Source organism: Janthinobacterium sp. PSPC3-1 (assembly GCF_049896105.1).
GTDB lineage: Bacteria > Pseudomonadota > Gammaproteobacteria > Burkholderiales > Burkholderiaceae_D > Janthinobacterium.
This window is the reverse complement of the sequence record NZ_JAFCTQ010000006.1, coordinates 1-113,715: the sequence shown is the minus strand read 5'-3', so window position 1 is coordinate 113,715 and position 113,715 is coordinate 1. Positions and strand designations below refer to the sequence as shown.

The 113,715-nt window shown below is 62.6% G+C and carries 105 protein-coding genes and 1 other RNA gene (1 of these 106 only partly in view); 45 read left to right on the top strand and 61 right to left on the bottom strand.

Going from position 1 to position 113,715, the window contains the following annotated elements:
• The 9 genes from ACP7B7_RS09125 to ACP7B7_RS09085 all read right to left on the bottom strand — a co-directional run.
• Positions 1-195: the 5' portion of a response regulator gene (locus tag ACP7B7_RS09125; protein WP_426076468.1), read on the bottom strand. 525 nt of this gene lie to the left of the window's left edge; only the first 195 of its 720 coding nucleotides appear in the window; the start codon lies at positions 193-195; its stop codon lies beyond the left edge, outside the window.
• A gap of 95 nt (positions 196-290) precedes the next feature.
• Positions 291-4,517, bottom strand: a complete 4,227-nt coding sequence (locus ACP7B7_RS09120; protein ID WP_426076467.1) for a two-component regulator propeller domain-containing protein — start codon at positions 4,515-4,517, stop codon at positions 291-293.
• A gap of 74 nt (positions 4,518-4,591) precedes the next feature.
• Entirely contained in the window at positions 4,592-5,764 is a 1,173-nt protein-coding gene (locus ACP7B7_RS09115; RefSeq protein WP_426076466.1) for a patatin-like phospholipase family protein, read from the bottom strand.
• A 43-nt stretch (positions 5,765-5,807) separates the two neighbouring features.
• Positions 5,808-7,583, bottom strand: coding sequence for a gamma-glutamyltransferase (gene ggt, locus ACP7B7_RS09110; protein WP_426076465.1), 1,776 nt, complete (start codon positions 7,581-7,583; stop codon positions 5,808-5,810).
• 62 nt (positions 7,584-7,645) lie between these two features.
• A complete protein-coding gene (locus ACP7B7_RS09105; RefSeq protein ID WP_308922514.1) occupies positions 7,646-8,404 on the bottom strand; it encodes a 3-hydroxyacyl-CoA dehydrogenase in 759 nt (252 codons plus the stop codon).
• A gap of 123 nt (positions 8,405-8,527) precedes the next feature.
• Positions 8,528-8,869: an SMR family transporter gene (locus ACP7B7_RS09100; protein WP_426076464.1), complete on the bottom strand. Its 342-nt coding sequence runs from the start codon at positions 8,867-8,869 to the stop codon at positions 8,528-8,530.
• Between the two features lie 22 nt (positions 8,870-8,891).
• On the bottom strand, positions 8,892-10,325 hold the full coding sequence (locus ACP7B7_RS09095) for a UbiA family prenyltransferase (RefSeq protein ID WP_426076463.1): 1,434 nt from the start codon (positions 10,323-10,325) through the stop codon (positions 8,892-8,894).
• Positions 10,322-11,572 (bottom strand): hypothetical protein, encoded by a 1,251-nt coding sequence (locus ACP7B7_RS09090; protein WP_426076462.1) that lies wholly within the window; start codon positions 11,570-11,572, stop codon positions 10,322-10,324. Before ACP7B7_RS09090 ends, ACP7B7_RS09095 begins: the two co-directional genes overlap by 4 nt.
• Positions 11,573-11,683: 111 nt before the next feature.
• Positions 11,684-12,103, bottom strand: coding sequence for a hypothetical protein (locus ACP7B7_RS09085; RefSeq protein WP_426076461.1), 420 nt, complete (start codon positions 12,101-12,103; stop codon positions 11,684-11,686).
• Between the two features lie 299 nt (positions 12,104-12,402).
• On the opposite strand from ACP7B7_RS09085, the gene ACP7B7_RS09080 reads away from it, so the two are divergent.
• Together ACP7B7_RS09080 and ACP7B7_RS09075 are read left to right on the top strand one after the other, a co-directional pair.
• Positions 12,403-14,466 (top strand): TonB-dependent receptor domain-containing protein, encoded by a 2,064-nt coding sequence (locus tag ACP7B7_RS09080; protein WP_426076460.1) that lies wholly within the window; start codon positions 12,403-12,405, stop codon positions 14,464-14,466.
• 120 nt (positions 14,467-14,586) lie between these two features.
• Entirely contained in the window at positions 14,587-14,871 is a 285-nt protein-coding gene (locus ACP7B7_RS09075) for a hypothetical protein (RefSeq protein ID WP_426076459.1), read from the top strand.
• A gap of 10 nt (positions 14,872-14,881) precedes the next feature.
• Here the strand turns inward: ACP7B7_RS09075 and ACP7B7_RS09070 are convergent, their stop codons facing one another.
• The 8 genes from ACP7B7_RS09070 to ACP7B7_RS09035 all read right to left on the bottom strand — a co-directional run bounded on the left by ACP7B7_RS09070 (position 14,882) and on the right by ACP7B7_RS09035 (position 22,413).
• Positions 14,882-17,002, bottom strand: a complete 2,121-nt coding sequence (locus ACP7B7_RS09070; protein WP_426076458.1) for a sodium-translocating pyrophosphatase — start codon at positions 17,000-17,002, stop codon at positions 14,882-14,884.
• Positions 17,003-17,162: 160 nt separating this feature from the next.
• On the bottom strand, positions 17,163-17,819 hold the full coding sequence (gene adk / locus ACP7B7_RS09065) for an adenylate kinase (RefSeq protein ID WP_308922522.1): 657 nt from the start codon (positions 17,817-17,819) through the stop codon (positions 17,163-17,165).
• Between the two features lie 239 nt (positions 17,820-18,058).
• Positions 18,059-18,814 (bottom strand): 3-deoxy-manno-octulosonate cytidylyltransferase, encoded by a 756-nt coding sequence (gene kdsB, locus ACP7B7_RS09060; RefSeq protein WP_426076457.1) that lies wholly within the window; start codon positions 18,812-18,814, stop codon positions 18,059-18,061.
• A gap of 3 nt (positions 18,815-18,817) precedes the next feature.
• Positions 18,818-18,994 (bottom strand): Trm112 family protein, encoded by a 177-nt coding sequence (locus ACP7B7_RS09055; protein WP_082988760.1) that lies wholly within the window; start codon positions 18,992-18,994, stop codon positions 18,818-18,820.
• Entirely contained in the window at positions 18,975-20,027 is a 1,053-nt protein-coding gene (gene lpxK / locus ACP7B7_RS09050; RefSeq protein WP_426076456.1) for a tetraacyldisaccharide 4'-kinase, read from the bottom strand. Before lpxK ends, ACP7B7_RS09055 begins: the two co-directional genes overlap by 20 nt.
• A 118-nt stretch (positions 20,028-20,145) precedes the next feature.
• On the bottom strand, positions 20,146-20,589 hold the full coding sequence (locus tag ACP7B7_RS09045) for an ExbD/TolR family protein (protein ID WP_308922525.1): 444 nt from the start codon (positions 20,587-20,589) through the stop codon (positions 20,146-20,148).
• The gene (locus ACP7B7_RS09040) at positions 20,586-21,188 is read right to left on the bottom strand and encodes a MotA/TolQ/ExbB proton channel family protein (RefSeq protein WP_426076455.1); all 603 of its coding nucleotides are present in this window, start codon (positions 21,186-21,188) and stop codon (positions 20,586-20,588) included. Before ACP7B7_RS09040 ends, ACP7B7_RS09045 begins: the two co-directional genes overlap by 4 nt.
• A gap of 697 nt (positions 21,189-21,885) precedes the next feature.
• Positions 21,886-22,413 (bottom strand): hypothetical protein, encoded by a 528-nt coding sequence (locus ACP7B7_RS09035; RefSeq protein WP_426076454.1) that lies wholly within the window; start codon positions 22,411-22,413, stop codon positions 21,886-21,888.
• A gap of 69 nt (positions 22,414-22,482) precedes the next feature.
• Here ACP7B7_RS09035 and xseA point away from each other — a divergent pair, with 69 nt between their 5' ends.
• Positions 22,483-23,841 carry an exodeoxyribonuclease VII large subunit gene (gene xseA, locus ACP7B7_RS09030; protein ID WP_426076453.1) on the top strand — a complete coding sequence of 453 codons (1,359 nt, stop codon included), beginning with the start codon at positions 22,483-22,485 and terminating at the stop codon, positions 23,839-23,841.
• Between the two features lie 63 nt (positions 23,842-23,904).
• On the opposite strand, the gene ACP7B7_RS09025 is transcribed toward xseA, so the two are convergent.
• The 6 genes from ACP7B7_RS09025 to ACP7B7_RS09000 form a co-directional block, all read right to left on the bottom strand.
• Complete coding sequence (locus ACP7B7_RS09025; protein ID WP_426076452.1) at positions 23,905-26,370, bottom strand: TonB-dependent receptor; 2,466 nt, start codon at positions 26,368-26,370, stop codon at positions 23,905-23,907.
• A 111-nt stretch (positions 26,371-26,481) separates the two neighbouring features.
• Entirely contained in the window at positions 26,482-27,522 is a 1,041-nt protein-coding gene (locus ACP7B7_RS09020; RefSeq protein ID WP_308922530.1) for an ABC transporter ATP-binding protein, read from the bottom strand.
• A 1-nt stretch (position 27,523) separates the two neighbouring features.
• Entirely contained in the window at positions 27,524-28,900 is a 1,377-nt protein-coding gene (locus ACP7B7_RS09015; protein WP_426076451.1) for a GH1 family beta-glucosidase, read from the bottom strand.
• A gap of 34 nt (positions 28,901-28,934) precedes the next feature.
• Positions 28,935-29,774 carry a carbohydrate ABC transporter permease gene (locus ACP7B7_RS09010; RefSeq protein WP_426076450.1) on the bottom strand — a complete coding sequence of 280 codons (840 nt, stop codon included), beginning with the start codon at positions 29,772-29,774 and terminating at the stop codon, positions 28,935-28,937.
• Complete coding sequence (locus ACP7B7_RS09005; protein WP_426076449.1) at positions 29,771-30,763, bottom strand: carbohydrate ABC transporter permease; 993 nt, start codon at positions 30,761-30,763, stop codon at positions 29,771-29,773. Before ACP7B7_RS09005 ends, ACP7B7_RS09010 begins: the two co-directional genes overlap by 4 nt.
• Positions 30,764-30,772: 9 nt before the next feature.
• The gene (locus ACP7B7_RS09000) at positions 30,773-32,062 is read right to left on the bottom strand and encodes an extracellular solute-binding protein (RefSeq protein WP_426076448.1); all 1,290 of its coding nucleotides are present in this window, start codon (positions 32,060-32,062) and stop codon (positions 30,773-30,775) included.
• 310 nt (positions 32,063-32,372) lie between these two features.
• Here ACP7B7_RS09000 and ACP7B7_RS08995 point away from each other — a divergent pair, with 310 nt between their 5' ends.
• The 3 genes from ACP7B7_RS08995 (at position 32,373) to ACP7B7_RS08985 (ending at position 34,579) form a co-directional block, all read left to right on the top strand.
• Positions 32,373-33,392 carry a LacI family DNA-binding transcriptional regulator gene (locus ACP7B7_RS08995; RefSeq protein WP_426076447.1) on the top strand — a complete coding sequence of 340 codons (1,020 nt, stop codon included), beginning with the start codon at positions 32,373-32,375 and terminating at the stop codon, positions 33,390-33,392.
• A 133-nt stretch (positions 33,393-33,525) separates the two neighbouring features.
• Positions 33,526-34,104, top strand: a complete 579-nt coding sequence (gene sodB / locus ACP7B7_RS08990; protein WP_065306773.1) for a superoxide dismutase [Fe] — start codon at positions 33,526-33,528, stop codon at positions 34,102-34,104.
• Positions 34,105-34,327: 223 nt separating this feature from the next.
• Positions 34,328-34,579, top strand: a complete 252-nt coding sequence (locus tag ACP7B7_RS08985; protein ID WP_426076446.1) for a transposase — start codon at positions 34,328-34,330, stop codon at positions 34,577-34,579.
• Between the two features lie 247 nt (positions 34,580-34,826).
• Here ACP7B7_RS08985 and ACP7B7_RS08980 read toward each other — a convergent pair whose 3' ends face one another.
• Complete coding sequence (locus ACP7B7_RS08980) at positions 34,827-35,420, bottom strand: hypothetical protein (protein ID WP_426076445.1); 594 nt, start codon at positions 35,418-35,420, stop codon at positions 34,827-34,829.
• A 56-nt stretch (positions 35,421-35,476) separates the two neighbouring features.
• On the opposite strand from ACP7B7_RS08980, the gene ACP7B7_RS08975 reads away from it, so the two are divergent.
• Positions 35,477-35,887 (top strand): VOC family protein, encoded by a 411-nt coding sequence (locus ACP7B7_RS08975; protein ID WP_426076444.1) that lies wholly within the window; start codon positions 35,477-35,479, stop codon positions 35,885-35,887.
• Between the two features lie 48 nt (positions 35,888-35,935).
• Here the strand turns inward: ACP7B7_RS08975 and ACP7B7_RS08970 are convergent, their stop codons facing one another.
• The 4 genes from ACP7B7_RS08970 to ACP7B7_RS08955 all read right to left on the bottom strand — a co-directional run bounded on the left by ACP7B7_RS08970 (position 35,936) and on the right by ACP7B7_RS08955 (position 37,415).
• On the bottom strand, positions 35,936-36,094 hold the full coding sequence (locus ACP7B7_RS08970) for a hypothetical protein (RefSeq protein ID WP_426076443.1): 159 nt from the start codon (positions 36,092-36,094) through the stop codon (positions 35,936-35,938).
• 89 nt (positions 36,095-36,183) lie between these two features.
• On the bottom strand, positions 36,184-36,735 hold the full coding sequence (locus tag ACP7B7_RS08965) for a hypothetical protein (RefSeq protein ID WP_426076442.1): 552 nt from the start codon (positions 36,733-36,735) through the stop codon (positions 36,184-36,186).
• Positions 36,736-37,119 carry a hypothetical protein gene (locus ACP7B7_RS08960; protein ID WP_426076441.1) on the bottom strand — a complete coding sequence of 128 codons (384 nt, stop codon included), beginning with the start codon at positions 37,117-37,119 and terminating at the stop codon, positions 36,736-36,738.
• Positions 37,120-37,124: 5 nt separating this feature from the next.
• The gene (locus tag ACP7B7_RS08955) at positions 37,125-37,415 is read right to left on the bottom strand and encodes a hypothetical protein (RefSeq protein ID WP_426076440.1); all 291 of its coding nucleotides are present in this window, start codon (positions 37,413-37,415) and stop codon (positions 37,125-37,127) included.
• 207 nt (positions 37,416-37,622) lie between these two features.
• Between ACP7B7_RS08955 and ACP7B7_RS08950 the strand changes: the two genes are divergently transcribed.
• Both ACP7B7_RS08950 and ACP7B7_RS08945 read left to right on the top strand, forming a co-directional pair.
• A complete protein-coding gene (locus ACP7B7_RS08950; RefSeq protein ID WP_426076439.1) occupies positions 37,623-40,565 on the top strand; it encodes a triple tyrosine motif-containing protein in 2,943 nt (980 codons plus the stop codon).
• A 102-nt stretch (positions 40,566-40,667) separates the two neighbouring features.
• Entirely contained in the window at positions 40,668-41,042 is a 375-nt protein-coding gene (locus ACP7B7_RS08945) for a lysozyme inhibitor LprI family protein (protein WP_308922539.1), read from the top strand.
• A gap of 12 nt (positions 41,043-41,054) precedes the next feature.
• Here the strand turns inward: ACP7B7_RS08945 and ACP7B7_RS08940 are convergent, their stop codons facing one another.
• Positions 41,055-42,605 carry a CHAD domain-containing protein gene (locus ACP7B7_RS08940; RefSeq protein ID WP_426076438.1) on the bottom strand — a complete coding sequence of 517 codons (1,551 nt, stop codon included), beginning with the start codon at positions 42,603-42,605 and terminating at the stop codon, positions 41,055-41,057.
• A 105-nt stretch (positions 42,606-42,710) separates the two neighbouring features.
• Here ACP7B7_RS08940 and mgrA point away from each other — a divergent pair, with 105 nt between their 5' ends.
• Entirely contained in the window at positions 42,711-43,751 is a 1,041-nt protein-coding gene (gene mgrA, locus ACP7B7_RS08935) for an L-glyceraldehyde 3-phosphate reductase (protein ID WP_308922541.1), read from the top strand.
• A 56-nt stretch (positions 43,752-43,807) separates the two neighbouring features.
• Here mgrA and ACP7B7_RS08930 read toward each other — a convergent pair whose 3' ends face one another.
• Together ACP7B7_RS08930 and ACP7B7_RS08925 are read right to left on the bottom strand one after the other, a co-directional pair.
• A complete protein-coding gene (locus ACP7B7_RS08930) occupies positions 43,808-44,113 on the bottom strand; it encodes a hypothetical protein (RefSeq protein WP_426076437.1) in 306 nt (101 codons plus the stop codon).
• Positions 44,114-44,204: 91 nt separating this feature from the next.
• Positions 44,205-44,522, bottom strand: coding sequence for a hypothetical protein (locus ACP7B7_RS08925; protein WP_308922543.1), 318 nt, complete (start codon positions 44,520-44,522; stop codon positions 44,205-44,207).
• Positions 44,523-44,775: 253 nt separating this feature from the next.
• Here ACP7B7_RS08925 and ACP7B7_RS08920 point away from each other — a divergent pair, with 253 nt between their 5' ends.
• From ACP7B7_RS08920 to ACP7B7_RS08895, 6 genes are all read left to right on the top strand, one after another.
• The gene (locus tag ACP7B7_RS08920; protein ID WP_308922544.1) at positions 44,776-45,087 is read left to right on the top strand and encodes a DUF4148 domain-containing protein; all 312 of its coding nucleotides are present in this window, start codon (positions 44,776-44,778) and stop codon (positions 45,085-45,087) included.
• Between the two features lie 124 nt (positions 45,088-45,211).
• The gene (locus tag ACP7B7_RS08915) at positions 45,212-46,621 is read left to right on the top strand and encodes an efflux transporter outer membrane subunit (protein WP_308922545.1); all 1,410 of its coding nucleotides are present in this window, start codon (positions 45,212-45,214) and stop codon (positions 46,619-46,621) included.
• A gap of 86 nt (positions 46,622-46,707) precedes the next feature.
• Complete coding sequence (locus tag ACP7B7_RS08910) at positions 46,708-47,214, top strand: MarR family winged helix-turn-helix transcriptional regulator (protein ID WP_308922546.1); 507 nt, start codon at positions 46,708-46,710, stop codon at positions 47,212-47,214.
• A gap of 34 nt (positions 47,215-47,248) precedes the next feature.
• Complete coding sequence (locus ACP7B7_RS08905; RefSeq protein WP_426076436.1) at positions 47,249-49,375, top strand: FUSC family protein; 2,127 nt, start codon at positions 47,249-47,251, stop codon at positions 49,373-49,375.
• Complete coding sequence (locus tag ACP7B7_RS08900; RefSeq protein WP_308922548.1) at positions 49,365-49,565, top strand: DUF1656 domain-containing protein; 201 nt, start codon at positions 49,365-49,367, stop codon at positions 49,563-49,565. Before ACP7B7_RS08905 ends, ACP7B7_RS08900 begins: the two co-directional genes overlap by 11 nt.
• 38 nt (positions 49,566-49,603) lie before the next feature.
• Positions 49,604-50,497, top strand: a complete 894-nt coding sequence (locus ACP7B7_RS08895) for an efflux RND transporter periplasmic adaptor subunit (protein WP_426076435.1) — start codon at positions 49,604-49,606, stop codon at positions 50,495-50,497.
• Here the strand turns inward: ACP7B7_RS08895 and ACP7B7_RS08890 are convergent.
• The 5 genes from ACP7B7_RS08890 to ACP7B7_RS08870 form a co-directional block, all read right to left on the bottom strand.
• Complete coding sequence (locus tag ACP7B7_RS08890; protein ID WP_308922550.1) at positions 50,494-51,240, bottom strand: SDR family oxidoreductase; 747 nt, start codon at positions 51,238-51,240, stop codon at positions 50,494-50,496. The genes ACP7B7_RS08895 and ACP7B7_RS08890 overlap by 4 nt on opposite strands.
• 61 nt (positions 51,241-51,301) lie before the next feature.
• Entirely contained in the window at positions 51,302-51,508 is a 207-nt protein-coding gene (locus tag ACP7B7_RS08885) for a hypothetical protein (protein WP_308922551.1), read from the bottom strand.
• A gap of 3 nt (positions 51,509-51,511) precedes the next feature.
• Positions 51,512-52,201, bottom strand: a complete 690-nt coding sequence (locus ACP7B7_RS08880; RefSeq protein ID WP_308922552.1) for a thiol:disulfide interchange protein DsbA/DsbL — start codon at positions 52,199-52,201, stop codon at positions 51,512-51,514.
• Positions 52,202-52,348: 147 nt separating this feature from the next.
• The gene (locus ACP7B7_RS08875; protein ID WP_426076434.1) at positions 52,349-53,923 is read right to left on the bottom strand and encodes a hypothetical protein; all 1,575 of its coding nucleotides are present in this window, start codon (positions 53,921-53,923) and stop codon (positions 52,349-52,351) included.
• Positions 53,924-54,017: 94 nt separating this feature from the next.
• Positions 54,018-54,908, bottom strand: a complete 891-nt coding sequence (locus ACP7B7_RS08870) for a LysR family transcriptional regulator (protein WP_426076433.1) — start codon at positions 54,906-54,908, stop codon at positions 54,018-54,020.
• A gap of 113 nt (positions 54,909-55,021) precedes the next feature.
• Here ACP7B7_RS08870 and ACP7B7_RS08865 point away from each other — a divergent pair, with 113 nt between their 5' ends.
• The gene (locus tag ACP7B7_RS08865; RefSeq protein ID WP_426076432.1) at positions 55,022-55,837 is read left to right on the top strand and encodes a DODA-type extradiol aromatic ring-opening family dioxygenase; all 816 of its coding nucleotides are present in this window, start codon (positions 55,022-55,024) and stop codon (positions 55,835-55,837) included.
• Positions 55,838-55,845: 8 nt separating this feature from the next.
• Here ACP7B7_RS08865 and ACP7B7_RS08860 read toward each other — a convergent pair whose 3' ends face one another.
• Together ACP7B7_RS08860 and ylqF are read right to left on the bottom strand one after the other, a co-directional pair.
• Positions 55,846-56,814: an IS1595 family transposase gene (locus ACP7B7_RS08860; protein WP_426076431.1), complete on the bottom strand. Its 969-nt coding sequence runs from the start codon at positions 56,812-56,814 to the stop codon at positions 55,846-55,848.
• Between the two features lie 136 nt (positions 56,815-56,950).
• Complete coding sequence (gene ylqF / locus ACP7B7_RS08855; RefSeq protein WP_426076430.1) at positions 56,951-57,898, bottom strand: ribosome biogenesis GTPase YlqF; 948 nt, start codon at positions 57,896-57,898, stop codon at positions 56,951-56,953.
• A gap of 189 nt (positions 57,899-58,087) precedes the next feature.
• Between ylqF and ACP7B7_RS08850 the strand changes: the two genes are divergently transcribed.
• Both ACP7B7_RS08850 and ACP7B7_RS08845 read left to right on the top strand, forming a co-directional pair.
• Positions 58,088-58,852 carry a hypothetical protein gene (locus ACP7B7_RS08850; RefSeq protein WP_426076429.1) on the top strand — a complete coding sequence of 255 codons (765 nt, stop codon included), beginning with the start codon at positions 58,088-58,090 and terminating at the stop codon, positions 58,850-58,852.
• Positions 58,853-58,971: 119 nt separating this feature from the next.
• Positions 58,972-59,262 carry a hypothetical protein gene (locus tag ACP7B7_RS08845; protein ID WP_308922558.1) on the top strand — a complete coding sequence of 97 codons (291 nt, stop codon included), beginning with the start codon at positions 58,972-58,974 and terminating at the stop codon, positions 59,260-59,262.
• Here ACP7B7_RS08845 and ACP7B7_RS08840 read toward each other — a convergent pair.
• On the bottom strand, positions 59,259-60,185 hold the full coding sequence (locus ACP7B7_RS08840) for a histone deacetylase family protein (protein ID WP_426076428.1): 927 nt from the start codon (positions 60,183-60,185) through the stop codon (positions 59,259-59,261). The two genes, ACP7B7_RS08845 and ACP7B7_RS08840, sit on opposite strands and share 4 nt — an antisense overlap.
• A 185-nt stretch (positions 60,186-60,370) precedes the next feature.
• Between ACP7B7_RS08840 and ACP7B7_RS08835 the strand changes: the two genes are divergently transcribed.
• From ACP7B7_RS08835 to ACP7B7_RS08815, 5 genes are all read left to right on the top strand, one after another.
• Complete coding sequence (locus ACP7B7_RS08835; RefSeq protein ID WP_426076427.1) at positions 60,371-61,279, top strand: AAA family ATPase; 909 nt, start codon at positions 60,371-60,373, stop codon at positions 61,277-61,279.
• 3 nt (positions 61,280-61,282) lie between these two features.
• Entirely contained in the window at positions 61,283-62,218 is a 936-nt protein-coding gene (locus ACP7B7_RS08830) for a DUF58 domain-containing protein (RefSeq protein WP_426076426.1), read from the top strand.
• Positions 62,215-64,191, top strand: a complete 1,977-nt coding sequence (locus ACP7B7_RS08825) for a transglutaminase TgpA family protein (protein ID WP_426076425.1) — start codon at positions 62,215-62,217, stop codon at positions 64,189-64,191. The genes ACP7B7_RS08830 and ACP7B7_RS08825 overlap by 4 nt, the downstream gene beginning before the upstream one ends.
• A complete protein-coding gene (gene mltB / locus ACP7B7_RS08820) occupies positions 64,188-65,360 on the top strand; it encodes a lytic murein transglycosylase B (RefSeq protein WP_426076424.1) in 1,173 nt (390 codons plus the stop codon). The genes ACP7B7_RS08825 and mltB overlap by 4 nt, the downstream gene beginning before the upstream one ends.
• A gap of 438 nt (positions 65,361-65,798) precedes the next feature.
• Positions 65,799-66,131: a hypothetical protein gene (locus ACP7B7_RS08815; RefSeq protein ID WP_034751784.1), complete on the top strand. Its 333-nt coding sequence runs from the start codon at positions 65,799-65,801 to the stop codon at positions 66,129-66,131.
• A gap of 96 nt (positions 66,132-66,227) precedes the next feature.
• On the opposite strand, the gene cysM is transcribed toward ACP7B7_RS08815, so the two are convergent.
• Positions 66,228-67,130: a cysteine synthase CysM gene (gene cysM / locus ACP7B7_RS08810; protein WP_426076423.1), complete on the bottom strand. Its 903-nt coding sequence runs from the start codon at positions 67,128-67,130 to the stop codon at positions 66,228-66,230.
• A gap of 255 nt (positions 67,131-67,385) precedes the next feature.
• Here cysM and ACP7B7_RS08805 point away from each other — a divergent pair, with 255 nt between their 5' ends.
• The gene (locus ACP7B7_RS08805; protein ID WP_308922565.1) at positions 67,386-69,149 is read left to right on the top strand and encodes an FAD-dependent oxidoreductase; all 1,764 of its coding nucleotides are present in this window, start codon (positions 67,386-67,388) and stop codon (positions 69,147-69,149) included.
• On the opposite strand, the gene ACP7B7_RS08800 is transcribed toward ACP7B7_RS08805, so the two are convergent.
• Positions 69,150-70,532 (bottom strand): M20/M25/M40 family metallo-hydrolase, encoded by a 1,383-nt coding sequence (locus tag ACP7B7_RS08800; RefSeq protein WP_426076422.1) that lies wholly within the window; start codon positions 70,530-70,532, stop codon positions 69,150-69,152.
• A 291-nt stretch (positions 70,533-70,823) separates the two neighbouring features.
• On the opposite strand from ACP7B7_RS08800, the gene ACP7B7_RS08795 reads away from it, so the two are divergent.
• On the top strand, positions 70,824-71,585 hold the full coding sequence (locus ACP7B7_RS08795) for a PEP-CTERM sorting domain-containing protein (protein WP_308922566.1): 762 nt from the start codon (positions 70,824-70,826) through the stop codon (positions 71,583-71,585).
• 79 nt (positions 71,586-71,664) lie between these two features.
• The gene (locus ACP7B7_RS08790) at positions 71,665-72,522 is read left to right on the top strand and encodes a sterol desaturase family protein (protein WP_308922567.1); all 858 of its coding nucleotides are present in this window, start codon (positions 71,665-71,667) and stop codon (positions 72,520-72,522) included.
• On the opposite strand, the gene ACP7B7_RS08785 is transcribed toward ACP7B7_RS08790, so the two are convergent.
• Positions 72,440-73,834, bottom strand: a complete 1,395-nt coding sequence (locus ACP7B7_RS08785; protein ID WP_308922568.1) for an MFS transporter — start codon at positions 73,832-73,834, stop codon at positions 72,440-72,442. The two genes, ACP7B7_RS08790 and ACP7B7_RS08785, sit on opposite strands and share 83 nt — an antisense overlap.
• Positions 73,835-73,948: 114 nt before the next feature.
• On the opposite strand from ACP7B7_RS08785, the gene ACP7B7_RS08780 reads away from it, so the two are divergent.
• Positions 73,949-74,878: a LysR family transcriptional regulator gene (locus ACP7B7_RS08780; protein WP_308922569.1), complete on the top strand. Its 930-nt coding sequence runs from the start codon at positions 73,949-73,951 to the stop codon at positions 74,876-74,878.
• Positions 74,879-74,882: 4 nt separating this feature from the next.
• Here ACP7B7_RS08780 and ACP7B7_RS08775 read toward each other — a convergent pair whose 3' ends face one another.
• From ACP7B7_RS08775 to gyrA, 15 genes are all read right to left on the bottom strand, one after another.
• Positions 74,883-75,194, bottom strand: a complete 312-nt coding sequence (locus ACP7B7_RS08775) for a ComEA family DNA-binding protein (protein ID WP_308922570.1) — start codon at positions 75,192-75,194, stop codon at positions 74,883-74,885.
• Between the two features lie 159 nt (positions 75,195-75,353).
• Complete coding sequence (gene rfaE1, locus ACP7B7_RS08770) at positions 75,354-76,307, bottom strand: D-glycero-beta-D-manno-heptose-7-phosphate kinase (protein WP_426076421.1); 954 nt, start codon at positions 76,305-76,307, stop codon at positions 75,354-75,356.
• Positions 76,304-77,671 (bottom strand): UDP-glucose dehydrogenase family protein, encoded by a 1,368-nt coding sequence (locus ACP7B7_RS08765; RefSeq protein ID WP_426076420.1) that lies wholly within the window; start codon positions 77,669-77,671, stop codon positions 76,304-76,306. The genes rfaE1 and ACP7B7_RS08765 overlap by 4 nt, the downstream gene beginning before the upstream one ends.
• Before the next feature lie 79 nt (positions 77,672-77,750).
• Positions 77,751-78,926, bottom strand: a complete 1,176-nt coding sequence (gene lapB / locus ACP7B7_RS08760) for a lipopolysaccharide assembly protein LapB (RefSeq protein WP_426076419.1) — start codon at positions 78,924-78,926, stop codon at positions 77,751-77,753.
• Positions 78,927-78,971: 45 nt separating this feature from the next.
• Complete coding sequence (locus tag ACP7B7_RS08755; RefSeq protein WP_426076418.1) at positions 78,972-79,277, bottom strand: LapA family protein; 306 nt, start codon at positions 79,275-79,277, stop codon at positions 78,972-78,974.
• Positions 79,278-79,409: 132 nt separating this feature from the next.
• Positions 79,410-79,715, bottom strand: a complete 306-nt coding sequence (locus ACP7B7_RS08750; RefSeq protein WP_008446215.1) for an integration host factor subunit beta — start codon at positions 79,713-79,715, stop codon at positions 79,410-79,412.
• Positions 79,716-79,733: 18 nt separating this feature from the next.
• Entirely contained in the window at positions 79,734-81,446 is a 1,713-nt protein-coding gene (gene rpsA, locus ACP7B7_RS08745) for a 30S ribosomal protein S1 (protein WP_071650172.1), read from the bottom strand.
• Between the two features lie 112 nt (positions 81,447-81,558).
• A complete protein-coding gene (gene cmk / locus ACP7B7_RS08740; RefSeq protein ID WP_426076417.1) occupies positions 81,559-82,227 on the bottom strand; it encodes a (d)CMP kinase in 669 nt (222 codons plus the stop codon).
• Between the two features lie 15 nt (positions 82,228-82,242).
• On the bottom strand, positions 82,243-83,604 hold the full coding sequence (gene aroA, locus ACP7B7_RS08735; protein WP_426076416.1) for a 3-phosphoshikimate 1-carboxyvinyltransferase: 1,362 nt from the start codon (positions 83,602-83,604) through the stop codon (positions 82,243-82,245).
• A gap of 19 nt (positions 83,605-83,623) precedes the next feature.
• Positions 83,624-84,526, bottom strand: a complete 903-nt coding sequence (locus tag ACP7B7_RS08730; protein ID WP_308922577.1) for a prephenate dehydrogenase — start codon at positions 84,524-84,526, stop codon at positions 83,624-83,626.
• Positions 84,527-84,530: 4 nt separating this feature from the next.
• A complete protein-coding gene (gene hisC, locus ACP7B7_RS08725; RefSeq protein WP_308922578.1) occupies positions 84,531-85,637 on the bottom strand; it encodes a histidinol-phosphate transaminase in 1,107 nt (368 codons plus the stop codon).
• Between the two features lie 128 nt (positions 85,638-85,765).
• Positions 85,766-86,836 carry a prephenate dehydratase gene (gene pheA / locus ACP7B7_RS08720; RefSeq protein WP_308922579.1) on the bottom strand — a complete coding sequence of 357 codons (1,071 nt, stop codon included), beginning with the start codon at positions 86,834-86,836 and terminating at the stop codon, positions 85,766-85,768.
• 78 nt (positions 86,837-86,914) lie between these two features.
• On the bottom strand, positions 86,915-88,024 hold the full coding sequence (gene serC, locus ACP7B7_RS08715; RefSeq protein ID WP_308925819.1) for a 3-phosphoserine/phosphohydroxythreonine transaminase: 1,110 nt from the start codon (positions 88,022-88,024) through the stop codon (positions 86,915-86,917).
• Between the two features lie 15 nt (positions 88,025-88,039).
• The gene (locus tag ACP7B7_RS08710; protein WP_308922580.1) at positions 88,040-88,624 is read right to left on the bottom strand and encodes a DUF2059 domain-containing protein; all 585 of its coding nucleotides are present in this window, start codon (positions 88,622-88,624) and stop codon (positions 88,040-88,042) included.
• Between the two features lie 73 nt (positions 88,625-88,697).
• Complete coding sequence (gene gyrA, locus ACP7B7_RS08705) at positions 88,698-91,385, bottom strand: DNA gyrase subunit A (protein ID WP_426076415.1); 2,688 nt, start codon at positions 91,383-91,385, stop codon at positions 88,698-88,700.
• 588 nt (positions 91,386-91,973) lie between these two features.
• On the opposite strand from gyrA, the gene ompA reads away from it, so the two are divergent.
• The 13 genes from ompA (at position 91,974) to ACP7B7_RS08640 (ending at position 105,402) form a co-directional block, all read left to right on the top strand.
• A complete protein-coding gene (ompA, locus tag ACP7B7_RS08700; protein ID WP_308922582.1) occupies positions 91,974-92,684 on the top strand; it encodes an outer membrane protein OmpA in 711 nt (236 codons plus the stop codon).
• 124 nt (positions 92,685-92,808) lie between these two features.
• Positions 92,809-93,504 carry a bifunctional 2-polyprenyl-6-hydroxyphenol methylase/3-demethylubiquinol 3-O-methyltransferase UbiG gene (gene ubiG, locus ACP7B7_RS08695; protein WP_426076414.1) on the top strand — a complete coding sequence of 232 codons (696 nt, stop codon included), beginning with the start codon at positions 92,809-92,811 and terminating at the stop codon, positions 93,502-93,504.
• A 75-nt stretch (positions 93,505-93,579) separates the two neighbouring features.
• On the top strand, positions 93,580-94,284 hold the full coding sequence (locus ACP7B7_RS08690; RefSeq protein ID WP_426076413.1) for an HAD family hydrolase: 705 nt from the start codon (positions 93,580-93,582) through the stop codon (positions 94,282-94,284).
• A 585-nt stretch (positions 94,285-94,869) separates the two neighbouring features.
• Positions 94,870-95,230: a transfer-messenger RNA gene (ssrA, locus tag ACP7B7_RS08685) on the top strand.
• Positions 95,231-96,053: 823 nt separating this feature from the next.
• Positions 96,054-98,633, top strand: coding sequence for a TIR domain-containing protein (locus ACP7B7_RS08680; protein ID WP_426076412.1), 2,580 nt, complete (start codon positions 96,054-96,056; stop codon positions 98,631-98,633).
• Positions 98,634-98,879: 246 nt separating this feature from the next.
• Entirely contained in the window at positions 98,880-99,395 is a 516-nt protein-coding gene (locus ACP7B7_RS08675; RefSeq protein ID WP_426076411.1) for a TIR domain-containing protein, read from the top strand.
• On the top strand, positions 99,396-100,247 hold the full coding sequence (locus ACP7B7_RS08670) for a macro domain-containing protein (RefSeq protein WP_426076410.1): 852 nt from the start codon (positions 99,396-99,398) through the stop codon (positions 100,245-100,247).
• Positions 100,244-100,684: an HIT family protein gene (locus ACP7B7_RS08665; protein ID WP_426076409.1), complete on the top strand. Its 441-nt coding sequence runs from the start codon at positions 100,244-100,246 to the stop codon at positions 100,682-100,684. Before ACP7B7_RS08670 ends, ACP7B7_RS08665 begins: the two co-directional genes overlap by 4 nt.
• A 199-nt stretch (positions 100,685-100,883) precedes the next feature.
• Positions 100,884-101,753, top strand: a complete 870-nt coding sequence (locus ACP7B7_RS08660) for a transposase (protein ID WP_426076408.1) — start codon at positions 100,884-100,886, stop codon at positions 101,751-101,753.
• Between the two features lie 565 nt (positions 101,754-102,318).
• Positions 102,319-102,705, top strand: coding sequence for a BPSL0067 family protein (locus ACP7B7_RS08655; protein ID WP_426076407.1), 387 nt, complete (start codon positions 102,319-102,321; stop codon positions 102,703-102,705).
• Positions 102,702-103,199, top strand: coding sequence for an STY0301 family protein (locus ACP7B7_RS08650; protein WP_426076406.1), 498 nt, complete (start codon positions 102,702-102,704; stop codon positions 103,197-103,199). Before ACP7B7_RS08655 ends, ACP7B7_RS08650 begins: the two co-directional genes overlap by 4 nt.
• A gap of 78 nt (positions 103,200-103,277) precedes the next feature.
• On the top strand, positions 103,278-103,655 hold the full coding sequence (locus ACP7B7_RS08645) for a hypothetical protein (protein ID WP_426076405.1): 378 nt from the start codon (positions 103,278-103,280) through the stop codon (positions 103,653-103,655).
• A 346-nt stretch (positions 103,656-104,001) separates the two neighbouring features.
• Positions 104,002-105,402, top strand: a complete 1,401-nt coding sequence (locus ACP7B7_RS08640) for a serine hydrolase domain-containing protein (RefSeq protein WP_426076404.1) — start codon at positions 104,002-104,004, stop codon at positions 105,400-105,402.
• Between the two features lie 48 nt (positions 105,403-105,450).
• Here ACP7B7_RS08640 and ACP7B7_RS08635 read toward each other — a convergent pair whose 3' ends face one another.
• Positions 105,451-105,894 carry a GTP pyrophosphokinase gene (locus ACP7B7_RS08635; protein WP_426076403.1) on the bottom strand — a complete coding sequence of 148 codons (444 nt, stop codon included), beginning with the start codon at positions 105,892-105,894 and terminating at the stop codon, positions 105,451-105,453.
• Between the two features lie 2 nt (positions 105,895-105,896).
• Positions 105,897-106,730 (bottom strand): hypothetical protein, encoded by an 834-nt coding sequence (locus ACP7B7_RS08630; protein WP_426076402.1) that lies wholly within the window; start codon positions 106,728-106,730, stop codon positions 105,897-105,899.
• 186 nt (positions 106,731-106,916) lie between these two features.
• Between ACP7B7_RS08630 and ACP7B7_RS08625 the strand changes: the two genes are divergently transcribed.
• Positions 106,917-107,942 (top strand): chemotaxis protein CheB, encoded by a 1,026-nt coding sequence (locus ACP7B7_RS08625; RefSeq protein ID WP_426076401.1) that lies wholly within the window; start codon positions 106,917-106,919, stop codon positions 107,940-107,942.
• Between the two features lie 43 nt (positions 107,943-107,985).
• Here ACP7B7_RS08625 and ACP7B7_RS08620 read toward each other — a convergent pair whose 3' ends face one another.
• Positions 107,986-110,130: a TonB-dependent receptor domain-containing protein gene (locus ACP7B7_RS08620; RefSeq protein ID WP_426076400.1), complete on the bottom strand. Its 2,145-nt coding sequence runs from the start codon at positions 110,128-110,130 to the stop codon at positions 107,986-107,988.
• A 106-nt stretch (positions 110,131-110,236) separates the two neighbouring features.
• Between ACP7B7_RS08620 and ACP7B7_RS08615 the strand changes: the two genes are divergently transcribed.
• The gene (locus ACP7B7_RS08615) at positions 110,237-110,914 is read left to right on the top strand and encodes a response regulator (protein ID WP_426076399.1); all 678 of its coding nucleotides are present in this window, start codon (positions 110,237-110,239) and stop codon (positions 110,912-110,914) included.
• A complete protein-coding gene (locus ACP7B7_RS08610) occupies positions 110,878-112,272 on the top strand; it encodes an ATP-binding protein (protein WP_426076398.1) in 1,395 nt (464 codons plus the stop codon). Before ACP7B7_RS08615 ends, ACP7B7_RS08610 begins: the two co-directional genes overlap by 37 nt.
• 4 nt (positions 112,273-112,276) lie before the next feature.
• Here the strand turns inward: ACP7B7_RS08610 and ACP7B7_RS08605 are convergent, their stop codons facing one another.
• On the bottom strand, positions 112,277-112,531 hold the full coding sequence (locus ACP7B7_RS08605) for a hypothetical protein (RefSeq protein ID WP_426076397.1): 255 nt from the start codon (positions 112,529-112,531) through the stop codon (positions 112,277-112,279).
• A 129-nt stretch (positions 112,532-112,660) separates the two neighbouring features.
• Here ACP7B7_RS08605 and ACP7B7_RS08600 point away from each other — a divergent pair, with 129 nt between their 5' ends.
• Positions 112,661-113,626, top strand: coding sequence for an SMP-30/gluconolactonase/LRE family protein (locus ACP7B7_RS08600; RefSeq protein WP_426076396.1), 966 nt, complete (start codon positions 112,661-112,663; stop codon positions 113,624-113,626).
• Positions 113,627-113,715: the final 89 nt, after the last annotated feature.

Genomic DNA, 113,715 nt, shown 5'->3' with positions numbered 1-113,715 from the left:
CAGCAGCTCCATGCCGGACAGGCGCGGCATGCGCAGGTCGCAGAAACACAGGGCCGGGCGCAGCCCGCCTTCGAGCTGCTCCCAGGCGGCGGCGCCGTCCTCCGCTTCCACGATATCGTGCACGCCGCAACTGTCGATCAGGTGCATCAGCACCATGCGCGAGACCACATCATCATCGACCACCAGTACTTTCATTGCCGCCTCCCTCACTGGCGCCTGCAGCGCGCCTGGACCTTATTCTACCGAACTTCGCCGCCGGCGCCGCACCAATTGTCTTTTATATACCGGCCTCACCTTGCGCCGATGTCGGCCAGCAAGGCGTGCAGGCGCGGCAGCTCCAGCGCCACGCGCGCCCAGTGTCCGCCATCGGCCGCCTCCTCCAGTTCCGTGCACAGCAGGTGCAGGGCGGCTTCGTCGAGATAGGCGGCGCTGCCCTTGAAGCCATGCAGCAGGCGCCCGGCGCCATCGCTGTCGCGCGCGGCCATGGCCGCATCGAGTTCGGCCAGCCGGCCGGCCAGGTCCAGCGCAAAGGCGCTGCGCAGGCGGCGCTGCAAGTCCTCGCCACGCGCGCCCTGTCCCGCCGCCAGGCCGGCGGCGGCCGGCGCCACGCCGAACAGCGCATCGAGTTCGGCCTGGCCGCGCGCCAGCATGCGGGGCCGCTCGGACGGCAGGCACGGCAGCAGATGGCCGCGCGCCAGCTGGCGCTCGATCGCGCGCCCCAGCAGGCAATGCAGCGCCGTCTCGTCGATCGGCTTGCTGAGGAAGTCGTCCATGCCGGCGCCCAGGTAGCGGCTGCGGTCTTCCTCGCTGGCGTTGGCCGTCAGTGCGACGATCATCACCTGCTGGTCGCAGACCGGCTGGTCCGGCAGGCCGCCGGCGCGGATCAGGCGCGTGGCCGTGGCGCCGTCCATCTCGGGCATGCGCCCGTCCATCAGCACCAGGTCGTAGCGCGTCTGGGTGCAGGCGGCCACCGCCAGCGCGCCGTTGGCGACCACGTCGACCCGGTGCCCGAGGTCTTCCAGCATCACGCGGATGATGATCTGGTTGGTCGGGAAATCCTCGGCGCACAGCACGCGCAGCTGGTGGCTGTGCGGCGCCAGCGCCACCTGCGGCGCCAGCGGCGGCGCCACGCCGTCGGCCAGCGGCACGGTAAACATGAAGGTGCTGCCCTGCCCCGGTGCGCTGGCCACGGCGATCTCGCCGCCCATCAGCTCGACCAGCTGGCGGCAGATCGCCAGACCCAGCCCTGTGCCGCCATAGCGGCGCGTGGTGCTGGCGTCGGCCTGCTCGAATTTCTGGAACAGGCGCTCCATCGCATCGGCCTCGATGCCGATGCCGCTGTCGCTGACGGTAAAGCGGATCAGGTTGACCTGGCCCGTGCCATGGCCGGCCGGCGCCGGCGCCAGGCCGGCCCGCTCGACGCGCACGCGCACGCCGCCGCGCTGGGTGAACTTGAAGGCGTTGCCGACCAGGTTGACCAGCACCTGGCGCAGGCGCGTCGGGTCGCCCACCACGAAGTCGGGCAGATCTGGCGCCAGGTCGATGGCAAAGCCGATGCTGCGCGCGGCCGCCTGCTCCTCGAACAGGCTGACCACGTTTTCGATGGCCGCGCCGAGCGCGAAGTCGATGTTTTCCGTGGACAGCTTGCCCGCTTCGATCTTGGAGAAATCGAGCAGGTCGTTGATGATCGCCAGCAGCGACTGGGCATTGGCCTGGCCGCGCAGGATCTGTTCGCGCGTCGCCGCATGCAGCTGGCTGTCGCGCAGGGCAAAGCCCAGCATGCCGATCACGCCGGCCAGCGGGGTGCGCATCTCGTGGCTCATGTTGGCCAGGAATTCCGATTTCTGGCGCGTCGCGTCTTCCGCCTTGCGCTTGGCCAGGCGCAGGCTTTCCTCGTTCTGCGTCAGGCTGGCATTGGCCAGCGCCAGCTCGTCGGCCTGGGCCCGCACCTCGATTTCCTTGCCTTGCAGTTCGCGGTTTTTTTGCGATACTTCGGCCGTGCGCGCGCTGACCAGTTTTTCCAGCCTGGCCTGCTGGCGCCGCACCGTGCGCATGCGCTGGCGGTAGGCGCCGTAGATGGCGCCCAGCAGCAGCGCCAGGGCCAGGCTGCGGAACCACCAGGTCTTCCACATCGGCGGCAGGATGGTGATCGCCAGGGTGGTGCCGGCCTCGTTCCAGATGCCGTCCTTGTTGGCCGCCTTGACGCGGAACACGTATTCGCCCGGATCGAGATTGGTGTAGGTGGCAAAGCGCCGGCCGGCGTCCGTCATGACCCAGTCCTGGTCGAAGCCTTCGAGCCGGTAGGCGAACATATTGCGCTGCGGCGCGGCGAAATGCAGGGCCGCGAACTCCAGCGAAAACACGCTGTCGCGGCTGGTCAGGGTCAGGCTGCGCGCATGGTTGATGGCCGTGCGCAGCAGGTGGGCAAACTCGCCGCGCCCCACCGCCACCGGCTTGTTGAAGACCTGCAGCTCGGTGATGGCCACCAGCGGCGGCACGCGGTTGTCGTGGATCTCGGCCGGCACGAAGGCCGTCATGCCGTTGAAGCCGCCGAAGTACATGGTGCCGTCATCGGCGCGCAGCGCGGCGCCGTCGAAGTACGACCCCTCGGCGGTGCCGTCGGCGCTGTCGTAATTGCGGAACTGCCCGCTGCGCATGTCGAGCCGGGTGATGCCGCTGTTGGTGCTCAGCCACAGCTGGTCGCGGTCGTCGCCGAGGATGCTGGCGATCGCATCGTCGGCCATGCCGTCCTTGCGCAGGAAGCGGCGAAAGCGGATGTCGCCCTGCTGGTCGACATCCATGCGGTTCAGGCCATTGGCCGTGCCCACCCACAGCACGCCGCGCTTGTCTTCATGCAGGTAATGCACTTCGTCGTGGCTGAGGCTGGACGCGTCCTTCGCATCGTGGCGGTAATGGCGGAAGGTGCCGCTGGCGCGGTCGAACAGGTCCAGGCCGTGGAAGGTGCCTATCCACAGCCGGCCCTGGCGGTCTTCCAGCACCGGGCGCACGGTATTGTCGGACAGGCTGTCCGGGTTGGCCGGATCGTGGCGGTAGGTGGTGAACTTGCCGCTGGCGGGATCGAAACGGTGCACGCCGCCGCGCGTCGAAACCCACAGCATGCCGCTGCGCTCGCCCGCCACGTTGCGGATGGTGTCGCTGTTCGGATCGCCGACGCCGAAGCGGGTGGTACTGAAACGCCGGGTGGCCAGGTCGAAACGGTGCAGGCCCGAACTGCCCCCCACCCACAGCGCGCCATCGCCGCGCGCATACAGGGACGTGACCTGCTCGTCGCGCGACACGCCGGGCGTGGACTGGAAATCGAACAGCTCGGTGGCGCCATCGCGCGTGTCATACAGCTTCAGGCCACGGCTGGTGGCCAGCCACAGCTTGCCGCCGCCGGCATCGGCCACCGCGCGCACTTTTTTATCGGCCAGCGCGGCCATGTCGTCGGGCGCACGCACCATGCGCGAAAAGCCGCCGCTGCCCAGGTCGACCCGGCTCACGCCGTTGTACCAGGTGCCCACCCACAAGGTGCCGGCGCGGTCGCGGAACAGGGAGGCAAGCTGGTTGTCGGCCACGCTGACCTTGTCGCCCGTCTGGTGGCGGAACTGCAAGAAAGTGTCGCTCTTGCGCTGCCAGCGCAGCAGGCCGTCGGCATTGCTGCCCAGCCAGACGGTGCCCTCGACGTCCTGGTACAGGCTCGCCACGCGCAGGGCCGAAAATCCCTGCTGCGGTCCCAGGCGCTGGCGCAGGACGGGCGGCTGGCCCTTGGCGCCCAGGCGCCAGCGCTCGGCGCCGGCGCGCGTGCCGATCCACAGGTTCTGCTCGCGGTCGACCATCAGCGCATGGATCAAATTGTATTTCGAGGCCGGCGAAGGATCGATCATGAAGTGCTCGAAGCGCGCGCTGCCCGCCCGGTCCGCCTGGCCGGGCGCCAGCATGTCGAGTCCCGTCACCGTGCCGATCCACAGGCGGCCTTCGGCGTCGAGCGCCAGGCTCTTGATTTCGTTGTCGACCAGGCTCTCGGGATTGTCCGCTTGATGGTGCCAGCTGCGGAAGGCGCCGCTGGCGCGGTCGAAATGCTGCAGGCCGTCGGCGGTGGCGATCCAGAAGCCCTGCGCGCCATCGTCGAGGATGGCATTGATATGCCGGCTGCCGTTGCCGCGCTTGCCCTTGCCCTGGGCGCGGTAATGGATGAAAGTCTGGCTGGCCGAATCGAAACGGTCCAGGCCATTGTCGGTGCCGACCCATAGCTGGCCGTCGCGGTCGACATGCAGCACGCCAACCCAGTTGTCGGTCAGGCTGGTGGCGTCGCCTTCGATATTCTTGTAGACCACCACCCGGTAGCCGTCGAAGCGGCTCAGGCCCGACTGGCTGCCGAACCACATGAAACCTTGCGCATCCTGGGCGATCGCCAGCACCGATTCCTGCGCCAGGCCGTGTTCGACGCTGAGCTGGTCGAAGCGCAAGGTGCGCGCCGGCGCCGCCTGCGCCCAGGCGCCCACCAGCAGGCTCAAACACCACGCCACAGCCCATACCCGTCGAAATACCAGCACGATCGTCCAGTCAAAAAAAACGCGCCACTTGCGCGTCAGGCGGCGAAAAACGCCAGTACATCGTCTTTGCGGGCCTGCGTGTCGCGCTGTCCAAGACGAATCAGCTCGTTAGTATACGTCGATTCGAACAATAAATACGACGCCAGCGCCGCGCCCCTGGCTTCGGCCGCGCCGATGCCGGACAACATGGTGCGTATCGGCCGCGGCAAGCTGCCGATATGGCGGCTGGCGATGGCGTCGAGGCGCTCGGACGGCGCGATCACCAATAGCTCCACCGGCCGCAAGGCTGTCTTGCCCAGCAATTCCGGCGGCAGCATCGACAAGGTGAGGTTGATGCGGTTCAGGCGTTCGATGTCGACCGCCAGGCCGTCAAGGAAGATCGACGACAGCGCATGGCCGGCGATCTGCGCCAGGCTCGGGTAGCGCGCCGATTCGGCCTTGCTGGGCGCCGGCTCCGTCATGCGCCCGGCGCCCACCACCAGCACCTTGTTCGCGCCCAGGTGGATGGCCGGTGAAATCGGCGCCAGCTGGCGCATCGACCCGTCGCCGCAATACTCGCGCTGGCCGCCGATAAACAAGGGCACGGCGGGAAAGATGAAGGGAATCGCGGCCGAGGCCAGCAGGTGCTCGACGCCGATCTGCTCCTGCAGCGCCAGGCGCTGGGTGCGCACCCACGGCGCGATCTCGGCGCCGGTCTGGTAGAACGTCATGTGCCGGCTGCCCGAATACGACGAGGCGGTGACGGCCAGCGCATGCAGGCGGCCGTCGGCCAGCGCCGCGTCCAGGCGCGGCAGGTCGAGCATGCGGTGCAGCAGGCTGACCAGGGGAGTATTGTCGAGCAGCGAGGTCGGTGGCGAAGCGTGCCATTGGCGCAACAGCCAGCCGAACGACAGCAGGGACAGCCAGCGCGCGCCCGAGCGGATCACGCCCAGCGAATCGGCGCGGTAGACCTGCTCGACCTCGATATGCTGCCACACGTCGAGCAGCTTTTGCACGCCCTCGCCGAAATGGTCGGCGCGGCAGGCCAGCGCGGTGGCGTTGATGGCGCCGGCCGAGGTGCCGCAGATGATGTCGAAGGGATTGCGCTCGGGCGCCCAGCCCGCTTCCAGCAGGATCGCCGAAATCGATTGCAGCACCCCCACCTGGTAGGCGGCGCGCGCCCCGCCGCCGCTCAGTATCAAGCCTGTTTTATTGTTTTCCATTCCCATGCCGGCAGATTAGCAGGGTCAAGATGCTTTGTGGAATTTTATCTCAGTCGCCCCGGACCATGCCTTCGCGTCGCGGATCCGCACCGCCGAACCAGAAATCCTGGCCGTGCGCGTGCAGGCGCATGATGCCCTGCAGCCCGGAATTCTGTTCGCTCACGCGCACCTCGTGGCCCATCGCGCGCAGCGCATCGACCTGGGCGGCCGGAATCCGGCCCTGTTCCAGCTCGGTCGGGCCATTGCGGCTGCCGAAGTTCGGCAGGCTGATCGCCTGCTGCACGTTCAGGCCCCAGTCCATGGTGGCGACCAGTACCTTGGCCACGTAATTGATGATGGACGAGCCGCCCGGCGAGCCGGTGGCCAGCACCAGTTTCCGCGTGCCTTTTTCAAACACCAGGGTGGGCGACATGGCGCTGCGCGGACGCTTGCCCGCTTCGACCCGGTTGGCGATGGGGCCGTTCGCATCGCGCGAGTCGAACGAGAAGTCGGTCAATTGATTATTCAGCAGGAAACCGTCGACCATCTGGCGCGCGCCAAACGCGTCTTCCACGCTGGTGGTCATCGACAGGCCGCCGCCGAACGCATCGACCGCCACCAGGTGCGAGGTGGACGGGCGCTGCAAGGCGTTGTCCAGGCCCCACGCCACCTGCATGCCCGGCGGCGTGCCGGCCACGGCGCGGCCCATCGACCGCTCGCCGATCAGCGCGGCGCGCTGCGCCAGATAGCCTTTGTCGAGCATCGCGGCGATGCCGGCGCCCGGCAGCGGAACGAAGTCGGTATCGGCCACATAGCGGTTGCGGTCGGCATACGCCAGGCGCCCCGCCTCGGCAAACAGATGGATGGCGCGCGCGTCGGGCACGCCGTCGACGGGGGGATACGCGCCGATCTCTTTCGTTTCCAGCATGCCCAGCATCTGCGCGATCGCGATGCCTCCCGACGACGGCGGCGGCATGCCGCAGACGGTCCAGGCCTTGTAGTCGCTGCACACCGGCTCGCGCACCCTGGCGCGGTAGCCGGCGATATCTTGTGCCGTCAGCTTGCCCGGATTGCCAGGGTGCGAGGCCACCTTGGCGGCGATATCGCGCGCGATGCGGCCGTTATAAAAGGCGTCGGCGCCGCCACGGGCGATCTCGCGCAGGGTAAGCGCCAAGGCAGGGTTTTTGAGCACATGGCCGACCGGCCAGGGCTGGCCGTTTTTATCGTAGAAATAGGCGGCGGCGACCGGGTCGCGTTTCAGGGCCTGGTCCCATTTCAGCAGGCCGTTGAGGCGCTGGCTGACCGGGAAGCCGCCCTGCGACAGCTGGATGGCCGGGCCGAACAGGGTGGCCCAGGCCAGCTTGCCGTGTTCCTTGTGCGCCAGTTCCAGCATGCGCAGCACGCCGGGCGCGCCCACGGAACGCCCGCCGACCACGCCGGTGGCGCGCGACACGGGGCTGCCGTCGGGATTCTGGAACAGGGTGTCGTCGGCGGCGGCCGGCGCCGTTTCACGCCCGTCAAACGCCTGCACCTGCTTGCCGTCGGCGTACAGCAGAAAGGCGCCGCCGCCGATGCCCGACGATTGCGGCTCGACCAGGGTCAGCACCAGCTGGGTGGCGATGGCCGCGTCGATCGCGCTGCCGCCCTGCTTGAGCATGCGGTAGCCGGCGTCGGCCGCCAGCGGATTGGCGGCCGCCACCATGAACTTCTGCGCCGCCCAGCCCGGCTTTTCCGCATACGCGGTGGCGATCTCGGGCGCCTTTGGCGGCACTTCGGCAACAGCAGGGCCGGCGCACAAGGCCCCCAACAATACAAAAGGCAGGACCAGCGGCTTGAAACTGTTCATGGAGACTCCGATAACAAACACGGAGGTATCCTACAGCAATAGACCAGCCGGCAAGTTACCGCTTATTTTGGCTGCATGCGAATCGCGCCATCGAGGCGGATCGTTTCGCCATTGAGCATGACGTTTTCGACAATCGCTTTCACCAGCTGCGCGTACTCGCCCGGCTTGCCCAGGCGCGAAGGGAACGGCACCATCTTGCCCAGCGCATCCTGCACTTCGGCCGGCATGCCGAGCAGCATCGGTGTTTCGAAAATGCCGGGCGCCACCGTCATCACGCGGATGCCGCTGCGCGACAGGTCGCGCGCCATCGGCAGGGTCAGGCCCGCCACCGCCGCCTTGGACGAGGCGTACGCGGCCTGGCCGATCTGGCCGTCAAAGGCCGCCACCGAGGCCGTATTGATGATGATGCCGCGCTCGCCTTCCGCCGTGGCGTCCAGCTTGCCCATGGCGTCGGCCGCCAGCCGGCACATATTGAAGGTGCCCACCAGGTTGATATTGACCACCTTCTGGAACAGCGCCAGCGGATGCGGGCCGTCCTTGCCGACGGTTTTCACGGCCGGTGCCACGCCGGCGCAGTTGACCAGACCACGCAGGGTACCGAGCGCGGTCGCCGCCGCCACCACCGCCAGGCCGTCTTCTTCCGAGGTGACGTCGCAGCGCACGAACACACCGTTCAATTCGGCCGCCAGCGCTTGGCCCGCTTCGACCTGCACGTCGGCCAGCACGACCTTGCCGCCGGCAGCGGTCAGCATGCGCGCCGTGGCCGCGCCCAGTCCCGAGGCGCCGCCGGTGATGATGAATACATTGTCCTGAATTTGCATGAAGTCTCCTGATGGGTTTGATGATCGCATCGACCTTTACGTTTACGTAAACGTCATGTCAGCGCCAATTGTAGCCATTTTTTGCGCCGTGACCAGCATTACCGTCGGGCTGGCCAGGAAAAATCAGCGCGACAGCACGAAAGCGCCCGCCGTGATCAAGATGATGCCGGCCATTTTCGGCAGCGTCAGCGCCTCGTTCAGCACCACGCAGCCCAGCACGGTAACGAGGGCCATGGTGATGGCCGTCATGGCCGGATAGGCCAGGCTGATCTGCAGTTTTTCCAGCGCCACCGCATAGCAGATAAAGCCCAGGGCGTAGGCGCCGCCGGCGCCGCCCAGCCAGGCCAGGCGCTGCAGGTCGATGCCGCTGCCATGCTGGCTGGACAGCTTGATCAACAAGGTGGCGGCGGCGCTGGCGACGGCGGCCAGCGCGCACCATAGATATCCTGCGGAAACAGTATTCATGAGTGATCAGTCAGGTGAGTGCTTACAGGCTGGCGCCGACGGCCAGTGCCAGACAGGCGGCGATAATCGCCAGGCTGGTGCGATCCTTGCTGACATACAGCACCGGATCTTCATTGACCTCGCCACGAAACGACAAGGTCCACAGGCGTCCCAGCCAGAATACCAGCAGGGGCACGATGCCCAGCAATAAGTATGGGCGCGCATACAGCACCAGGATATTCTGCGAATTGAAGTACAACATGAAGACCAGCAGCGCGATAAAGCCGCTGTTGATACCCATGATGCCAATCGGAATTTTATCGCTGGTGCTGTAGCTGCGCCCGCGCGTCTTTTGCTTGCCCTGGCGTTCCAGGTTGAACAGTTCGCTGTAGCGCTTGAGCAAGGCCAGGCTGAGGAAAATGAAAAAGGAGAACGCCAGCAGCCAGAACGACGGCTCGATATGGGTCGCCGCGCCGCCGCCGAGGATGCGCAGTGTGTACAGCATGGCCAGGGTGACGATGTCGACCATCAGCAGGCGTTTCAGCAGCATCGAGTAAGCCAGGGTGCTGGCAAAGTAGATCGCCACTACCAGCAGCAACAAGGGATCAAACAGCGCGCACAGCAGCAGCGCGGCCAGCGCCAGCAGCGGGCTGGCCAGCATGGCGACGGATAGCGGCAAGCTGCCGGCGGCGATCGGCCGCAGGCATTTGACGGGATGGCGCCGGTCATCGGGCGCATCGAGGGCGTCATTGAGCAGGTAGGCGCTCGAGGCGCACAGGGAAAAGGCGGCAAACGCCACCAGCGATTGCACCAGGGTATCGAGGTTCAGCGCATGGCCGGCCAGCATCGGCACGAATACCAGCAGATTTTTCAGCCACTGGCGCGGCCGCATGGCCTTGAGCAGGGGCACGGCCCAGCCGCCGCGCGGCGTGCCGGCCGAACGCGTGCGCCAGCCGCTGGCCAGGCGAAATGGCTTGCGCGTGACGGAAAACGCATCGTTGCTGGCATTCCAGACCGCGATATCGACGCTGGCGTTGCCGATATAGTCGAAACCCCTGGCGCCGTAGACGGCCGTCAGTTGCCTGGCCTTGTGGTGCGAAGTGAGGTTGACGCCGCCTTCGGTGGCCAGCACATGGCCGAACAGGCCCAGATGGGCGGCAATCAGGTCGGCGAAACGGCGCTGCGCGCCCGTCGCCAGCACGATCAGCCGGCCTTGCGCCTGCTGCCGCGCCAGGTCGGCCAGCAAGACCCTGTCGTAGGGCAAGGCCTCAGGATCAAGCTCGACAGAGGAAGCCATTTTTTCCTTGAAACCGGCCTTGCCCAGCAACAGCCAGAAAGGCAAGCGCCACGCCTGGAAAAAATACGACTTGATGAAGAGCAGGATCGATTCCCACAGCAGGTCGGAATGAATCAGCGTGCCGTCGAGATCGACCACCAGCGGCACATTGGCGGTCTTGCGCACCCGGTGCTGGCTCATGCCTTGCCTTCCGGCGTGCCTGCCAGGAAGGTGGCCGCGCGCCAGCCGCCGCCACCGGCCGGCAAGCGGACGGCGGCGGCGCCCAGGCGGGCATTCAGCGCACACAGCATCAATGCCATGGCGACCGGAATAAAGGCGTCGAACTGGCGCGACTCGTTGAATTGCCCCACCACCGCCGTCATCACGAACAGACAAGGCAGGATGATGACGCAGCGGCGCAGCAATGCCGGCGCATGGCGCCAGCCGGTGGCGGCCAGCGCATACCACAGCAGCAAGGGGCCCAGGCTGTACAGCAGCACGCGCGGCTCGTCCCGCAGCAAGTGCAGATTGAACATCAGCTTGCCGCCTTCCCAGGCCTGCTGCGCCGGCAGCAGAGAAAACAGCAGCAGGCGCACCAGGCCATACAGGGCCAGTTGCACGGCAAGCAAGCCGGCCAGCGTGCGCCAGGGCATGGTGCCGAGCAACATGACGGCGCTGGCCACGATCAGGAACAGCGTGATCTCATGATTGAAGGTACCGGCCGCCAGCATCAGCAGATAAGGCAGCCATTCGCGCCGCAACAAATGGTAGAGGCAGAAGGCAAACACGAAGATGATGCCGATATCATAAAAGGTGTAGTAATTGAGGGTCGGCGCCCACATGCACAGCGCCAGCGCCTGGCCGACAAAGGCCAGGTCGCTGCGGATGAACAGGCCGGCCAGGCGGCGTACCGCCCACAGCATCAGCACCACGGCCAGCAGCTGCGACCAGAGATAGCTCTGGATGACGCCCAGTTGCGGCATGGCGTATTGCATCAGCTGCGCCGGGAAAATGAACAGCACGCGATGCTGGAACGGCGGCCGGCCCTCATACGCCATGATCTGGTCGATCCGGTACCAGCTTTCCTCGGTGCCGAAGTACGCCAGGAAGCCGAGGAAGGCCGCCGCATACAGGGCGAAGATCAGGTAATCGAGCCAGTCGCTGCCCGGCCCGGGCGGCCGCCTCAGGCGATGCAGGGCCAGCGCGGCAGTCGCGGTAAAGACCAGCCACAACATCAGACCAAAGGCCAGCAGCGTGTGCAGCTTGTCGAGGTAAAAATCGAGGGGATGCCTGCCGGCGTGCGACAGCAAGCGGTTCAGGGCCGGCAGCGAGTGGCCCTGGTAGGCCTGTGCCAGCAGCGCCGCGCCGCCCAGGAAAGACGCGGCCAGCAGCACCGCCACGCACAGGGAGAAAAGCAGGAATTGCCAGCGAAGGCGGTCGAGGTTCATGGAGTATGCCGGGCGGTTGTGTATCGCGAGATTATAAAATTTGCATTTTAATTGTCTCATGATATACACAAACAAACAATAAAATTGCCCGGCGTCGTACTTGAACCTCCTTTAAAAACACTGCAGGAAAGCGCCGTTGCGATGGCAGATGCGGCCATTCGCATCGAGGGTGGCGTTGCCGACGCCGCCGTCGTGGCGCATGCCCGAGGCATCGCGGCAGCCGCCGCTGTCGCAGGAATTGACTGGCAGCGGCATGCTGGGCACCGGCGCGTGCGTGGCTGGCGGCACGGTTTGAGCATGGATCACGGGCGGCGGCATCCGGGTGGCCGGCATGCGGCCGATCACCTGCGGCACGGCGCGCCGCGCCGCTACCGGCGGCGCGGTGGCGCAGGGCTCGACGGCGAGTTTCGTGTTGTCTTGCGGATCGAGACGGCAGACGGGCAGCGGTTCAGCTGGCGCCTGGGCCGCCTGCTGGCCGCCGGCCCAGGCGGCGCTATCGGCGAACAACAACAGTAATAGCGAGGATTTCATACGGTACTCCCGCAAGCGCGCATGCCTGCATTATTGGCCTGGATGGCGGCAGATACCAGCCAAGGTAACGCTTTTTTACGTTTGCCGGCGCGGGCCTGGCTGCTGCCGTACGAAATCGCAGCAGGATAAAATCTGCAACGTCGTTTTTTATTTTTTACATGCACTTTCTTTCTTGCCAGGACGGCATTACAATGTGAACGATTCTTATTCGCATTCATAGAATGCGGCAATATCTCGTCCCTCGATCTCCGAGCCACCCGCAGGCAGCCAGGAATAACCCCCTCCTGGAAAGTTTGCATATGCTCAAGCGCAGTACCGTTTTGCCTTCCGCACGTTCTTCCGCACCTGCTCTCACCCTGCTGCCCTGCCTGCTGTCGCTGGCCGTCGGCAGCGCCTGGGCCGAAGGCGCACCCGCCGCCCTGGAGCCCACCTTGGCCACAGTGGTGGTCACCGCCTCGGGCACGGCCATCGATATCAAGGATGCGCCGGCCAGCATCAGCGTCATCACGCGCGAGGAAATCGAACGCCAGCCGGTGATCGACCTGAACACCCTGCTGCGCCGCATCCCCGGCGTGACGGGCGGCACCAGTCCGGTCGGCGAAGAGTCGAAAATCAAGCTGCGCGGCCTGCCCGACAAATACACCCTGATCCTGGTCGACGGCAAGCGCATGGGCAGTTCGGCCGACACCGCCTACCGCCCCGACCTGGGCCGCCAGGACCTGAACTGGATTTCGCCCGAGATGATCGAGCGCATCGAGGTGGTGCGCGGCCCCATGTCCTCGCTGTACGGTTCGGACGCGATGGGCGGCGTGATCAATATCATCACGCGCAAGGTGCCGGGCAAATGGAACGGTTCGGCCACCGCCAACTACATCGAACCGCAGGACAGCGGCCGCGGCGCGGCGCACCAGCTGGGCCTGAACCTGGCCGGCCCGCTGTCGGACACCATCGGCATGCGCCTGGGCGTGGCGCAGTCGAAACAGAACGCGGACGAAAAAATCATCAGGAACGCGGGCGGCATCGGTGGCGAGCGCAACCAGAGCATCACGGGCCAGCTGAACTGGGCCCTGAACAAGCAACACAGCCTGTCGCTGGACGCCAGTTACGGCCGCCAGGAGGCGAGCGATTCGCCCGCGCTGGATGCCGACGGCGAGCCGCTGTTCTATGCCTGGGGCGCCAGCAAGCTGATACGCAAGAGCATCAGCCTCGGCTATGAAGGCAAGCTGGAGTTCGGCAAGGCGCGGGTCAATCTGTACCACAACGACTACGACAACCAGGTCACCGGCGTGGTTGCAAAATCGAAGGACAGCACGCTCGACGCCACCCTGGAGAAACGCTTGGGCTGGGGTGTCGAGCAGTTGCTGGTAATGGGCGGCCAGTGGAAGCACCAGCAACTGACCAATACCGACACCATCGGCACCATTCCGCTGGACTACCTGGGCAATCCGGTGACGGGCGCTTCCCTGTCGGGCACCACCTCGGCGCTGTTCGCCGAAGACCAGCTGTTCCTGCGTGACGACCTGACGGCCACGGCCGGCCTGCGGCTCGATCACCACAGCAAGTTCGGCAACCACTACAGCCCGCGCCTGTACCTGGTGTACCACCCGCTTCCTGCCTGGACCGTCAAGGGCGGCGTGTCGCAAGGCTTTCGCGCCCCCAGCCTGAAGGAAAACTCGCCGTCGGCCGCCACCAATTCGGGCGGCCGCGGCTGCACCAGCCTGCGTCCGCTGGGCTATGTCAGCGGCACCTGCTATATGGCCGGCAATGCCGACCTGAAACCGGAAACCAGCACCGCCGGCGAGATCGGCGTGGCGTACGACCACAATGGCTGGGATGCCGGGCTGACGTATTTCCACACCGACTTCAAGAACAAGATCGACTATGCGCCACTGGGCAAGTTCCAGGGCATCTGGTGGACCAAAATGACGAATATCCAGAAGGCACGCACCAGCGGTGTCGAAGCCACGCTGACGGCGCCATTGACGAAAAACCTCAGCTGGCGCAACAACCTCACCTACATGGCGGAAGCGAAGAACCTGACCACCGGCGTCAACCTGCTGGCAACGCCGAAAGTGTCGCTGTATTCCGCGCTGGGCTGGCAGGTGAACGACCAGCTGTACGCCGAAGTGTCGGCCCAATACACGGGCAAGGAACTCGATGCGCAAACGCGCGCGTCGACGTCGCGCAAGCCGAACCGGGCCTATACCATCGTCGACACGGTCGTGTCATACAAGCTGACGCCCAACTGGACCATGCGCGGCGGTGTGGAGAATCTGTTCAGGAAAGGTCCTGCCGCGGACGGCCTGGTCGAGTATTACGTGCCCAGCCGGCGCCTGTTCGCGGGTCTGACCTCGCGCTTCTGATCGCCATTGCGCCATGCAGCCTGCCCGACCCGGGCAGGCTGGCGCCAGTTGGGCTTGCAATATTCATGCAGGAACAATAATATTGCATCTGAGAATTACTTACCCTTCTGGAAATACAATATGAATACCATTCATGACTTACCAACCTATTACGGCTGGATACCGTTTCTTCTTTTTGCGGGCGTCTTTTTCCTGATCTACCGGCACAACGCCAGAAAGGCCAGCAAGAATTTTGACTGGTACAAGCGCCAGCACCCGCAATGCGTCAGGGATAGCCGCGTGAAATGCCACAAGTGCGGCAGCGGCCACATGGGTACCGAGCGCCTGATGAACCATTCCTACCTGCGCGGCCATATCTGCCGCCAGTGCGGCACCACGCTGTATTATTCGCGCGAGGGCCGCTGATCCGCCTGTTTTATTGCGCCGGCAGGGCGGGCGGCGTGGCCGGCGTCAGGATAGGCGGCTGGCTGGCCGTCACCGGCGCCGGCGCGCTGACCGCCAGCCAGCCGGTGGCCGGCAGCAGCGGCACCAGCAGCAGCGCCACGATATTGATGATCTTGATCAGGGGATTGACGGCAGGGCCGGCCGTGTCCTTGTAGGGGTCGCCCACCGTGTCGCCCGTCACGGCCGCCTTGTGCGCGTCCGACCCCTTGCCGCCGAAATGGCCGTCCTCGATATATTTCTTGGCATTGTCCCAGGCGCCGCCGCCGGTGGTCATGGAAATGGCCACGAACAGGCCGGTCACAATCGTCCCCATCAGCAGGCCACCGAGCGCCGCCGGTCCCAGCAGCATGCCGACCACCACCGGCACCACCACCGGCAGCAAAGAAGGCACGATCATCTCGCGGATCGCCGAGGCCGTCAGCATGTCGACCGCCTTGTCGTATTCGGGCTTGGCCGTGCCTTCCATGATGCCCTTGATGTCGCGGAACTGGCGCCGCACTTCCACCACCACGGCGCCGGCCGCGCGGCCCACCGCTTCCATCGCCATCGCGCCGAATAGGTAGGGAATCAGCCCGCCGATGAACAGCCCCACGATCACCATCGGATTCGACAAATCGAACGTGATGTGCCGGCCCACCGATTCGAGCGCATGCGTGTAGTCGGCAAACAGCACCAGCGCGGCCAGGCCGGCCGAGCCGATGGCATAGCCCTTGGTGACGGCCTTGGTGGTATTGCCCACCGCATCGAGCGGATCGGTAATCGCGCGCACCGAGTCGGGCAGGCCCGACATTTCCGCGATGCCGCCCGCGTTGTCGGTGATGGGGCCGTAGGCGTCGAGCGCGACGATAATGCCGGCCATCGACAGCATGGCCGTGGCCGCAATGGCGATGCCATACAGCCCGCCCAGCTGGTACGACACCAGAATGGCCACGCAGACGGCCAGCACCGGATACGCGGTCGACTTCATCGACACACCCAGGCCGGCGATGATATTGGTGCCGTGGCCGGTGGTCGACGCTTCGGCGATATGGCGCACCGGCTTGAAATCGGTGCCCGTGTAGTATTCGGTGATATACACCATCAGCCCGGTCAGCACGATGCCGACCACGGCGGAGCCCATCATCTTGTAGCGCATGGCGTCGCTTGGCCACAGCAGCCAGGTGACCACCGCAAAGCCCACCAGCGACAGGCCGGCCGCCCACCACAGGCCCGTGTACAGCGCCGACATGATTTTTTCCCCGGGCGCCGTTTTCACCATCGAGCAGCCGACGATCGACGCCAGGATCGACACCGCGCCCAGCAGCAGCGGATAGACGATGGCGGTGCTGGAGGCATCCCCAAGCAACAGGGCGCCGAGCAGCATGGTGGCGATCAGGGTCACCACATAGGTTTCGAACAGGTCGGCCGCCATGCCGGCGCAGTCGCCCACATTGTCGCCCACGTTATCGGCAATCACGGCCGGGTTGCGCGGGTCGTCTTCGGGGATGCCCGCCTCGACCTTGCCGACCAGGTCCGCGCCCACGTCGGCGCCCTTGGTAAAGATGCCGCCGCCCAGGCGCGCGAAGATGGAAATGAGCGAGGCGCCGAAGGCCAGGCCGATCAGCGGCTTGATCAGGTCATGCTGCGACAGGCCGGCCGCGCCGGTCGACGCCAGCAGCCAGTAGAACAGGGTCACGCCCAGGAGGCCCAGGCCGACCACCAGCATGCCGGTGATGGCGCCCCCCTTGAAGGCCACGTTCAGCGCCTGGTTGATGCCCAGGGTGGCCGCCTGCGCCGTGCGCACATTGGCGCGCACCGACACGTTCATGCCGATAAAGCCGCAGGCGCCCGACAGCACGGCGCCGATCAAAAAACCCAGCGCCGTGTGCACGCCCAGCAAGGCATAGATGGCGATCAGGAGCACCACGCCCACCAACGCGATGGTGCGGTACTGGCGCGCCAGGTAGGCGGCCGCGCCCTGCTGGATGGCCAGCGCGATTTCCTGCATGCGCGCGTTGCCCGGGTCCTGGCGCAGGATCCAGCTGCGCGAGAGCAAACCGTAAATGACTGCGACCACGCCGCAGGCCACCGCAAACCACAGACTGGCTGCCATATCGTCTCCTTCTGTTTTTATACGACGTTATTGCCTACAGCTGCGGGCGAGACCCGCAGCCAGGAAAACACGAGCTGCAAAAAAACACTGCTGAAACGGGATGGCAGCCATTGAAGCCAGATGAAAAAAGCGGACACTCGTGTCCGCTTTTTGTGCTGCCTTATTCCGCCAGGGCGGCAAATGCGCTGTCGCGGATCTGCTCGACCGGGCCGACGCCGGCGATGCGGCGGTATTTCGGTGCGCCCGGCAGGCCGGACTGCGCCCACTCGTTGTAATAGCCGAGCAGGACCTTGGTCTGGTTGTGGTACACGTCCAGGCGTTTTTTCACCGTTTCGGCCTTGTCGTCGTCGCGCTGTATCAGCGCTTCGCCGGTGACGTCATCGACGCCGTCGACCTTCGGCGGATTGAACTTGATGTGGTAGACGCGGCCCGAACCCGGGTGGCTGCGGCGGCCATCCATGCGCTCGATGATGGACTCGTCCGGCACGTCGATTTCCAGCACGTAGTCGACATTGATGCCGGCGTCTTTCATGGCGTCCGCTTGCGCGATGGTGCGCGGGAAGCCGTCGAACAGATAGCCATTGGCGCAATCGGCGTCCTGCAGGCGGTTCTTGACCAGGCCGATCATGATGTCGTCCGACACCAGGCCGCCCGCATCCATGACTTTTTTCGCAGCCAGGCCCAGTTCGGTGCCGGCCTTGATCGCCGCGCGCAGCATGTCGCCCGTGGAGATTTGCGGAATATTGTATTTTTCTTTGATGAAGTTAGCTTGGGTGCCCTTGCCGGCACCGGGTGCTCCTAACAGTATGAGACGCATTGAAGTTCCTAAAAAACAGATTTTGGATGGGTATGTGTAATTATTTTTAGATGGTGCAGTCTTGACTATCTTTCCCTACGAAACTTACCACAAAAAATCGCCGGAACGCCAGTTTGGTGTCGATTTGGCATGGGCCGATTGATCAAAGCCAGCAATTATGAAAGCTGGCGTTTGAAAATGTGGTATTTGTCGCAAACGCACAAATTATATTTGCGCGCCGACCGTTTTGCGGGTAATGCTTACGTAGTCTGGTAGTGCGCCCGCACCCGCGCCAGGTCTTGCGGCGTATCGACCCCGGCCGCCGGCGCAGTGTCCGTCACATGGACGGCAATCGCATGGCCGTGCCACAGCACGCGCAGTTGCTCCAGCGCTTCGATCTGTTCCAGCGGCGACGCTTCCAGCGTGGGATATTCCTGCAAAAAGGCATTGCTGTAGGCGTACAGGCCGATATGGCGCAGCGGCACGTAGCCTGGCGGTACGCTGTCACGCGACTGCGCAAAGCCGTCGCGGTGCCATGGGATCGTCGCACGCGAAAAGTACAGCGCGCGGCCGTGCCTGTCGAGCACCACCTTCACCACGTTCGGGTTGAAAGCGTCCGCCATGTCATGCAGCGGATGGGCGCAGGTGGCCATCGGCACCGTGGCGCCGATGCGCGCGGCGCAGGCGGCCAGCAGGGATGGATCGATCAGCGGTTCGTCGCCCTGCAGATTGACCACCACGGCATCCATCGGCAACGCCAGCGCGCGCGCCACTTCGGCGATGCGGTCGGTGCCCGACGGATGGTCGGCCCGCGTCATGCACGCCTCCACCCCATGCGCGGCACAGGCGTCGCGGATGTCCTCATGGTCGGTGGCGACGATCACGCGCGAGGCGCCCGACAGCAGCGCCTGCTCGGCCACGCGCACCACCATCGGTTTGCCGCCCAGGTCGGCCAGCGGCTTGTCGGGCAGGCGCGTCGACGCCAGGCGGGCCGGAATGATGACGATGAACGACATCGCTTATTCCACGGCGTCTTGCAGGGTGCGCGCTTCGTCGGCCCACATGATGGGGATGCCGTCACGAATCGGATAGGCAAGGCGGTCAGGGCGGCAGATCAGTTCCTGCGCCTTTTTATCGTGTTCAAGCGGGCCCTTGCAAACAGGGCAGACCAGGATATCAAGCAGTCGAGCGTCCACGACATTTCTCCACAATTTGTTGGGCCAGCGCGCCGTCTATGTGGGCGCTGACCGGGACGACCCACAGTCTCGGGTCATCTTTGAGATATTCAATTTGCGCACATTTTACTGCATCCTTCTCGGTGATCAAGATCACATCCGTGTCGAGCGCGGCAAAGGGCTGGTCGAGGAAATCATGATGGTCGGGCAAGGGCAGCTCGTCGAAGCGCAATCCCGCGCCGCGCAGCATGCTGAAAAAGCGCTGCGGATTGCCGATGCCGGCGGCCGCCACGATGCGCTGGCCATGCACCGCCAGCTGTTCCAGCGGCACTTGTTCGCGACGGTCGGCCAGCCGTTCGGCCACGCCGCCGGCCAGGCGCATTTGCACCACCAGGCCCTTGCCGGGCGCGACGCTGGCCACCAGTGCCGGCGCCAGCTCGGCCGCGTTGATCACCGTCACGTCGCGGCGCCGGCGCGGCGGTTCGCGCAAGGGACCGGCCGGCAGCAGCCAGCCATTGCCCACGCCACGGCCGTCGAACAGCACGATTTCCACGTCGCGTTTCAGGGCGTAATGCTGCAGGCCGTCGTCGGTGACCAGCACATCGACCTCGGGATGCGCCGCCAGCAGCGCCCGGCCCGCCTGCGCGCGGTCGCGGCCCACCATCACCGGGCAGCCGCCGCGCTGGAAGATCAGCAGCGGCTCGTCGCCCACCTGCTGCGGCGTCGAGCTGGCGCCAACGGCGCGCGGCGTGCGGTCGGCGCTGCCATGGCCGCGCGAAATCACGCCCGGCCGCATGCCGGCCGCGCGCAAGGCCTGCACCAGCCAGATCGTCAGCGGCGTCTTGCCGGTGCCGCCGATAAAGATATTGCCGACCACGACGACTGGCACCGGCAGGCGCTGCGATTTCAGGAGATTGGCGCGGTACAGGCCGCGCCGCACGGCACTCAAGGCGCCGAACAGCAGCGACACGGGCCACAGGGCGCAGGCCAGCGGGCCGCGCTTGAGCCAGGCGCGGGTGAGTGTGGTTTCGAGCTGGGGGGAGGATGTGGGCATGAAGAAAAGCGTGAAAGTGGTGTAGGTCGGATTAGCTGTGCCGCCAGGCGCAGCGTAATCCGACATGTGCAGCCAACGGTGGTGTCGGGTTACGCCGTGCCGGCTAACCCGACCTGCGTTATTTGGTTCCGCCAGCCTGGGCCGCAAAGGTCAGCTTTTCATAGCCGGCCAGGCGCGCCGCTTCCATCACGTGGATTACCATCTGGTGCATGGCAAGCTGGTCGGCGTTCACCACCACCACCGGCGTCTGCGCGGGCGGCTTGCCGCCGTTGGCGGCCTTGGCGGCATCCTGCAGCGCGTCGGCCAGACCGGCCACGTCGCGGAACGACACGGGCTGCAGGTTGACCGTGTAATTGCCCTTGGCGTCGATGGTGACGTCGATCTGCTGCGGCTTGTCCTTGGCCTGCTCGGCGTTGGCCGTGGGCAAGGTGATCTGCAGTTCCGTGAACTTGCTGTAGGTGGTGCTGACCATCAGGAAGATCAGGATCACCAGCAGCACGTCGATAAAGGGGATCAGATTGATTTCGGGGTCTTCCCTCCCCTTGCCTTTACGAAAGTTCATTGGCGGCCAGTGTGGACGAGGTCGACGAACTTGACCGCTTGCTGCTCCATGTCGATGACAAAGCTGTCGACCAGGGCGCGGAAGTGGCGATAGAAGATCAAGGCCGGCATGGCGATCGCCAGACCGAATGCGGTGTTATACAGGGCGACGGAAATACCGTGCGACAGCGCCGAGTTCGAGGCGGTGGCGCCCGGCGAGGCAAAGATCTCGATCATGCCGATTACCGTGCCGAACAGGCCCATCAGCGGCGCCAGGGTGGCAATCGTGCCCAGGGTGGTGAGGAAGCGTTCCAGCGTGTGGGCCACGCCGCTGCCGGCTTCCTCGATCGATTCCTTCATCACCTCGCGCGGCGCGTCGACATTGCGCAGCGCGGCGGCCAGCACCACGCCCAGCGGCGAATTGGCTTCCAGCTTGGCGATCGTGTCGGGGGTAATCTTGCCGCTGCGATACACCTGCACCACTTCATCGAACAGCTTGCGCGGCAGGATGCGCGGACGGCGCAGGTACAGCAATCGCTCGATGATCAGGGCCAGCGCGACGATGGAAGCGATCAACAACAGCCAGATGGGCCAGCCGGCGGCTTGGAAAATAGCGAGCAAAGGAACTCCCGGAATAATGAAAAGGTGAAACGCCTACGACGAATGGCGCAATGTAGCGCGTTGGAGCGCCGGCGGCAAGTGGTGCTCGCCGCATCCCCGCCAGCGGCGTGGGCGGCACGGCGCCGAACAATTGCTCGGGTTTTGCACCGTTTGTGTGGATAAGATTGTGTGCAAGCCAGCCCAATCAAATGCAAGCTGTTGATTTTATTGAATATTTATATCCTGCGCAAAATACAGGCATAGCAGCTATTCACAGGGAGTCAATATGAAACAAGCAATGAAATAAAAGTTCTGCACATTTACTGTGGACAAGATTGTGCGCAAAGCCCGCAATTACCATCAAGCCATTGATTTCAAAGGAAAAGTTTTCCATGCACAAAAATGTGGCAATCCATAGTGCCGCAGGACAATTCACCAGCCATAAGTTCTGCACACAATCTGTGGACAAGATTGTGTGCAAGCACAAAATTAGAAGCCAAGTACTTTGATTTATATCGTTTTTATGTCATTGATTAAAATTCAGGCAGCAGCTGAAAACCACGGTTTTCAGGGCCTGAAACCGGGAGAGCACTGCCGTTTTCCACATCCAGGGCAGTTCCGCACAAAAAATGTGGATAAGATTGTGAGCAAGCGTCTTGACTCCATACAAGTACATTGATTTTAAAGGATTTTTTATGATTGCTCAAAAATAGTGCAGTCAATTTCCACTGTGCAACGGCAAAAAATCGCCATCTGCATGAAAACGATTTATCCAGTTCTCCCCATATTCTGTGGATAAGATTGTGCGCAAGCCGACGACCCTGTTTTTATGTCCTTGTTTTGTAAGACTATTCTTACATTGCGCAAAAAGCAGGCAGGGACAAACCAGCGGGCGCTGGTGGATAAAATGGGCAGCGCGCACAAGTTCTGCACATTTTTTGTGGATAAGATTGTGTGCAAGGCCAGGCATGGCAGTGCAAGCCATTGATTTATAATGCTTTTGTGTACATGCGAAAAAATACGGCAGCGGTGTTTTTGCCATGCCTCGGCAGTGTTTATCCCCAGCAAATAGTTCCGCACAATTTCTGTGGATAACTTTGTGCGTAAGTGCCGCCCGTGTTGCTGATGTGCTTGATCCATAAGGACTTTTTCCTGCTGCACGTAAATCAGGCATGGTTAAAACCACCATCAAATCAATGACTTGGAAATAAAACTTGTTGTTTTGCCTGATATATGACATAAGCATGACCTCGCCGATAATATGTGGACAGCTCTCCTTTCTTCCCACTGTGAAACACCCGATATGACCGACCTGATGAACGACACTGCTCCAGACAGCGGCTTTGCCGCCCCGCCCGTGCTGACCGTGACAGCCCTGAACCAGGCCGTCGCGCGCCTGCTTGAGCGCTCGTTTCCGCTGACCTGGATCGCCGGCGAGATTTCCAACTTCACGCGCGCCAGCTCCGGCCATTGGTATTTCACCCTGAAAGATGACGCGGCCCAGGTGCGCGCCGTGATGTTCCGCGGCCGCGCCCAGTACGCAGGTTTCACGCCGCGCGAAGGCGACAAGGTCGAAGTGCGCGCCCTGGTCACCCTGTACGGCGCGCGCGGCGACTACCAGATCAATGTGGAGGCGATCCGCCGCGCCGGCGTGGGCGCCCTGTACGAAGCGTTCCAGCGCCTGAAAGACAAACTGTCGGCGCAAGGCCTGTTCGACGCCGAGCGCAAGCGCGCCATCCCGATGTTCGCGCGCACCATCGGCATCGTCACCAGCCCGCAGGCGGCGGCGCTGCGCGACGTGCTGACGGCCTTGCAGCGGCGCGCGCCGCACGTGTCGATCATCCTGTATCCGACCCCGGTGCAAGGCCAGCAGGCGCCGGAAAAAATCGCCCAAGCCATCCGCACCGCCTCGCAGCGCGCCGAATGCGACGTGCTGCTGGTGTGCCGTGGCGGCGGCAGCATCGAGGATTTATGGTCGTTCAACGACGAAGGCGTCGCCCATGCGATTGCCGATTGTTCGATGCCGGTGATCAGCGGCGTCGGCCACGAAACGGATTTCACGATTGCCGACTTCGCGGCCGACCTGCGCGCCGCCACGCCGACGGCCGCCGCGGAACTGGCCGCCACGCCGCGCGCCGACTGGCTGGCCTCCCTGCGCGCCGACGCCACCGATTTGCGCCGCGCCATGCGCCGCCGCCTGGACGACGCGGCGCAAACCCTGGACCGCCACAGCCGCCGCCTGCTCAACCCTAAGGCGCAGCTGCAGCAGCAGCGCCTGCAACTGCTGGCCCTGTCGACGGCCATGACGCACGCCACGCGCGCCCCTTTGAATCAGTCGATCCATGCGCTGGACCGTTTGCGCCACCGCTGGGCCGCCCTGCGCCCCGACGTGACGGTGCCGCGCGCCCGCCTGCTCGAATCGCAGCGCCGTAGCGGCGCGGCCATGACGCAGCTGCTGGCGCGGCGCCGCCACCAGCTGGGCGCGCTGGCGGCCCAGCTGGAACTGCTGAACCCGCAGCGCACCCTGGAGCGCGGCTACGCCATCGTGCGCGACGAAAAAGGCCATATCGTGCGTTCGCCGGCGCAACTGCAGGCGCGCCAGCATCTGCACCTGCGCCTGGCCGAAGGCAGCGCCGAGGTCGGCATCGCCAGCGTGCAAACCACGCTGGAATAAAAAAGGCCGGGTGTCGCCACCCGGCCAAAACATGCTACTGGGACCTTCCTGCCCTGCTGCTGCTTAAAACTTCATCGATACCCGTGCGCCAACCGTGCGCGGCGCGTTGTAGAAGGCGCCGTAGATCTGCTGCGTCGGCTGGCACGGCATGCCCACATCCGTGCAGATCTCGTTGACGTCGAGCTTGACCGCCTTGTCGGTGGCGTTCTGCACGAACGCTTCCACCGTATAGGCCTTGTTGGCCGGCTGGTAGCGCAGGCTCAGGTCCAGGGTGGTATAGGCTTCCTGGCGCTTGACGCCGGCGTGGCCCGGCACGTCGCCGTTGAACGCCCCCGCGCCCACATAGCTCATGGTTTCATAATGCACCGACGCGCGCGGCGTCAGCTGGCCGCCGGCGACCGTGAAATCATGCTCGTACTGCACCGTCGTGGAGAACTTCGGCGCGTGCTTCATGGTGCTGCCGCCCACGTTCACCAGCGGCGCGGTGCTGCCGCAAGCCTGGCCATTGGCGCGCGCCGCGTCGACGTCGCACGACAGAAAATCGTCATACACGGCTTTCAGCCAGGTGGCGTTGCCGGTCAGGCGATCGACCGCCGTTGGCCGCCAGACCCATTCCGCTTCCAGGCCCTTGACGGTGGCGCCGGCCGCATTGAAGTTGGCCAGCACGCTGTTGACCACCTGCGATTCAAGCTTGTCCTTGTATTTCATCAAAAAGGCGTCGAGGTTCAGGGTCAGCTGGCGGTTCAGCAGATCGGACTTGAAACCGATTTCATAACTGGTCAATTTTTCAGGCTTGGTGGTCGCGCCGCCGTCGCCGATGGCCGGCGAGTGGAAACCCGTGGTCACGGAACCGAACAGCAGGATATCGGGCCGCAGCTTGTACTCGATGCGGCCCAGCCAGGTGGCCTGGCCGTAGCGCAGGTCGGCCGAATTATCGCCCGGCGTATTGCCGCAGGAAGCCGCCGTGATCGCGCCACCGGGTCCGATATTGTGCGTATTGGCCAGGCCCGTGCCCGGCTTGACCAGTTGCGCCAGCTGGTCGGGCGTGAGCACGGTGGTGCCCAGCGGCGTATTGGCCGGCCAGTTCGGGCAGGCCCAGTTCTGGCCGCCGATATCGAATTTATGGTCCTTGGTATAGCGCGCGCCGGCCGTCAGCTTGATCTGGTCCGTGACCTGCTGGCTGACCTGGCCGAACACGGCTTTCGATTTCAGCTGGCGGTTGCCCTGGATGAAGGACATCGACGAGGCATACTGGCCGACGGTCGGCTGCACGAAGATCACGGCGCCGTTGGCGATGTCCTGCTGCACCGCCGCCTGCGAGATCTGGCTGCGGTCGATATCGAAGCGCACCTTGTTCTTTTCATTGAACAGGAAGACGCCGGCCACCCACTGGAACGGCGCCTCGTCGTCCGAGCGCGCCTGCAGCTCGTGCGAATAACTGTCGAACTGCGCCCAGTCGGTGCGGTTTTCCGACTTGAAGCCGGGGAACAGGCCCGCGTCGGCATCGTTGCTGTTCTGGCGCTTGTAGCGGCTCCAGCTGCCCAGGTACGTGAAATCCAGCGAATCGGTCGGCTTGTAATTGAGCTTGCCCTTGTAGGTCAGGATCGACTGGTCCAGCGTGCCCGGAGTGTCGATCAGGGCCGAGCGCAGCTTTTCGCCCGGTTTCGGTTCGGCCGCCAAATAGACATTGCCGGAACCCTGGTCGAGAAAATAGTCGGCGATAAAGGTGCCGCGCAAGTGTGGCGTGATCTTCCACAGCAGGGACGCGCGCGCGCCCATCTGGTCGCCGGCGCCATACTTGGCCGCACCCGGCATCACGTTCGAGCCGCGGCGAAAGTCCACCGTGCCGTCGTGGCTGTCCTTGATGGCGGCGATCCGCAGGGCCACGTCGTCGGACAGCGGGATATTGATCATGCCCTGCGTCTGCAGGTGGCGATAGTCGCCCACGGTGATGCCGGCCGAGCCCATGAACTTGGTGGTGTTCGGCGCGGCGGACACCAGGTTGACGGCGCCGGCGGTCGAATTGCGGCCGTTCAGGGTGCCCTGCGGGCCGCGCGCCACTTCCACGTGGGAGAGGTCATACATCAGCGCGGTGGCGCCTTGCGGCCGCGGCGAATACACGCCGTCGACATAAAAGGCCACGGCCGGGTCGCCCAGCTCCGTGTGGTTGGCCGAGCCCACGCCGCGCATGTAGACGTGCACGCCGCCCGAGTCGCCATGCTGCTCGACCACCAGGCTCGGTACCATGGTCGCCAGCGAGGCCAGGTCCTTGACCTGGTTGTTTTGCAGGGTGTCCTGGTTGAAGGCCGTGACGGCCAGCGGCGTGTCCTGCACAAAGGTATTGCGGCGCGTGGCCGTGACGACGATGCGGTCCATCTGGCCGGCCGCCGGCGCCGGTGCTTCCTTGGCCGCTTCTTCCACGGGCGTGGCCTGCTGCGCCATGGCGGCGCCGCTGCCCAACAGGATCAGCTGGGCGAATGTGACGTGGGCCAGGCTGCTGGCGATGGTGTTGCGTGCTGGTTGTTTCATGATGTGTCTCCTCTACCTGCCACTGGTTGGATAATGATGGCATGGCTCTGCGGCCATTGCCTTTCTTTTCAAAGCCGCTACTCAGCTTGAATTCATGACGCCTCCATCGCTTCAGTGCCGGGCCACGGCACGGCCGCCGGCATCGAACAGAAAGGCGTGACCCTCTTCCGGCGCAAAGCCGATGCTGCTGCCGGGCGCCAGCGCATGCCGCGTCTCGCCATGCAGCTTGATGGCCAGCGCATGCCCGGTGCCCTCGACCCTGGCGTGGACGATCTGGGCGTCGCCCAGCTGCTCGATCAGGGTGACGGTGGCGCCATAGCCTTCGCCGCGTGCAAGCAGGCGCAGATGCTCGGGGCGGATGCCGACCAGCATTCCAGCCTCGCCTCCCAGCTGCGCAGCAAGGGCCGGCAGGGTCGCACACGGCAGGAAGTTCATGCGCAGCGCGCCGATAAAGCCGGCCACGAACTGGCTGGCCGGCTGGCGGTACAGTTCCAGGGGCGCACCCACCTGCTCCAGGTGGCCGCCATGGAATACGGCCACCCGGTCGCCCAGGGTCATCGCCTCGACCTGGTCATGGGTGACATAGATCATCGTCGTGCCCAGTTCCTGGTGCAGCTTGGCCAGCTCGATGCGGGTCTGCACGCGCAAAGACGCATCGAGGTTGGACAGCGGTTCGTCGAACAGGAATACCTTGGGCTGGCGCACGATGGAGCGGCCGATCGCCACGCGCTGGCGCTCGCCGCCCGACAGGGCCTTCGGTTTGCGCTCGAGCAGATGCGTAATCTGCAGGATCTCCGCCACCTTGCCGACGGCGGCGCGCACTTCGCCGTCCGGCTTGCCGGCCAGTTTCAGGGCAAAACCCATGTTCTCGCGCGCCGTCATGTGCGGGTACAGCGCATAGCTCTGGAACACCATGGCGATGCCGCGTTCGGCCGGCGGCACGTCGTTGGCCAGCATGTCGCCGATGCGCAGCTGGCCCGCGCTGATGTCTTCCAGGCCCGCGATCATGCGCAGCAGGGTCGACTTGCCGCAGCCGGACGGCCCCACGAAGACCATGAATTCGCCGTCGTGGATATCGAGGTCGAGGCCCTTGACGATTTCCGGGCCGTCGCCATACGTCTTGCGGATGCCGCGCAGCGAGATGGCGGCCATCTCAGCGCCCTCCTGCCGTCGCCAGCTGCGGCGCATCGGCATGCAGCGCGCGCTGGGCGGCGATAAAGTCGCGGTACCACAGGGCGCTGTCCTTCAGGCTGCGCTGCTGGGTGGCGTAATCGACATACACCATGCCGAAGCGCTTGGCATAGCCCGAATTCCACTCGAAATTGTCCATCAGGCTCCAGTAAAAATAGCCGCGCACGTCGATGCCCTGGGCGATCACGGCGCGCAAGGCGTCCAGATGCAGCTGCACATACTCGATGCGCGGCTGGTCGTGGACCTTGCCGCCATCGAGCCTGTCAGCGACCGCCATGCCGTTCTCGGTGATATACACGGGCGGCAGCGGATATTCGCGGTGCAGGCCCACCAGCAGTTCCGTCAACCCCTGCGGATAGGTTTCCCAGCCCATGTCGTTCACGCCCAGCTTGCATTCGGGCTTGCGCGGCGGCGTCTCGCCGCTGACAAAGGCGCGCGTGTAATAGTTCACGCCGAGGAAATCGATGGGCTGCTTGATCTCTTTGAAATCGTTTTCAAGAATGATCAAAGCTGAAGCGTCGGCATGTTTCAGGGCCAGTGCCGGGTAGCGGCCTTTGAAGATGGCATCCATATACCACTGCACCGAGCGCGCATATTCGAGTTCGGCCAGCTCGCGGTCACGGGCGCTGTCGGTGGCCGGCGTGGCCGTCCACTGATTGAGCACGATGCCGAGCTTGGCCGACGGCGTCACGGCGCGCATCGCCTGCATCGCCAGGCCGTGCGACAGCAGCAGATGGTGCGACACCTGCACCGCGGCGGCCGGATCGGCCATGCCGGGCGCGAACTGGCCCGTGCCATGGCCCAGCACCGCCGTGCACCATGGCTCGTTATGGGTGGCGATGCTGGCCACGCGGTGGCCGAAGCGGCGCGCCACTTCGGCGGCGTAGGCGGCAAAGTGATAGCAGGTGGCGCGATCGAGCCAGCCGCCTTCGTCCTGCAAGGCTTGCGGCAAGTCCCAGTGATACAGGGTCAGGTGCGCGTCCAGCCCTTTGGTGGCCAGCGCATCGAGCAGGCGCGCATAAAAATCGAAGCCGGCCTCGTTCCAGGCGCCCGAACCCGTGGGCTGCACGCGCGACCAGGACATGGAAAAACGGTAGGCGTTCACGCCCAGGTTGGCGATCAGTTCCACGTCGTCGGCATAGCGGTGGTAGTGGTCGCAGGCGACGTCGCCATTGCTGCCGTCGGTGATCTTGCCTTCGGTGTGGCTGAAAGTGTCCCAGATCGACGGCCCGCGGCCATCGATGGCGGCCGCGCCCTCGATCTGGTAGGCGCTGGTGGCCACGCCCCAGGTAAAGGTGGCCGGGAAGTTGGTGTCCAAATCGTCGTTATGCATGGTCATGTATGTTGGTGAAAAAGGTTAATAAAACAAAGGTTCAACCCTTGACGGCGCCCTGGGTCAGTCCTTCGATCAAACGTTTTGAAGCGACAAAGAACATCAGCAGCAATGGCAGCACGGCGATCGCCGCGCCCGTCATCAGGGCGCCCCACTCCGTGTTGTTCGGCGCCTGCATGCTGCGCAGCGCCAGCGGGATCGTGTAGTTCTCGACCGAGCGCATGACCACCAGCGGCGTGATGAAGTTGTTCCAGGAATTGATAAAGGTGATCAGTCCCAGCGTGCCCATGGCCGGCCCGATCAGCGGCAGCACCACGCGCCAGTAGATGGCGAACTCGCCGCAGCCGTCGATGCGCGCCGCCTCGATCAGGTCCTTCGGGATCGCCGTGCCGATATACTGGCGCATCAAAAATATCCCCAGCGCGCCGGCCGCACCCGGCACATACAGGGCGCGTGGCTGGTCCAGCCATCCCAGGAAATCCATCAGCATGAAGGTCGGGATCATGTTCATGAACGACGGGATGATCATCGACGCCATCACCAGCGTGAACAGCGGCCGCTTGAAGCGGAACTCGTACATGGCAAACGCATAGCCGCCCAGCGAACAGAAAAACAGGGTCAGCGCGGTCGTCATCAAAGCCACGTACAGGCTGATGCCGATATTGCGCCAGAACGGCAGCCGCTCCTGCAGCAGTTCCAGGTTGTTCAGCAGCGCCGTGCCGAACCAGCGCGGCGGCGGCAGGCTGTAGATCTCGGCGCTGGTATGCGTGGCGAACACGAACATGAAGTAGAACGGCGCGACCATGATCAGGGCGCCGATCGCCACCATGGCATAGGCCGACCAGCGCGCGCTGGCGGCAGTAGTGGATCGGGCGCTCATCGGTTTGCCTCTTTGCGTTCATTGCGGCTGAAGACGCGGTTATTGACCCAGGTAGTGCTGGCGATAATCAAAAACAGCAGCCAGGAAATCGCCGACGCGGTGCCGAAGTCGCCCGAGGAAAACGCCGTCTTGTAGACAAAAATGGCGGTCGTCATTACCGACTGGCTCACGCCGCTGGACTCGGCCACCAGCACGAACGGTTCCTCGAACAGCTGCAGATTGCCCATGATGGTCAGGGTCACGGCCAGGTAGATCATGGGCTTCAACTGCGGCAAGGTGATATGCCAGAACTGCTGGCGTTTCGAAGCGCCGTCGATGGTGGCCGCCTCGTACAGATCCTTGGGGATCACCTGCAGCGCCGACAGATACAGCACCAGGTTCCAGCCAAGATATCGCCAGAAAATCACGAAGGCGACGGCCGGCTTGATGAACAGCGAACTGCCCAGCCAGTCGATCGATTCGGCAGGGAACAAACCACCGACCAGCGGCAGGCTGGCGCACCATTGGATCAGCACATTGATCTGGCCATAGTCGCGCGAGAACAGCGTATTGAACACCATGGCTATGGCCACGCTGGAGGTAATGAACGGTAAAAAGTAAATCCCGATCACCAGGTTGCGCGAGCGCTTGAAACTGTTGTGGATGAATGCCGCCAGCGGAATGGCCACCAGGTGCTGCGGCACGCCCGAGGCCAGCGCCAGCCATACGGTATTGCCCAGCGAGCGCAAGAACCACGGATCGCTCAAGGCATATTTGTAGTTGTCCAGCCCCACCCATTCCATCGCCTCGACACCGCTGGCCGCTTCCCACTGGTTGAACGACAGGTAGATGGAAAACAGCAGCGGAAACAGGCTGAAGACGGCGAACAGGATGAAGAAGGGGCTGATGAACACATACGGTGCCCACTTTTTCATGTTGAAGCGTTTGCGCTGCGGCCGCACCGCCGGCGCGCTCTGCGCCGGCATGGCCGGGGAAGTCGGGACAGTCATGGCGGCTCCCTAGCGGCGCGCGCGGTGGGTGATCAGGGCCTTGGCGTCGGCCAGCGCGGTCTTGATATCCTTGTTCTGCGCCAGTACGCTTTCGAGCTCCATGTTGACGATATCGCGTGCCACGGCGTCAAACTTGTCGACCCGGATCACGGGAATTTTCGCCGCCGTCTCGCGCGCCAGCAGCCGCGTCTTTTGGCCGCCGAAGTAGGCTTGCGGCTCGTCCATCATCGGATCGAGGTAGGCCGCCTTCAGGGCCGGAAACGCGCCGATCTCCTTCAGGGAATGCAGCTGGATATCCTTGTTGACGGTCATGAACTTGATGAACTCCCAGGCCTGGGTCTTGTTCGCCGCTTTTTTCGGAATGCCGTAGAATGAGCCGCCGTAGGACGCCAGCGCACCGGCCGGCAGGCTGGCCGCGCGCCACTGCCCTTTTGAGTCGGGCGCCAGCCACTTGGCCAGGTGGCCGCTGAGCCAGGAACCCATCATCTGGCTGGCCACCTTGTCGCGCTTGAAACCTTCGGCCCACTCGCCGGTCCAGGCCACGGTGCGCGCGTCGATGCCGGCCACCCGCGCCGCTTTCGCCAGTTCGAACGCCTTGACGAAGCGGGGCGAGTCGACCAGCACCTGGCCCTTGTCGCCAAAATAGATGCCTTCGCCGTCCTTCAGGTTGGCGCGTATATAGATGTCCGCCAGGTCGCTGGCGCCGGCCAGCAGGTAGGTGCCGGTGGCGGCCTTGAGTTTTTTTCCTGCCGCGATATACGACTCCCACGACTGCGTCAGGTCGGCTTCCTTGATGCCGGCCTTGTCCATCAGGTCCTTGCGGTAGAACAAGGTGCCCGGTCCCAGGTCGGCCGGCATGGCGCCCAGGGTGCCGCGCGAACTGGTCGCCTGCACGAAGGTGAACGGCACGAACTGGGCGCGGTACTGGCCTGCCCCGTAAGGCGGCTGCAACAGGTCTTCCATGCCTTTCGATTCGGCGAAGCTGCCCACGTAGCGAAAGTCGATCGCCATCACGTCGGGCAGGCGCGCGCCGGCCGCCAGCGCCGTCGTCATCGAATTGTGGTGGTCGTCGATCTGCAGGCTGACCAGTTTTACTTTTACCTGCGGGTACAGTTTTTCCCATAGCGGCAAGGCGGTTTTTACGGCCCGGTCCAGGTCGGGAAACGAGGCGACGGTGATGGTGGCGGGCGCCAGCGCGGGTACCAGTGCAGGGACAGCAGCCGCCGACGTTGCCGCGATGGCGCACGTGGCCGACAGTGACGCGGCCAGCACGGCCACGCCAAGGGTGATTGACTTCATTATTTCGTCTCCGTTTATTGAGCGTCTTCTATCTTGAAAACGTTTTCACAACATGCATCCATTTAACACCGCAAAGAAAATGAAGTCAACCGAAAAAGTTGTCAATTATTTTAAAATGCGCGATCAAGCTGCCGCCAGCGCACCCGCTTCCCTATGAAAAACAGGAAAAAACCGCACCGATGCGCGCTGTGGTTTTTTTTGAAAACGTTTTCAAGATGCTGGCCACAATCCCGCCGCCGGTTTATGGTAATCTTTCGTTGAAAAGGTTTTCAGAGCACTGGAGACCGGCATCCTTGATCCAGGAATCACCTTGAACGACACCCATCACGCCGCCCCCCCCTCCACCCTGCTCGACGTGGCGCGCCAGGCCGGCGTGTCGCCCAGCACCGTCTCGCGCATCCTGAACGGCACGGCCAGGGTCTCGGACGACAAGCGCGACGCGGTGCTGGCGGCGATCGCGCACATGAAGTTCGCCCCCAACCAGATGGCGCAGGGCCTGAAAAAGGGCCGCTCGATGACGATCGGCATCGTGGTGCAGGATATCTCGAGCCCCTTCTTCGACGAGAGCCTGCGCGGCGTCGACGATGGCCTGAAGGGCACCGGCTACGCCTCGGTGATCGTCAGCGGCCACTGGAATGCGCAGGAAGAAGCGGACCGCATCCGTCTGCTGCTGGCGCGCAAGGTCGACGGCATCATCCTGCTGTCGGGCCGCATCTCGGACCAGAGCGTGCTCGATTTTGCCCAGCAGCGCCCGATCGTTTCGACCGGCCGCCAGATCGCCACGCACAATGCGATCGGCTTCAAGCTCGACAACGAATACGGCGCCTGGCTGGCGGTGCGCCACCTGATCGAACTGGGCCACCGCCGCATCGCCTTTGTGTCGGGCCCGGCCAACAACAGCGACGCCGCCGAACGCCTGACCGGCTACACCCGAGCGCTGCGCGAAGCCGATATCGCGCTCGACCCGAAACTGATGGCCGAAGGCGATTTCCACGAAGCGAGCGGCATGCTGGCGGTGAACCACCTGTTCGACACGCAGCAGCAATTCACGGCCGTCTTCGCCGCCAACGACCTGTCCGCCTATGGCGTGCGCCTGTGCCTGTACCGCAAGGGCATCCGCGTGCCCGACGATATCTCGCTGGTCGGTTTCGATGACCTGCCCGGATCGTCGTACACCACGCCGCCGCTGACCACCATCCGCCAGCCGCTGTACGACATCGGCCGCATCGCCACCGAGTCGCTGCTGGGCCTGATCAACGGCGAAGCCGTGCGGGCGGCCCTTCCGCCGCTCGAACTGGTGGTGCGCGAAACCACGCGCCGGGTGCGCTGACACACGTTTACCACATCGCCGGCAGCAGCAAAGGCGCATCCGCTTTACAATAGTGGTTCGTTCAGCAAGAATAACCGGCTCGACTGTCCGGCTCCGGCCGGATACCCCGAACAACCACCATAAAGGACATCACATGGAACATACCCTGCCACCACTGCCGTACGCAATGGACGCCCTGGCGCCGCACATTTCGAAAGAAACGCTGGAATACCACTATGCCAAGCACCACCAGGCGTATGTCACCAACTTGAACAACCTGATCAAGGGTACCGAGTTCGAGAACCTGTCGCTGGAAGAGATCATCAAGAAATCGTCGGGCGGCATCTTCAACAATGCGGCGCAAGTATGGAACCACACGTTCTACTGGAACGGCATGAAGCCGGCCGGCGGCGGCGCACCTACCGGTGCCGTGGCTGACGCGATCAACGCAAAATGGTCGTCGTTCGACAAATTCAAGGAAGAATTCACCAAGTCCTGCGTCGGCAACTTCGGTTCCGGCTGGACCTGGCTGGTGCAAAAAGCCGACGGTTCGGTCGACATCGTCAACACCTCGAACGCCGGCTGCCCATTGACCACCGGCGACAAGCCACTGCTGACCTGCGACGTATGGGAACACGCCTACTACATCGACTACCGCAACCTGCGCGCCAAGTACGTGGAAACGTTCTGGGGCCTGGTCAACTGGGAATTCGTTGCCGGCAACTTCGCGTAAGCGAGCGTTCCTGTCAACGTATCCGCGTAGCTGATACGCAACCGTAAGAGCCTGGTTTGCCGGCTTTTGCGGTTGCTGGAAAAAGAAGTCTTTGCCGCTGGCACTGGCTTCTTTTTTTATTTCGTCCTGAAGATTAAAAGACTAAAAACGGCGGGCCGGAGAGATGAACTGCTCCCCGAAAGTTGGACACGAACTTTCGGGGTTTTTTATGGCAAAGTACAGTATGCAATTCAAACTGGACGTTATCCAGCAATGTGTACGAGGTGAAGCAGGAGCCAAGACGGTCGCCCGCCAGTACGGCATCCATCATTCGATGGTTGAACATTGGCTCTCTTTGTATAACGTTCATGGGCAAGCTGGTTTGGAGAAGAAGTTTACCCACTATCCGGTAGAGCGGCGCTTGCAGGTATTGGAGCACATGTGGGCCAACAAACAGTGGGGTCGATCTCAACCAATAGGCAAGCAGCTATGCTAGCACCTCTCCCACTTGAGATCGACTGAGTAAAAAGAAAATTGAAGAGTTCCGGCTGTGGACTTGTACTCAGTTCCAGAGCCAAGTCAACGAAATCGTCATAGTTGACGACGCGCTCGAAACGTTGGAGGGTTAATTCCTCATTCATACTGGATCTCCGTTCATGAGTGATTTTCCACCGCGTTTCGAACTATTGCAGTTGAAGGACCGCTTTTGGCCGGCATCGGCCATCATCGCGGCTGGCGAGCAGCTACTTTCCCTGCAGGGCGCCTGAAATTTTCTTCCCGTCCGCATAGCTCCAGATTTCCCCGAACGCAGAAGTGGCTTCCTTGCTCTGATTGAGCTCTACGGTTCCGGATGCCCAAAAAGCATGTAGCGCCGCAGCCAAGCCTGAAGTTCCTTCATTCCGGATGGTCGCTCGCGCCTTTTCAGTGCACTCCTCCAGTAGCAGCCGATCCAGTAATTTCCCCACACGGCGGTAAATTAGTTCCTTGGATTGCTCCGGCACCCTAAGCTCAGGTGGCATCGATGGATGGTAAGAAGCGGCTACCCAAGTCACCAAAGCGGTGTCGAAGCGTTCTGCCGGACTGATATTGCTGACCATACATCCCATTAATTCCTGAGATGACGTTCCTGCGACAGCCGTACTTATCGTTGAGCTGGCAAAACAAGCCAACAACGCAAGTATGGCGACGCGCCCAAATTTAGTAGCTGGACTGGCTGAAATCACGCGAAAAACTCTTTCATTTAATTGGGCACGCCAGACTTGGCCGCCGCTTGCTGCCGTCAGATGCGAACGTAACGCCGAAGGTCCGCATTTGGCCGAAAGGAGACAAGTATTCATTGAAGCTGCCAGCTTGGCAAGATAGAATTTTCATATAGTTCACAGGAGGGTTTCCAATGCTCACTGGTTTCAACCACCTGACCATCTCTGTCAGCAACCTGTCGCGCAGTTTCGATTTTTACTCAAATTTACTTGGGTTGAAACCAGAGGCCATCTGGACTACTGGAGCTTACCTGTCTCTGGCCGAGCTTTGGTTATGCCTGTCACTGTCCGGGGAAGCGATCTCGGAGCGTGCCACGACATATACCCACTATGCATTTTCAATCCACCCTGAAGACTTCGAGCAATTCAAAAACAGGCTTCTGGAGCACGGTGTGCGTGTATGGCAGAAAGATAGCAGCGAAGGAAATTCCTTTTATTTCCTCGACCCTGACGGCCACCAATTGGAGGCACATGTCGGCTCGCTCGCGTCCCGATTGGCCGCATGTAAACGACAACCCTACGACGGAATGAAATTTTTCAGCTGACCGCCTCTTGCCGATAACACCCACTCCGCAGACCACCCCACTGCGCCGCTAGGAAGTTTTGCGCGTCATCCGCTCAATCACCTTCACCATGCCCATGAACAATGCGGCATACCCCAACGCACAGATACCCCAGATGATCAGCGCTGTCATGAAATCCCTCGCCATCCAAGTAATAATGAACAGCGTCAGGCTGCTGAAGACGGTCAAGTAGCCGCTGGTGAACAGCGGGACGGGATCAGATATGTTGAGCTCGAATAGCAGACCTGACCCTGACACCTTCCAGCTTCTTTTTTATTTCAGCCCAGCTTATTGAATTCTGCCCGCACGCCGCTTTCTCCGATGCGCACGAAGCTGTCTTCGTAGTAGGTTTTTCCCCATTCGATAAACGCTTCCGCGTCCATCTGCACCATACCCAGCAGCCAGGATGAGCCATCATCGATGTCGTCAGGAATGACGGCATGCCCGGTTTGCCACGACAGCCCATCCACGCTCCAGCAGCAGAATGTAACGTGCTCGTGTTCGACCGCTTCGTCCTGCAGCCAGCGCCACAGCTCTGGCGGCAGGCCATCGTAGAGTCCGGGCCAGATGCCGTACTCTTCGCGGGCATGGGGGCTGACCGCCGATTCGTGATCAAAGCCCTTGAGCACGACTTTGCCATCCGCGCCGAAGAAACCGACGACGTGGTCGCCGGCGCCATTGTCATATCTGGCCATCGCCACGCCGTCGGCCCAGTCCGGTTCATACCGGTATGCGCGCAGCCAGTCTTCCGATGTCAGCATGGCGTCGCAGCGGGCCGCGCATTGCCAGGCCTGCCGGAGTTGAACTGGCGAGAGAGTTGGCAGCTTCATTTATTTGTCATCCGTAAAAGTCATGTTCACATACGCAAAGGGCAACATGCACTGCAACGCCAGGACCATGATCAGCACCGCTTCCGTGACTTCGAACGGCGCACTATCGCCCTGCGCCAGCCTGTGCATGACCGTTTGCCAGCCATCGAAGTACACGCTGCAGCCATACCAGGCAAGCAGGAGAATGGCACAGACACTGCGGATGCGGCCAGGCAAGCGCGAAACAAGCATCAGGGCGGCCAACGCGAGCGCCGGGACGATGGCACAGCGCGATGTCGTCGATGCGAAATACAGGAAGGCAAAGCTGCGGAACAGGATCACCGGTATGGCGGCCAGGCAGGCCAGCACGTGGACCAGCGGATTCAACCGGCGCAGGAGTGTCATGAATATCAGGAAGGCTTGCGCAGCAGCTTGTCGATCAACTGCAGCATGCCGTAAAACAGCGCCGCATAGACAGCGGCGGCTATGCCCCAGACGATCAAGGCCGTCAGGAGATCGACCCAGATCCAGGTGACAATGAACAACACCGGGCTGCTCAAGACGGTCAGGTAGCCGCTGGTAAACAGGAAGATGCCGTTCGCGCCCTGGAAGCCCTTGCGCGCGCCGTTCACCTCCATGTAGCTGACAAGCAAAAGAAGGCCAACGACTACGCAAGCCCAGATGGTCCAGAACAGCGGCATGTTTCTTCCTTGTATGGTTGGCCGGGCGCACAGATCGGCACCTTGTCATCCACACATGATATTGCGATATATCAATGCGGACAAGCCCCCTGTTCTACCTGACCACCACCTTGTTACTCGTCTATAATCATTTTCCAGCCCAACCGCTTCCACTCCTGCGTCCATTCCATGCTTTTTCGCTTGCCGCGCCGCCTGCTTGCCGTTTTCTTGGCGGCGCTCCATCTGTCCTGCGTGGCGGCCGCGGCGGCGCCGGCGCCGCTGCTGTCCGACTACAGCCATAGCGCCTGGGGCGCGGTGCAGGGTGCGCCGGTCGATGTGCTGAAATTTGCGCAGGGCCAGGACGGCTGGCTGTGGATCGCCACCGCGACCGGCTTGTACCGCTACGATGGCGTGCATTTCGAACGCAGCGACAGCGTGTATGGCCACCGCCTGCCCTCGTCGAATGTGCTGGACCTGGCGGCAACGCCTGATGGCGCGATCTGGGTCGGCTACCGCCTGGGCGGCTTGACGGTGTTTCGGGAGAAAGGCGCGCGCACCTACGGCGAGGCCGACGGCTTGCCGACGGGCGCCGTGTTCCATATCGAGCAGGCGCCCGATGGCGCCATCTGGGTCGGCACGCGCGATGGCGCGGCGCGGCTGGCGCCGGGGGCGCAGCGCTTCGAGGCGCAAGGCGAGAACGTGGGGCTGCCGACGCGGCGCGTGTACCAGGTGCTGTTCGGCCGCGACGGCACGCAGTGGATGGGCACCATGCATGGCGTGTTTTTCCGCCAGCCGGGCCAGGCGCGCTTTTCCCACGCCTGGCCGCGCACCATGCTGACCAGCATGGGCGAAGCGCCCGATGGCGCGATCTGGGCGGTCGACAACCAGAACCGGTATTTCCGCGTGCGCACCACCGAACCGCCAGGCAAGGGGCCGCTCAAGCCCGACGCCCTCGGCAACGGCATCCGTTTCGACCGCGCCGGCACCATGTGGCTGTTCAACCCGGACGGCATCGAGCGCAAGTTCGTGCCTGGCGGCCCCAGCCTGCCGGCGCAGCGCCTGACGCGGCAGAACGGCATCAGCGGCCCGCTGCCGCAATCGAGCTTCCAGGACCGCGAAGGCAATCTGTGGTTCGGCACCTCGGCCGGGCTGGACCGTTTGCGGCCGAACCGCCTGAAGACCTTGCCGGTCGACGTGCCGTTCGACCATCCCGGCATGCTGCCGGGGCCGAACGGCGATGTCTGGATCGGCGACTATGTGGGCGACATCCGCAGCTTTACGGCCGATGGCGTCAAAAAAGTCGAGTTGAAGGGGCAACTGGCGGCCAGCCACTGGGCGCCCGATGGCACTTTATGGCTCGGCAATGAGCTGGGCCTGCATCACCGCGCCGTGAATGGCGCTTTCACGCCGGTGGCACTGCCACCGGGTGTCGCCGGCCTCGATCCGCAGGCGCTGCAGCAGGACCGCGCGGGCAACTTGTGGGCCTCGTTCTCGGGCGGTGGGCTGTTTCGCCGCACCAGCGGGACATGGATCAAGGATGGCGGCCTGTCCGGCCTGCCCACGGCGCTGGCCACGGCCATGGCGATGGACGGGCAAGGCACGGTCTGGATGGGCCACGCCGACAACAGCATCAGCCTGGTCGGCGACGGCCAGCATGCCGGCGCCGTCAGGCGCCTCGGTGAAGCCGACGGCCTGCAAGTGGGCACGGTGCTGCAGCTGTACCGCGATGGCGACGCCATGTGGGCCGGCGGCGAGCATGGCGTGGCGCTGTACCGCGGCGGCCGTTTCCATGCGCTGCGCGGCGCGCATGGCGAACCGTTTCGCGGCGTGTCGGGCATGGTGCGCCTGCCTGGCGGCGACCTGTGGCTGCATGGCGCGGACGGCATCGACCATATCGGCGCCGCCAGCCTGGCGGCCTGGATCAAGGACGGCACGGCGGTCGAGGCCGAACGCTTCAACGCGCTCGACGGCCTGCAGGGCCATGCCGCGCAACTGCGCCCGGTGCCCACGCTGATACGCGCGCCCGACGGCAAGCTGTGGTTCTCCACCGCCGCCACCATCGCCATCCTCGACCCGGCGCAGATCCGCCGCAACCCCCTGCCGCCGCCGGTGCAGATCGTCACCGTGCAGGCCGACGGCGCGCCCTACCGGCCCGACGCAGGCCAGCCCTTGCACCTGCCACAGGGCAGCAAGAACCTGCAGATCGGCTTTACGGCCTTGAGCCTGTCGATGCCCGAGCGCGTGCGTTTGCGCTACCGCTTGACCGGCGTGGACGCCGGCTGGCAGGAGCCGGTCGGCCGGCGCGAGGCGTATTACACCAACCTGGCGCCAGGCAGCTACCGCTTCGAGGTGACGGCGGCCAACGAAGATGGCGTCTGGAACACGCAAGCGGCAACGCTCGATATCGTGATCGCGCCCACCTTTGTACAGACGCCGTGGTTCAAGCTGCTGCTGGCGCTGGGCGGCGCGCTGCTGCTGTATGGCCTGTATGTGCTGCGCATCCGCCGCCTGAAACGGGGCATGCACGAACGGCTGCAGGAGCGCCTGCAGGAACGCCTGGCCGAACGCTCGCGCATCGCCCGCTCGCTGCACGACACCCTGCTGCAAAGCGTGCAGGGCCTGATCCTGTCGTTCCATGCGCACGCGCACATGCTGCCTCAGGGCACGCGCGAACGGGCGCGCCTGGACGGCACCCTGAACCTGGCCGACCAGCTGCTGATCGAGGGGCGCGACCAGATCATGGACTTGCGCGCCGTGGCGCCGCCCGACGAACTGCCGCTGGCGCTGCAGGAATTCGGCAAGGGCCTGGCCCAGCACCGCGCGCACGCATTCACGGTGCGCGTGAGCGGTGTTTGCCGGCGCTTGCTGCCCTGCGTGCACGATGAGATCTATGCGATCGCGCGCGAAGCGCTGTTCAACGCCTCGCGCTATGCCGAAGCGGCGCATATCGTGCTGGAGCTCGATTATGCCGAGCAGGCGTTCACCTTGCGCGTGCGCGACGATGGCTGCGGCCTCGATGACGCCGTGGCGCAGGCGGGGCGACCCGGCCACTGGGGCCTGGTCGGCATGCGCGAGCGCGCCGCCAGCATCGGCGCCACCCTGAACCTCGGCAGCCGGCCCGGCGCCGGCACCGAGATCGAAGTGATCGTGCCGGGCCAGCTGGCTTATTGAAGCCTGCGCGCAAGCGTGCACGGCGGAAACGAAGCATGTTGTAGGATACGCAAGAGCCAGCTTTGCTCGCCGCCATCGTCCCTCCCCTTGAGAAAGAACGCCATGAAAAAATTCATGCTCGCCTTGCTGCTGTGTGCTTCCGGCTCCGCCTTCGCCAACTCCGCCTGCGATACGCCGCGCAACGATTTCGACGGCCTGTATTGCCTGAACAAGGTGTACCAGGAAGCGGACAAGGAGCTGAACGCCAACTACAAGAAACTGGCCGCGAAACTCGACGCCAACGGCAAGCAGACCCTGAAGTCGGGCCAGCTGTCCTGGATCAACGAGCGCAACCAGAGCTGCTCGAAAAAGGACGGCACGGGTTTCTATGTGAACCTCGATTGCGCCACCAATACCACCATCCAGCGCGCGCAATTCCTGCAGGACCGCTTCCGCGAGTGTTCGAGCTCGGGCTGCCAGAACAGCAAGCTGCAGTAATCCCGCTCCAGTTCAACCTGGCAGGCGCGCCGCCTTGAAGCGCCGCCAGGCCTGCCGCATGCCGCGCGCATCGGCCAGTCGTTCGTGGGCGCGCGCCGCCAGGTAGCCGCGCACGAACGACGCTGGCGCCTGCAGCGTCGACTGCTCTTCGGCCAATTGCCGCAGCAAGCCGTCGGCCACCTGCAAGTCATTCAAGCCACCCAGCACATCCTGCAAGCCCGACAATGGTTTGACATACGCACGCACCTTGCCGTCGCTGAACAACGAGGCAAAGAACTCGGCCGCGTAGCGCGTCTTCTTGGCGGCGATCCTGATCTGATGGCGTTCATCGGGCGTGCCGCTGAGCAGCAGCTTGCCGCGCTTGCGCAGGCGGCGCTGGCGCTGGCGCAAGGCCTGTTTTGCAAAGCGCGGCAAGGGTTGCTCCAGTGCCCGGCGCTGACGCGGCGTGCTGCCCTCGCGCCAGCCACACGTGAGCAGCCAGCGCTGCAGGCCCAGCATCAGCCGCGTGTAGCGCACATCGGCCAGCGCTTCGGCCGCCTGCGCGTGGGCGGCGCGGGCTTCCTCGCGCGCGGCCTCGCTCAAGGGCGCCAGGGTGTCGGCATCGACCTCGCCCTCGCAAGGCGCCAGGGTGTCCAGGGCCAGCACATCCCAGTCGCGCGCGGCGCCCAGCTTGGCCACCAGCCAGTCCAGGTCGGCCTGCAGGTCTTCGGGCAAGGCCAGCAGTGGCTTGAACAGCGACAAGACCGAGCGCAGCCGGCGCAAGCCGACGCGCATCTGGTGCAGGCTTTCCACATCCTCGCTGCTTGCCACGCCGTCCTGGTTGGCGCTGACCTGTTCCAGGCAATTGGCGGCGATGGCCAGGAAACCCTGCTGCACCGACAGCTTGTCTTTCAATATCAAAGGCTGCGCCTTGACGGCTTTCACCGGCAAGCCGGCGGCGAGGCGATAGCCGCGTTCGGCCTTGCTGGCCTGGCCTATCCACAGCGGCACCTCTTGCAGCAGCGCCAGCGCGATGTCGAACAGGGCGGCCTGGCGGCCCGCCTTCAGTTCCAGTTCCACCTCGCTGACCGGCACGCTGCGCATGCTGTCTGCGCTGCCGTGTTCGATCACGCCCTGGTCCAGCACGCACTCGACCAGGTCGCCCTGCGGCGTGGCCAGTTGCCACACCGTGCGCTCGATGCGCGTGCCAAACATCGTCTGCAGATTGGCGCGGACGGCGTCCTGGCGCAGCAGCGCGCGCACCGGCTGCTTGCCTTTGATCAGCGCGTCGAGCGCGTCGAGGTCCGGCGCCGCTCCCGCCACTGCACTCTCCCATTCGTGACGGCTGTGCAGGCCGCCGCGCACGCTGCCGCCCGCCTTCAGGGTCTGCACCCAGGCGCCATCGATGTGGCGCACGCGCAGGCCGGCCTGATGGCGGCACAGCTGCAGGTCGGGCGTATCGACATACACGTCGTGCATGGCCAGCAGCACCGGTTCCTGGGTCGCATGGTGCGCCAGCAAGGGATGCTCGCGCAGCCGCGCGGCATGCTGCGGATCGAGCAGGAGTTTGAGTTCGACTTCCATGGCGTGCTCCGGGGACGGGAAAAGAATCATTGTAAGGCTGGGAACGCCTGCGCACGCTTGCCGGATTTGCGCGAGAATAAGCGCTTCACCACCAGAGGAGACACCATGACCTATCACGCCGCCGAGAACCGCTATGAACAGATGCAATATCGCACCTGCGGGCGCAGCGGACTGAAACTGCCGCTGCTGTCGCTGGGCCTGTGGCACAACTTCGGCGACAGCACCAGCCTGGCCGTGCAGCGCGACATGCTGCGCACGGCGTTTGACCTGGGCATTACCCATTTCGACCTGGCCAACAATTACGGCCCGCCGTATGGCAGCGCGGAAAGCAATTTCGGCAAGCTGCTGCGCGACGATTTTCTGCCGTACCGCGATGAGCTGATCATTTCCACCAAGGCCGGCTGGGACATGTGGCCCGGCCCGTATGGCCAGGGCGGCGGCTCGCGCAAATACGTGCTGGCCAGCCTGGACCAGAGCCTGAAGCGCCTGGGCCTGGACTATGTCGACATCTTTTATTCGCACCGCTACGACGCCGACACGCCGCTGGAAGAAACCATGGGCGCGCTGGCCACCGCCGTACAGCAGGGCAAGGCGCTGTATGTGGGCCTGTCCTCGTATTCGCCGCAGAAGACGGCCGAAGCGGCGGCCTTGCTGCGCGACTGGAAAGTACCGTGTTTGATCCACCAGCCGTCGTACAACATGCTCAACCGCTGGATCGAGGACGACGGCCTGCTCGACACGCTTGAACAGGAAGGCATGGGCTGCATCACCTTCACGGCGCTGGCGCAAGGCCTGCTGAGCGACAAATACCTGGACGGCGTGCCGCAGGATGCGCGCATCAACCGCCCCGGCGGCGGCTCGATGACCAAGGAACACCTGAGCGCGGAAAACCTGGCCAGGGTGCGCGGCCTGAACCAGATCGCCGCCGCACGCGGCCAGAGCCTGGCGCAGATGGCGCTGGCCTGGGTGCTGCGCGACCCGCGCGTGACCACCACCCTGATCGGCGCGAGCAGCAGCGCGCAGATCCGCGAAAACGTGGCGGCGCTGCAGCAGCTGGGCTTTACGGAAGAAGAGCTGCGCGCCATCGATGTGCAGGCGCGCGAGGGGCATATCAATCTGTGGGAGGGGCCGTCAAAGGCCAAATAAAGAAGTAACGCAGTAACGCAGTGAAAAAAATGGGCGCCGAATCGGCGCCCATTTTTTTACGATCCCAGATGCACCAGCGCATGGCCCACATGCTGCCACCAGTGCTCGCGCGACTTGATCTGCTTCAGGCAAGCCGTGTCGATTTCAGTCGGAAACACGCGGTCCTGGCAGGCTTTTGTCTGCAGGGCGTAGCGCTGGTTTTCCGCCGCCGCCAGGGCCAGCACCAGCCAGATGGCCAGCGCACATAGCAGGATCAGCAAGCTCCACGGCAAATGATTGGTGGTACTTTTTTCGCCAAAAAATTCGCGCGGCCGCGTCTCGCGGTACATCGACATCAAGTCTTTTTGTTTGTCTTGCGTCATTTGCATGTGCTTCCCTGGTGTGCTGTGCCGGCCGGCACCAGCCACCATTTTACGCTGCCCGCAGGGCGCCGCGCAAAATGGTCACACGGTGTCAGACAGGGTGGTCCAGCTCTTCGTCGCCTTCGACGTCGTCGATGGAGCGGCCGGGCACCATGCGCTCGATGTGATCGACATCGATATCGCCGCCGTCGGGCGCCGCGTTTTCAGGTTCCACGCCGGCCCGTTCGCCGGTGCCGGCGGCATCGCTGTCGCTGTCCAGGCTTTCCTGGTCCTGGCCCGGAATGCCCTGCACATCGCTGCCGCTGTCGGAATTGTCGCTGGGGCCCAGTGCGCCCTTGCCATGGCCCGTGCCAAGCACGCGGTCCGGCAGGCCGGGCAGGTTGTCTGGATCGAGGCTGCTTGCGCTCATGCTGTTCTCCTGTTAATAAAATATTACTGTACTCCGCCTGCGGCAACCATGTCGCACGGCTGCGGTGCACACTATTTGAAAATAATACTTCACAAATGTACTATTCATTGCTATAGTTCATTCAAGTAAGCACGCTTCTGATCCAGAAACATGTTTCATCGGCAGCAAGGCGCCACCCGCGCCCTGCCGCCGAACCGACCGGTACGTGGCGATCCGGCCCATCCACCCAGCCATGCCCAAACAGGAGTTCATCATGCAAGCCAAATCACTCGCAGCAGTATTGCTGGCCGTCGCCGCCTCGTCGGCTTTTGCCCAAAGCGCAGCGCCAGCCGCCAGCACCCAACTGACACGCGCCGACGTCACGGCCGAATATATCCGTGCTCGCAACGCCGGCGAAATCGCCACCAGCGAAGCCGACTATCCTAAAACCCCTGCCACCGCCGCCAGCACCGTGACGCGCGAACAGGTCATGAACGAGTTCTACGCCGCCCGCAAGGCTGGCCAGATCCCGCAGACGGAAGCCGATTTCGATATCGCGCAGACGCGTCACCATGTCGTCAAATAAAAACCAGTCAGCCGGTTTTTAGCACTACCCCGTTGCGGCGCAGCATGGCCAGGCCACTCCTGGCAAGCTCACCGCGGCGAGCTTTATTACATTGTTTACCGATTACTTTCCGTGGAGTTCCCGCATGTCATTGTCCCGCCGTCTGCTGGCCGCCAGCCTGGCCCTTGCCCTTGGCGCTTGCGCCGACATGGGCCATATCGCGCCGCAAGCGGTGCTGGCGGACGCGCACGTTCTCGATGGCGGCAGGACGAATGAGGCGGCCAGCGCCGCCATAGACTGGCCGCGCGCCGAATGGTGGCAAGCGCTGCGGGACCCGCAGCTGGACCGCCTGATGCAGCAGGCGCTGGCCGACAGCCCCACCCTGCGCGGCGCCCAGGCGCGCGTGCGCCAGGCCGAAGCGCTGGCCGGCGCGGCCGAGGACAAGACCCGGCCACAGGCGGACGCCAGCGTGTCGATCAACCGCGAACTGTATTCGCAGCATGGCAGTACGCCGGCCCCGCTGGCCGGCAACTATGCCTGGCGCAACCAGGCCACCGTCACCGCCTCCTATGACCTGGACCTGTGGGGCCGCAACCGCGCCGCGCTGGCCGCCGCCCTGGGCGACGTGCAACTGGCCTCGGCCGAATCGCAGATGGCCCGCCTCGCCCTGGAAACAGCCCTGGTGCGCACCTATATCCAGCTGTCGTACGAATTCACCTTGCAGGACGTGATACAAAACAGCCTGGCGCAGCGCGCGCGCATTCTCGACATTACCAAGCGCCGCCGCCAGGCCGGCATCGGCACCGAGATCGACGTGGCGCAGATCGAAACCACCCTGCCGGCCGGCCTGCGCCAGCTGGAGCAGGCCAATGAATCGCTGGCCCTGCTGCGCAACCAGCTGGCGGCGCTGTCGGGCAAGGGCCCGTCGGCCGGTAGCGCGCTCACGCGCCCGGTGCTGCGGCTGGATCACCCGCTGGCGATACCCGCGGCCCTGCCGGCCGACCTGATCGGCCGCCGTCCCGATATCGCCGCCCAGCGCTGGCGGGTGGAAGCGGCCGCCAAGCGCATCGACGCGGCCAAGGCCGAGTTTTATCCGAACGTCAACCTGGTGGCGTTTGCCGGTTTCCAGGCCTTCGGTTTCAGCCATTTCCTGGACGCCAATTCGCAGGTGCGCGGCGCCTCGCCGGCGCTGAGCCTGCCGATCTTTGCCGGCGCCCGTCTGCGCGCCCAGCTGGGCAGCCAGACGGCCGTGTATGACGGCGCCGTCGAACAGTACAACGCCACCGTCATCAACGCCATGGCGGACGTCGCCAACGCCGTGACGAAAGCGCAGTCGCTGCAAAAACAGCACGCCTTGACGCAGCAGGCGCTGGCCACGGCGCAGCGCGCGCGCGACCTGGCCGAACAGGCCTACAAGGCCGGCATGAGCGACGCCATCAACATGCTCAACACGCAAGTGGCGCTGCTGGCGGAACAACAGCAGCAGGCACAGAACGGCGCCAGCGAACTCGATCTCTATGTTTCCCTGATGAATGCACTCGGAGGCGGAATTTAGGCCAAAGGATCGTGACTCAAAGATTCGCGTTGCCATAAGACTACAATATACAATCAGCGCTTTATTCATACGCAAAGGAACACGACATGACAGCATTTGATGCCACCTCGAAGCGGCTGCAACATATCCGCACGCGCATGCCGGCGTTCCCCCTGGAACTGATGCGCCTGCTGCGCATGACGTATCACATCCAGAAAGGCATGAAGGACCTGACCAATGCGGCGTTGAGAAAGCATGACCTGGTCGACGCCAGCTACATGGTGCTGGCCGTGCTGTACGGCACGGAAGACGAAACGTCGAGCGCCGCCGTGCTGGGCATGGCCTGCCATGAAAAGCCGGCCAACCTGACGCGCGTGTGCAATGACCTGGAAACGCGCGGGCTGATCCACCGTGGCACGCGCCCCGGCGACCGCCGCTCGGTGATGATTTCGCTGACCGACCAGGGCCGCGCCCTGATCGAGACGGCGCTGCCGGACGTGTATGCGGAAACCTCGACGCTGTATGAAGGCTTTACCGAAGAAGAGCTGCAAGTGCTCGACAAGCTGTACGTGCGCCAGTTGCGCAACCTGAACAATATCAACAACCCTGCCTGAGTTCCTTTTATCGATGACGCCAGCCACAGCACCTTTGCATACAGGCCCCCTGACACGGGCCGCACGTTGGCTGGCGCAAGCGCTGCAGGACTGGCGCGTGACCGAAGGCGAACGCTGGATCTATGTCGCCAAGACCCTCACGGCCGCCTTCTGCGCGCTGTGGCTGGCCTACCGCCTGGGCCTCGATTCGCCCAGCACGGCCATGACCACCACCATTATCCTGGCCCTGCCCAGCAGCGGCATGGTGCTGGAAAAAAGCTTTTACCGCCTGTGCGGCACCCTGCTCGGCTGCACCGCCGCGCTGTGCCTGATCGGCTTTTTCCCGCAGCAGCCGGTGCTGCTGTTCGCCGGCCTGGCGCTGTGGGTGGGCCTGTGCACCAGCGGCGCCGCGCTGCACCGCAACGCCCAGTCGTATGTGTATGTGCTGTCCGGCTATACCGCCTGCATGATCGTGCTGCCCGCCATCGAGCAGCCGATGCAGGTGTTCGCGCTGGCCGTCACGCGCGTGGCGGAAGTGAGCCTGGGCATCATCTGTTCGGCGGTGGTCTCCAGCGTGCTGCTGCCGCGCCACCAGGGCACGCAGGTGATGCGCTCGGTGGAAGCGCGCTACGCCAAATTCCTCGGCTTCTGCCAGGACGTGCTGCAGCAAAAACTGTCGGCCTCCGAGGTCGAAGTGACGCATCTGCGCTTCGCGGCCGACGTCGCCGCGCTGGAACTGGGGCGCTCGGCCGCGCTGTTCGAAGTGAGCGACGCCGTCAGCCACGTGCGCGCGCAAAACCGCAAGCTGCACGCCTTTAACAGCACCTTCATGACGGCGCTGACCACCTTTTATACCTTTCACCGTCTGGTCGAGCGCTTGCAGCGCGACGGCCAGAGCCGGGTCGTCGAGGCCTGCGCGCCGCTGTTCGACATCATCGCCGAAGCGCTGCGCTCGCGCCCGTCGCAGGACTCGCTCGACACCATGCAGCTGCACCTGCAGGCGGCGCTGGCGCAGGCGCGCACGCAGATCGACGGCGCGGATATCGAACACGTGCAGCGCATCGATTTCGACACCGTCTGCGAGCTGCTGGAACGCTTCGCGCGCGACATGAGCCGCTTCCACGAAGTCTATTTCAGCCTGGCGCACGACACCCCGCTGGACGTCAGCGCGCCGCAAGCCTATGCGCCGAAAACCCCGCCGGCGCTGGTGATCGCCAGCGGCGCGCGCGCGGCGATCAGCCTGGCCCTGCTGGCGCTGGGCGCGTATTTCCTGGCCTGGCCGTATGCCAGCACGGCCATGCTGATGGCGGCCGTGTTCTGCGCGCTGGCTTCGTCGGTGCCGCGCCCGATCGCGATGATACGCCAGGTGCTGACGGGCTTTTTGATCGCCATGCCGCTGGCGCTGGTGTGCGTGTATTTCGTGCTGGTGCACGGCGACGGCTTTCCGATGCTGGTGCTGAGCTTTGCGCCCTTCCTGGCGGTCGGCGTATACCTGATGAGCAATCCGGCCAAGCTGGGCATCGGACTGGGCGTGGGCACCTTCATGACGCAGATGGCGCCGACCAACCTGATGCACGTCGACGGCGCCGCCTTTCTCAATACCGGCATGGCGCTGATCGTCGGCCTGATGCTGGCCGGCGTGGTATTTGCCGTGATCCTGCCCGAGCACACCATGGGCCACAAGGACCATGTGGGGCCGGCCCTGTGGCGCGAAACGCTGCGCGCCTGCACCGCGCGCCTGGCGCAAGGGTCCGCCAACAAGCACCGCTACGACAACCGCATGCGCGACCTGCTCAGCCAGCTCAATGCGGCGGCCGGCCCGGCGCCGGGGGCAGAGGCGCGCGCCGTGGTGCGCCAGGCCCTGACCCTGCTGGAAATCGGTCACTCGGTGATCGAAGTGCGCGAACTGGTCGCCACGTCCAGGGCGCCCGGCGTCGCCACCCAGGCGCTGGGCCGCTGCGTGGACGGTATCGCCGCCTGGCTGCGCACGCGCGGCGATGTCGAACTGCAGGCGGCGATCGCCGCCACCCTGCGGGCCGGCGCCTGCGTGCGTGAAGCGCAGCTCGGCGCCGGCGCCGAACGTGCGCTGCGGCTGCAGACGGCGCTGGCCGACCTGCATTCCCTGTACACATCCTTGCTCGACCATATGGCGCCTGCCGCCGGAGACTCCCATGCCGCGTGAATTCGCCCTGTTCGGGGTATTGCTGCCCACCCTGCTGCCCCTGTTCATCCTCAGCATCGCGCTGCAGACCGCGCTGGACCGCGTGTTCGGCTGGCTCGGCGTGTACCGGATGGTCTGGCATCCGTCGCTGGCGCGGCTGTGCATCTTTGTCGCCATCTTCGGCGCGCTGTCCCTGTCGCTCTACAAATAAAAAAAACCGTTCAACCTGATCAAGGAAGGGATACCGCGATGGTAACCAAACTGACCCGCTACGCAATCACGCTGCTGCTGCTCGCCGCCGCCCTCTGGATCGGCAAGACCGTCTGGGATCGCTACATGGAATCGCCATGGACGCGCGACGGCCGCATCAAGGCCGACGTGATCAATATCAGCGCCGACGTGGCCGGCACCGTCACGCAGGTACTGGTGCGCGACAACCAGGTGGTGCACAAGGGCGACGTGCTGTTCGTGGTCGACAAGGAACGCTATGCGAGCGCGCTGGCCCAGGCCGAGGCCGCGCTGGCCGCGCAGCGCACGGAACTGGGCCGCCGCGGCAAGGAAGCGCAGCGCCGCGCCAGCCTGGACGCCAGCATCGTCTCGACCGAAAGCCGCGAAACGGCGGCGTTTGCCGCCAGCTCGGCCACTTCGCAGGTGCAGGGCGCGCTGGCCGCACGCAGCCTGGCGCAACTGAACCTGGAGCGCACCACCGTGCGCGCCCCGGTCGATGGCTATGTCACCAATCTGAACGTGCACACGGGCGACTTTGCCGCCGTCGGCGCGCCCAAGCTGGCGGTGATCGACAGCGCCTCGTACTACGTCGTGGGCTACTTCGAAGAGACCAAGCTGGCCATGCTGGCCCAGGACGACAAGGCGGAAATGAACCTGATGAGCGGCGGCACCCTGCACGGCCATATCGAGAGCATCGCGCGCGGCATCACCGACCGCGACGCCGCCACCGGCCGCGAACTGCTGGCCGACGTGAACCCCACCTTCAACTGGGTGCGCCTGGCCCAGCGCGTGCCGGTGCGCATCCATATCGACCAGCTGCCGGCAAATCAGGTACTGGTGGCCGGCACCACCTGCACCGTGGTGATCACGCCGCATTCGGCGCCGGCGCCGGCGCCGCAAAAAGCCAAAGCCTAGCGCCCGCCGGCGACGTCCAGGAACACTCCCGTCACATAGCTGGCGGCAGGACTGAGCAGGTACAAGATGCCTTCGGCCACTTCCTCGGGCTGGCCGCCGCGCTGCATCGGCACGCCAGCCTCCAGCCGCGCCACCCGGCCCGGCTCGCCGCCCGAAGCGTGGATCTCGGTGAAGATCAGGCCGGGCCGCACGCAGTTGACGCGGATGCCTTCCGGCGCCACCTCTTTCGCCAGGCCGATGGTCAGCGTGTCGACCGCGCCTTTCGAGGCCGCATAGTCGACATATTCGGCGCTGCCGCCCAGGCGCGAGGCCACCGACGACACATTGACGATGCGCCCGCCCTGCCCGCCGTTGGCGGTCGACATGCGCCGCACGGCCTGCTGGCAGCACAGGAAATAACTGATCACATTGGTGCGCAGCACGCGCTCCATGCGCTGCACCGAAATATCGACCAGCCGGCACTTCTGCTCCAGCACGCCCACATTGTTGACCAGCGCGGTGATCGTGCCCAGGCGCGCATCGACTTCGCGAAACAGCCGTTCCACGTCCGCTTCCTGGCCGACGTCGGCCTGCACCGCGATCGCTTCAAAGCCTTCGGCGCGTATCTGCGCGCACAGCGCCTCCGCCGCCTGCGCGTCGCGCACATAGTTGATGCAGACCGCATAGCCCTGGCGCGCGGCCAGCAGGGCGGTGGCCGCGCCGATGCCGCGGCTGCTGCCGGTGATCAGGATGACTTCTTTCATCGTTGCTCCATGATGTTAAAAAGCCCGCACTGGGCGGGCTGGTGGGGTACTGCTGCGGCGATCAAGGCCGCACGTGTGTCATCGCATACGCCAGGTGCTGCCACCAGTGCGCGCGCGACTGCGCGGCCGCCAGGCACCGCGCGTCGGCTTCGGCGCAGGCCTTGCTGGCCAGCGCGTTGCGCTGGTTTTCCACATTGACGACGGCCAGCGCCAGCCAGGCGACGAGCGCCAGGGCGACTGCGCACAAGGTCCAGGGCAGCTGTTTCATGGCTTATTTCTTCGCCGGCGCGGGTGCGCCACCGCGCTCTTTCAGGGTGCGCGCCACCAGTTCATCCATCACGCGCAAGGTCGCTTCCTGGGTCTGGCGCTCGGACTGGCCCGGACGCGACAGCTGTGCCGGCGAGGTCACGAAACGGCCATCGATGACGATGGTCGGCGCGCTGTCGATCTTGCTGGCGGTGATCAGCTGCTCGTTGCGTTTGAGCTTGGTCTGGACGCCGAAAGAGTTGAACATTTCCAGGTATTTCGCCTTGTCGATGCCGTTCTTGACCAGCAGGTCAAGGATGGCGCCGTCGGTCATCAGGCGGTTGCGCTCGACGTGGATGGCGCGGAAGATCTTGTCGTGGTACTGCTCCAGCACGCCCATGGTTTCCAGGGTGGCGTAGGCATGCGCCTGCGGATCTTTCGGGCCCGAGAAAGCCAGATGGACGCGGCGGAAGGCGATCTTGTCGCCCTGTTTCTTGACCCAGTCATGCATCAGCGGATCGAGCACATTGCAGTGCGGGCACGAGTACATGAAGAACTCGACCACTTCCACTTTCTTGCCGGTGTCGCTGCGCTGCGGCGTGGCCAGCGTGGTAAAGCCCGTATCGGCGGCGATTGCGCCACCGCTGGCGGCGAGGAGAAAAGTAGCGGCAAGCACGGGGCTCAACAGGGAACGCAGGAAGCGCGGGAAACGCATGGTCATATCCTTCATCATAGTAATCGTGAACAGTGCGAGGTTACCATTTTTTGCGCGCTTGCATCGAGGGCCGATGTCAAAAAAGGCCGGCGGCGGCCCGTGCACCATGCCGCTTAAGCCCTGTTTAAGTACCGGGGCGGCCCGGACTCAGAACTGGTAGCGCGCCGACAGGCGCAACTGGCGCGTATCGTTCTGGTAAATGCTCGAGCGGCAGGCCCGCGCATCGCCATAATGGCGGCGGTCGGTCAGGTTGCTGGCCGCCAGTTCCAGCTGCCAGGCGCCGGCCTTGTAGGCATAGTGGCCGTCAACCGTGGCAAACGCCGGCACCTGCGCCAGGCAGCTGTTGTCGAAGTCATTGCCATAGCGCAGGGCGCGCAGCCACTGCACGCCCAGGTCGGCACTGCTGCGGCCGGGCGGCGTCCAGTACAGACGGGCCGTGGCCAGCGTCTTGGGCACCAGCGCGATATCGGCGCCGTCGTACGGATAGTCGTCATAGCGGGCATGCGCCTGCTGCAGCTGGCCCTCGATGCGCCAGGCCGGCGACAGCGCCATGCTGGCCTCGATCGCCACGCCGTCGCGCCGGGCCGGCTCCAGGTTGCCCGCAAAACCCTGCTGGTTCAGTTCCACCAGGCTCTGGTCGAACACGATCCTGGTCACCAGGCGCTCGCTGAACAGGCGCAGCGATGCGCTGCGGTCCTTGCCGCTCCAGTTCAATCCCACTTCGCGCTGGTAGCGCAGCTGGCCCGCCAGCGGCCGGTAGCCGGCGCTGGTATAGCCATCGTCATCGATACGGTAGCTGCGCGCCGTCTTGGCATACACGCTGGTGTCGGGACGCAGCAGAAAGCTGCCCTGCAGGTCCCAGGCGCGCTGGTTTTCCCAGTCGCTGCCGCCGGCCGGCAAGTCCGACGGGTCGAGATGAAACTGTTCACGGCGCAGGCCGAGCAGCAGGCGCGGCGCATGCACGCCGCCAAACGCCAGTTCTTCGCGCAGCAGCAGCGCGCGCGCATGCTGGCGGCGCGTCAGGTCGCTGGCGCTGTCTTCGGTCGAGCGCGCCGTGCGGCGCTCCCATTGCATCAGGTCGACGCCGATTTCGGTATCGGTGCCGACCGTGCCCAGCTTGCCATAGTGGCGCAGGCGCGGCGCCAGTTGCAGCTGGCGGCTGCGGTACGACGACACATCGCTGCCGGTGTCGCCGGCATAGGTGGCCTGCGCGCGCTTTTCGCGCAGGGTCGCTTCCACGCCGAGCTCCATGTTGCCGACATAGCGCTGCACGAAAGCGCTGGCGCGTGCCACGTCGTAGCGGTAGCGGTCGTCCGGCCAGGCGGCCAGCGGCCAGGCAAGCGCCTTCAGCGCGGTGAATGGCGCGGGGTAGCGGGTTTCCTGCTCGACCTTGTCGGCACTGAAGCCGAACCGGCCCTGGCGCGATTTCCATTCCGCGCCGAGGCTGGCGCTACGCTCAAGAAACACGCTGCCATCGCGGTAATTGCCATTGCGCACCAGGTCCAGCGCGGCATCGAGCGACCAGCCCTGCTGGTCGCGCGCCACGCTGGCATGCCCGCTGCGCTGGCCATGCTCGCCCACTTCGGCCGACAATTCGCCCGAGGTGACAGGAGCGGCAGGCGCGCCATCGCGCTGTGCCTGCTGTGCCAGCACCGGCATGGCCAGGCCACACAACAGCACGGTGCGGACGGCAATCATCAGGGTGGACAGGGCAGGCATCATGGCGGCGGGCTGGATAGTATGCGGCGCCGAACGATACGGCAAAGGCGCCTTATTATACTCAGGGCTTGCAACATGACAACCTACGCAATCGTCGTTAGCCACCCAGCCGGCCTTCTTCGGCCAGGAAATCGATAAAGGTACGCACTTTCGACGACAGGTAGCGGCGGCTGGTGTAGACGGCGTGGACCTTGCCGCCGACCAGGGTGTAGTCGCCGAACAGGCGCACCAGGCGGCCGGCCGCCAGGTCGGCATCGGCCTGCCACGAGGGCAGCAGCGCAATGCCCATGGCGTCCAGCGCGGCCGCATGCAGCAGGCTTTCATTATTCGATTGCAGGACCGGCTGGAATTTGACCTTGAGGGTGCCCTGCGGCCCGTCGAAAGGCAGTTCATTTCCTGTCGCCATCAAGGAATAACTGATCATGGCGTGCGCGGCCAGCTCCTGCGGCACGCGCGGCGTGCCAAAACGGGCCAGGTAGGCCGGCGCGGCCACCAGGTAAAACATCACCTTGCCGACCGGCCGCGCGATCAGGGCCGGCGACGGCGCCTGGCTGACGCGCAGTGCCAGGTCGAAACCTTCTTCCACCAGGTTCACCACCCTGCCGCTGAGGTCGATATCGAAGCTCACTTCCGGAAAGCGCTCGCGGTAGGCGGCCAGGGTACGTGTAAAAATGGGGTTGGCGAACCAGACCGGCGCGCTCAGGCGCAGCATGCCGCGCGGCACCACCGTCGTGCGGCCGACGGTCGCTTCGACTTCATCGAGATTGTCCAGCATCTCGCGGCACTGCTCGAAATACACCTTGCCGATTTCCGTCAGGCTCAGGTGGCGGCTGCTGCGGTTGAGCAAGCGGGCATCGAGATGGCGCTCCAGGTGCATCACGTGCTTGCTGACCATGGCCGGCGACAGCCCCAGGCGCTCGCTGGCGCGCACGAAACTGTCCAGCTCCACCACGGCGCGAAACACGCGCATGCTGCGCAAGGTATCCATCGGATTCCATCATCAACAAAACGGCAATGATATATCAATATTTGGCGTCTTGATCAACTTGTGGCGCATGACTATAGTAGGAGCATTCCCAGCCATCCACCATCGGAGCCGCCATGTCCAGCCCTGCCTTCCCTACCTATTTCCTGTCGCACGGCGGCGGCCCGTGGCCGTTCATGAAAGACCAGTTCGGCGGCCGCTACGATGTGCTCGAAGCCTCGCTGCAGGATATTCCGCGCCAGATCGGCGCGCGCCCCAAAGCCGTGCTGGTGGTGACGGCCCACTGGGAAGGGCCGCAATTCCTGGTCTCGGCCAGCCCGCAGCCCGGCATGATCTACGATTACTCGGGTTTTCCGCCGCACACCTATCAGATCCGGTATCCGGCGCCCGGCGCGCCCGAGCTGGCGGCACACGTGAAAACCCTGCTCGACGCGGCCGGCCACCCTGCCCGCCTCGACCATGAACGGGGTTTTGACCACGGCACTTTCAGCGCCCTGTTCCCGATCTACCCGCAGGCCGACATGCCGCTGGTGCAACTGTCGCTGAAGCACGGCTACGATGCGCTGACCCACGTCGAGGTGGGCCGCGCCTTGGCCAGCCTGCGCCGGCAGGGCGTGCTGATACTGGGCAGTGGTCTGTCCTACCATAACCTGCGCCAGTTCGGCCAGCCCGGCGCCGTCGCCTCGCACCAGTTCGACGCCTGGCTGCGCCACGCCATGGCCCTGCCGCCGGCCGAGCGCCTGGCGCAGCTGCTGGCCTGGGACCAGGCACCGGGCGCACGCCAGGCCCATCCGCGCGAAGACCATCTGCTGCCCCTGATGGTGGCGCTGGGCGCGGCCGAGCAGGAGGCGGCGCAGGTGGTGTACCACGAGGATGATTTTTTTGGCGCGCTGGCGGTGAGCAGTTTCAGGTTTGGCGCCGCCGCCGCATAAAAAAAGGGCTATGTCACCATTAAATGTGGGAATGTCCCCAAAGTGGCCCTGAGCAAGCTTTCGGGGGACAAAATTCTCCTGGCGTCCAGTATCCAGCGCCAGCCCAGGTAGTTGGGCAGATAGCGCGTCGCGACCCCATGAAAGGGGCGCAGCCAGCCACGCAGCCGGCTGTGATACGCGTTGACATTCTGCACGTGCACCGTGCCGCGCACACGGATGCCGGCCCGCAAGTTGACGGCTTCATGCTGGATGCCGATCTCCCTGGCAAACACGGGATAGGCCGGATGGCCATCGCTGACCAACAAAATGTCGCGGTCGATCACCGGCGGCAGGCAGGCGTGCAGCCTGGCCTTGGTCAGCTGGCCCAGGCCCGTAACAAAATCGACGGTTTGCCCGGTGCGGTCACGCGCCACCAGGATGCACACTTGCTCATCCGAAATGCCGCGCTTGCGGGCAGCCCCACCTCGCTTGCGTGCCGGTCGCGTCAGATGCCGTGAACCCTTCTGCGACTCCAGCACATATATTTCGTCGGCCTCGGTAATGCCGTGCAGGCAGCGTGGCCGGTCGGTCCTGGCGAGCGCGAGAAAACGATGGCGCCAGCGAAAGCTGGTGTTGCGATGAATAGTCACTTGCGCGGCGGCCTTGCGCACCGAAAACGAATTCAGCAAACAATCCGCATAGGACAGCCATCGCTCCTTGTGGTGCAAATGTGCCAGCGGCGTGCCCGTCAAGGCGTTGAACGTTTTGCCACAAGGAACACAGCGATAGCGTTGCAGGCCGTGGGCCTGGCCGTGGCGGTGGAAATGGGTCGATCGGCAGGCGGGGCAATGCAGTTGCGCTTGTGCTGTCTGCTCAATCAGGGCAACAGCCGGATCCTGCGACGCGCCGCTGCGCAACAAGCTGCTGCTGGCAATACGCTGGCGATGCGATAGTTGTGAAAATTGTTGGGTGAAGATCTGCCACTGGGCTGTGTCCACGATCGGCTCCGGGAAGGAAATACCTGATCAGTTAGACCTCGGCAACGGCTTGGCGTTCCCACTGCTTTCGATGACATAGCCAAAAAAAGCGCCGCGACATGCAATGTTCGCGGCGCTTTTTTACTTCAACGGCAGATTACGTTCCGCGCTTGCCGCGCGCCGCATTTTTCGCCTTTTCAGCCGCGATCGCCGCCGCAACCGCGGCTTTTTCCGCCATCTCGGCCGCATGCTGTGCCAGCAGCGCCGCGCGCGTGTCCGGTGTTTCCAGCGAGATGCGTCCCAGGATGCCGCTGCGGTAGTCCAGCAGCAAGGTGTGCGAGGCTTTCTCGAAATCGTAGTCGCCACCCTTGATGCGGAAGCCGCGCTTGGCGGCAATGCCTTCGACCACGGCGATGGCGTCCACTTCGCCGATCTTGGTGCCGTAGCGGGTCGCCAGCAGGTCAGGATAGCGCTTGAGCAATTCCTCGGCCAGGAACACGGCCACTTCTTCCTCGATCAGCGCATTCGAGCCGATCGCATGGCTGGCCGCCAGCATCAGGCCGTCGCTGGGGATGGCGATCTTCGGCCACAGCATGCCCGGTGTGTCGACCAGGATGGTGTTCTTGTCGAGGTACAGCTTTTGCTGCATTTTCGTCACGGCCGGCTCGTCGCCCACTTTCGCCACGCGCTTTTTCAGCAGCGCATTCATCAGGGTCGACTTGCCCACGTTGGGGATGCCCATGATCATGATGCGCAGCGGCTTCGTCGGTACGCCACGGTGCGGCGCCAGCGACTTGGCCAATTCAGGGATGCGCGCCACGTCGCCCGGTTTCTTGGTCGTCATCGCATACGCGGTCACGCCTTCCTGGGCATTGAAGTACGCCACCCAGGCGGCGGTCGCGGCCGGGTCGGCCAGGTCGGTCTTGTTGAGGATCTTCAGGCAGGGGCGCTGGCGGAACAGGCGCAGCTCGTCCACCATGGGATTGCAGCTGGCTGCCGGCAGGCGCGCGTCGACCACTTCAATCACCAGGTCGGTGTTTTCCATGGTCTCGGCCGCTTTCTTGCGGGCCGCGTTCATATGTCCTGGGTACCATTGTATCGCCATGCTCTTGCCTTCAAAATCGTTCAGTCAATCCGCTATTTTACGTGGTTGACGGCGCAGCGTCCTGTTTACCGGCGCCGACGCACGCCGTTCGTCGCTGAACGAGACAATTGGTGATAATTCCATGCTAACCATGATGCTAACATCCGCGCTCCTGCGCCTGCGCCCACCGTCCCCGACCCCGACCGCCCCATGCCATTTGCCCGCCTGTCCCTGCTTGCCCTGCTGGCCTGCTGCCTGTCACCCGCCCAGGCGCAAGACGCCGGCGCGCCGCTGGACAGCCACGCCGAACAGATCGTCGACGTGCGCGGCACGGCGGACCCCGACCTGCAGCCGTATCGCACCATGCTCAAGGGACTCGACGCGTATGCCGATCATCAACGCCTGGCGCCCACCGCGCCGCTGCGCTTCAAGCTGCTGGCCGCCACGCCCGCCGTCTCGATGACGGGCGCCACCCTGCGCCTGGAAGCGGACAATCTGTCGATCGCGATTCCGCTGGCCAACGACGGCACGTTCGCCCTGGCGCGTGACAAGACGGCGTTTGACGCGAACGCCGACCTGGTCAGCAACAGGAAGCGCAGCTCGGTGCGCTGGCGCCCCAGCATCGTCACGCCGGGCCTGCCGGCCAATGTGCGCCGCCTGGGCGACTTGCGCCTGGAATGCGAGGTGCGCTGGGCGGTGGAGCAGGACGCCCTGCCGTTCATGCGCCGCAACCTGTTCAAGCTGGCCGGCGGCCCCTGCCATTCGGCCATGATCAGCGTGCCGTATCCGGCCGGCCGCACCCTGGCCGGGGTACTGCTGCGCTCGGGCGAACGCAGCGTGCGCCTGCCCTTGAGCGACGACCGCAACCGCTACACGCCGCCGCTGCACGACAGCAGCTGGAATGACGATACCTTGCTGACCTTCAGCTACGCCGACGAAGAACATGCCGCCACGCCAGCGCTTAAAACCATGTAAATATTGCCGAAAGGATTTTAATATTTACTTTTAGCAATAAAAATGTGTTTTAATATCGCCTCTTGAATGAAAGGTAATTGTTTCAATTTAACAATAGTATATTGAAGCAAGCGAAGGGTATGAGCATCATGATGAGGGAAGACACGGGCCGGCAATCGCCATTGCATGTCGCCGCGCTGGAAGAGCGTTTGAAACGCCAGAGCGCCGATACGGCCGGCCTGCAGGCGCTGTACGACCAGCTGGTCAATGAAATCAAGCACCACCGCGACATGCTGCACCTGGACAGCTTCGACGCCGACAAGTCGGCCGCCGTCTACTCGCAGGCCTGGCGCGCCTTCATGGCCGGCGACGCCTGCGATTTCCAGACCCACCGCCACCTGAATACCAGCACCCGCCTGTCCATCTTTTAAAGCTCCGCCAGCGCCTTGACATGGGCCGCCACGCTGCGCCCCAGCGACGACAGGTTGTAGCCGCCCTCCAGGCAACTGACGATGCGCCCTTCGCCATACTGCTTGGCCACCGCCATCATCTGCTGCGTCAGCCAGCTGTAATCCGCCTCGACCAGGCCCATGCCGCCCACGTCGTCTTCGCGGTGGGCGTCGAAACCGGCGGAAATGAACACCATCTGCGGCCGCTGGCGGTGCAGCGCCGGCAGCCAGTGGTCCAGCACCAGCTGGCGCACCACGTCGCCTTTCGAGCGGGCCGGCACCGGCACGTTGACCCGCGTGTCGGTGTAGGACTCGACATCGCTGTAGGGATAAAACGGGTGCTGGAAAAAACTGACCATCAGGATGCGCGGATCGTGCGCCACCGATTCGGCCGTGCCATTGCCATGGTGCACGTCGAAGTCGACGATGGCGACCCGCTCCAGCCCGCGCACGTCGAGCGCATGCTTGGCGGCGATGGCGATATTGTTGAACAGGCAGAAACCCATCGGTTCGCTGGGCCGCGCATGGTGGCCGGGCGGACGGATGGCGCAGAACGCATTGGCGATCTCGCCATCGATCACGGCGTCGGTGGCGGAAATGGCGGAACCGGCCGCCGCCAGCGCCGCCTGGTAGCTGTGCGCGTTGAGCAGGGTATCGCCGTCGAGCGGATAGTAGTCGCCCGCTGGCGGCACATTGTCGCGCACCAGGCCGATGGCCGTCGCGCTGTGGTTGCGTTCGATATCGGACAGCTGCGCGCAGGCGCCCGTGCGGTGTTCGACCAGGTCGCTGATATGGGCCAGGATCAGCTGGTCGCTGATGGCCTGCAAACGGGCCGGTGATTCGGGATGCCAGTCGCCCATTTCATGGCGCTGGCAATCGGGATGGGTATAAATAGCTGTGCTCATTCTTTGTACTTGTTCGCTTTGTCTCTGTCCACGCAGGTAAAATCACAGGCTGGCCCGCGCCGTCATGGTCTCCATCGCATAATCTACCACGGACACGCTGCCCGCGGGCGCGGTGGCAGGCGCAGGATTTGACCGGCGCTAGCGATTGCACATTAAATAATTGCCAGTACGACGACAAGGGTTCCATGTTTTCAACATTACACCAGGCCGCGCGCCAGGTCGGCGAGGTGATCGTCGGCAAGGATGTGCAGATACGCCAGGCCCTGGCCTGCCTGCTGGCCGGCGGCCATCTGCTGATCGAGGATGTGCCCGGCGTGGGCAAGACCACGCTGGCCCAGGCGCTGGCCATGTCGCTGGGGCTGCAATGGAAGCGCCAGCAATTTACCAGCGACCTGCTGCCGGCCGACGTGGCCGGCATGTCGGTCTACGACCGCGCCAGCGCCAGCTTCGTGTTCCACCCCGGCCCGCTGTTTACGCAAGTGCTGCTGGCCGACGAGATCAACCGCGCCACGCCAAAGACGCAGTCGGGCCTGCTCGAAGCGATGGAGGAGCGGCAGGTCAGCCTGGACGGCGTCACCCATGCGCTGCCGCAACCGTTCTTCGTGATCGCCACGCAGAACTGCCAGCACCAGGCCGGCACCTTTCCGCTGCCCGAATCGCAGCTGGACCGTTTTCTGATGTGCATCACCCTCGGCTACCCGGACCCGGCCGCCGAGCGGGCGCTGCTGCTGGGACTGGACCGGCGCGCCATGCTGCAAACACTGGCGCCCGTGCTGCAGGCGGGGCAATTGCTGGCAATGCAGGCGGCGCTGCGGCAACTTCACGTCGCCGGCGTGCTGGCCGACTATGTGCTGGCGCTGGTGCACGCCACCCGCGGCGGCGAGCTGTTTGCCGAAGGCCTGAGCCCGCGCGCCGCGCTGGCCCTGCTGCAGGCAGCGCGCGCCTGGGCCGCGCTGGCCGGACGCGACCACGTCACGCCCGACGATGTGCAGGCCGTGTTGCTGCCGGTCTGCGCGCACCGGCTGCGTCCACGGCAAGGCGGCCAGAGCAGCGCTGCGCTGCTGCGGCAATTGCTGCTGGCCACGCCTGCCTGAGCCATGCGGCGCGCCTCCCTGCTGCCCGCGCGCCCCTGGCTGGGCGCGCACCGCGTGCATATCCGGCCCTCGCGCGCCGGCCTGGCGTTCGCCTTGCTGCTGCTGGCGCTGTGGATCGCAGCCGTCAATTACCAGCTGGCCCTGGGCCATGCGCTGACCTGGTTCGCCGTCGCCTGCGCCATCACCGACATGCTGTTTGCCAGCCGCAACCTGGCCGGACTGGCGCTGTCGGCCACGCCGGGCACCATGGTGGCCGCCGGCGGCAAGGCCCGCTTCGAGCTGCGCCTGATCAACCGCAGCGCCCGCCCGCGCCATGCGATCGCCGTGCTGGCGGCCCTGCCGCAGGCGGCGCCGGAACTGGTCGACGTGGACGCTGGCGGCGCCGCCAGCGTCAACGTGCTGGTACCTGCCCGTGAACGGGGCTGGCTGGCGGCGCCCGCCGTGCGGCTGTCGAGCAACTTCCCGCTGGGCCTGTTCCACGCCTGGTGCCACTGGCAGCCGGAAGCGCGGGTGCTGGTCTATCCCTGCCCGGAAGAAGCGGCGCCGCCGCTGCCCATGATCATGACTGCGTCCCACCTGCAACAACCGGAACTGGCGGGCGTCGCCGCCTACCAGAGCGGCGACCCGCTGCGGCGCCTGGCCTGGCGCCATATCGCCCGCCACGACGATGACCATTTATACAGCAAGCAATTCCAGGATATCGGTGGCGGCCAGTACCAGGACGACTTGCTGCTCGACTACGCCGCCCTGCCGCCGCAACTGGGCGTGGAAGCGCGGCTGTCGCGCCTGTGCGCCTGGGTTCTGGCGGCCGAGCGCTTGCATCTGCCATATGGCTTGCGCCTGGAGCAGATGCTGATCGCGCCAGGCCAGGGCCGGTTGCACCTGGACGCCTGCCTGCGCGCGCTGGCGCTGCATGGCTTGCCGCAGGCAGCACCATGATGGGCTGGCTGCGTGAGATGCCGCGCGAGCGGGCCGATATCTTGCTGTTGCTCCTGGCGGTGGCCATGGTGCTGGCGCCGCACGCCGGGCATTTTCCGCCATGGCTGTCGGTGGCCGCCGCCGTGCCGCTGCTGTGGCGCGCCGCACTCACCGTGCGCGGTGGGCGCCAGCCGCCGCTGGGCTGGCTGATGCTGCTGGCCATGCTGGGCATCAGCGGCGTGCATATCAGCTTCGGCACCTTGCTCGGGCGCGATCCCGGCGTGGCCATGCTGGCCCTGCTGCTGTCGCTGAAATCGCTGGAAATGCATGGCCGGCGCGATGTCTTCGTGCTGGTCTTCATCTGCTTTTTTTTGCTGATGGCCAATTTCTTCCATGCCCAGGGCCTGCTCAGCGCGGCCTGGATGCTGGCCACCGTGATCGTGCTGCTGGCGGCCCTGCTGTCGTTTCACTATGGCCCCGCACAGCCGCGCTGGCCGGCGCGCTGGCGCCTGCTGGGCCGCATGCTGGCGCTGGCCCTGCCGCTGTCGGCGCTGCTGTTTTTCATGATGCCGCGCCTGGCCGACCCGCTGTGGGGTGGGGCCGGCATGGGCGCGCACGGCACGACGGGATTGTCCGACAGCATGCAACCGGGCGCGATCGCGCAACTGGCCCTGTCCGACGATCCCGTCTTCACCGCGCATTTCACGACTGCGCTGCCGCCGCAAACCGCGCTGTACTGGCGCGGCGTGGTGCTGGGCAACTACGACGGCGCCAGCTGGACCCGCAGCGCCGCGCCCGAGACGCAGGGCAAGATCGATATCGCGCTGGCCGGCGAACGCCTCGACTACCAGGTCGATCTGCTGCCCAGCGGCCAGCGGCGCATCTTTGCGCTGGACTTGCCGCGCAGCATAGAGCGCCTGCCCGGCAACCCCTATGTGGTGTCGCCGGCGCTGGAAGTGCTGACCGTCCAGCCCATCGCCACCGCCGTGCGCTACCGCGCCAGTTCACAAATCCGCTACCGGCTGCAGGCCCAGCTGACGCCGCAACAAAAGCAGCCATGGCTGGCGCTGCCGCCCGGCGCCAATCCGCGCAGCCTGGCCTGGGCGCGGCAAATGCGCGCCGGCCAGCCCACGCAGCAGGCGGCGATCGCCGCCGTGCTGGCCCATTTCAGCGCGGCGCCGTTCCGCTACACCTTGCAGCCACCGCTGCTGGGCAAGGACGGCGTCGACGACTTCCTGTTCCGCACCCGGGCCGGCTTTTGCGAACACTATGCGGGCAGCTTTGTCGTGCTGATGCGCGCCATGGCCATCCCCGCGCGCGTGGTGACCGGCTACCAGGGCGGCTTGCGCGACGACGCGGCAGGATCGGTCACGGTGCGCCAGTCCGACGCCCATGCCTGGAGCGAAGTCTGGCTGCCCGATCAGGGCTGGATACGCATCGACCCGACCAGCCAGGTGGCGCCGATGCGCACCGAGCGCAACCTGGACGCGGCATTGCCGCCCGTGCCGGCGCGGGCCGGTAGCTGGCAGGCGCTGGACACCTTGGGCCATGCCTGGCAGCGGGCCGAACAGGGCTGGCAACGCTGGGTGCTCGATTACACGCCCGAGCGCCAGCGCGCCATGGTCGACGCCGTGCTGGCGCTGCCGGCCAGGCAGGTCGCGATCGCTTGCGCCCTGCTGGCCGCGCTGGCGGCGCTGGCCGGCGCCCTGCTCTGGTGGCGCCAGCGCCCGGCCCGGCATCCGGGCGCCGCGCTCGACCAGTTATATGCGCGTTTTTGCCGCCAGCAGGCGCGTCGCGGACACAGCCGTGCGCCGCACGAAGGGCCGCACGGTTATGCTGCACGGCTGGCGGCCAGCCCGGCGTCGCCGCGCGCGCACGACGCGATGGCGCGCTTTCTGGCTATCTATGCCGCGATGAAGTATGGTAATGCCAACCCAGACGAACACACCCGTGCGCGGCGCACCTTGCGCCGCCTGTTAACACTATGCCGATGAGACGCTTCTTGCCTACCACTACCTCGACCACCTCCGCTTTCTTGATGTCCCTGCTGCTGGCCGGCTCCTCCATGACGCATGCTGCGGAAAACAGCCAGATTTCCGCCGCCGACCGTGCCCGGGCGATCAAGGCCGCGAAACAGGGCACCAGACAGGACGCCAACAAGCCCGCCGCCAAAAAGGCGCCCGCCAAGTTTGACTTCGAAGGCGAATTCGTCAACTACGCCAGCTGGACCGAGGTGCGCGCCTTTCTCGACGAAATGGCCGCCAAGCACGGTTTTGACCGCGCTGAACTCGATGTGCTGATCGGCAAGGTGCGCTACGTGGACACCACGGTGCAGCTGATGAAACCCGCGCCACCGGGCAAGCCGAAGAACTGGCAGGCCTACAGCGCGCGCTTTATCGAACCGGTGCGCATCAATGCTGGCGTGAAGTTCTGGAACGAGAACGCCGAGGCGCTGGCGCGCGCCGAACGCGACTATGGCGTGCCGGCCAATATCATCGTCGGCATTATCGGCGTGGAAACCGTGTATGGCCGCAATACGGGGCGCTTCCGCGTGCTCGACGCGCTGACCACGCTGGCGTTTTCCTATCCCGAAAGCCCGAACCACACGGCCCGCATGGCCTTCTTCAAGGGCGAACTGGAAAACGCGCTGCTGTTCGCGCGCAAGGACGGCATCGATCCGCTGACACTGCTGGGATCGTATGCGGGCGCCATCGGCCTGCCCCAGTTCATGCCCAGCAGCATCATGAAATATGCAGTGGACTTCGATGGTGATAGTCACATCGACCTGCGCAACTCGACGGCCGACGCGATCGGCAGCGTGGCCCATTTCCTGGTCGAACATGGCTGGAAACGCGACGATCCGGCCACCAGCGTGTATCCCGTGACGGTGTCGCCGAACCGCGCCTGGGAAAGATTCCTCGGCCAGGGACTGGAAGCAAAATTCCCTCTGGCAGAGCTGCAGCAGGCCGGCGTGAGCAGCGTGGCGGCACCGCCACAGAATATGTTGTACGGTTTGATCGACTTGCAAAATGGCTCAGAAGCAACAGAGTACAGCTTGGCAAGCAATAACTTCTTTGCTATAACTCAGTACAACAGAAGTTACTTCTATGCTATGTCTGTCGTCGATCTGGGCAAGGCTGTCAGCGAAGCGCGCGCTCGCTAACCAGAAGTCGGTGTAAAGTTATAATGTTACTTGTAAGAAAGCGTAAGCGCGATTGTAGCGGCTCAGGAACATGTTTATGGTGCACTGATCAGCATCGCGCTCGCTGAACTCGCGAGCGATCCGACAGCATCAAAATTGGAAATGGTTTTTCACTTAACTTTTGTCAAAGTACAATTTTTGGTCTATCATGTAAATGGTAAAGAATACATGGCTGTTGCAGCAAGACAACAAAAATCAGGGGTGTCACACGATTGTCACACTTTCTAACCTGAAACTAAATCCTGCTGTACAATTGTGTATATATTATGAAAAACTGTATCCCGGATCGTACCATGTGTGAATTCGTTCCTTTTAGTAAAGAATGAACATGAACGCAGCAAGAGCGAGCTCCGAGTGTTTTTACTTTGCAGTGCAACTACAGAAGGAACAAACAACATCATGACAAATCAAGTCGGCATTGATATGAACAGCGATTCGGACTCCGACGATCTGTTGCAATACAACCCCAACAGATTACTCGACACCCTGATCGAAAACCTGCGCCTGAAAAATGACGCAGCCCTGTCGCGCGCACTCGAAGTGGCGCCGCCAGTCATCAGCAAAATCCGCCACCACCGCCTGCCGGTCGGCGCTTCGCTGTTGATCCGCATGCACGAAGTCAGCGATCTGAGCATTCGTGACCTGCGTTACCTGATGGGTGACCGTCGCAACAAATTCCGCATCAGCGACAAGCAATTCAAGCCAAAAGAAGGCGAAACGCCACAAGGCTGATCCTGCCGCTTACGCAGGTTTTCCCTCCCCGCCATGGGGAGGGGGTAGTTACCGTCTTTCCCAGGCCGTTCTGGCCACCCTCAGTTCCATCTTGATTTACGCAGGAAAAACCCCGGTAGAAAGATAGCGGTCGCCGCGGTCGCAGACCACGAACACGATGGTCGCATTCTCGACGGTTTGCGAAATGCGCAGCGCGATTTCGCAGGCGCCGGCCGCTGAAATACCGCAGAACAAGCCCTCTTCCGCCGCCAGGCTGCGCGCCATGCTTTCGGCCACGCCCTGGCTCACGTATTCGATCTGGTCGACGCGCGTCTTGTCGTAGATTTTCGGCAAATACGCTTCCGGCCATTTGCGGATGCCGGGAATTTGCGAACCCTCTTCCGGCTGCGCGCCGATGACCTGGATCGCCGGATTCTGTTCCTTCAGATACCGCGAGACGCCCATGATGGTGCCGGTAGTGCCCATGGCGCTGACAAAATGCGTGACCCGCCCTTCGGTGTCGCGCCAGATTTCCGGCCCCGTGCTTTCATAGTGGGCGCGCGAATTGTCTTCATTGCCGAACTGGTCGAGGATGATGCCGCGGCCGTCCTTCTGCATCTGCTCGGCCAGGTCGCGCGCATATTCCATGCCGCCGGTCTTGGGCGTGAGCAAGATATCGGCGCCATACGCGGCCATGCTCTGGCGCCGCTCGACGCTCAGATTGTCGGGCATCAGCAGCAGCATCTTGTAGCCGCGCAGGGCGGCGGCCATGGCCAGCGCGATGCCGGTATTGCCGCTGGTCGCTTCGATCAGGGTGTCGCCCGGCTTGATCTGGCCGCGCTCTTCGGCACGCTTGAGCATGGACATGGCGGCGCGGTCCTTGACGGAGCCGGCCGGATTATTGCCTTCCAGCTTGCCGAGAATGACGTTGTTGCGCGCAAGCGCATCCGCGCCCGGCAAACGTGTCAGCCGTACCAGCGGAGTATTGCCTATCGTATCTTCAAGTGTCTTGTAAGCCATCGTGTCGCTTCGCGTAAATTCAACAAAGACCCATTCTAATATGAGAAGCAGGGCCGCGTGTCGCCGATGGCGGCGGCTGACCAGCAGCGCAGCGCCATCCACGCTCGCCGCGCCAGGCCGCATGAATGCTTGCTCACAGCGATTTTTCGCTGCCGCACAGCAGGCTTTTGGCACGCGGCGCGGGCTTGCGCTAGACTGGCCGGCATCAGTTATTTTTCTTATTTGCTTATTCACTTGCCACCAGACGGATCAGCCATGCACAGCAGCGCACCCGAATTCATTCCCGAAGCCACGCCGGACGATCCGCTCCAGGCCAATACCCTCGACCTGCGCGGCCGCAGCCACCAGATTTCGCCGGTCTTCAACGACGCCGAACTCGAACGCCTGCAGCGCTACGGCAAGGTCAGGCATTTTGCCGATGGCGACACCTTGTTTCAGGCGGGCAACAGCAGCTTCGGCATGCTGGTCATTTTGTCGGGCCGGGTCGCCGTCACGCGCCATGAGGTCATGGGCCAGGATACGCTGCTGCGCGAGGTGGGCCGGGGCCACTTCATCGCCGAAGTGGCGCAGCTGTCGGGCCGGCCCACCTTGGTCAACGGCGCGGCCGTGGGCGCGGTGGAATTGCTGGAGGTCAGTTCGGAATCCTTGCGCGCCCTGCTGGTGGCGGAAGCGGAAATGGGCGAGCGCATCGTGCGCGCGCTGATCTTGCGCCGCGTGGGACTGATCGAGTCCAACTCGGGCGGGCCGGTGCTGGTGGGGCCGCGCGGCAATGCGAATATGTTCCAGCTGCAAAGCTTCTTGACCAGCAACGGCCATCCGCACACCGTGCTCGATCCGGCCAGCGACCCGGCCGCGGCCGCGCTGCGCACGCGCTACCAGCCGACGGCGCAGGAATGGCCGCTGGTGGTCTGCCCGGACGGCAAGATCATGAAGAATCCGGACAACGCCGACCTGGGCCGCTGCCTGGGCATGCTGCCCGACCTGTCCGGCGACAAGATTGTCGACGTGCTGGTGGTGGGCGCGGGCCCGGCCGGCCTGGCCACCGCCGTGTATGCGGCTTCGGAAGGCTTGTCGGTGCTGGCGCTCGAGCAGCGCGCCTATGGCGGCCAGGCCGGCGCCAGCGCCCGCATCGAAAACTACCTCGGTTTTCCAACCGGCATCTCCGGCCGCGCGCTGGCCGGGCGCGCCTATGTGCAGGCACAGAAATTCGGCGTCGAAGTGGCCACTCCCGCCAATGCCGCCAGGCTCGAATGCGACGGCTGGCCGCTGCGCCTGACCTTGTCCGATGGCGTCACCGTGCGCGCCCGCACCGTGGTGCTGTCGTGCGGCGCACGCTACCGCCGGCCCTCGCTGGCGAACCTGAAAACGTATGAAGGGCGCGGCATCTATTACTGGGCCTCGCCGATCGAAGCCAAGCTGTGCCGCCAGGAAGAGATCATCCTGGTGGGCGGCGGCAATTCGGCCGGCCAGGCGGCCGTGTTCCTGTCCGGCCATGCCGCCAAAGTCCATATGGTGATCCGTGGCGCCGGGCTGGCCGCCAGCATGTCGACTTACCTGATCGAGCGCATCGCCGCCACGCCGAATATCACCTTGCACACGCACACGGAAATCATCGCGCTCGAAGGCGACGACGATGGCTTGAGCGAGGTGCGCTGGCGCAACAATCAAACGGGCGAAGAAGCCGATTGCGCCGTGCGCCGCGTGTTCCTGTTCGTCGGCGCCGACCCGAATACCGACTGGCTGCACGGCTGCGCCGTGGCGGTCGACGCCCAGGGGTTTATCCGCACCGGCTTCGACGTTACACGCGCCGAATGCAGCAAGCTCGGCGACAAGCCCATCTCGCCGGCCGAGCTGCCGGACCGCGCCGCGCTGGAAACCAGCGTGCCGGGCGTGTTCGCGATCGGCGACGTGCGCGCCGGCTCGACCAAGCGGGTGGCGGCCGCCGTCGGCGAAGGCGCGGCCGTGGTATCGCAGATCCACAGCTTCCTGGCCAGGCTGCCGGCCGACGCCGTCAAATGATCAGCGTAGCGGCGTCGGGTAGCTTGCCACGCTGACATTGCCGTCGCGGTCGATCGCCTGCACGCCAAAGAAGTAATTATCTTTCGACAGCGCCAGTCTCGCTTCCGTGACATTGCCGACGTCCTGCGCGCCCTGCCACTGGTCGGCCGTGGTGGCGCGCCAGACCACGCGGTAGCCGGCCAGGTCCGGTTCCGTGTTCGGCTGCCACACCAGCGTGGTGGCGTTTTCCAGCTTGGCCGTGCGCACCTGCACCCGGGCCGGCGCGGCTGGCGCCAATGCCAGCGAGGCCAGCGCGGCGGCGTTGACGCGCGTTACCTTGGCCACGTAATCGTAGTCGACGAATTGCGGCAGGTCGCCGTACTGCACCCCGTTTTCCACCCGCACATCCTGGTGCTGGTGCGCGAAATCCTCGTTCGGCTCGGTAAAGCGCAGCGCCGCATAGCCTTGCGCCAGGAACGGCATATGGTCGCCACCGCGCAGGTAGCGGTCGGCGCGCTGGATCACGTTGACCTTGAAACCCGGCACATAGCGTTCGCCCACCTGTTTTACATGGCGCGCCAGCTGGCGCGAGATGGAATCATTTTCGCCACCGGTGGCCACCAGGCCGCGCACGCCGTCGCTCATTTCCTTCACCGCCGGGATGCCCTCGGCAAACAGGCGCACCTGGCCGCCGTCGACCGTGCCGTCGTCGGCGCGCGAACTGCCGATGATGTCATTGTTGAGCATGCCGGCGATATTAAGCTGCTTCAATTTTGCCTGCTGCGCCCAGTGGCCGGAGCCCAGCAAGCCCTGCTCTTCGGCCGCCACCGTCATGAACACCAGCGTCGCGTCGAACTGCTGGCGCGCCATCACGCACGCCATTTCGATCACGGCGGCCGTGCCGGAAGCATCGTCGTTGGCGCCCGGCGCATTGCCGCTGGCGTCCATCACGTCGGTGGCGCGCGAATCATAGTGGCCGCTGACCACATAGATGCGCTGCGCCGACTGCGGGTCGCTGCCGGGCAGGGTCGCCACCACGTTGACGATTTCGGTCGGGCGCGAGATGCGTTTCGACACCGGCGTCACATGGCTGTCGAACGCCACCTGCAGCCGCCCGCCCGCCTGCGCGCCGCAACGCTCGAGTTCGGCCTTGATCCAGCGCCGCGCCGCGCCGATGCCCTGCGTGTCGGACACCGTATCGGACATGGTATGGCGCGTCTGGAAGCTGACCAGCTTGCGCACATGGGCTTCGATGCGCTGCGGCGAAATGCCGGCCACCAGTTGCACGATGGCCGGCTGCAGCCGGTCCTCGGCAACCTGTTGCACTGGCGCCGCCGATACGCCGGCGGCCGCCATCCAGCTTGACAGCAGGCCCGCCGTCACACCCGTCAACATCCTGATCATCTTGCCCGTCTCCGAAAAATAGTCGTGGCAGGCATTCTCGCATTCTTCACGGCCAGCGTGGCCGGCCTACACAAAACTTAACATGATCATTATTGCCATTAAAATAATTGTTGTTTTCAAGACATGGCATGCGCGTTTCTGGTCCAGGCTGCTATAATCTGGTCAACAAGACATAATAGTTGTCTTAGATATACAAGATTAGCAGGACCGGCCGCAAGGCCGCGACACCAACATTGGCCAAAAAGCTTGCCGACAGTCTGTACTCCCCCCTGTCTCTACTGGAGCTTTTTGATGCGCAATATTACTGTGATGCTGGCGCTGGCCGCCGCTACCCTGATCAGCACGACCGCCGCACAGGCACAAACCAACCTTGTCAAGAACGGCGATTTCGAGCTGACCAGCAATGGCACCTCGAAGCAGATCAACGAAGGCACGACCGCCCGCGCCGACCGCACCTACCTGACCGACTGGACCAGCAAGGGCTACAACTTCGTCCTGAACGGCAGCAATATCGACAGCACCACCGCGCAGACGGCGCTGGCCCTGTGGGGTCCGAATTCCTACGGTGGCCGCGACGCGACATCGCAGAACGGCCTGGGCGTGAGCCCGACCGGCGGCAATGTGCTGGCGGCCGACTGGGATTATTTTGCCGGTCCTGTCTCGCAGCAGATCAGCGGCCTGGTGGCCGGCCAGGCTTACACCCTGAGCTTTTCCTACGGTGCGGCGCAGCAAGTCGGCTACAGCGGCGCCAACGCGATCAACTACTGGGATGTGTCGCTGGGCGGCAGCACGCAGCAGACCGCTTCCCTGTCCAACGCCAGCCACGGTTTCACCGGCTGGCAGCAGGCCAGCATGACGTTTACCGTCACCAGCAGCAGCGAATTGCTGTCGTTTATGGCCAAGGGCGGCCCATCGGGCGCGCCGCCATTCATGCTGCTCGACGGCGTCGCGCTGGTCTCGGCCGTGCCGGAACCGTCGACCTGGGGCATGCTGCTGGGCGGCCTGGGCCTGCTGGCCTTCATGGCACGCCGCCGCAAGGCCGCCGCCGTCTAAGGGGCGCTGGCGCAGACTGATCCGGACCGGCCTTGCCCGTCCGGATTTTTTGCTTTGATTCCACTTTTCACATCTCGCCATGAGCTCGCTGCAAGCCATCCTCTCCCATTTGCCCGGCCTGGCCGTCGACGTGCTGCGCCTGGGCATCTGGCTGCTCGCCTTGACCATGCTGTTCGTGCCGCTGGAACGTTTTTTTGGCCAGCGCCACGCCGGCCGCAGCAAGCGGGAACTGGCCGGCGACCTGGGCTTTTATTTTCTCAGCAGCCTGCTGCCGGCCCTGCTGCTGGCGGCCCCGCTGGCGCTGGTCGCGGTAGCCGGACAGCGGCTGCTGCCCGATGCCGTGCCCGCCGCGCTGGGCGCGCTGCCGCTATGGGCCAAGGTGGCGCTGGGCTTGCTGATCGGCGAAGTCGGTACTTACTGGGGGCACAGGCTCAGCCATGAAATACCATGGTTGTGGCGTTTTCATGCCGTGCACCACAGCACCAGTCACATGTATTTCCTGGCCAATACCCGTACGCACCCGGTCGACATGGTGGTCACGCGTTTGTTCGGCATGACGCCCTTGTATCTGCTGGGCCTGGCAGGTCCAGGCGCCGCCGGCAGCGCCGCGCCCGTGGCGCTGCTGCTGGTGGGCACCGTGTGGGGCTTTTTTATCCACGCCAACCTGCGCTGGCGTTTCGGCCCGCTGGAATGGCTGGTCGCCACGCCCGCCTTCCACCACTGGCATCACAGCAAGTTCGACCATATCAACCGCAACTACGCCTCGACCCTGCCTTTCCTGGACCGCGTGTTCGGCACCCATTACCTGCCGCGCGCGTGGCCCGAGGCGGTCGGCATCGAGGCCGCCATGCCGGTCAGCCTGGGCGGGCAGTTGATGGCGCCGCTGCGCCGTGCCGCCGCCAGCCCGCCAGCAGCAGCGCCAGGGTCAGCAGACTAAGCCCGCACAACAGCCACAGCGCGGCACGGAAACCGGCCTGGAAGTGCGCCGCGCCGCCGGCCGCCTGGAAGACCATGCTGGCGATCGTCAGGCCCAGCGCCGCGCCAAGATTGTGCAAGGTCCACGAGGCGCCCATCGCCACGCTGGCCAGCGCAGGCGGCACGCACGCGAGCGCGGCCACGGTGGCCGGCCCCAGGATGCAGCCCCAGCCGATACCCATGACAGCCAGCGCCGCGATCACCCACGTCCAGCCGGAGTCGCTTGTAAAACTGGCCTGCATGGCGGCCGACAGCGCCAGGAAAGCAAAACCCGTCACCAGCAGCGGCGCCGTGCCATGGCGATCGGCGGCGCGCCCGGCCAGCGGCGACACGCAAGCCATCACGGCAGTCACCGGCAACAGCAGCCAGCCGATGGCGGCACTGCCCTGGCCGCGCACTTCGCTCAGGTACAAGGGCAGCAGGAAAAACGCGGCGCAATAGAAAAACGCCAGCGAAAAGTTGGCCAGCGCGGCCAGCAGGAAACGCCCGTTGACGAACAGGCCCGGCTGCAGCAGCGGTGATACCACCTTGCGCTCGACCAGCACGAATACCAGCAGCAATGCCAGGCCCGCGCCCGCCGTGCCCAGCGTCAAGCTCGACCACCAGCCCCAGGCGCCGCCTTGGGCGATCGCCAGCAGCAGGCAGGGCAAGGCCACGGCCAGCAGCACAAAGCCCGCCACGTCGAAACGTGCACGCACGCCGCGCGATGCGTCCACCCGGCCCAGGCACAGCAGGAAGGCCAGCGCGATCAGCGGCACGTTGAGCAGGAACACCGAGCGCCAGCCGAGGCTGGCCACCAGCAGGCCACCGGCGACGGGCCCGATCGCCAGCCCCAGCCCATTGGCCGCGAACAGCAGCCCCAGCGCCCTGCCCCGCTCGCTGTCGGGAAAGGCATGGGCGACGATGGCGGCCGAGGTCGTGTACAGCGCCGCGCAGGCCACGCCCTGCAGCAGCCGGCAGGCGATCAGCGCCGCCATCGACTGCGCCAGCCCAGCGCCCAGCGAGGCCGCGCCAAACACCAGCATGCCCGCGTACAGCAAACGGCGCCGGCCCAGCAGGTCGGCCAGGCGGCCGGCGGCCACCATGCAGGCCGACAGGGCCATCACGAAAATGGTGACGATCCATTGCGCCTGTTCCACATCGGCCTGCAGGCTGTGCTGGATCGCGGGCATGGCGGTATTGACGATGGTGAAATCGATACAGCCGAGAAAACTGGCAATGGCGATGCCCGCCAAGGCCAGCCAGCGGCGGCGATTGCTTGAAGTGTTGTTCATGGAGTTCCTTGCCTGGTTCGGCCCATGATTTTATTGGCGACGGCAAGGCGGCAGTCTGGCCACTCATTCGCATGATTTGATACCATGACGATCGAATCAATTACAAGGCACCGCATGATTTCCAATGAACGCTTTGCCGGCATCCGCGCCTTTGTGCAAGCCGTCGAGGCCGGCAGCTTCAGCCGCGCCGCACAGCAGCTGGGCCTGTCGCCATCGAGCGTGGGCAAGGCCGTCGCGCGGCTGGAACAACGGCTGGATGTGCGCCTGTTTCACCGCACCACGCGCAGCCTGTCGCTGACCGACGAAGGCCTGGCCTTCCACGACAGCTGCGTGCGGGCGCTGGCGGAACTGGAACAGGCGGAAAATGCGCTGGCCGAGCGCCGTATGCAGCCTGCGGGCCGCCTGCGCATCGCCGTGCCGGTGCTGCTGGGGCGCGACTGGGTCATGCCGCTGCTGCTCAAGCTGGCCGGGGATTACCCGGCGCTGGAAATCGAGGCGCGCTTTTCCAACCAGCCGGTCGACTTTGCCGAGCAAGGCTGCGACCTGGCCGTGCGCATCGGCCTGCTCGACGACAGTGCCAGCCTGGCGGCGCGCCAGCTGGGCATGCAAAAGCTGGTGGTGTGCGCGGCGCCGGCCTACCTGGCGCGGCATGGCGCGCCAGCGACGCCTGGCGCCTTGAACGGCCATGCCTGCATCGGCATGCTGCGTGATGAGCAGCTGGAAGCCTGGCAACTGCGCGAGGCCAACGGGAGCATCAGCGTGCACCTCAGCATGAAAATCAGCGCACGCCTGCGCCTGGGCAATCTGGAAGCGGTCAAGCAGGCGGCGCTGGCCGGCCATGGCCTGGCGCAGCTGCCGCGCTGGCTGGTGGAGCAAGAACTGGCCAGCGGGCAATTGCAAGCGGTGCTGGAAGCGTACGCGGGACCGGGCCTGCCCCTGTACGCCGCCTGGCCCGCCTCGCGCGCCATGACGGCGCGGCTGCGGCTGGTGATCGATACCTTGCGCGGCAATGTGCCGGCCGGCTTGCAAGGAACTGCCGACTGAACGCTTATTTTTTCTCGGCCACTTTCACCGCCGGCTTGACCGCCCCGGCCTTGCCCTGGCCATTGACCTGCAAGCCCGCTTCGGACAGCTTGACGGCGCTTTTCGGGCCGATGCCCTTGACCCGGGTTTCAAAGTCGGACCAGTCCTTGTACGGTCCCTTGGCGCGTTCATCGATGATGGCTTTCGAGGTCGCCGGGCCGATACCCTTGACGCTGTCGAGCGCCGCCTGGTCGGCCTTGTTGACGTCCACCTGGGCCATGGCCAGGCCCATTGTCGCGGCAAGGGTAGCCACGGCCAATACAAGTTGTTTAAACATGGGAAAGTCTCCGTAGTGTGGTTGAAGAACACTGAAACGGCAGACAAGACAGCGCCTGGCCGTCATCGAAGTTTAGCGGACGCGGCATGGGCCGGCGGAGGTGGCGCAGCGGAAGGCCTGCGCCAGATCAAGCGAACTGGCGCAGGCGGTACGGAAGATTTATTGCGGGAACAGTTCCGCGCGCGTGACGGTGGCCGTGCCCAATTTGCCAACCACGATGCCGCCGGCGCGGTTGGCCGTGCGTACGGCGTCGCCCAGGCCCATGCCGGCGCCCAGCATGGCGGCCATGGTGGCGATCACCGTGTCGCCGGCGCCGGACACATCGAACACTTCGCGCGCGTCGGTTGGCATATGCAGCACCTCATCGGCCGTGTACAAGCTCATGCCCTCTTCCGAACGGGTCAGCAGCAAGGCGTCCAGGCCCAGCTGCGAGCGCATCTGCTGGGCACGCTCGGTCAACTGCTCTTCCGTGCTCCAGTTGCCGATAATGCGGCGCAGTTCCGATTTGTTCGGCGTCAGCACCGACGCGCCCGCGTAGCGCGAAAAATCGTCGCCTTTCGGATCGACCATCACGATCTTGCCGGCCGCGCGCGCCGCCTTGATCATGTCGGCCACATTCACCAAACTACCCTTGGCGTAGTCGGACAAAATCACCACGTCGCAGTCGGGCAGCAGGGTATTGAACTGCTTGAGCTTGTCGCGCAGCACCGTATCGCTGGGCGCATCCTCGAAATCGATGCGCAGCATCTGCTGCTGGCGGCCGATCACGCGCAGCTTGATGATGGTGGAAATGGCGGCATCGCGCTGCAGGTGGCTGCGGATGCCGTCCTCGCCCAGCAGGCGCTCGACCTGGCTGCCCGCCTCGTCGTCGCCGACCACGCCCAGCAAACTGGTCTTCGCGCCCAGCGCGGCCGCATTGCGCGCCACGTTGGCCGCACCGCCCAGGCGCTCTTCGCGCTTCTCGATGCGCACGATCGGCACCGGCGCTTCCGGCGAAATACGGCTGACGTCGCCAAACCAGTAACGGTCCAGCATCACGTCGCCCACCACCAGCAGGCGTACCCTGGCCAGGCTGTCGGGCGCCGTCAAGCTTGCCACCTCGTGCGCGCTCATGCCGGCACCTTGATCGAGCGGCCGATGCCGTGGTATTCGATACCATGCATGGCCATGCTGTCCGGCTCGTACAGGTTGCGGCCGTCAAAGATCACCGGCTGTTTCAAGCGCTTCTTGATCAGCTCGAAGTCGGGGCTGCGGAACGCTTTCCACTCGGTCACGATCACCAGCGCGTCGGCGTCGACCAGCGCGTCGGACGGGCTGTCGGCATAGCGGATGTTCGCCAGTTGCTCCGATGTGAGGTCCAGCTGCAGCACGCGCTGCGCCTCCGCCATCGCCACCGGGTCATACACGGCCACGGTGGCGCCGCGCGACAGCAAATCGGCCAGCAGCACCCGCGCCGACGCTTCGCGCATGTCGTCCGTGTTCGGCTTGAAGGCCAGGCCCCAGATGGCGAAGTGGCGCCCGGCCAGGTCATTGCCGAAGCGTGTGATCACCTTGCCGCCCAGGATATGTTTTTGCCTGTCGTTCACGGCTTCGACGGCGCGCAGTATCAGCAGTTCCTGGCCGTGGCCACGGGCCGTGCGTTCCAGCGCCTGCACGTCTTTCGGGAAGCACGAACCGCCATAGCCGCAACCGGCGTACAAAAAGCTGTAGCCGATGCGCGGATCGGAACCGACGCCGCGGCGCACCGCTTCGATATCGACGCCGACCTTGTCGGCCAGGTTGGCCAGTTCATTCATGAACGAGATGCGCGTGGCCAGCATGGCGTTGGCCGCGTACTTGGTGAACTCGGCCGAGCGCACGTCCATCCAGTAGGTGCGCTCGCGGTTGCGGTTGAACGGCGCGTACAGGCTGCGCAGCAGGTCGCGCGCGCGCTCGCCTTCCGGCGTCGTATCGACGCCGATCACGATGCGGTCGGGCCGCATGAAGTCTTCCACGGCCGCGCCTTCCTTGAGGAACTCGGGGTTCGAGGCGACAGAAAACGTGGCATAGGTGGCGCGCAGGTCCAGTTCGGCCTGGATCGCGGCACGCACTTTTTCGGCCGTGCCGACCGGTACCGTCGACTTGTCGACGATAACCTTGTATTCGTTCATGTACTTGCCGATGCCACGCGCGGCGGCCAGCACGTATTGCAGGTCGGCCGAGCCGTCTTCGTCGGGTGGCGTGCCGACGGCGATGAACTGCAGCACGCCATGATGGGCGGCCGCTTCCACGTCAGTGGAAAAGGTCAGGCGGCCGGCGGCGCGGTTGCGCGACACGACTTCTTCCAGGCCAGGTTCATGGATGGGGATGCCGCCGTTGTTGAGCAGTTCGACTTTTTTCGCGTCGAGATCGAGGCAAAAAACGTCATTGCCCAGCTCAGCCAGGCAGGCGCCCGTGACGAGGCCGACATAGCCGGTGCCGATAATGGTGATTTTCATGGTTGTACCGTATGGATAAAAAGCAGGTCTTACATAGAAGTACACGCCACATTGCCCGAGGCAAGGTGACGTGTACGAATCAGTTCATGACGTTGAGTTCTTCTGTGCGGCGCGGCGGGTAAGTCTCCCACTTGTTGCAGCCGGGGCAGTGCCAATAGAACTGGCGCGCCTTGAAGCCGCAGTGGCTGCACTGGTAGCGGGCCAGCTTTTGCGTGTAGCCGTGCACCAGGTTTTTCACCATCGACAATTCGGACCAGATCGCCGCCGGCGCGTCCATCATGCGCGCTTCGAGCAGCTTGTCCAGGCCCAGCAGGGTCGGCGTGCGGCGCAGCTCGGCGCTGACCAGCTGCTTGGCGGCGTCGACGCCGTCCAGGTCCAGCACCGCCTTGAACACCACTTCGATCAAATCGATCGACGACGCTTCCTCCAGGTAGGAACGCAGCAGGTTGATGCCTTCCTGCGGGCGGCCCAGCTTGCTGTATCCATCCATCAGGCGCTGCGCCACCAGCGCCACGTGCGGCACGCTTTGCTGCTCGACGCGACGCCAGGTCATGATCGCTTCTTCCACGTCGCCGCGCGCCAGCAGCACATCGCCCGTCAATATCGTGGCGCGCACGCTCTTGCGGTCGGTCTGCAGCGCTTTTTCCAGCAGCGGCATGGCTTCGTCGGGTTTCAGATGCACCAGCGCGTCATGCGCCAGCTCGCAATAGAACTGCGCGATTTCCTTCTGGCGCGCGCCGGCACCCGATTCCTGCAAGCCCAGCGCCGCTTCGATGGCGCGTGGCCACTCCTTTTCGCGCTGGAAGATTTCCAGCAGCGCCCGGCGTGCCTGCACCGCATATTGCGTCTCGACCAGGCCATTGAAGGTTTCTTCGGCACGGTCCAGCAGGCCCGCTTTCAGGTAATCCATGCCCAGCTCATAAGCGGCGTGCACCTGCTGTTCCTGCGGCAGGTCCGGGCGCGCCAGCAGGTTTTGATGGACGCGGATGGCGCGTTCCGTCTCGCCGCGGCGGCGGAACAGGTTGCCCAGCGCGAAGTGCATGTCGGCCGATTCGGGATCGAGCTTGACGATTTCGATAAAGGAGTCGATCGCCTTGTCATGCTGTTCGGTGAGCAGGAAATTCAGGCCCTTGAAGTAATTGCGCGGCAGGCTGCGCGATTCCGACACCAGCTGATGGATGTCGACGCGCGCGGCGATCCAGCCCAGTGCAAAAAACAGGGGGATGCCCAGGAACCACCAGAGTTCAAATTCCATGCGATAGTTTTTATTCGTATAAAAGGAAAAAGGAAGACCGCAGCATCAAGGCTGGGTGCTGACGCCGTCCGGTTGCGGCTGCACATTCGACGACACGCCGACAGTCTGCAGCGCGGCGATCGTGGTTTTTTGCCGGGTCGCTTCACGGCGGTGGCGGAACACGGTCGGTGTCAGGGCCAGTACGCCCAGGCTGGCGCCGGCGACAAAAAAGCCCAGCAGCATCAGGACCAGCGGACCACGGATTTCATAATTGAGGAAGACATGCAGGTCGACCACCTGCGCATTCTTCAGCGCAAAGCCGAAGAACAGGACGAAAAGAACACAGCCAACGATGGTGGAGATGATTTTCATCGATAGGTCCAGACCAAGAAAAACGGCAATACAAAGGGGGTTCGTGCCACACGGCACAAAGCTTCGCCATATTAACAAAAAAAAGCGGCATCCAAGGACGCCGCTCTTTGTTTTCCGCCTTCCAGCAGACGATTAATCCTCGATGATCGGTTGTCCGACCATCGCGTCCACGCGCTCGCGCAACTGTTTGCCCGGCTTGAAGTGGGGCACCCGTTTTTCAGGCACCATCACTTTGTCGCCCGACTTCGGGTTGCGGCCGATGCGCGGTGGCCGGCTGTTCAGGGCAAAACTGCCAAAACCGCGGATCTCGATGCGCTGGCCGGTCGCCAGGGCGTTGGTCATCGCATCGAGAATGGTCTTGACGGCATACTCCGCATCTTTCGCCACCAGCTGAGAATAACGCTCAGCGAGGCGGTTGATCAGCTCGGATTTTGTCATCTGCCAGTATCCGCAGTCTTAGTTCTTGTTATCGAACTTGGCTTTCAACAAGGCGCCCAGGCTGGTGGTGCCCGAAGCTGCGTTGTTGTCGGTAGCGGCCATCTTCTGCATGGCTTCCTGGGTTTCAACGTTGTCTTTCGCTTTGATCGACAGTTGGATACCACGGGCTTTGCGGTCGATGTTCAGCACCATTGCTTCAACGGTGTCGCCAACTTTCAGGTGCGTACCAGCATCTTCAACGCGGTCGCGCGAGATTTCGGAAGCGCGCAGGTAGCCTTCAACTTCTTCGGACAGTTGGATCACGGCGCCTTTAGGCTCAACCGATTTAACGGTACCGGTTACCAGCGAGCCTTTGTCGTTCATGGCTGCGAAGTTGTTGAATGGGTCACCTTCCAGTTGCTTGACGCCCAGGGAAACGCGCTCGCGCTCAACGTCGATGGCCAGAACGATGGCTTCCAGTTCGTCACCTTTCTTGAAGCGACGCACGGCTTCTTCGCCGGTTTCGGTCCAGGACAGGTCGGACAGGTGCACCAGACCGTCGATGTTGCCGGCCAGGCCGATGAACACGCCGAAGTCGGTGATCGATTTGATCGCGCCGCGGACTTTGTCACCTTTCTTATGGGTAACACCGAAGTCGTCCCATGGATTGGCTTTGCACTGTTTCATGCCCAGCGAAATACGACGACGCTCTTCGTCGATTTCCAGAACCATTACTTCTACTTCGTCGCCCAGTTGGACAACTTTGTTAGGAGCAACGTTTTTGTTCGTCCAGTCCATTTCGGAAACGTGTACCAGACCTTCGATACCTTGTTCCACTTCAACGAATGCGCCGTAGTCGGTCAGGTTCGTTACTTTACCGAACAGACGGGTGCTTTGTGGGTAACGACGGGACAGACCGGTCCAAGGATCGTCGCCCAGTTGTTTCACGCCCAGCGAAACACGGTTTTTCTCTTGATCGTATTTCAGGACTTTGGCGGTGATTTCCTGGCCAACCGTCAGGACTTCCGACGGGTGACGTACACGGCGCCATGCCAGGTCGGTGATGTGCAGCAAGCCATCGATACCGCCCAGATCCACGAACGCGCCGTAGTCGGTGATATTTTTGACGACGCCGGTCACGACCGTGCCTTCTTTCAGCGTTTCCATCAGTTTCTGACGCTCTTCGCCCATCGAAGCTTCGATGACGGCGCGACGCGACAGAACCACGTTGTTACGCTTGCGGTCCAGTTTGATGACCTTGAATTCGAGGGTCTTGCCTTCGAATGGGGTGGTATCTTTTACTGGGCGGGTGTCAACCAGCGAACCCGGCAGGAATGCGCGGATGCCGTTGGTCAGGACGGTCAGGCCGCCTTTGACTTTGCCATTGACGGTACCGACGACGATTTCGCCCGATTCCATCGCTTTTTCCAGGGCCAGCCACGAAGCCAGACGCTTGGCTTTATCGCGCGACAGGATGGTATCGCCGAAACCGTTTTCCAGCGATTCGATCGCCACGGAAACGAAGTCACCAACTTTGACTTCCAGTTCGCCGTGGTCGTTCTTGAATTCTTCGACAGGGATGAATGCTTCGGATTTGAGGCCGGCGTTAACGATCACGAAATTGTGGTCGAGGCGCACGACTTCAGCGGAAATAACTTCGCCGGAGCGCATATCTTGACGCGACAACGATTCCTCGAAGAGCGCAGCAAAACTTTCCATACCGGTAGATTCGTTAGTTGTAACAGTAGACATAGGGTTCACACAGGTTATCCAGCAGAGATCGCACGATGCGACTTAAACTGGGTTAGGTTTTTGACACACCCGGACAGGCCAGGAGCCGTCAACGGGCACCACATAGCTCACGCTATTTCATTGCAGCTGCATGCCATTTCAACACGGTGTCGACGGCTTCATCAGCCGTCATCGCCGACGTATCGAGCACATGCGCCCCTTCCGCGGGGACCAGCGGCGCAATCGCACGGTGAGTATCACGTTCGTCCCGCGCCTGCAAATCCATCAGAAGGTCTTCCATATTAGCAGAAAAACCCTTGTCTATCAATTGCTTGTAACGCCGTTGCGCGCGCGCCTCGACACTGGCCGTCAAAAACACTTTCAACTGGGCATGCGGAAAGATCACCGTGCCCATGTCGCGCCCGTCGGCCACCAGGCCCGGCGTCTTGCGAAAACCCAGCTGCAGGCTGACCAGCGCATGGCGCACGGTTGGCAGCACGGCAATCTTCGATGCCGTGTTGCCGACCTCTTCCGCGCGGATCTGCTCGGTGACGTTTTCATGCGCCAGCAAGATCTCGCCATTGGCAAAGTGACAAGGCAGATGTTCGGCCAGCTTGGCCAGCGCGTGCTCGTCGCGCAGGTCGGTGCCACGGCGCAGCGCCGTCAGCGCTGTCAGGCGGTACAGCGCGCCCGAATCGAGATAATGAAAGCCGAGCTTGTCGGCCACGCGGTGCGCCACCGTGCCCTTGCCGGAAGCGGTGGGGCCGTCGATGGCGATGACCGGGATATGGGTTGTGGACATGGTTGGCTTTATCGATTAAATCAAAGTGTCTTTGGCAATCCCCGCAAACGCGGCGAAATACTCGGGGAAGGTCTTGGCCACGCATTTCGGGTCATTGATGCGCATTTCATTGCCACGACGGGCGGCGCCGTCCAGCGAGGCGAGCGAAAAGCACATCGCCATGCGGTGGTCGTCATAGGTGTCGATGGTGGCGGCAGAGATCTCGGCCGGCGGCGTCACGCGCAGGTAGTCGGCGCCCTCTTCCACTTCGGCGCCCAGCTTGCGCAATTCGGTCGCCATCGCCGCCAGGCGGTCGGTTTCCTTCACCCTCCAGCTGGCGATATTGCGCAAGGTACTGGTGCCGTCCGCATACAGCGCCGCCACCGCGATCGTCATGGCCGCGTCGGGAATATGGTTGAAGTCCATGTCGACCGCCTTCAGGGGCCCGTTCGAGCGCGCCTCGATCCAGTTCTCGCCCATGGTAATCGTCGCGCCCATCTGCTGCAGGGCTTCGACGAAACGCACATCGCCCTGGATGCTGTCGCGCCCCACGCCTTCCACCCGCACCGGGCCGCCGCCGATCGCGCCGGCCGCCAGGAAGTAGGACGCCGACGAGGCGTCGCCTTCGACGTGGATGGTGCCGGGGCTTTGATACTGCTGGCCAGGCTGCACCGTGAACGACTGCCAGCCGTCATGTTCGACCGTCACGCCGAAGCGCTGCATCAGGTTCAGCGTGATTTCGATATACGGCTTCGAGATCAGTTCTCCCGTCACGTCGATGGTCACCGCATGGTCGCGCGCCATCAAAGGCGCCACCATCAGGAGGGCCGTCAGGAACTGGCTCGACACATTGCCGCGCACGGCGATGCGCTGGGCATGGATATGGCCGCGGCGGATGCGCAGCGGCGGAAAGCCGTGCTCGCCCGTGTATTCGATCTGCGTGCCGACCGCGTTCAGCGCGTCGACCAGGTCGCCGATCGGACGCTCGTGCATGCGCGATACGCCGTGCAGCGTGTAATCGCCACCGATCACGGCCAGAGCCGCCGTCAGCGGGCGGATCGCCGTGCCGGCATTGCCCATGAACAGATCCGCTTCGTGATTCGGCAACACGCCGCCGCAGCCTTCCACATGGTGCACCTGGTGCAAGCTGGCGGCATCCGCATTCAGGTCGAGTTCATCCTGGGTCCACTTCACGCCCAGCGAGGTCAGCGCGGTCAGCATGACGAAAGTGTCGTCCGAGGCCAGCAGGTCGACGATCTTGGTCGTGCCCTTGGCCAGCGCGGCCAGCAGCAGCACGCGGTTCGAGATGCTTTTCGAGCCGGGCAGGCGCACCGTGCCTTCGGCGTGGATCACCGGCTTCAGATCGATATGGTGGGGGTAGTGCTTGGTCTGGGTCATGCTCAATCCTTCAAAAATTTTAGGTAGGCGCCGGTGTTTCCGCCGTTTCAATCGCCTCTATCCATTGCTGCCGCGCGTGCTGTGCGTTGACGTAGACATGTTCAATCGCCGCGCCATCCTTGGCCGCCAGGTGCGCGCGCAAGGCGCTCAGCTGCGCCATATAGGAATCGAGCTCGGCCAGCAGCGCCGGCTGGTTGGCCAGGCTGATATCGCGCCACATTTCGGGCGACGAGCCGGCAATCCGCGTAAAGTCGCGAAAACCGCTGGCCGCATATTGAAACAGCAGGCCGGCATGGGGCTTGTTGGCGATATCGTCGACCAGCGCAAAGGCCAGCAAGTGCGGCAGATGGCTGACGGCGGCAAATACCTTGTCGTGTTCTTCGGGGCTCAAGGTATGCAAAATGGCGCCGCAGGCGCGCCAGGCGGCAGCCACTTTCTCCACATCGGCTTCAGCGTTTTCCGCCAAGGGCGTCAGCACCACTTTCTTGCCCTGGTACAGATCGATAATGGCCGCATCCGGCCCGTTGGTTTCGCGGCCCGCGATCGGGTGGCCGGGCACGAACTGCGCCACCTTGTCTTTCAACGCCTCGCGCGCCGCCAGCACCACATCGGACTTGGTGCTGCCCGCATCGGTGACGATGGTACCCGGCCGCAGATGCGGCGCGATCGCCGCCAGGATGGCGCCGGTCTGCGCCACGGGCGCCGCCAGCAGCACCAGGTCGGCGCCGTTCAAGGCTTCGGCCATGTCGCCGCCTATCTCGTCGATGATGCCGAGTTCCAAAGCGCGCGCCATCGACGCCTGCGAGCGGCCCATGCCGACCACGTTGTGGACCGCGCCCGCATGCTTCAGGGCGCGCGCAAACGAGCCGCCGATCAGGCCCGCGCCAAAGATGACAACCTTGTTCAATCCAGGCGTCATCATGGGATCAAGCCAGCGCTTTCGTCAGCGCGGCGATAAAGATGGCGTTTTCCTGCGGCAGGCCGATGGAAATGCGCAGCCATTGCGGCAAGCCATAGCTGCCGACCGGACGCACGATCACGCCCTGTTTCAGCAATGCCAGGTTGACGCGCGCACCGGCTTCGTCGTCATCGCCCACTTTCACCAGCACGAAGTTGCCGTGCGACGGCACATATTCCAGGCCCAGCGCCTCGAATGCTTCCGTGAACTGCTGGTAGCCGGCCGCGTTGTTGCGCGCGCTTTTTTCCAGGAATTCCTTGTCGTTCAGGGCGGCGATCGCGGCTGCCTGCGCCATCGAGTTCACATTGAACGGCTGGCGGATACGGTTCATCAGGTCCGTCAGCACCGGCTGGGCGATGGCAAAGCCCACGCGCAGTCCGGCCAGGCCATACGCCTTCGACAGGGTGCGCGACACCACCAGGTTCGGATACTGGCGCACCCAGTCGGTCGACTCGTACTGGTCGTCGGCCGACAGGAATTCGTTATAGGCTTCGTCCAGCACGACGACGACATGCTGCGGCACTTTCTGCAGAAACGCTTCGATCTGCGCGGCCGACAAAAAGGTGCCGGTCGGGTTGTTCGGATTGGCGATAAACAGCAGGCGCGTGTCGTCGGTAATGGCCGCGGCCATCGCGTCGAGGTCATGGCCATAGGCCTGCGCCGGCACCACCAGGTGGCGCGCGCCCAGGCCCTGCGTGGCCAGTGCATACACGGCAAAGGAATACTGCGAATACACGACCGCCTGGCCGTGCTGCACGAACGCGTGCGCGGCAATTTCCAGGATATCGTTGCTGCCGTTGCCCAGGGTGATCCAGTCGGCCGGCACGTCATAGCGCTGCGACAGCACGGCTTTCAGGTCGAAACCGTTGGCGTCCGGGTAGCGGCCCAGGTCATCGATGGCGGCGATCATCGCCTGCTTGGCCGAGTCCGGCATGCCATACGGGTTTTCATTCGAGGCCAGCTTGACGATGGAGGCTTCGTCGAGACCGAATTCACGCGCAACTTCCGCGATCGGTTTGCCGCTCTGGTAAGGAGCGATGGCGCGGACGTATTCAGGACCGATATTTTTAGACATGGTGTGCTTTAAAAGTTGGTAATTGATTGGGCTGGTGGCTGTTGTTGGGTTACGCTGCGCTAACCCAACCTACGGCTTATTGTAGGTCGGATTAGGCCGCAGGCCGTAATCCGACACCACCGTTGGCGTCACAAGCTGACCGGATACGACCCCAGCACCTTGAAGAACGCCGCATTGCCCTGCAGTTCAGCCAGCGCCTGCGCCACGGCCGGGTTGTGCACGTGGCCTTCCACATCGACATAGAAATAATACTCCCAGCTGCCCATGCGGGCCGGGCGCGACTCGAAGCGCGTCATCGACACGCCGTGCTTGGCCAGCGGCGCCAGCAACTGATACACGGCGCCGGCCTTGTTCGGCACGGCCAGTACCAGCGAGGTCTGGTCCTTGCCCGACGGCGCCGTTTGCAGCGTTCCCACCACGGCAAAGCGGGTACGGTTGTGCGGGTCGTCCTGGATATGGCCCTTGACCACGCCCAGCTTGTACTGGGCGCCGGCCAGTTCGCTGGCAATCGCCGCGACCGCACCGTCTTCGCCGGCCAGGCGCGCCGCTTCCGCGTTCGAGGCCACGGCGTGGCGCGCGATATTCGGGTAGTGCTGGTTCAGCCATACCTGGCACTGGGCCAGCGCCTGCGAGTGGGCGCAGATCGAGGTCACGCCGTCCATATTGCCGCTCTTCGTCATCAGGCTGTGATGCACGGCGATCGACACTTCGCCACTGATGATCAGGCTCGTTTGCAGCATCAGGTCCAGCGTGCGGTTGACGGCGCCTTCCGAGGAATTCTCGATCGGCACCACGCCAAAGTCCGCCGTGCCCGCTTCGGCCGAGCGGAACACTTCATCGATGGAGGCGCACGGCAGGCCTTCGACGGCGCTGCCGAACTGCTGGTACACGGCCTGCTCGCTGAAGGTGCCGGCCGGGCCCAGGTAGGCGACGGTGACGCGCTTTTCCAGCGAGCGGCAGGACGACATGATTTCGCGGAAGATGGTCTGCACTTCGCGGTCGCCCATCGGGCCGGGGTTGCGCTCGGCCACGCCGCGCAGCACCTGCGCTTCGCGCTCGGGGCGGAACACGGGCGCCTGGGTTTCGGCCTTCACATGGCCCACTTCCTGCGCGATCAGCGCGCGGCGGTTCAGCAGGTCGAGGATTTGCGCGTCGATCGCATCGATCTGTTCGCGCAGGGGTTTCAATTTATCGGTCATGGTGTTGTTTCGTCAGCTGTACTTCAATCATGGCCGCACGGCCTGCGCCGGCGGCGGCCGGCGCTCGTCGATGCGACGTCAGCGTCCGGCAAACTCGTTCAAATAATCGACCAGGGCTTGCACGCCTTCGATCGGCATCGCGTTATAGATCGATGCGCGCATGCCGCCGACGGACTTGTGGCCCTTCAGTTGCAGCAGGCCGCGCTGCTTCGCGCCGGCCAGGAAGGCGTCGTTCAGGCTTTCGTCGCGCAGGTAGAACGGGATCGTCATGCGCGAACGGTATGGTGGTGCGACACGGTTCTGGTAGAAGTCGTCCGCGTCCAGCGCCGCGTATAGCAGCGCCGCTTTCTCAATATTACGCTGTTCCATGGCCGCCACGCCACCTTGCTTTTTCAGCCACTGGAATACCAGGCCGGCGATATAGATGCCATAGGTGGGCGGCGTGTTGTACATCGACTCGTGTTCGGCCACGTTGGCCCAGTCGAAGGCCGACGGGCAAATCGGCAGCGCATGGCCCAGAAGGTCGTCGCGCACGATCACCACCGTCAGGCCGGCCGGGCCGATATTCTTCTGCGCGCCACCGAAGATCACGCCGTACTGCGACACGTCGACCACCCGCGACAAAATATGCGAGGACATGTCGGCGACGATGGTGGTGCCGGCGGGGACTTGCGGCGCCTGCTGGAACTCGACGCCGTCGATGGTTTCGTTGGTGCAGATATGCAGGTAGGCGGCGCCCGGCGTCAGCTTCCATTCATCGACTGGCGGCACACCAGTGAAACCGGCCGCCTGCGACGAAGCGGCCACATTCACCTTGGCATATTTGGCCGCTTCCTTGATGGATTTGCCGGACCACGAACCCGTCTGCACGAAGTCGATGGTGGCCGGCTGGTTTGCCGCCAGGCCCACCAGGTTCATCGGGATAATGGCGTTTTCGCCCAGGCCACCACCCTGCAGGAACAGGATCTTGTAGTTGTCGGGTACGGCCAGCAGCTCGCGCAGGTCGGCCACGGCCTGCTTGTAGATGGAAATGAATTCGGGGCCGCGGTGGCTCATTTCCATCACCGACATGCCGCTGCCATGCCAGTCCAGCATTTCGGCTGCGGCTTGCGCCAGCACTTCCTTGGGCAGCACGGCGGGGCCGGCGGAGAAGTTATAAATCGGGTTGACGACAGCTTGGGTCACGATGCATTCCTCAGATTGTTAATGCGGCGGCTGCGTGGCCGCCCGCAGGACTTGTTCCAGCACGGCGTTGACGCGGGGAATCAGCACGCGCTGGCTGATCGCCATCGACTCGGCCGACAGTTGCGGCATGGTGGCCAGCATCTTGCGGCCCAGCGGCGTCTGGTAGAACGCCGTCAGTTGCTCGATTTCCTGCACCGTGTAATAGCGTGCGTACAAGGGCACCATTTCGGCGCCCAATTCGTCGATCAGGCTCTGGTCGCCCAGCACCTGGGTCAGGGTGGCCACGGCCAGCGGAATCTCCTCTTCCGCATTGGCCAGCGCGCGCGCCTTGCGCTCTTCCGTGAGCTCGGCGTTGCCGCTGATATTCTGCACGGCGGCCTGGCGCATCATGGCCGGCACCGATTGCAGCATCTGGTCGAAAATCTGCCGCGTCAGCGCGGGGAACTGCATCGCGTCCAGCATGCGGCGCACGGCCACCTTCATGGCCGGGCTGGGCGCGATCTGGCGCGCGGGCGCCGCCTGGGTGCTCTGGGCCAGGGCCGGCAGGGTGGCAAGAAAGGCCAGCGAAAAGGCGGCAAAAAAAGTGGCGACGATTTTTCTCATGGCGGTTCAGTATTGAATAGGGTAAAAAGCGCGCGCAATAGCAATTGGGGCTCCCGAAAGAGCCCCAATCATCTTACTCCGGCTGCGCCGGGTCCGTCTCGTCGCTCGCCGGGTCGGCCGGATCGACGCTCGCCACCGGTACCGCAGCGGCCTCCGTCGTCAGCTCGACTTCGTCGATATCGGTTTCGACCACGCGCTGCAGGCCAGACAGCTTGGTGCCGTCCTCCACCGCGATCAGGGTCACGCCTTGCGTGGCGCGGCCCATTTCGCGGATCTCCGACACGCGGGTGCGGATCAATACGCCACCGGTGGTGATCAGCATGATTTCGTCGGTCGTGTTGACCAGGGTGGCGGCAACCACTTTACCGTTGCGCTCACTGGTCTGGATCGCGATCATGCCTTTCGTGCCACGGCCATGGCGCGTGTACTCGAGGATCGGCGTACGCTTGCCGTAACCGTTTTCGGTGGCCGTCAGCACCGACTGCTGCTCGTTCTCTGCCACCAGCAGCGCGATCACGTGCTGGCCTTCTTCCAGGTTCATGCCGCGCACGCCGCGCGCCGTGCGGCCCATCGGACGCACATCGTTTTCGTCGAAGCGCACCGCCTTGCCCGAATCCGAGAACAGCATCACGTCGTGCTTGCCGTCGGTCAGCGCCGCGCCGATCAGGAAGTCGCCGTCGTCCAGGTCGACCGCGATGATGCCGGCCTTGCGTGGATTGCTGAAGTCCTTCAGCGGCGTCTTCTTGACGGTGCCCAGGCTGGTCGACATGAAGACATAATGGTCTTCCGGGAACGTGCGGTTCTCGCCCGACAATGGCAGGATCACGGTGATCTTTTCGTTGTCCTGCAGCGGGAACATGTTGACGATTGGTTTACCGCGCGAGTTGCGCGAGCCTTGCGGCACTTCCCATACCTTCAACCAGTACATGCGGCCACGATCCGAGAAGCACAGGATGTAGTCGTGCGTGTTGGCGATGAACAGCTGGTCGATCCAGTCTTCCTCTTTGGTCGCCATCGCCTGCTTGCCGCGTCCGCCGCGCTTCTGCGCGCGGTATTCGCTGATCGGCTGCGCCTTCATGTAACCGGTGTGCGACAGGGTCACCACCATGTCCTGCGGGGTGATCAGGTCTTCGGTTTCCAGGTCGGTCGCGTTCAGTTCGATCTGCGAACGGCGCACGTCCTTCTTGCCGGCGCCGTATTCGTTCATCGCCAGCGTCATTTCGTCGGTGATGATGACGGTCACGCGTTCCGGTTTGGCCAGGATGTCGAGCAAGTCGGCGATATGTTCCATCACTTCCTTGTACTCGTTGACGATCTTGTCCTGCTCCAGGCCGGTCAGGCGTTGCAGGCGCATCTGCAGAATCTCTTGCGCCTGGTCGTCCGACAGCTTGTACAGGCCGTCGGCCTGCATGCCGTAGTGCTTCGGCAGGTTTTCCGGACGATACGCATCCACGCCGCCCGGCGTATTGCCGTCGCCGGTGCGGGCCAGCATCTCGCGCACCACGGACGAATCCCATGGACGCGCCATCAGCTCGACCTTGGCGATCGGCGGCGTCGGCGCGGCCTTGATGATGGCGATGAAGTCATCGATATTGGCCAGCGCAACGGCCAGGCCTTCGAGCACGTGGCCGCGTTCGCGCGCCTTGCGCAGTTCGAACACGGTGCGGCGCGTGACCACTTCGCGGCGGTGCGACAGGAAGCATTGCAGCATCTGCTTCAGGTTCAGCAGCTTCGGCTGGCCATCGACCAGCGCCACCATGTTCATGCCGAAGGTGTCCTGCAACTGGGTCTGCTTGTACAGATTGTTCAGCACCACTTCCGGCACTTCGCCGCGTTTCAGCTCGATCACCACGCGCATGCCCGATTTGTCGGACTCGTCGCGGATGTCGGAAATGCCTTCCAGCTTCTTGTCGCGCACGTTTTCGGCGATGCGTTCCAGCAGGGATTTCTTGTTGACCTGGAATGGCAGCTCGTCGACGATGATGGCGATGCGCCCGCCGTCCTTGCCGTATTCCTCGAAGTGGGTCTTGGCGCGCATCACCACGCGGCCACGGCCGGTGCGGTACCCGTCGCGCACGCCCGAGACGCCATAGATGATGCCGGCGGTCGGGAAGTCCGGCGCCGGGATCAGTTCGATCAGTTCATCGATCGTGCAGTCCGGATTGCGCAGCACGTGCAGCGCGCCGTTGATCACTTCGGTGATGTTGTGTGGCGGAATATTGGTCGCCATGCCGACGGCGATACCGGACGAACCGTTGATCAGCAGATTCGGAATGCGGGTCGGCAGGACCGACGGTTCCTTTTCCTTGCCATCGTAGTTGGGCACGAAGTCGACGGTGTCCTTGTCGATGTCGGCCAGCAGTTCGCCGGCGATCTTGTCCAGGCGGCACTCGGTGTAACGCATGGCGGCGGCGGCGTCGCCGTCGACGGAACCGAAGTTACCCTGGCCATCGACGAGCATGTAGCGCAGCGAAAAATCTTGCGCCATGCGCACCAAGGTGTCGTAGATCGACGCATCGCCGTGGGGGTGGTACTTACCCATGGTTTCGCCGACCACGCGGGCGCACTTGACGTAAGGGCGATTCCACACGTTGTTCATTTCATGCATCGCGAACAGGACGCGGCGGTGCACTGGCTTCAAGCCATCACGCGCGTCAGGCAAGGCCCGACCGACGATCACGCTCATGGCGTAATCGAGGTAGCTCTTGCGCATCTCTTCTTCGAGGGAAATAGGGATTGTTTCTTTTGCGAATTGATCCATTGGCGGTTCGACTGATCTCAGGCTGTGGTTAACTTATCTGCTACGCAATGTATGACGCAATACTGCATATCCTGGGCGGCTGTTGTCGTGGAGTGGCTGGCAAAAGGGGCGGGACGGTTGCAGGAGAGCAGCGCCGCCATCGGCTTTTTGTCAGGCACGCCCAACAGTCAAGCGTACGATTTTAGCATGCGCGCCCTGCCGCAAGTGCAAATTGCCAGGCGTGCCGCAAATTCCAAAGCCATGCCGGGCGCGCACCGGCACTGTGCATGATTGCTTGACAATAGTGCATATCAGCAATATCAGTTCAAGTACTCTGCCCACAAAACAGGCACAAAATGTAACCGGATGTCACGGGCGCGTCATAATCGGGCATTTTCGTTGCGTAGTTACAACATGCAGTCTAAAATCGCGGAAGCTTTGATTTGCCCACGGTCGTGCGCTACGGATGCGTGTGGCAAAATGAAGTAGAAGTTAATTGCTAGTTTCGCAATCTGAACGAGCGTTGTGGTCGACATGATAAAATCCCGGCATGTAAGACCAGTAGCGCCGTGTTGTTCTGCGGATATCACCCCCCGAAAGGAAAAAAGAATGAATAAATTTGTAACGCTGTTTTTCGCTGCATCCGCAGTGATTGCTGGCTCGGCTTCGGCTCAAACCCCAACCTCGCCACCATTCGCTCCAGTGACCACCGACATCAAAGCACCAACGCCAAAGAGCGCCTATGTGCAAGATGCCCGCGGCGTAATCGTGCGTGACCCATTCGGCCTGTGCTGGCGTACCGGCTACTGGACACCTGCTGACGCGGTGCCAGGTTGCGACGTGCCACTGTGCGTAGAACCAGAAACCCTGCAAAACGGCAAATGCGTGGCTCCTCCGCCACCAGCAGCACCAGCGCCTGCTCCAGCACCAGCGCCAGTGGTTGTGCCAGTACCAGCAGCACCGACCTCGGAAAAAGTCAGCTTCGCCGCTGATGCCTTCTTCGACTTCGACAAAGCGACCCTGAAACCAGAAGGCAAGTCGAAACTGGATCAGCTGACCACCCAACTGGGCGGCATCAACCTGGAAGTCATCATCGCCGTCGGTCACACTGACTCGGTCGGTACCGATGCTTACAACCAGAAACTGTCGGTACGTCGTGCTGATGCTGTCAAAGCCTACCTGGTTTCCAAAGGCGTTGAAAGCAACCGCGTGTACACCGAAGGCAAAGGCGAGAAACAGCCAGTTGCTGACAACAAAACCGCCGAAGGCCGTGCGAAAAACCGTCGCGTGGAAATCGAAGTTGTTGGTACCCGCAAGTAATTGCCCCACCGGCTGCGCCTGATCTGTCCATCAGATCAAGCGCAATCGATAAAAACCCCGCCACGGCGGGGTTTTTTTTCGTCCGTGGCTGCCCGTTTCGAAAAATGCCGCTATCATTCCACCCATGAACGCCGACCCTCTTGAAATCCAAAAATTCAGTGAGCTGGCCCACCGCTGGTGGGACCCCACTTCCGAGTTTCGTCCCCTGCACGAAATTAACCCCCTGCGCCTGGAATGGATCAACGCGAAAGTGCCGCTGGCCGGCAAGCGCGTGATCGACATCGGCTGCGGCGGCGGCATCCTGGCCGAATCGATGGCCCGCAAGGGCGCCAATGTGACGGGCATCGACCTGTCCGAAAAAGCCCTGAAGGTGGCCGACCTGCACAGCCTGGAATCGGGCGTGAACGTGCGTTACAAGCTGATCGCCGCCGAAGCCATGGCCGCCGAAGAAGCGGGCCAGTACGACGTGGTGACCTGCATGGAAATGCTCGAGCACGTGCCCGACCCGGCCGCCATCGTGCAAGCCTGCGCCGCGCTGGTCAAGCCCGGTGGCCATATCTTCATGTCGACCCTGAACCGCAACCCGAAAGCGTATCTGTTCGCCGTGCTGGGCGCCGAATACATCCTGCGCCTGCTGCCGAAAGGCACGCACGACTACGACAAATTCATCACCCCGGCCGAACTGTCGCAATTTGCGCGCAGCGCCGGCCTGGACGTGAACAGCATGCGCGGCATGGGCTACAATCCCCTGACCAAGATCTACTCGCTGAACAACGATACCAGCGTCAACTACCTGGTGGCCTGCACCCGGCCTTTGTAAGCCAAAAGCAACAATCAAGGCGGCTGCGGCCGCCATTTTTCATTTTTACCCACTTTTACCGAGTCCGCGCCCGCCATGACCACCGACCACCTGCCCGCCCCGCGCGCCATCCTGTTCGACCTCGACGGCACCCTGGCCGATACCGCACCCGACCTGGCGGCCGCCATCAACCTGATGCGCTCGCGCGCCGGCCTGGCCCCCACGCCCTACGAAGTGCTACGCCCCACGGCCTCGGCCGGCGCGCGCGGCATGATAGGCGCGTCCTACGGCATCGCCCCCGGCGAAAGCGGCTACGAGCCCCTGAAGACCGATTTCCTGGACAACTACGAAGCGGCCCTCGCGGTGGAAAGCCGTTTATTTGACGGCATCCCCGCGCTGCTGGACGGCTTGACGTCGCTGGGCCTGCCCTGGGGCGTGGTCACCAACAAGGCGGCCCGCTTCACCGACCCGCTGGTCGGCCAGATCGGCCTCTCCGCCGCCGGCTGCGTGATCTCGGGCGACACCATGCCCCACCCGAAACCCCACCCCGCCCCCCTGCTGGAAGCGGCCCGCCGCCTGGACCTGGCGCCGGAATCCTGCTGGTACGTCGGCGACGACCTGCGCGACATCCAGGCCGGCCGCGCCGCCGGCATGCGCACCATCGCCTGCGCCTGGGGCTACTGCGGCCCGGTCGAACCTTTGTCGTGGAATGCGGATTATCTGCTGGAAACGCCGGCGGCGTTGCTGGAGCTGGTCAGTGGGGTGGTGCTGGCGGAGCGGGAAAGGCAGTTGGCGGCTTGATGGTTTGATTGTTTGTGTGCCACAAGTGACTTTGCGGCCCGCAGCAGAGACCCGGGGTCAGACCCGCCGGGGGAATACGTCCCAGTGGGACGTAGTCCGATCGCGAAGCGACTGACCCCAGCAGTTCCAGTTGGGCTAAAAGTTACGTCACCACGGCCTGCGAAGCGAGCATTACTACAAATGCATCATGCAAGACTATGAACTTTGCGCCACAACGAAGCTCTATGGGGGCGACCTGGTTTCGACATGGGTCGCAAAGCAGCGCACGGCATACCGAGGGCGGGCTACCTCGTCAATCCACCCAGAACAACTTAACCGACATCGATCACTCTACGCACTGGCAGCTTAATCGCTGTTAGCTCCAGAATCACCACAGGACTCGCAGTATGCCGGGTTACTTGGCGTCCGGCTAAATAACAGGTAACGCGCTTGCCCATCACGGCGCAGCAGGGAATTCTCGCCGCATGCGGCGAGCCTGCGTAGCGGCTGGGCGCCTGCTGGCGCCCAGCCTCCCCACATCGTCAAATAGCAGGCACGAATGCATCATGCAAGAGTGTGAAGTTTGCGCTACAATGAAGGTTCTGTGGGGACGACCTGGTTTCGACGTGGGTTGCAAAGCAGCGCAGGGCATACCGAGGGCGGGCTACCTCGTAAATACAACCTGAAAAAACTTAACTGCAAACGATAACTCGTACGCACTGGCAGCTTAATCGCTGTTAGCTCTAGAACACCTCGTCCCTGGGGTGGGCCGTCAAAAGCTCTAGAGTCATTTACAGGGACTCGTCGTATGCTGGGTTACTTAGCGTCCGACTAAATAATAGGTAACTCGCTTGCCCATAACGTGCACATCCGTGCTGGCTGAGTTAAATTAAATGATAGTGCTAAGTATGTAGAACTGTCTGTAGAGTGCTTGCGGACGCGGGTTCGATTCCCGCCGTCTCCACCACTGGATAAAAAAGTAAGGGCCCCCGAGCGCAAGCGACGGGGCCCTTACTTTTTTATCCTACGCGAAACAGCCGGGCATCGAATCCGCGTCCGGCACGGACGCGGGGCGTAGCGGGGAATTCGCCTCGCGTGCGAGGCGCCCGCGAAGCGACGTTGCGCTGCAGCGCAACGGCTTTCCGATTCTTCTGATTAAGGAAGCGCCAACGGCGCTTTTGCCTTGTCTCCACCACTGGATAAAAAAGTAAGGGCCCACGAGCGCAAGCGACGGGGTCCATACTTTTTTATCCAACGACGAAACAGCCGGGCATCGAATCCGCGTCCGGCACGGACGCGGGGGTTTTGCGGGACTTCGGCGAGCACAGCTCGCGGCCGCAAAACCGGGTTGCGCTTGCAAGCGCAACCCTCTCCGATTCCTTTGACTAGGTTTTAGGCAGCAGGCTTCGCTCTAGAAAACCATCTAATGCTCAGGCCGAGTCTGAATCATGGATCTGAGCCCAATTACGCATTATCGACCTTACCGATCACCGCGCGACGTAACGTGGTAGAGAGCAATGGCGAACTCAAGTCGTAACGGTCGCGTCATGCTGAGGGACATATCTGAACTATTTACACTGACACTGAGATTGCGCGGTAGTTTTCCGTCCGGACATTGGTATTGCTGAGACTGTGTCGTAATGGCGGACCTGACCTCAGCTCTAATCGGGCATCGCGACCAAGTTGCTTTTAAGCATGGTTATTGAGTCTAGAGCGAAAGAATGTCAGCAAGGTAGCGCATAAGGCGTGCTAATATTTAGCAATAGTAAAATCTTCCCGGAAAGGTACCAATGAGTAAATTTGCCAAAGCCTTTATTTCACATTCGAGCATGGACAAACCGTTACTCGAAGAAGTTGCTAGCAAAGTTTCAGCTGCCCGTTGGGAGATTGATAGCCATACTTTTGAAGCAGGAAACAAAAGTACCACAGAAATTCAAGCAGCGCTTGATAGATCTAGCCTTTTCGTTTTAATCGCATCTGCCAACTCGATGAACTCCGACTGGGTGAGAACTGAGCTAGAGTTAGCACAGCATTTGCTTTATGGACGAAAGCTAGGTGGTGTATTAGTTTTTATTATTGATGGCACGCCAGCGGGAGATCTTCCAGATTGGGTGAGAATGCACGTATTTGTAAGAACGTCAAATTGCGATCGTATTGCCAATATTATCCGCACTAAACTATTCGAGTTGGATGCAGCTAAAGGAATTCAACCAAAACCATTTGTATCACGAAAAATTCAAGACGAGATAGAAACAAAAATAGCAGACCTAAACCGCCAAATCAATGCCTTATATGTCAGTGGTGTAGATGGGATCGGTCGGCGCTCGGCCGTAGCAAATAAACTGAAAAGTTTATTTCCTGGAATAGACCTTACCGGAATTCAAATATCCATATCTGATGGTGAAGGGTTGATAGAGACATTCCGCAAGCTATATTTCGCTTTTCGTGGACCAACAGTTGACGAGGCAAAGGTTTTTTTTGAGAAAATTTCGGATTATTCTAAGGAGAAATTAGTCGAGGAGACTAGTTCACTCCTCTGTGAAATTGGCGAAGAAAAAATGCTTGTATGGTTGAAGTTTGACTATGATATTCTTGATGATAACGGCAACTTTCAACCAGAATTCCATTTATTACTGAAGAGTCTAAAAAATAGGCGTCCGACAGTTGTTCTATGTGCCAAACGTTTACCGCGATTCCAAGAACAGCATCGTCTTACAAATGTCGGCTTTTTTAAGATTGACGGCATGACAGATGATGAGTCCAAACGTCTATGGATATATGCGCTTGATTATCTTGGTATGCAAGATCCAGATACAGGATTTATAGCGATGTTGTGTCAACACGTGAGCGGACATCCTGCCATGATTTGGACAGCAGCAGAGTTTGTTGCTCTCGCCAAGAAACCAGCGATAGAAGCAAATCCCCGAGAACTAATCGAGGTTCTTCGTGCTCTTTCCCTTAGTCTTGTCGATGGGCTCAACTTAAGTGAGACGGCCAAGTGCCTTCTTACATTATTCGATGAGCTTGGGGCTATTGACCCATCAGATCTCATCGAAATATCTGGTGAATCGGATCAAGCCATTGCGATGGCAGTTAATAACTTGCTGTCTCTTGGATTATTAGAAACCGAAGGTGATCATTTGCGTTTAGCATCTTATTTCCGAAGCGCAAGATTCAGGAAACAATTCTCTTCTGAAACTGACGGCTTCTTAATTGAGGCTCGTAAGCGATTACTCGCGCTTACCTCAACTTATACCGCAGAAGATAATATTTCCTTCGAAACGGTTGATATTTCAATAACAACCTCGATTCTGCAAGGAAAAAGCAGCCCACTTGGGTTCAGTGAGCGTGCAGTAGTAGGTTCGCACTATCTTCGTGTTGCCAGGGGATGCTATGACCGTGAGAAATATGGCGAAAGTGTTGGGTTCGCAACAGCGGCATTGGAGAAACGGCACACGCTCACGGATGAGGCTGTTGTTGAATGCCTTAGACTTCTGGGTATGGCGGCAGTACGAACAGAGCAACGCGACAGCTTTGACTATGCAATCGCGGAGCTGTCGCGCATTAACACAGCCCAGGCCCAGCGACATGTTCATTTCATTAATGGCTTTGATGCAAGATGGAATGGTGATTTTGACAGGGCAGAGAGTGAATTCGGGGAAACACTTAAGATTAATCAAAAAGATACTCATGCATTGCGCGAGATTGCGCAGGTTTTAGCTGTGCGCGAAGATTTCTCGTCTGCTGAGGGGTATGCCCGTGAAGCATTGACTCGTACGCCTGGGAATCCATTTGTCTTGGATGTACTGTTGCAGTGTTTGATTGAACGCCGGAAGACAAATATGCAAGCATTGGCAGATGATGTTGAGGTTGAGGATCTTTTTCTACAACTAGAAGTTGCAGACCGTAGAGAGCGCACCGATTTTATCAATGCACGAAATGCACATTTTTATGCGGCATTGAAGAATTTTCCGGAAGCCATGACTTGGGCCGATCGCGCTGTTCGTGGATCACCGAACAAAGTAACTGCGTTTGCAGCTAGAGCCGAGATTAAGTTACAGGTCCGAAATGACGAGGCTGTATTACATTCTGTAGATACGGACATTCGACACATTAAAAAAATAGCCGATGAGAGCAAAGGGGTACGGCCACATGCTGGACTTCTCGCCAAGCTAAAAGTGCGTTTCGAGCTTGCCAAGGGGCATCTGGCAACGGCAATAAAGGAACTCGATGGCGTGCCACGCGGAAACTTTAAACTGCGCAACAAGCTATCTATTGAAATCGCAGATGAAGCTGTGCGGCGCAATGAAAAGGATTCCGATGTTATTGAATTCACAAACAGATTGCTTTCGAGCAAAGTAGCGAAATAGTTTCTATTCGGCGCAATAGCATCATCTAGGATTAGTCCTTATCTGAACGGCAGAACTGATGCCTGCGGCTTATATTGACTTTAATTGGATTAAATTATTTACAAAAAATAACTTCGATTCATATTTCAACTACAATCATAAACCACATGGCACGTAAAGTTATTTAGATAATACAAGCACTTATTTTCAAAAATGTGTATCCTTCAAGAAGTTTCTTTGTTTTAATAATGACTGTATAGGAAATTTATGAGCTACCGCAACAAGACATATGTGGCCTTCGCAAGCGAAGACATCCTCCAATATCGGCTAATGGAAGCTTGGAAAGCAAATCAAAACATTGATTTTGATTTTTTCGATGCACATGATTTATTTATTTCTAGAGACACAAGCAAACCGGAAACCATTAAAAAAAACCTAACTGATCGCCTAAAAAATGCTAAGCAAGTTGTCCTTCTTGGAAGTGTAGTCGGGAAGCGCAAAGGCAGCGATGAAAAATCCTTTCTTGCACATGAGATAAAATTAATTATCGATTTGGGATTGCCTATTGTCATTGCAAATTTAGATGGCGACAGAAAAATTGACAAAAATCACATTCCAAATCCACTGATCGAGAAAAACTACTATACAATGTCAGTTTCTTTTCAACCTAAGATAATTAAATATGCACTTGACAACTACGCCGCAGACTTCTCAAGTGCATCCAAGGAAAAAAAAGGGAATTATTATTACTTGGAGTCGGTTTACGCCGAACTTAAATTATAAATGAACTTACTTCAAGACATGACAACTTGGCGCTTTTGGCGCCACTTTTTGACCGGATTCTTTTTCTGTTTAGGGGCAGTATCCACAGTACAACAAATTGGAACAGCAATATCGAAAGATATTGTCATATTTTCAGGATATCCCTTTCTTGCTTTGACACTTACAATCGCGATTCTAGGTTCTCTATATTGGTCGTGGCCACGACCGATAGAACAAACATATAACACTCCAAATATAAAAATTTCAATTATTAAAGGCAACATACTGACTGAATCAACGCATTTGGTTATCGGAACAAATGATACATTCGATATGGAAACACCAATAATAATTGCCAATGGAAGTCTCCAAGGGCAAGCGTTGGCTATTCTTTATGGAAATGACATAAATCGTCTTAAAGCTGATATTGATAGCGCACTAGTTGCCAAACCAATTATCGGTACAATTGCAAAAAATGGCAACGTCAATCAATATGGCATTGGGGCAATTGCCACTGTGAACCACGCCGCGAGATTATTGTTTTTTCTAGCCTATTGCGAAATGAACAGCAATAACGAAGCTAGTTCCTCTCCTGATAAAATCTGGAAAAGTTTAGGATGTCTTTGGAGCGAAGTATCGCGGACAAGTAACGGCGGCACTATCTCAGTTCCTGTCATTGGTGGTGGGCAAGCTAGGTTATCGAATATCCTACCTGCTCAAGATGCAATTCGCTTCACAATTCTTTCATTCATTCTTGCATCACGCCAGTCTAGAGTATGTGAAGAACTTCGTATTATTGTCAGACCAGAGGACTATAAAAAGCTCGACAGACTAGAGTTACAAGCATTCTTATCCTCACTGAGATCATCATGAAAGTAGAGTCCAGCCTAGAACTACCTAAACATACGGATTGCGCTTTCTGCGCCTATTTAACAGGAAAACGGCCATACACAATTTTATATCGAACTGCAACAATTGCTATATTTGTAACGCGGGAGCAGAGGGGCAACCCGCATCTACTGGTTTTGCCTCTGCGACATGTTTCTAATATTCTCGAATTATCTGACTCAGAAATTTCCGCTTTGGGCATTGAAGTAAGGAATGCAGCAAAATTAATCGACTGTGCTTATGCTAAGGCAGGAATTGCCGTTTGGCAAAACAATGGAGTGCCAGCTGGACAGGCCATTGACCATGTACATTTTCATGTTGCCGGCACGCTTGACGGCGGCGGAACTAATTTCGGTGCCGTAGATGAGATTTCTTTAGACGAGACCGAGGCAATCGCAGCAAAACTACGACTGAAAATTTAGCCATGGGGATATCACCTAGCACGGACTATCTGGAGGACCGCAGGAGGACCGGGGTCAGGTCCGCCATTCGTACACGATCTCAGCTTGGGGACGTTTCCGGCATGCAGGTCATGGCACCTATTCACGGGGACACGTATCCGGGCCAAAACCACTGCGCAATCTCAGTGTCAATGTAAATAGCTCAGGTATGGTCCTCAGCATGACGCGACCACTACGACTTGAATTTGCCGGTGCTCTCTATCACGTTACTTCGCGTGGTGATCGGCGCAGCGCAATTTATCGCGATGATACTGATCGCCTGGTATGGCAGGAAGTGCTAGGCATGGTGTGCGAACGTCACCATTTTGTCGTACACAGCTTTTGCCAGATGGACAATCACTATCACCTGCTCGTTGAAACGGTCGAGGCGAATCTGTCGCAGGGCATGCGTCAACTGAATGGCTTATATTCCCAGCACTTCAACCGCCACCACAAGCTTGTTGGGCACGTGTTTCAAGGCCGCTACCAAGCGATCCTGGTACAGAAAGAAAGCTACCTTCTGGAGCTTTCTCGCTATATCGTCTTGAATCCAGTGAGGGCGCATATAGTGATATCACCCGACAACTGGTACTGGAGTAGTCATCACTATTTTCTGGACGAAGCAGCGGCTCCGTGCTGGTTAGCACGTGATTGGTTGTTGAGCCAGTTTGGCGACACGCACGATAAAGCAGTCGCCGCCTATTGCCGGTTTGTCGCGGCTGGAGTGGGAAAAGCAAGTCCGCTAGATCAAACCTGTCATCAAATACTTCTTGGCGTTGACACCTTCGTTTCAGCCAATCAACAATCGCAGCGTGCAGAGACATTCAAAGATACGTCCAGGTCACAACGCAGAGCCCTAACGCTGTCATTGGCACAGTATCAGGCCCGCTACTGCGACAGGGACGAAGCAATGGCAAGAGCCTATCTGTCAACGGCCTATACCATGTCAGACATTGCAGCCGCTTTCCATGTATCGAGCAGGACAGTCAGTCGAGCCATATCCACATTTGAAAACGCGAAACTTGCCACACACAGAGCAGATAATGGCTGAGATCGTGTACAAATGGCGGAGCTGACCCCGGGTCTCGCAGAGCCCTAACGCTGTCATTGGCACAGTATCAGGCCCGCTACTGCGACAGGGACGAAGCAATGGCAAGAGCCTATCTGTCAACGGCCTATACCATGTCAGATATTGCAGCCGCTTTCCATGTATCGAGCAGGACAGTCAGTCGAGCCATATCCACATTTGAAAACGCGCAACTTGCCACACACAGAGCAGATAATGGCTGAGATCGTGTACAAATGGCGGACCTGACCCTGCGTACTCAGAGATCGTGTACAAATGGCGGACCTGACCCCGGGTACGGGTATCGGCATGCAGGTCAAGGCGTACAGGCACCGGATCAGGTGCACCATAACGACACCGTCTCAGCAATACCAATGTCTGGACCTACAGTTGCTTGTCGAGTAATTCAGCCATTGCTGAATTCTGGTGAGCAGACGTTACATTAGAAGGTCTCTCACAAAACCACCATCCTTGTCCACCCACAACACCCCCAATACGCTCCTGCCTCACCATCACCCAGCACACACCACTCACGTTCTGGGGGAGCAAAATGGACCACATCTACTTTCACGCCGCAGCCTTGCAGCGCAAGCAAAAAATAGGCGATGGAGACTGTGTCACCCTGATCAAGGAATTCACGTCAGCTGGCCCAACCATGCGCTGGCCCGCTGGTGCGGAGGTTCTGAACAATCCGGCGATCAGGCCAGGAACGGCGATCGCCACCTTCGTCAAAGGACGTTATCCCAATCACCCAACCGGCAATCATGCAGCATTTTTTCTGCGGCATGGCGTTGACGGATTCTGGGTCATCGATCAATACAAGGGGCGACCATTGATACAGTCGCGTTTCATCAGTACCAAGAACCTGACAACAAATGGTACTTTCATCGATCCCAGCAATAACGCCAGAGCATTTTCGGTAATCGAGGCCCCATGACGTCACCATCCCCTTACCGCTCGACATCAAGTTGCGTTGCAATTTGCACTGCGGCCTGCGTGCTATCGTGCAATACCGTTGTACATGCCTCCAGCATCACCATCCTGTGTCCTGCTGAATTTCCTGTGCAAACAATCAACTTCGGCACACCACCTCACGGCTGGACGCCTTTCGCGCCCTTCTCGCTGCGTGTCGGCAGTGGTGAACTGATGTACGGGCCACCTTCGAGCTACCAGTCAGCAAAGCCCTCAAGCTACCGAGAAGAACGCAGCCGTAATATCGCAATCTGGAAGCTGAGCGAATTGACAAAGGAAGAGAAATGGCTCAGCTGCGGTTATGGCATGGCGGCCGAATTGACACTGTCGCAGCAATTGCCGAGAAATTTATCCGAGTGTACGATTACCACGAACAAAGACAGCCATCGGAATGTGACTGCCGTGCATGCGACTTGTACGCTATCGGAGGTAAAAACGCCTGCTACAAAGAACAAGTAGCAAGGCTTTTGGCGGTGGGCGGGTGCGGTTTTTAATGGGCCACGACGACCACCTCCATATTGAAATCCGGGAGCACTAATGAACGTCCGTTTACTTATCCTCGCACCGTTCTTGCTCCACGTCGCCTCCGTCATGGCAGCCGATACGTCTCCATCAGCCACACCCAAGCCTTTGCGCGGCGACTATCAAATCTACGGCGGTACCTTGTCGGAAATGCTGCCGCCCACGCCCAGCGACAAGAAAGTGGCGTTCATGGTGACGGGGCCAGCGGCGAAAGACCTGTTCCTGCAGATCGGGCCGGATGTCGCCAAGGAAAATGAGTGCAGTGAGGCAAAGGACTACCGGGAGCGCCGCCGCAGGGATTTATCGTGCGTGCACATGAAAGGCGCAGGATACAGCTGCTATTTCGGACTCGACCTCAAGACCGGAAAAGGCATGCATGGCGCCATCTGCTAGCAACAAGCAGCTCTGCCTTTTCAAACAACGCCCTCACCCGCATTCCGGAAAAAGGCGCCAAAAACCTGTCATCATAAATTCACATTCGCAGACAAACGCAAGCGGCGCCCATCCTATCTTTACCGCTGCTTCCTGGGCTTCAACCTGCGCACCGGCGCCAGCATCGCCGGCGCCAGCTGCTGACTGACTTCGCCAACCGCCGAGCCAGGCTATTCCCCAGCCACCCCGCCAAAACGGCATCCCATCGCTCCGCGCTGGCGCCTCGGCCCCATCTCACCTATCTTCCCTGCCATACCGGCCCAACCATTTACGCCGCCTATCCACCTGAAACAGGGAGAACCTTTCCATGCTCCGTCTCGCCTCGTACCCGCTGCTGGCCCTGCTGTTAATCGTGCACACCCCCACAATTCATGCCCAAACTGCCACTCACGACCAAGCTCTGGCCACCCGCATCGACAACGCCATCGCTCCCCTGTTCAAAGCTGGTGAGCCCGGCGCCACCATCATCGTCACCAAGGCCGGCCAGCCTGTGTTTCGCAAAGCCTACGGCATGGCCGATATCGCCAGGGGCAGGCCGATGACACCGGAGGCGGTCATGCGCATCGCCTCGGTCACCAAGCAGTTCACCGCCACCGCCGTCCTGATACTGGCCGACGAAGGCAAGCTGGCCCTGGACGACGATATCACCCGATTCCTGCCCGACTACCCGACCGGTGGCAAGCGCATCACCATCGAGCAGTTGCTGACGCATACCTCGGGCATCGCCAACTTTACCAGCAAGCCCGGCTTTGAAGCCGGCGTGGCGAAAGACATGACGCCGGGCCAGATGATCGACACCTTCAAGGATGACCCGCTGCAATTCGAGCCGGGCACCCGCTACGCATACAGCAACTCGGGTTATTTCCTGCTGGGGGCGATCATTGAAAAAGTCTCGGGCCTGTCGTATGCCCAATTTGTCGAGCAGCGCATCTTCGTGCCGCTAGGGATGAGCAACAGCGCCTACGATGGCCACGAACGCGGCAGTGCAGTGCGCGCGCAGGGTTATACCCGCGGCAACGCCGGAGCCAGCTTCGAGTACGGCAAGGTCGCCAGCATGACGCAGCCGTATGCGGCCGGCGGTTTGGTGTCGACGGTGGACGACCTGGCACGCTGGGATGCCGCTGTCAGTGCCGGTACGCTGCTCAAGCCGGCCAGCCTGCAAAAAGCACTGACCGCCCATATCTTGCCCGATGGGAAAAGCGTGCCGTATGGCTACGGCTGGAGCATCGGCAAACTGCGCGGCATGACGATGCAGTCGCATGGGGGCGGCATCTACGGCTACTCTTCCTACGCCTTGCGGCTGCCCGCGCAACAGCTATATGTTGCCGTGCTGACCAATGCCGACAGCGGCATCCCGGCCGCCGAAATGATCGCGATGAAGGCGGCAGCGATCGCGGCCGGCACCCCCTTCCCGGAGCACACGGCGATCACGCTGGACGCCAAGGTGCTGGAGGCCTGTCAGGGCAGCTACAGAATCGATGACAGCAATACACGCAATTTCCGCAGTGAAGGCGGGCAACTGGTGATGGATCGCAATGGCCGCAACAAGGTGGTGCTGACGGCGTTTTCCGACACGGGTTTCTTGATTCCCAATTCGGTGGCATACGTGGAGTTCGGGCGCGATGCCGAAGGCGCGGTAACGAAGGTCACATTCCATGGCCCTGGAGAGCTGGTGGTGCATGCGCGGATAGGCACGCTGGCGCCGTAGGACCATGTGCCGGGATCAGGACACGATCCCGGCATGCTGGATCTCTCGCTACGATCCTGCCATCAGATAAGCAATCGCCCTTCCATACTTCTCTACCCGCTCCAGATCCTTCTGCGACGGCTGCGCAATCCTCGACAAATCGCTATTCTCCATCAGGTCCGCCAGCTTGACGGCCTTGCCCACCGGATCGAGCGCCGCGCGCGCCACGAAGTCCTCGTACGACTCCCCTTCCACCTTGGTCACCGCGCGCAAGCCGTTGATCACCTCGGCGGAAAACCCTTCCCGCTCCAGGTCCTCGAACGTGACGTCGCTATCCTCCACCACGTCATGCAGCACGGCCACGATCTGCTGCGCTCCCGGCGCCACGCGCAGCATCACGCGCAAGGGGTGCAGGATGTAGGGCGCGCCGCCCTTGTCGACCTGGCCCGCATGCGTGCGCGCGGCAATCTCGATCGCGTGCTCCAGCGTTCCCTGTCCCGAAATATCCTTCATCTTCACTCCTTGACTAGCACAGCCGCACGCCAGCCACGGCGCTGCAGATGGCAGACGCTCGTGCACAGCACGGCTGGCAACAATAAATTCAGTACCGGAATCAGCATCAGCAGGCACAACAACAATCCCAGGAAAACAATCGCCGGACGCTGCTGACGGCGCAAGGCCCGCTGCTGCTCCTTGTCCAGCACGCCTTCGGCCGCCGCACCGTAGATGAACCACACATTGCAGGCCAGCAGCCAGATAATCAGCACGCACATGGCCCAGATGGGGATCAGCAGCGACAAGACCAGCAAGATGCGCCACAGCCAGCGCGGACGGGTAGCCGACGACGCCAGGTCAGCGGGCGCCTGCCACAAGGCGTAGCGGCGCGCCACCACCTCTTTGGCGCGGGCAAGAAACAGCCAGCGCAGCGGCAAGCGGGCCGTGCCGATGGAGGCGACGACAAACACCAGCACATAGAAAAAAGTGGCCAGCGCCAGCAGCACCAGCGCGATCTGGGCGATCGACAGCAGGGCCTGGCCGACACTGCCGAGGCTGCCGACGACATTGCTCATTTGCGAGACCGTGGCCGGGCCGGTGGCAATCGGCGCCACGCCTTGCATCACGCCCAGGCCCATCAGGCCGCTAACGGACAGCATCGCCAACATCGCGCTCAGCTCCAGGAAAAAGCGCCCGAAATGCAGGTACAAGGCCAGCCACAGGCTCACCACGATCATGCACCACAGTGCGGAACGCCACCACAGTCCGGCATGGCGCGTGTCGCGCAGGCCCAGGCCCATGCAGGTCGATGCTTCGCGCAGGGACTGCGACCAGGTTTGCAATGTCTGTTTCACGATGGGGCATCCGGTATCAAGGGCGGATGCGGCGATCCGTATGTTGCCGATTGTACAGGCGAGGCAGCCGCGCACGGCTGGTGGCGTGTGCCGTACAAGTTGAAAAAAGCGCTATGATTTCATTGCCTGGCAGCAGAAACGGCCGGCAAGCCTTCCTCTGATCACGCCCCCCTGGTGGAGGATACGATGAAAAATGACAGTGCAGTAAAGCAGATCCGGCAAGCCCCGCCGCGCAAGCCGCTGACCAAGGACGTGGTGGTGGTCGGTGCATCGGCCGGCGGCTTGCAGGCGCTGGCCCGGCTAGTCGGGCAGTTCGACACGGACTTTCCCGCCGCCATGCTGATCGTCCAGCATATGGCGGCCACGGCCTCGTCCGAGCCGCTGCTGCATCTGTTGCAAAGAACGGGGACACTGCCCTGCAAGATCGCCACCGATGGCGAAAAAATCCTGGCCGGCCATGTCTACCTGGCCCAGCCCGATCACCATCTGATGATCTCGGGCGAGCGCATCGCCATCACCAAGGGCGCACGCGAGAACCGGGCGCGGCCAGCCATCGATTCGCTGTTCCGTTCGGCCGCCGTGGCGTTCGGCAACCGCGTGGTGGCCGTGGTGCTGACCGGCTACCTGGACGACGGCAGCGAAGGACTGGTGGCCGTCAAGCGCTGCGGCGGCACCTGCGTGGTGCAGGATCCCGACGATTGCGCCTATCCGGACATGCCGCAAAATGCGCTGCGGCTGGCCAAGGTCGACCATTGCCTGCCGATTGCGCAGATGGGCGTGCTACTGGCGAGCCTGGTCAAGCGGCGCAAACGCAAGCAGGCCGCGATTCCCGACGATATCGCGGTCGAGGCCACCATCGCACACCGCGTGCTGAGTGACCTGGAATCGGTGGAGGAACTGGGCGAGCAGGTGCCGTTCAATTGCCCGGGCTGCGGCGGCGTGCTGTGGCAGATGAAGAAGGGAAAACTGTTGCGCTACCGCTGCCATACGGGGCACTCCTATACGGCCGCGACGCTGATGGCGGAACAGAAGGCGAAGATGGAAGAAACCCTGTGGATCGCGCTGCGCATGTTCGAGGAGAACCGCAACCTGCTGATACGCATGGGGGCGCAGGGCGAGGCCGGCCCCTCCCACGCCGAGCGCATCGGACAAGCCCAGGTGCATATCGACCGCATCCGCGCCATGCTGAAGTCGGAGACGGCCACGGCCTGATCTGCTACCCTCCCCCATGCCCAGGGAGAGGGTCCATCGAACGTCAGAAATCCACGTTCGCCGACAGCCACAACCTGCGTCCATCCATATTGTTCACATAGCGGCTGCTATAGGTGAGCGCCGGGCCGGACGTGGCGCGGTAGGGCTGGTAGTCGATAAAGTCCTTGTTGAGCAGGTTGTACACGGCCGCGTTCAGGGTGATTTTTGGCGTGACCTGGTAGCTGGCGCCCAGGTGCAGCATGGTGTAACCCTTGTAGTCGCCCAGTGCGGCCTTGGCGGCGCGGGTGGAGGCCGAGGTGCCGGGGTCGCGGAAGCGGTCGCTGCGGTATTCGGCGCGCAGCCAGCTCTTCCATTCACGCGTGATATCCCACGTCAGGCGCGCGTTGACGGCGTGTTTCGGCGTGTCGCCCAGCGGCTGGCCGGCGTTGCTGCCGCTCTTCTGTTCGCTTTCCGTGTAGGTGTAGTTGGCGCTGGCGGCAATCGTCTTGCTCAGCGGGAAGCGGGTGTTCATTTCCACCCCGCGCGTGACGGCTTCGTCGACATTGATCGACTGGCCAAACGCATCGACCCTGGGCCAGTTGCCGAAGCTCACGCATCCCGGGCGATTCGGCGACAGGCTGTAGATGCAATTGATCAGGCCGGTGCCGGTGGTGATCTTGTCCTTGAATTCATTGTTGAACACGGCGAAGCTGGCGGTCCAGCCGGCCAGGTTGTCGAAGTAGGCGCCCAGCTCGGTGGTGGTGCTGGTTTCCGGTTTCAGGCCGGGGCTGCCGACCAGCGGGATCGTGCCCTGGCCGCCGAAGCCGTTGATGCCGGGCGACAGTTGCTCCACGCGCGGCGTCTTGTAACCCTTGCTGAGGCCGCCTTTGACGGTCCAGTTCGGCGTCGCATTCCAGACGGCGTAGCCGCGCGGGCTGGTCTGGCCGCCGAAGATGCTGTGATCGTCATAGCGGGCGCCCAGGGTCAGCGCGAAACTTTCCAGCAAGCGCCATTCGTCTTCCGCGAACAGGGCTTTTTGCGTGAACTCGAATACTGTCGGCGCCACGCCGTCGGTCATCTCGGCCTTCCACCACTGCGCGCCGATGGTCGACATGTGATTGCCCCAAGGCAGCACCAATTTGGTGTCGAAGACCTTGCTTTCCACTTCCAGCGTGCGCGCGCTGCCGGCCACGGCGCCTGGCGTACCCGGCGGTATGGTGCGGCCCAGGGTTTCCGTCTTGTTCACCATATAGCTGCTGTCGAGCGTGCCGAAGCCCAGGCGGCCCGTGTGCGACAGGGTCCACTGGTCGCGGTTGTATTTCTGCTTGGTGGCATAGCCACCCGTGCCCAGGGTGCCGAGCTGGCCGCGCGAGTTGTCATAGGTCTGGCGGCCCGCTTCGGCGTCCAGGGTGATGGTATGGAAACGGTTCGGCGTGAATGCCAGGCGGCCGCCGAAGTTTTCCACGTCCGAGCGCACGGGGTTGGCGCCCATTCTTGCGGGCTCGTCCACGCCGGGCAGCGTTTCATAGCTGATGTCGGCCGCATCGCGGCGCTGCTTGCTGCCGCGCAGCGACAGGCCCAGCGTATCGGCGACGATCGGGCCGCTCAGGTAAAACTTGCCGGCCTTGACGTCGCCGAACGACGATTCTTCCTGCAAGGTGTAGTCGGCGCCGACCGAGCCTATCCACTTCTTGCCCACCTTGCGCGTGATGATATTGATCACGCCGCCCATCGCGTCCGAACCGTACAGAGTCGACATGGGACCGCGGATGATCTCGATGCGCTCGATGGCGGCAAGGGGCGGCATAAAGCTGGTCTGCGTGCCGCCGAAGCCGTTCGGCGTGACATTGCCGGCCGCATTCTGGCGGCGGCCGTCGATCAGCACCAGCGTGTAGTCGCTGGGCATGCCGCGGATGCTGATGTTCATGCCACCCGTCTTGTCGCCGGCCGCGCCGACATCGATGCCTTCCACGCTCTCCAGCGCCTGCGTCAGGTTGCCGAAGCGCTCGCGCGACAGTTCATCGCGCGTCAGCACGGTGATCGAGGCGGGCGCCTGCTTGATGTCCTGCTCGAAACCGGCGGCCGAGACCACCACTTCGGGCATGGTGTCGGCGGACGTCTCTTGGGCAAAGGCGGGGGTGCTGGACAGGGCTGCCAGGCTCAGGGCGAGCGTGGTCAGACGCGGCATGGTGCGGGTGCGATGAAACATTCAATCTCCGGGGGTGATGTTTATACAGTTTAAGAATAGGAATCATTTACAATTGATGGTGCAAAGAAGTTCTTAAGAGGTTCTTAACAAGTTGTATTGAAGACACATGCGCATATTGCTGACAGAAGACGACCCGCAACTGGGCCGCGCCACCCAGATCGGCCTGGAACAGAACGGCTATGCGGTCGACTGGGTGACCTCGGCCGAGCAGGCCCACACGGCGGTGCGCCTGCACGACTACGGCTGCATCCTGCTCGACCTGGGCTTGCCGGGACAGGACGGCATGGCCGCGCTCGACATGTTGCGCACGCGCGGCTACCAGGGCGCCATCCTGATCGTCACGGCGCGCGACCATGTGGCCGGGCGCATCGCCGGGCTCGATGGCGGCGCCGACGACTTTATCGCCAAGCCCTTCGACCTCGACGAGCTGGCGGCACGCATCCGCAGCAGCAGCCGGCGCGCGGCCGGCAGGGTGCGCGAACAGCTCGTGCATGGCGAGCTGCTGCTCGATATCGCCGAGCGGCAAGTGACGCAGGCCGGGCGCGCCGTGGCGCTGACGGTCAAGGAATTCCGTATTCTGCAGATGCTGGTCGAGCAGAGCGGGCGCATCCTGAGCCGCGAACAGCTGGAAAAGAATTTATATAGCTGGGGCGAAGAAGTGGAAAGCAATGCCATCCAGGTGCATATCCACCACCTGCGCAAGAAGCTGGGGCGCGGCCTGATCCGCACCGTGCATGCGATAGGCTATTGCTGCGACAAACCGTTGTCGGCCGCCGCCGCGTGAACCACGTCAACAGCTGGTCGCTGCGGCGTACCCTGCTGGCGGTGCTGCTGGGGCTGACGGTGCTGCTGTGGGGCAGCAGCGCGGCCATCGTGTATGTGGAGGCGCAGCAGGAAAGCGCCGAACTGTTCGACCAGTCGCTGGTGGAAACCGGCCATCTGCTGCTCTCCCTGGTGGAGAATGATTTGCGCAGCCGGAGCAGGCAGGCCACGATCGACCTGCCGCTGCGCGGCTATCCGAACCCGCATCACTACCTGCGCTTCAAGGTGCGCGACGCGCAGCAGAACGTGCTGTATCGCAATGACGGCGCCCTGACCACCTCGATCTCCCACAGCGCGCCCGATGGCCTGTCGTGGACCACCATTGACGGCCAGCAATGGCGGCTGTTCGTGCTGTGGGATGCCCCGCGCCAGCTGCAACTGCTGGTGGCCGAACCGACCAGCCACCGCGACGATATCAGCAGCCGCTTTTTCTACAAGATCGCCGTGCTCGGCGCGCTGCTGGTGGCGCTGGCGACTATCGTTATCTGGTGGAGCATCAACCGCGTGTTTCGCGTGCTGCGCCATTCGGCCAGTGAAGTGGCGGCGCGCACGCCGAACGACCTGGGCGACGTCAGCCTGCACGGCGTACCCAGCGAAGTGCACCCGCTGCTGCTGGCGATCAACCGCCTGTTCGGCCGGGTGCGCCACACCATGGAATACGAGCAGCGTTTTACTGCCGATGCGGCGCACGAGTTGCGCACGCCGCTGGCCGCCATCAAGACCAATCTGCAAGTGCTGCAGCGCGCCCGCAACCCGGCTGAACGTGATGAATTTATCGCAGGCCTGGGGCTCAGCGTCGAGCGCGCCAGCCGGCTGGTCGATCAGTTATTGACCCTGGCGCGGCTCGATCCGCAAGCGGGAGCCAGCGCCGCGCCGCAAAAAGTGGACCTGGCCGGCCTGCTGGCGGAACAGGTCGCACCATGGCGGGAGCAATGTGCGCAGCGGGGACTGGCCTTGACCGTGGACCTGCGAGCGGCGCCGTGTTTGCTGGAGCCGGACAGCATGCGCATGCTGGTGCGCAACCTGCTCGACAACGCCATGCGCTATACGCCGGCGCCGGGACGGATCGACATCAGTTGCGGCCAGCAGGATGGCTTGACGTTCCTGCGCGTGATCGACACCGGCCCCGGCATCCCCGAAGCCATGCGCGAGCGCGTGTTCGAGCGTTTCTTTCGCCTGGCCGGCGCGCACCTGCCCGGCAGCGGGCTGGGACTGTCAATCGTGCGGCGCATCGCCGACAGCCACCAGGCGCAGATCACGCTCGATGCGGGGCTGGACGAAAAGGGGCTGGCGGTGACGGTGTCATTTCCGCCAGCCTGAGGGGTCAGGAGATATTCTGCCGCCGCGCCAGCGGCACATATTCGCCGGGCAGGCCGGCCGTCTCCAGCGCATCGGCAAACGCCAGCAGGAACTTGGCCGGGCCGTGTTCCGATACCAGCAGCGAGGCTCCCTTGTGGCGCAGCAGTTTCAATACCTCCTGCTGGTGCGCTTGGTACTCCTGCGAATGGCCGTAAAAGGTCTGGTACATTTCCAGCGTTTCCATGGCCTTGGCGGCCAGGATGAATTCGGGTTTGTCCATGATGTCTCCTCGTGGTGAGTGGAAAAAAACCGCAAAAAAGCTGTCACTGCCGATGTCATCATACGCTTGAATGCGGCGCTTGCGGTGCACGCTCAGGTAACATGCCAGCTTCGCCCCACAGGACTGCTCATGCCCCATTTATTTACCGCCCTGCCCTGGCTGCGCGTGCTTGCGCTGGCCCTGCCGCTTGCCTCCCTCAGCGCCTGCGCCAGCCCGCCGGCGCCCGAAACCCTGTTCGTCGCCAGCGCGCTGACGGCGCCGCACTCGTTCACCAAGGGCATCGAAGGCCCGGCCGTCGATGCGGACGGCAATATCTATGCCGTCAACTACGCACGCCAGCAAACCATCGGCAAGGTCACCCCAGGTGGCCAGGGCGAGGTCTTCCTGACCCTGCCCGGCGCCAGCATCGCCAACGGCATCCGCTTCGGCAGCCGTGGTCAGATGTATTTGGCCGACTATATCGAGCATACGATCTACGTGGTGGAGCCAGGCACGCGCGCCGTCGCCATCCACGCGCGCGACGCCCGCATGACGCAGCCCAACGATATCGCCATCACGCAGGACGACGTGCTGTATGCGAGCGATCCGAACTGGAAGGAAAACACGGGCCGCGTGTGGCGCATCGCGCGCGACGGCACGATCACCCTGGCGCTCGACACCATGGGCACGGCCAATGGCATCGAGGTCAGCCCCGACGGCAAGATTCTGTACGTGAATGAAAGCGTGCAGCGCAATATCTGGGCCTACGATATCGGCGCCGATGGCAGCTTGAGCGGCAAGCGCCTGTTCCAGCGCTTCGACGATTTCGGCATGGACGGCATGCGCGTCGACGTCGACGGCAACCTGTATGTCACGCGCTACAGCAAGGGCACGGTAGTCAAGCTGTCACCGCAGGGCAAGTTGCTGCGCGAGATCAGCGTGCCGGGTGCGAAACCCAGCAATATCAGCTTCGGCGGCCCGGACGGCCGCACCGCGTATGTGACGGAAGTGGTGCAAGGGCGGCTGCTGCAGTTCCGCGTCGACCGGCCGGGGCTGGAGTGGCAGCGGGGGCAGGAGAGCAAGGCGCATCCGTTGGCGGTGCCGCCGATAAAGTAACGCCGGCCGGGTGGACGTAGATACTGTTATCCCCGTCAAGCGTTGTGCAAGGTCGGATCAAATATTTTTCCAGACCTGAGCACACCGAA

Excerpts from the sequence above, each read along its gene's own strand:
- ACP7B7_RS08930 (WP_426076437.1), bottom strand. The coding sequence starts at position 44,113 with ATGACGCAAGACAAACAAAAAGACTTGATGTCGATGTACCGCGAGACG.
- ACP7B7_RS09045 (WP_308922525.1), bottom strand. The coding sequence starts at position 20,589 with ATGAACTTTCGTAAAGGCAAGGGGAGGGAAGACCCCGAAATCAATCTG.
- ACP7B7_RS08625 (WP_426076401.1), top strand. The coding sequence starts at position 106,917 with ATGAAAAATGACAGTGCAGTAAAGCAGATCCGGCAAGCCCCGCCGCGC.
- ACP7B7_RS08680 (WP_426076412.1), top strand. The coding sequence starts at position 96,054 with ATGAGTAAATTTGCCAAAGCCTTTATTTCACATTCGAGCATGGACAAA.
- cmk (WP_426076417.1), bottom strand. The coding sequence starts at position 82,227 with ATGTCCACAACCCATATCCCGGTCATCGCCATCGACGGCCCCACCGCT.
- ACP7B7_RS09075 (WP_426076459.1), top strand. The coding sequence starts at position 14,587 with ATGAATACCATTCATGACTTACCAACCTATTACGGCTGGATACCGTTT.
- ACP7B7_RS08945 (WP_308922539.1), top strand. The coding sequence starts at position 40,668 with ATGAAAAAATTCATGCTCGCCTTGCTGCTGTGTGCTTCCGGCTCCGCC.
- mgrA (WP_308922541.1), top strand. The coding sequence starts at position 42,711 with ATGACCTATCACGCCGCCGAGAACCGCTATGAACAGATGCAATATCGC.
- ACP7B7_RS08690 (WP_426076413.1), top strand. The coding sequence starts at position 93,580 with ATGACCACCGACCACCTGCCCGCCCCGCGCGCCATCCTGTTCGACCTC.
- ACP7B7_RS08900 (WP_308922548.1), top strand. The coding sequence starts at position 49,365 with ATGCCGCGTGAATTCGCCCTGTTCGGGGTATTGCTGCCCACCCTGCTG.
- ACP7B7_RS08660 (WP_426076408.1), top strand. The coding sequence starts at position 100,884 with ATGACGCGACCACTACGACTTGAATTTGCCGGTGCTCTCTATCACGTT.
- ACP7B7_RS08840 (WP_426076428.1), bottom strand. The coding sequence starts at position 60,185 with ATGAGCACAGCTATTTATACCCATCCCGATTGCCAGCGCCATGAAATG.
- ACP7B7_RS08870 (WP_426076433.1), bottom strand. The coding sequence starts at position 54,908 with ATGGATACCTTGCGCAGCATGCGCGTGTTTCGCGCCGTGGTGGAGCTG.
- ACP7B7_RS08795 (WP_308922566.1), top strand. The coding sequence starts at position 70,824 with ATGCGCAATATTACTGTGATGCTGGCGCTGGCCGCCGCTACCCTGATC.
- ompA (WP_308922582.1), top strand. The coding sequence starts at position 91,974 with ATGAATAAATTTGTAACGCTGTTTTTCGCTGCATCCGCAGTGATTGCT.
- ACP7B7_RS08925 (WP_308922543.1), bottom strand. The coding sequence starts at position 44,522 with ATGAGCGCAAGCAGCCTCGATCCAGACAACCTGCCCGGCCTGCCGGAC.
- ACP7B7_RS08655 (WP_426076407.1), top strand. The coding sequence starts at position 102,319 with ATGGACCACATCTACTTTCACGCCGCAGCCTTGCAGCGCAAGCAAAAA.
- ubiG (WP_426076414.1), top strand. The coding sequence starts at position 92,809 with ATGAACGCCGACCCTCTTGAAATCCAAAAATTCAGTGAGCTGGCCCAC.
- ACP7B7_RS08790 (WP_308922567.1), top strand. The coding sequence starts at position 71,665 with ATGAGCTCGCTGCAAGCCATCCTCTCCCATTTGCCCGGCCTGGCCGTC.
- ACP7B7_RS08805 (WP_308922565.1), top strand. The coding sequence starts at position 67,386 with ATGCACAGCAGCGCACCCGAATTCATTCCCGAAGCCACGCCGGACGAT.
- ACP7B7_RS08815 (WP_034751784.1), top strand. The coding sequence starts at position 65,799 with ATGACAAATCAAGTCGGCATTGATATGAACAGCGATTCGGACTCCGAC.
- pheA (WP_308922579.1), bottom strand. The coding sequence starts at position 86,836 with ATGACCGATAAATTGAAACCCCTGCGCGAACAGATCGATGCGATCGAC.
- ACP7B7_RS08920 (WP_308922544.1), top strand. The coding sequence starts at position 44,776 with ATGCAAGCCAAATCACTCGCAGCAGTATTGCTGGCCGTCGCCGCCTCG.
- ACP7B7_RS09070 (WP_426076458.1), bottom strand. The coding sequence starts at position 17,002 with ATGGCAGCCAGTCTGTGGTTTGCGGTGGCCTGCGGCGTGGTCGCAGTC.
- ACP7B7_RS08640 (WP_426076404.1), top strand. The coding sequence starts at position 104,002 with ATGCTCCGTCTCGCCTCGTACCCGCTGCTGGCCCTGCTGTTAATCGTG.
- ACP7B7_RS08755 (WP_426076418.1), bottom strand. The coding sequence starts at position 79,277 with ATGAAAATCATCTCCACCATCGTTGGCTGTGTTCTTTTCGTCCTGTTC.
- ACP7B7_RS08620 (WP_426076400.1), bottom strand. The coding sequence starts at position 110,130 with ATGTTTCATCGCACCCGCACCATGCCGCGTCTGACCACGCTCGCCCTG.
- ACP7B7_RS08635 (WP_426076403.1), bottom strand. The coding sequence starts at position 105,894 with ATGAAGGATATTTCGGGACAGGGAACGCTGGAGCACGCGATCGAGATT.
- ACP7B7_RS08645 (WP_426076405.1), top strand. The coding sequence starts at position 103,278 with ATGAACGTCCGTTTACTTATCCTCGCACCGTTCTTGCTCCACGTCGCC.
- ACP7B7_RS08985 (WP_426076446.1), top strand. The coding sequence starts at position 34,328 with ATGCAATTCAAACTGGACGTTATCCAGCAATGTGTACGAGGTGAAGCA.
- ACP7B7_RS09090 (WP_426076462.1), bottom strand. The coding sequence starts at position 11,572 with ATGAACCTCGACCGCCTTCGCTGGCAATTCCTGCTTTTCTCCCTGTGC.
- ACP7B7_RS09080 (WP_426076460.1), top strand. The coding sequence starts at position 12,403 with ATGCTCAAGCGCAGTACCGTTTTGCCTTCCGCACGTTCTTCCGCACCT.
- ACP7B7_RS08665 (WP_426076409.1), top strand. The coding sequence starts at position 100,244 with ATGAAAGTAGAGTCCAGCCTAGAACTACCTAAACATACGGATTGCGCT.
- cysM (WP_426076423.1), bottom strand. The coding sequence starts at position 67,130 with ATGGCTTACAAGACACTTGAAGATACGATAGGCAATACTCCGCTGGTA.
- ACP7B7_RS09085 (WP_426076461.1), bottom strand. The coding sequence starts at position 12,103 with ATGAAATCCTCGCTATTACTGTTGTTGTTCGCCGATAGCGCCGCCTGG.
- ACP7B7_RS08850 (WP_426076429.1), top strand. The coding sequence starts at position 58,088 with ATGCCATTTGCCCGCCTGTCCCTGCTTGCCCTGCTGGCCTGCTGCCTG.
- ACP7B7_RS08830 (WP_426076426.1), top strand. The coding sequence starts at position 61,283 with ATGCGGCGCGCCTCCCTGCTGCCCGCGCGCCCCTGGCTGGGCGCGCAC.
- ACP7B7_RS08785 (WP_308922568.1), bottom strand. The coding sequence starts at position 73,834 with ATGAACAACACTTCAAGCAATCGCCGCCGCTGGCTGGCCTTGGCGGGC.
- kdsB (WP_426076457.1), bottom strand. The coding sequence starts at position 18,814 with ATGTCGTTCATCGTCATCATTCCGGCCCGCCTGGCGTCGACGCGCCTG.
- ACP7B7_RS08910 (WP_308922546.1), top strand. The coding sequence starts at position 46,708 with ATGACAGCATTTGATGCCACCTCGAAGCGGCTGCAACATATCCGCACG.
- ACP7B7_RS08750 (WP_008446215.1), bottom strand. The coding sequence starts at position 79,715 with ATGACAAAATCCGAGCTGATCAACCGCCTCGCTGAGCGTTATTCTCAG.
- ylqF (WP_426076430.1), bottom strand. The coding sequence starts at position 57,898 with ATGGCGATACAATGGTACCCAGGACATATGAACGCGGCCCGCAAGAAA.
- ACP7B7_RS09095 (WP_426076463.1), bottom strand. The coding sequence starts at position 10,325 with ATGAGCCAGCACCGGGTGCGCAAGACCGCCAATGTGCCGCTGGTGGTC.
- ACP7B7_RS08835 (WP_426076427.1), top strand. The coding sequence starts at position 60,371 with ATGTTTTCAACATTACACCAGGCCGCGCGCCAGGTCGGCGAGGTGATC.
- xseA (WP_426076453.1), top strand. The coding sequence starts at position 22,483 with ATGAACGACACTGCTCCAGACAGCGGCTTTGCCGCCCCGCCCGTGCTG.
- lpxK (WP_426076456.1), bottom strand. The coding sequence starts at position 20,027 with ATGCCCACATCCTCCCCCCAGCTCGAAACCACACTCACCCGCGCCTGG.
- ACP7B7_RS08825 (WP_426076425.1), top strand. The coding sequence starts at position 62,215 with ATGATGGGCTGGCTGCGTGAGATGCCGCGCGAGCGGGCCGATATCTTG.
- ACP7B7_RS08975 (WP_426076444.1), top strand. The coding sequence starts at position 35,477 with ATGCTCACTGGTTTCAACCACCTGACCATCTCTGTCAGCAACCTGTCG.
- ACP7B7_RS08895 (WP_426076435.1), top strand. The coding sequence starts at position 49,604 with ATGGTAACCAAACTGACCCGCTACGCAATCACGCTGCTGCTGCTCGCC.
- ACP7B7_RS09010 (WP_426076450.1), bottom strand. The coding sequence starts at position 29,774 with ATGAGCGCCCGATCCACTACTGCCGCCAGCGCGCGCTGGTCGGCCTAT.
- rpsA (WP_071650172.1), bottom strand. The coding sequence starts at position 81,446 with ATGTCTACTGTTACAACTAACGAATCTACCGGTATGGAAAGTTTTGCT.
- ACP7B7_RS09105 (WP_308922514.1), bottom strand. The coding sequence starts at position 8,404 with ATGCAAATTCAGGACAATGTATTCATCATCACCGGCGGCGCCTCGGGA.
- ACP7B7_RS08960 (WP_426076441.1), bottom strand. The coding sequence starts at position 37,119 with ATGACACTCCTGCGCCGGTTGAATCCGCTGGTCCACGTGCTGGCCTGC.
- ACP7B7_RS08650 (WP_426076406.1), top strand. The coding sequence starts at position 102,702 with ATGACGTCACCATCCCCTTACCGCTCGACATCAAGTTGCGTTGCAATT.
- ACP7B7_RS08980 (WP_426076445.1), bottom strand. The coding sequence starts at position 35,420 with ATGAATACTTGTCTCCTTTCGGCCAAATGCGGACCTTCGGCGTTACGT.
- ACP7B7_RS08600 (WP_426076396.1), top strand. The coding sequence starts at position 112,661 with ATGCCCCATTTATTTACCGCCCTGCCCTGGCTGCGCGTGCTTGCGCTG.
- ACP7B7_RS08615 (WP_426076399.1), top strand. The coding sequence starts at position 110,237 with ATGCGCATATTGCTGACAGAAGACGACCCGCAACTGGGCCGCGCCACC.
- aroA (WP_426076416.1), bottom strand. The coding sequence starts at position 83,604 with ATGACCCAGACCAAGCACTACCCCCACCATATCGATCTGAAGCCGGTG.
- ACP7B7_RS09100 (WP_426076464.1), bottom strand. The coding sequence starts at position 8,869 with ATGAATACTGTTTCCGCAGGATATCTATGGTGCGCGCTGGCCGCCGTC.
- ACP7B7_RS09020 (WP_308922530.1), bottom strand. The coding sequence starts at position 27,522 with ATGGCCGCCATCTCGCTGCGCGGCATCCGCAAGACGTATGGCGACGGC.
- ACP7B7_RS08730 (WP_308922577.1), bottom strand. The coding sequence starts at position 84,526 with ATGATGACGCCTGGATTGAACAAGGTTGTCATCTTTGGCGCGGGCCTG.
- adk (WP_308922522.1), bottom strand. The coding sequence starts at position 17,819 with ATGCGTCTCATACTGTTAGGAGCACCCGGTGCCGGCAAGGGCACCCAA.
- ACP7B7_RS09000 (WP_426076448.1), bottom strand. The coding sequence starts at position 32,062 with ATGAAGTCAATCACCCTTGGCGTGGCCGTGCTGGCCGCGTCACTGTCG.
- ACP7B7_RS08940 (WP_426076438.1), bottom strand. The coding sequence starts at position 42,605 with ATGGAAGTCGAACTCAAACTCCTGCTCGATCCGCAGCATGCCGCGCGG.
- rfaE1 (WP_426076421.1), bottom strand. The coding sequence starts at position 76,307 with ATGAGCGCGCACGAGGTGGCAAGCTTGACGGCGCCCGACAGCCTGGCC.
- hisC (WP_308922578.1), bottom strand. The coding sequence starts at position 85,637 with ATGTCTAAAAATATCGGTCCTGAATACGTCCGCGCCATCGCTCCTTAC.
- mltB (WP_426076424.1), top strand. The coding sequence starts at position 64,188 with ATGAGACGCTTCTTGCCTACCACTACCTCGACCACCTCCGCTTTCTTG.
- ACP7B7_RS08710 (WP_308922580.1), bottom strand. The coding sequence starts at position 88,624 with ATGAGAAAAATCGTCGCCACTTTTTTTGCCGCCTTTTCGCTGGCCTTT.
- ACP7B7_RS09035 (WP_426076454.1), bottom strand. The coding sequence starts at position 22,413 with ATGCTTATGTCATATATCAGGCAAAACAACAAGTTTTATTTCCAAGTC.
- ACP7B7_RS08780 (WP_308922569.1), top strand. The coding sequence starts at position 73,949 with ATGATTTCCAATGAACGCTTTGCCGGCATCCGCGCCTTTGTGCAAGCC.
- ACP7B7_RS08845 (WP_308922558.1), top strand. The coding sequence starts at position 58,972 with ATGAGCATCATGATGAGGGAAGACACGGGCCGGCAATCGCCATTGCAT.
- ACP7B7_RS08765 (WP_426076420.1), bottom strand. The coding sequence starts at position 77,671 with ATGAAAATCACCATTATCGGCACCGGCTATGTCGGCCTCGTCACGGGC.
- ggt (WP_426076465.1), bottom strand. The coding sequence starts at position 7,583 with ATGAACAGTTTCAAGCCGCTGGTCCTGCCTTTTGTATTGTTGGGGGCC.
- ACP7B7_RS08955 (WP_426076440.1), bottom strand. The coding sequence starts at position 37,415 with ATGCCGCTGTTCTGGACCATCTGGGCTTGCGTAGTCGTTGGCCTTCTT.
- ACP7B7_RS08800 (WP_426076422.1), bottom strand. The coding sequence starts at position 70,532 with ATGATCAGGATGTTGACGGGTGTGACGGCGGGCCTGCTGTCAAGCTGG.
- ACP7B7_RS09025 (WP_426076452.1), bottom strand. The coding sequence starts at position 26,370 with ATGAAACAACCAGCACGCAACACCATCGCCAGCAGCCTGGCCCACGTC.
- ACP7B7_RS08885 (WP_308922551.1), bottom strand. The coding sequence starts at position 51,508 with ATGAAACAGCTGCCCTGGACCTTGTGCGCAGTCGCCCTGGCGCTCGTC.
- ACP7B7_RS08890 (WP_308922550.1), bottom strand. The coding sequence starts at position 51,240 with ATGAAAGAAGTCATCCTGATCACCGGCAGCAGCCGCGGCATCGGCGCG.
- ACP7B7_RS08675 (WP_426076411.1), top strand. The coding sequence starts at position 98,880 with ATGAGCTACCGCAACAAGACATATGTGGCCTTCGCAAGCGAAGACATC.
- gyrA (WP_426076415.1), bottom strand. The coding sequence starts at position 91,385 with ATGGATCAATTCGCAAAAGAAACAATCCCTATTTCCCTCGAAGAAGAG.
- lapB (WP_426076419.1), bottom strand. The coding sequence starts at position 78,926 with ATGGAATTTGAACTCTGGTGGTTCCTGGGCATCCCCCTGTTTTTTGCA.
- ACP7B7_RS08605 (WP_426076397.1), bottom strand. The coding sequence starts at position 112,531 with ATGGACAAACCCGAATTCATCCTGGCCGCCAAGGCCATGGAAACGCTG.
- ACP7B7_RS08965 (WP_426076442.1), bottom strand. The coding sequence starts at position 36,735 with ATGAAGCTGCCAACTCTCTCGCCAGTTCAACTCCGGCAGGCCTGGCAA.
- ACP7B7_RS08875 (WP_426076434.1), bottom strand. The coding sequence starts at position 53,923 with ATGATGCCTGCCCTGTCCACCCTGATGATTGCCGTCCGCACCGTGCTG.
- ACP7B7_RS08915 (WP_308922545.1), top strand. The coding sequence starts at position 45,212 with ATGTCATTGTCCCGCCGTCTGCTGGCCGCCAGCCTGGCCCTTGCCCTT.
- ACP7B7_RS08880 (WP_308922552.1), bottom strand. The coding sequence starts at position 52,201 with ATGCGTTTCCCGCGCTTCCTGCGTTCCCTGTTGAGCCCCGTGCTTGCC.
- ACP7B7_RS08670 (WP_426076410.1), top strand. The coding sequence starts at position 99,396 with ATGAACTTACTTCAAGACATGACAACTTGGCGCTTTTGGCGCCACTTT.
- ACP7B7_RS08865 (WP_426076432.1), top strand. The coding sequence starts at position 55,022 with ATGTCCAGCCCTGCCTTCCCTACCTATTTCCTGTCGCACGGCGGCGGC.
- ACP7B7_RS09005 (WP_426076449.1), bottom strand. The coding sequence starts at position 30,763 with ATGACTGTCCCGACTTCCCCGGCCATGCCGGCGCAGAGCGCGCCGGCG.
- ACP7B7_RS09115 (WP_426076466.1), bottom strand. The coding sequence starts at position 5,764 with ATGGGAATGGAAAACAATAAAACAGGCTTGATACTGAGCGGCGGCGGG.
- ACP7B7_RS09015 (WP_426076451.1), bottom strand. The coding sequence starts at position 28,900 with ATGACCATGCATAACGACGATTTGGACACCAACTTCCCGGCCACCTTT.
- ACP7B7_RS08775 (WP_308922570.1), bottom strand. The coding sequence starts at position 75,194 with ATGTTTAAACAACTTGTATTGGCCGTGGCTACCCTTGCCGCGACAATG.
- sodB (WP_065306773.1), top strand. The coding sequence starts at position 33,526 with ATGGAACATACCCTGCCACCACTGCCGTACGCAATGGACGCCCTGGCG.